Here is a 115,343-nt window from a genome sequence, read left to right as displayed (position 1 = left end):
TGTTGTATCCGCTCATTTACTGGAAGGTCATGTCTGTGTTTTCGTGGACACGTCACCGAGCGTCATGATCCTGCCGACTACGTTTTTTCATCATGTACAGCATGCTGAGGAATATCGGCAAACGCCATTCATCGGTACTTATTTAAGGTGGGTGCGTTTTGCTGGCATTATGGCTTCGATTTTCTTGCTTCCACTTTGGTTTATGATGGTGATGGATCCCTCCTTAAAGCCGCCGGGACTTGAGTTTCTCGGTCCGCAGAAGGAAGGAACTCTACCGCTATTGATTCAGTTCTTGTTAGCGGATATAGGGATTGATCTCATGCGAATGGCAGCTGTTCATACACCCACACCGCTTGCTACCGCAATGGGCTTGGTGGCAGCCATATTGGTTGGAGATATCGCGGTAAAAACGGGTCTTTTTATCAATGAGGTTATCCTGTATTTGGCTCTCGCCTCCATTGGGATGTTCGCGACACCGAGTTATGAATTGGGTCTAGCTAATCGAATAATAAGGCTTGCGCTCTTAATCATCGTGGCGATCTTCCATGTCCCCGGATTTGTAGTAGGCTCAACACTATGGTTGATTCTTCTGGCCTCAAGGAAATCCTTTAATGCACCCTATATGTGGCCATTTCTTCCATTTAACGCCAAAAGCTTCTTTGCTATCCTGGTTCGTCGTCCGGTGCTTGCTGGCAAAACGCGGCTAAGTATTACAAAGCCAATCGATGGCACGCGTCAACCAAAATCCAAATAACAGAAATGGGCAGGGAATTCACCTGTCCTTTTTTGCTTTTATGTCGAAGCGTGTATTGTCAAAAGAGCATGCCATATGGTACTTTTAATAGTAATGCACGTTAACCTCTTTGGCGGCAAATAGCAAGAAGAAGGTTCAGGGAGAGAGGGAATTAAAGCTATGTATTTACATGGTACTAGTAAAATAAACGACCAAGGCCACCTCGAAATCGGCGGTGTCGATGCAACGAGATTGGTTGCTGAATACGGCACTCCTTTATATGTATTTGACGAAACGTTAGTGCGTGGGCGCTGCCGTGAGTTCGTTGAAGCTTTCAAAGCATCTGGGCTGAAATTCCAAGTGGCCTATGCAAGTAAAGCATTCTGCGTAATGGCTATGTGCCGAATTGTAGATGAAGAGGGAATGTCACTGGACGTTGTTTCTGATGGTGAGCTGTATACGGCGCTACAAGCAGGATTCCCAGCGGACCGAATTCATTTCCATGGCAATAACAAAACAATGGATGAATTGGAAATGGCGATCGATGCCAAAATTGGCTGTTTCGTCGTAGATAACTTTATTGAGCTTCAAATGTTGGATGCGATTGCCGGAGAGAAGCGCCAAAAGGTGAAGATCTTGCTGCGTATTACGCCGGGTGTTGAGGCGCATACACATGAATATATTTCCACAGGCCAGACGGATTCCAAGTTCGGTTTCGACATGGGTAATGGATCTGCATTCCGCGCTGTTCAGGAAGCTTCGCAATTAAGCAATGTAGAATTACTAGGCGTTCATTCCCATATTGGGTCCCAAATTTTTGAAGTAGAGGGCTTCCGCATGGCAGCTGAGAAAGTGGCCGGCTTTGCCGTTCAAGTCCGCAAAGAAATAGGCGTTACGTTCAAGGTCATTAACCTTGGCGGAGGTTTCGGAATTCGGTATGTGAACGAAGATAGCCCACTTCCCGTTGCCGTTTATGTGAAAGCTATTACAGACGCAATTAAAGACAACTTCGGCAGCAACGATTTTCCAATGCCTGAAATTTGGGTTGAACCAGGTCGCAGTATCGTAGGTGACGCCGGAACTACGTTGTACACCGTAGGTACAACAAAGGACATTCCAGGGGTGCGTAAATATGTAGCTGTAGATGGCGGCATGACTGACAACCCTCGTCCTGCTTTGTATGATGCTGTGTATGAGGCGATGCTGGCTAACCGTGCAACTGAGCAACCGACAGAGGTTGTATCGATTGCAGGGAAATGCTGTGAGAGCGGCGATATGCTGATCTGGGATCTGAACCTGCCAAAAGTAAATTCAGGCGACGTTCTTGCTGTATCTTGTACAGGTGCATACAATTATGCAATGGCAAGCAATTATAACCGTATTCGCCGACCTGGCGTTGTTTTTGTAAAAGATGGTCAAAGTGATCTCGTCGTGAAACGCGAAACATTCGAAAATATCGTAGGTAACGACATCATTCCTGCACGAATGAAACAATTGAGCGAGACTGTTTAATTAGTATTAAGAAAGAAGGAAACCTCATCTTACACGGGGTTCCTTTTTTGCGTTTTTATTTTATCGAAATCGAATGGAAATCACGCAGATTATGGCTGATGGCCATGTTATTAGCAGTCAAACAGGGCATAGTCGCGGTAGAATTGTGTTAGAAATATAGCGCAGTTTGTGAAATGGAAGTTTTCATAGTAGAATAAGATATTATTTCCTAAAGGAGTGGACCACAAATGGCCAAACAAGCAAAAATTAAACTAGCAGGTGGCGGCGAAGTCGTTATCGATCTTTTTGAAAAAGATGCACCGAATACCGTTGCTAACTTTGAAAAATTAGCAAACTCCGGTTTCTATAACGGACTTGTTTTTCATCGTGTTATTCCAGGATTCGTAGCACAAGGTGGCTGCCCTACTGGAACAGGAACTGGTGGCCCTGGTTACCAAATCGACTGTGAAATCAACCCGAACAAACATGAGCGCGGCTCCTTGGCTATGGCTCACGCAGGCAGAAATACAGGTGGTAGCCAGTTCTATATTGCTTACCAACCGCAACCGCATTTGGATGGCGGGCATACTGTATTCGGTAAAGTATCCAAAGGCATGGAATTAGTCGATGCTTTCAAAGGCAAAGATTTGATGGAGAAAGTTGAAGTTGTAGAAGTATAAATCGTCATCTTCGAAAAGAAGTCTGTTGATTGATTCAACAGGTTTCTTTTTTGTAATAATTCCGAGTGAATTTATAGAAAAAGTAAGGAATTAATATGAAAAGGAAAAAAGCACTTGCTTTTTGTAAGTGTGAGTGATAAATTTTTCATTACCAAAGTAATTTATAGCTAGTTCCTAGTTGTAAGTAACTTTCATATGTATGCAAAACCTTCGGGGCGTGGTGAAATTCCACACCGGCGGTGATTCGAAAGCATGTACCCGTTACCTGTTTTCGATAAGTCCGTGACCCGTTTTGAAGCTAGCGGTACCTGATACACAGCTTCGCTACGGCTGATCCGGTGCAATTCCGGAACCGACAGTATAGTCTGGATGGGAGAAGGAAAACGCGAACATTTGATTCGCTATGCATGCTTGTACATTTTTTCACGTAAACAAAAATTCGGCAGGTCTGTTTTTAAAGCAGATACGTCGTTGTTGTTTGATTTGAACAAAAATGCGGCAAGTATGGATGGATGAAGCTTATTCGTGTTATCTAGACAATCTCTGGCCCCTATCCGATACACGGAGGGGCCTTTTTGCATTCAAATTTGAGAATGAACTTGAAAGGCGGTGAACTTCGTGCATGTACTGAATGACGAAGCTTACATGAGACTTGCTCTGCAAATGGCTGAAAGTGCTCTTGGTCAGACGGGAATTAATCCCGTAGTAGGGTGTATCCTAGTTAAAAATGGACGCATTGTCGGCATGGGAGCGCACCTTAAGCGCGGGCATGGCCATGCCGAGGTTCTCGCCTTGCAAATGGCAGGCGAGGAAGCAAAGGGCAGTACGGCTTATGTGACATTAGAGCCGTGCAGTCACTTTGGCAAGACGCCACCTTGCAGCGACCGACTCATTGAGGCGGGAGTGACACGGGTTGTCGTCGCTGGAACGGATCCGAACCCACAGGTTGCGGGGACAGGCATCGCTAAACTGCGAGAGCATGGTCTCGACGTGACGGTTGGGCTGCTTGGAGAGGAGGCCGCGGCAATGAACGAGGCCTTCAACAAATACATCGTCACCCGCATGCCTTATGTGACGATGAAGACAGCGAGCACGCTTGACGGTCGCATCGCCTCGCAAACCGGCGACAGCAAGTGGATTACATCCCCAGCGTCGCGTGCCTTCGTTCATACCCTGCGCCACCGGCATCAGGGCATCATGGTCGGCGTAGACACCGTCATCGCCGACGACCCGCTGCTGAGCGCGCGCGGCGACGTACCGGCTGTGCAGCCGGTACGGATCGTCGCGGACTCGCGCTTGCGAGTCCCGTTGGGCGCCCGGGTGCTCACGGAGCAGGATCGTCAGCCGACGATCCTGCTCGCGAGCGCGCAGGCGCCCGTAGAGCGGCGTGCCGCGCTGGAAGCGCGCGGCATCACGGTCCTCACCTGCGGGGACGGCCCGCAGGTGGACCTGACGCTCGCCATGCGGCAGCTCGGCGAGCGCGAAATCGGCTCCATCCTCCTAGAGGGTGGAGGGAAGCTCAACGGCGCCATGCTGGAGCGGCGCCTGATTGATAAGCTGGTGCTGATGTTTGCGCCGAAAATTATCGGCGGAGGTTCCACAGCACCTGTAAACATCAACTTCGATGGCTTCGCGAAGATGGATGATGCGATTACGCTCGACCGACTCAAGGTCGAGCAGTTCGGACCGGATATCTGCATAACCGGCTATCCGATTTATAAGAGCTAACGAATGGAGGACTTGCATGTTTACCGGAATTATCGAAGAAATCGGCCACATGCGCCGCATTCATAGTCAAGGACAAGCGATGGTGTTGACCATCGCTGCCAAGAAGGTACTTGAAGATGTCCACCTGGGTGATAGTATTTCTGTTAATGGCGTCTGTTTGACGGTCATCGCCTTTGATAACGATACATTTTCCGTGGATGTGATGCCAGAAACTTATCGCAAGACGAATCTTCGCAAACTACAAACAGGCACTCGCGTGAATTTGGAACGAGCGATGGCAGCGAATGGCCGGTTCGGCGGCCACATCGTTCAAGGACATGTGGATGCAACTGCAACGATCCTTTCACGAATACCTGAAGAAAATGCCGTTGTTTATCGGTTCGAACCGGAGAACAAGCATATTTTCCGATATATCATATCCGGGGGTTCCATCACGATTGACGGGATTAGCCTTACTGTCGTTGATGTCAATGATCGTGAAGTCGCGGTCTCCATCATCCCGCATACCCTTGCTCAAACGGTTCTACTTGATAAAAAGGCCGGGGATACGGTCAACATAGAATGTGATGTGCTGGGCAAATATATGGAGCGTTTGCTAAAGTTCGGTCCGACAGAATCTTCGGATGGAAACGGGAAAAAGCAAAGTACGTTAACTGCGAGCTTTCTTGCTGATAACGGCTTTATGTAGGAGCTTGAAGCCAGTTTTGCAAAAGCAAAGCTCCAGTTTAAGCTTACGAAGTCAGTTTTGCTAAAGCAAAACCCAGTTTACGCTTACGAAGCCAGTTTTGCTAAAGCAAAACTCTAAGGAGAGGTGAATATGACACAAATAAACTTCAACACCATAGAAGAAGCGTTAGAGGATCTCAAACAAGGTAAAGTCATTATTGTTGTAGACGATGAGGATCGCGAGAACGAAGGCGATTTTATCGCACTTGCTGATAAAACTACACCAGAAGTCATTAACTTCATGATAAGAGAAGGACGCGGACTCGTTTGTGCACCTATAACAGAAGAACGTGCACAACAACTTGAGCTTCCTCCCATGGTTGCTCGGAATACGGATTATCATGGAACTGCGTTTACTGTTTCTGTTGACCATATGGATACCAGCACTGGGATATCTGCGCATGAACGTTCAAGAACAATTTTGGGGTTGATTGATCCCGAAACAAAACCGCAGGATTTCCGCAGACCTGGCCATATTTTCCCACTGATTGCCAAGAAGGGCGGTGTCCTCCGCAGGGCTGGACATACGGAAGCGACAATAGATTTAGCTATCTTATGTGGCTCTTATCCAGCAGGCGTCATATGTGAAGTCATCAAAGAAGACGGGACGATGGCGCGTGTACCTGACCTGATGGAGATTGCAGCGAAACACGACCTGCGTATCATTACAATTCAGGATTTAATCCATTACCGGAATCAGCAGGAGAAATTAATTGAGCGTGAAGTTGAAATTAAGCTTCCAACTGATTTTGGTACTTTCAAGGCTATTGCCTATACGAACCAACTGGATAACAAAGAACACGTGGCCCTTGTCAAAGGGACAATTGATCCTTCCAAACCAACGTTGGTACGCGTACATTCCGAGTGTTTGACTGGAGATGTCTTCCATTCTCATCGCTGCGACTGCGGTCCACAACTGGATGCCGCATTAAAACAGATTGATGAAGAGGGCAATGGTGTATTATTATATATGCGACAGGAAGGTCGCGGAATCGGTTTAATCAATAAATTGAAGGCTTATGCCTTGCAAGAGCAGGGATTAGACACTGTAGAAGCGAATATTAAGCTTGGCTTTGCTCCAGATCTTCGCGATTATGGGATTGGGGCGCAAATTTTGAAAGATCTTGGCATCACGCAACTTCGTTTATTAACGAATAATCCTCGCAAAATTAAGGGTCTTGAAGGCTACGGCCTTGAAGTGGTTGAGCGGGTTCCGATTCAAATGGATAGTAAGGCTGATAACCTCAATTATTTACAAACGAAGAAAAATAAGCTTGGCCATATGCTCAGTTTCCATGACTCGGGCAGCGGCATTTAATCTAATCTAATCCAAAAAAACTTGTTCAAATAAGAAAGGGAGTATTTCACCATGGCAAACATTTTTGAAGGACATTTAATTTCTCAAAACTTGAAATATGGTATCGTTGTAGGTCGTTTCAATGAATTTATTACATCCAAATTATTGGGCGGCGCGCAGGACGCTCTGAAACGTCATGGCGTAAATGAAGATGAAGTAGATATTGCTTGGGTACCAGGCGCATTCGAACTTCCGCTAATCGCTCAAAAAATGGCTGAAAGCGGAAAGTACGATGCCGTTATTACACTAGGCGCGGTAATTCGTGGATCAACTCCGCATTTTGATTATGTGTGCAGCGAAGTAGCAAAAGGTGTTTCTGCTATTAACCTGAAAACAGGCGTTCCTACGATTTTCGGTGTTTTGACAACAGATTCCATTGAGCAAGCGGTGGAACGTGCGGGTACTAAAGCTGGAAATAAAGGCTGGGAAGCTGCCGTTACAGCGATTGAAATGGCGAATTTGACGAAACAATTCACTTCGTAATGCTTTCTTATTATCATCTGGAAACACTGCTGCCCAGGTTGTTCGCTTTTCTGATCGCGATGACGCTGCACGATGCGGCTCACGCGGGTGCAGCTTGGCTGCTCGGAGATCGTACAGCTCGAGATAGCAAACGGTTATCGCTAAACCCCTTGGCACATTTAGATGCCTTGGGGCTAGCGATGATCATCTTCGGACCTTATGGCTGGTCGAAGAAATTGCCGGTAGATGAATCAAGATTTAAGAAAAGACCGAGGCTATCCCACACACTTGTTTATTTAGCGGGTCCTTTTACGAATTTACTGCTCGTTTTGTTCTTCTGGTGGCTCTATTTCTTTCTTCCGGATTTGGTAGGAGGAGGGACTGAATCCACTACGGTTGAACTATGGCGAGTCTATTTGCAGTACTGCGTCATCGTCAATTTAATGATTTGTCTTATACATATGATGCCCCTTTATCCGCTTGACGGATGGCATATTTTGAAAGGACTTGTTCCTACCCGCAAGCAGGGATGGTTTGCACGTAATCAACGCTATGCACTTATTCTGGTTATTGTTTTACTGATTACACCGGTTGGACAATGGGCGCTCGGACATATATATCCGTTTGCCGCGCAGTTTGTTATGAATCTATTTTCACTATGACAAGGGGGAGAACGCAATGAAAGTAACCTACAAGCTAGAAGCCTTTGAAGGCCCCCTTGATCTATTGCTTCATCTGATCGATAAAAATGAACTTGACATATATAATATTCCGATCAAAGAAATAACAGATCAGTACTTGGGTTATGTTCAAGCTATGCATGAGTTGGAGCTGGATATTACGAGTGAATTTCTTGTGATGGCTGCAACACTTCTTTCTATCAAGAGCAAAATGCTATTGCCTAAGCCGCCTGTTATTGAATTTGATGAATATTTTGATGATATGGACGACTCTTTAGATCCTCGCGCAGAACTTGTTGCGAAGTTGATTGAATATCGGAAGTACAAATCGATTGCCGACATGCTAAGGGATAAAGAAGTAGAACGCAGTCTAGTTTATACGCGAGAACCTGAGGATTTGACATCCTATTTGCCTGATATTCAGGAGAACCCGGTTGAGGGACTTGATGTCGCCGATCTTTTGTTTGCCTTTCAACGAACGTTAAGGAAACTGGCTAACCGCAATGTGGTGACGAGAATACGCAGAGATGAAATTTCCGTGAAAGACCGCATTCGTGAGGTATTTGATTTACTGAAATTCAAAGGCGGCAAGCTGCTTTTCTCGAAGCTATTCGATTACGAAATGACACGTGAAGAAATCGTTGTGACTTTCTTAGCTATACTTGAATTAATGAAAATGAAAAAAGTTATTTGTTATCAGTACAAGTTATTTGAAGACATCGTCATCCAAGCGAAAGAGGAGGTTTCTGACATTGACACTCAATTTCCAACAGATGAAATCAATTATTGAAGGACTGCTCTTTGCCTCTGGCGACGAAGGTTTGGATGCCAAGCAAATAGCTGAGGTCATGGAGCTTGATCTTTATTTGGTTCGAGATCTGCTCAAAGATATGAGAACGGAGTTCAAGCGAAAGGGTCGCGGCATTCAGATTGTGGAAGTAGCTGGAGCGTATCAGTTAACTACCTTAGCGGAGCATGCGCCTTATTTCGAACGTCTTGCTTATTCACCTTCCCGATCGTCCCTATCACAAGCGGCGTTAGAGACTTTATCCATCGTTGCCTATAAACAGCCAATTACTAGAGTTGAAATTGAGGAGATCCGCGGCGTGAAATGCGATCGAGCTTTGGCAACCTTAACCGGCAAAGACTTGATAACGGAAGTCGGACGCGCTGATGCGGTGGGTAGACCGATATTGTATGGGACCTCCAAACAATTTCTAGAATATTTCGGGCTTAGTTCGATTACAGAGTTGCCGGATTCGGGAACCTTCCAAGGGAATTTCGATTTGGAGGAAGAGACACGTCTATTATTTGACCGAATAGGCGGGGATCAGAAGCAGATTACACTTGAAGATGTAAGTGATGAAATTGAATAAGAACCCGCACACATGCATTTCATTTCCTTTTTAGGGTCATACTAACTTCACCTACAAGAAGATTTTTTCTTGCAGGCGGAGTTTTTTTGGTTATGCGGAGAGACTTTGAGCATAGCTCAAAGATCCCTATATTAGGAGGGATTCTAAGTTGTTGTGGCTGGGGATTATCATTCTTTTTATCATTTTTGTCATCATCGTCTTCTTATTTAGTTTTATTCGTGGAGAGTTCAACTTCTCAAGAGTAAAGGACAACGATACATTATCAGTGGAAATGCGGGCGTTATTCGGGCTTATTCGCTATCGTTACGTCATTCCAATCATACAATTCAAAGGTTTTACGAAGGGGATTTTGGTTAAATCGGAAATCGTGACCAAATCCAGTTCCAAACTTAAAGATGAAACCAAGGATCATATCACGAAAGATAAAATACTCAACGTTTACAAACAAGCAAAGGAAGCACTTGTACATACATTAAATCTTTATGATTGGATGAAGCAGACATTAGCAAAAGTAGAATGTACGGATTTGAAATGGATAACTCGTATAGGCCTTGGTGATGCTCCTGAAACAGCGATTACAACAGGGGCAATATGGGGAATCAAATCCTCGCTGCTTGGCTTTTCTATTCGCTATGTGAAGTTAACGGCTAAGCCGCAGATTGATGTTATTCCGCAATATAATGAGAAGCAATTTTCTACCGATTTTCGATTCGCAGGACGTATCCGCGTATGGTTTATCGTAGTTGCTGGAATACGGTTGATTAGCAGAGCGGCCAAAGTAAAAGGCGGTATTCGAACTTGGATTCAAATCGTGTTGAAGACAAGAGCGCGATTTAAAACGGCTTCTTGAAGTGTACATAAGGATATTCCACTAAGGGCATTCTACAAATGAACCATTATTGCTTTTTTGACGCATGTGCTTCCGATGCCAGTTTATCTGGCTAAAAACTTTAAGGAGGAATAAGATCATGTCCGAACACCCGATTCAAGGCCTCATGAAAGTCGCCATGGAAAATATTAAAGAAATGGTCGACGTTAACACGATTGTCGGTGATCCTGTTGAAACGCCGGACGGTAGTGTTATCATGCCGATATCCAAAGTTGGTTTCGGTTTTGCTGCAGGCGGCAGCGAATTCGTGACTGATTCCGAAATTGAAATCGAAGGCGGCGCTGTAGGTAGAAGCGATGCGCTGAATGCTAAGGTTGCTCTTCCTTTCGGCGGCGGTAGCGGCGGCGGGGTATCCATTACACCAATTGCTTTCCTCGTCGTAGGCAAGAATGGCGTAAAGGTTGTTCCACTGGACAACCAAACACATATTCTTGAACGCCTCATTGACTCCGCTCCGCAAGTGGTTGACAAAATCCAAAGCATGATCAAAGGCTTTAGTACCAAGACAACAGCCAGTACGGTTGGCGCAAACGGAACAAATGTAACCAATATCGAGAATCAAAACTTCATCGTGTAGCAGATTGGCCTTCGTTTTTGAGCTGTCCTTTAAGGACAGCTTTTTCATTTTTATTCCCTTACAGGAGATAACGGATATAAATATAAACATGGGCCATTGCCAAAGAGACAAGGGTTATAGGAGCCCCAACCTTCAGAAATTCCATAAAACTGAAGCCTTTGCCCTCTTTTGCGGCGAGTCCGGCAACGATAACATTGGCGGAAGCGCCAATAATTGTGCCATTTCCTCCTAAACAAGCCCCTAGAGCAAGCGACCACCAAAGGATATTGATAGGCTCTGAATCAACGGCAAGTCCAAGCCCTACGGCCATGTCTTTAATTAAGGGGATCATCGTAGCAACGAATGGAATGTTGTCAATGGTCGCTGATGCAAGACCAGAACCCCAGAGAATCAATAATGAAGCGGTGGTGATGTCTCCTTCCGTTACATCTAGAGCTTTCATGGCTAGAGATTTAATTAATCCAACCTCTTGTAAACCTCCGACTAAGCTAAAAAGACCAGCAAAGAAGAAAATCGTTACCCACTCAATAGAATCAAAGGCTTTTTCGACATCGTGTTCCTTGAGACCGAAAAGCATGAGTAAAATTGCGCCAGTTATCGCGATAACTGCGGCATCAACATGAATAATGGCATGAAGCATAAATCCGATTATAGTCAGTGATAAAATTAGTAAAGATTTTTTCATTAGCAGCTTATCCTTGATATAATCGCGTTCATTCAGCTCCAAGAGTTTAGTTTGCAGAGCAGGATTAGGTCGCAGCTGCTTTCTATACATCATATACAACATGAAAAGAGCTACACCGAATATAAGGATCGTAATAGGTGCTAAATTGAGCAGAAAGGCATTAAAGGTTAAATGCGGGTTGGCAGATCCAATCATGATGTTGGGAGGATCTCCAATGAGTGTAGCTGTACCTCCTATATTGGAAGCAATGATTTCAGACATCAAGAAAGGGACGGGATTAATTTCCAGGATCCGAGTAATCGCAATGGTCACAGGAACGACCAATAAAACCGTTGTCACGTTATCCAAGAGAGCTGAGCCAACTGCCGTTAAAACGGACAATACGAGTAAAATTCGCAAGGGATCTCCCTTCACAGCTTTCGCGGCGCGAATGGCAACGAACTGAAATACTCCTGTTTGATTGGTAATCCCTACGAGAATCATCATGCCAATAAGTAGAGTGATGGTCTCCCATTCGATATACTGTTGAAACACTTTGTGCACGTCTAGAATACCGGCAAATACCATGATCACAGCACCGAGTAAGGCGATGACCGCGCGATTGACTTTCTCAGAAATAATGAGCGCATACGTCACAATAAAAATAAGTAAGGCAATCCAAGTTAGCATGTTTTCCTCCTCGCAGTAAGCTTTAGCTTGACTGACTTTGTAAGTAAAAAATAAGTTTTTAATCCAGGAGAACCCCAAAAAACGCAAAAAGAAGCCTGCAGTGGCAGGCTCCTCCGGTGATCTCCATATTGAATTATTTTTCATTATACGGATTGACTTCCGTTTTGTAAATAAGAAGACTTGGACATATCCCCATTCTGTAAGCATATACTTGTACAAAGTTTTGTCTAGTTAAAAGGTACAAGTTCTTTTGCGTAGGGGGAAAACGATGAAGATAAAAGTCAGGTTTATCCTATTATGGAGCGCGATCATTAGTTTACTGTGGGCGCCATTTGGACAAGTGGAGGCAGCCCCGCCGAGCATCCGTACGAATGCTGTGGGTGCTTCCCTTATTGATGTGGAGTCAGGCCGTATCCTCTATAGTGAAAAAGGGGACACGCCTATGCGAATAGCCAGCTTAACCAAAATCATGACCGCTATCATTGCGATTGAGCAAGGGAAATTGACGGATAAGGTCAAGGTTAGTAAGAATGCGTTCGGCAAAGAAGGTTCCTCCATCTATTTAAAGCTTGGTGAAGAAATGCGTCTGCACGACATGCTGTACGGTCTCATGCTGCGCTCTGGAAATGATGCAGCTACCGCTATCGCCGAGCATATTGGAGGAAGTGTGGAAGGCTTCGTCTATTTGATGAATGAGAAAGCGAAGATGCTCGGTATGGATCATTCGCATTTCACCAATCCCTCGGGCCTCGATGAGGGAGAAGGTCATCGCGCCAGTCCGAACGATATGGCTAAGCTGACGGCTTATGCGCTAAAAAATACCGTATTTCAAGACATAGTTTCGACCAAAATCAAGAAAGTACCGAACCCGAATGAAGCTTGGGATTACTCATGGCTTAACAAAAATAAGATGCTGTCTCTCTTTGAAGGTGCTGACGGGGTGAAAACAGGTTATACGAAGCTTGCCAAGCGCTGCTTGGTCTCATCAGCCACCAGAAACGGTCAGCATCTAGCCGTTGTTACACTCAATGATCCGGATGATTGGGGGGATCATGCTCGGTTACTTCAATATGGCTTTAACAATTATCCGTTACAAACGATTGTCAAAAAGGGGGATGCTGTGGAGGGAACTCCTTGGGTTGCGGGGAGGACGTTCTCCTATCCATTAGCTGAAGGTGAAGCAGCGCAGCTGACTCGGAAAGTAGCTCTAGTGGATCCTACTTCTATGGAATACCGACTGGCAGAACGCGGGACGCTGCAATTTTCACTTAACCAGAAATTAATTCAAACCGTACCCATCTATGATTCAACAAGTCCGTTGCTGCAAACGACCAGTCAGTCTACTTTCTCCTTCAAAGAAGGTAAGGCGTATCAAGAAACATGGCTTTCACATTATGGATATATTTGCAGATTGCTAGTACAGAGCCTATTCACAGTCTCGGAATCACAATGGGCGGATTAAACAGAACTTAATCTTAAAATGCCTGTTTTGCTGAAACAAAACTCAAGATGATGCTTACGATGCCAGTTTTGACTGAAGCAAAACTCAAGATTATGCTTACGATGCTAGTTTTGCTAAAGCAAAACTCTTAGGAGGCTTTTTGATATGGTGAATTGGATTTGGTTGTTCTTTATTGTCGCTGGGTTCGGCGTGGCAGCATTGAATGGAAACGTTGCAACTGTTACACAAGCAGCTTTTGATGGTGCTAAGAGTGGTGTAACGGTCTGTTTTGGATTAATTAGTGTGCTTGTCTTTTGGATGGGGATGATGCGGATAGCCGAAGATGCTGGTCTTCTTAATAAACTTGCGAGATTATTGCAGCCTGCGGTTCGTTTCTTATTCCCAAGTGTTCCTAAGAATCATCCAGCCATCGGTTACATCATGTCCAACATGAGTGCCAATATCCTTGGTCTCGGGAACGCAGCTACTCCTATGGGAATTAAGGCGATGCAGGAGCTGCAAAAGCTGAATCCCGATAAAGACACGGCTAGCACCGCTATGTGCACACTTTTAGCGCTTAACACCTCAAGCATTACACTTATTCCTACGACATTAATCGCCATTCGGATGAATTACAATTCTGTAAATCCTGCGGAAATCGTCGGCACCACTCTAATTGCTACTATCATATCGACGGCCGCGGCTATTTTTGTGGATCGATGGTATCGAAGGTCACGCTCCCCCATCCCTCCTTTGAAAGGATGATTATGTATGTATGCCTTCGTTTCGCTCATCTCTGCATGGGCAATCCCTATCATGATCGTCTTCATTCCTTTATACGCAGCCTATCGCAAGGTGCCGGTTTACGAATCGTTTGTTGACGGAGCTAAAGAGGGCTTTGATACAGCTATCAAAATCATTCCCCATCTAGTCGGTATGATGGTAGCCATATCCGTTTTCCGTGCCTCCGGAGCGATGGATTTATTAATTGGCTGGATGCGTCCATTCTTTGAAAGCATCGGAGTTCCAACCGAAGTGCTGCCGTTGGCCATCCTGCGTCCGATAACTGGAGCGGGTTCGCTAGCTTTTACAACGGATCTTATCGAGCAGTTTGGCCCCGATTCCATGATTGGCCGCATCGCATCGACGGTTCAAGGGAGCACGGATACAACTTTATATGTGATAACGGTGTATTTCGGCGCTATCGGCATTCGGAAGGCTGGTTATGCGCTAAAAGTAGGACTTATTTCTGACCTTGTCGGCTTCGTTGCTTCCATCATTATTTGCTTTTTGGTATTCACTTAGAACGATTATTCCATGTGTCTTGCAATCGATTAACAGTCTCAATATGTCTTCGCTCTTGAGATTTACATAGAACTCCGTTATCATTAGCTTGAGGTGAAAGCGGATCATGGAAAGACTGCAAAAAGTATTAGCCGAAGCGGGTATCGCATCCCGCCGGAAATGTGAAGAAATCATCCTAGCTGGACGTGTGCAGGTGAACGGCGAAGTCATCACTACGCTAGGTGTGAAAGTGAATACAGACGAGGATGAAATTAAGGTCGATGGACGTACCATAGGTCAACAAAAGAAGATCTATGTCATTTTGAATAAGCCTAAGGGCGTTATTACAAGTGCTACGGACCCAGAGGGACGTAAAGTAGTTACGGACTTCTTGCCTGGGATTAGAGAACGCGTTTATCCAGTCGGAAGATTGGATTATGATACGGAAGGGTTACTCCTTCTGACGAATGACGGTGAATTTGCCCATTTACTCACGCATCCCAAACACCATGTGCCTAAAACTTATCAAGCCACTGTCAAAGGGGTACCGCACGGAACGTTATTAGACAAGCTAAAAACGGGCATACAGTTAGAGGACGGCATGACGGCTCCTGCTGAGGTTGAATATGCGGATGTGAATATGGAGAAGAATGAGTCTATCGTCCAAATTACGATCTACGAAGGCAGGAATCGACAAGTCAGACGTATGTTCGAGGCAATCAACTTTCCAGTGATCAAATTAAAACGAATTAAATTTGGTCCAATCTTTTTAACTGGCTTGCCAAGAGCCAAGTATCGTCACTTGACACCAAAAGAGGTTGAGGAGCTTAGGAACGAGGCTCTCAAGACACATAACGTTCAAAAAGGCCAATAAGAATTGGCCTTCTTTTCGTTATAATATAAGGTATAAACCTATGTGAAAAAACTAACATTGTTAAAAAGCGAAGGTGATTATACGTGGGTCCAAATAAGAAATGGGTACAGATTGGGATTTTTGCGATCGTGCTTATTATTGGCGTGTTTACCATTATTACGAATTTGTCGGCTTCTGACAGTAAGAAGTATCCCCAAACAGGTGATAAAGCGCCAAATTTCTCCTTAGTCGGATTAGATGGTAAAACGCATGAATTATCGGATTATAAAGGCAAACCGATTTTGATTAATTTCTGGGGAACCTTTTGTCCGCCGTGCAAAGAAGAAATGCCTGCTCTCCAAAAGCAATATGATAAATGGAGCAAAGAAGGCGTGGTATTCTTAGAGGTTAACGTTGATAAGAATAAAGTAACAGTTCAAAGCTTCATGGATCAGTATAAGCTGAATATGCCTGTGCTTCTGGATGCCAAAGAAGTGGTACGCAAACAGTATGGTGTCATGGACTATCCGACAACTTTCTTTATTGGAACAGACGGCAAAGTGAGCATCAAAAAAATCGGCCAGATGACTGAGTCTTTTATCGATGAATCGATCGCTAAATTAGTTAACAAATCTTAAAATGAACGAATGCTTAAAGTTTTCAGGAGGTCATCATGTTCTACAACACCAAATGCGATTGCGGGCATCAGAATCCCACAGGCACTACGCTTTGTGAATCGTGTGGTAACCCGCTGATTGACACGGAGGGCAGAGATATACTCGAAATGCGATACGACGGTATGGCCCGTCGCTCTCAGAAATCGAATCCTTCTTTGCTGGATAAAGTCTGGAATTTCTTTTCCTCGGTTAAAATAGCGGTATGGATCATTATTTGGACGGTCGTCGCATCTGCCGTAGGTACTATTTTTCCGCAAGAAAATACGTTCTTAGATATGGATCCTGCCCAGTATTATTCGCAAAACTATGGTACACTGGGGACCATTTATCACTTTCTAGGATTCTCCCACACGTTTAGTTCATGGTGGTTCATCACGCTGCTATTTATGATTGGAACATCGCTAGTTATTTGTAGTTTGGATCGGGTGCTGCCGTTATATCGGGCGCTATCTAAGCAGCAAATTCGCAAGCACTTGAATTTTCTCACGAGACAGAAAGTGACACTTGTCACCGAACTGCCGCCCGGTACGGATGAGGAAGCATGGACCAATAAGCTTGGTGCGCTTCTGCGTAAGAAAAATTACCGTGTACATACAGATGGCACAGCGCTTCTAGCTGAGAAATACCGTTTTAGCCGCTGGGGCCCCTACATCAATCATATCGGTCTTATTATTTTTCTGATCGGTGTGTTAATGAGAAGCATTCCAGGCTGGCATATGGATGAGTACATGGGTATTCTGGAAGGGGAAACCAAGGCAATCCCGCACACTTCCTATTTCATCAAAAATGAAAAGTTCACGCTGGAGCTGTATGACGAGAAAGATTTGCCTGAAAGTATTAAGTCTAAGGGACAAATTGTCCCGAAAACCTATGAAACTAAGGCAGTTTTGTACCATTGTTCAGCGAATTGTGAGGATTCCTCCAAAGAACCGGTACTTACCGAAGTGCATAAAGAAAACATCATCGTGAATCATCCACTAGATTACAAAGGACTTCAAGCTTATCAATTCGATTATAAATCTACACCAATGCTCATCTCCGTGAAGCCTACACTTAGCAATCCCGCAACAGGTGAGTCTTATGGAAGCTTTGAATTGCCGATGAATAATCCTAAGGATGAATATCAAGTAGGTCCTTACAAGCTGACGCTGAAAGGGTATTTCCCCGAGTTTGGTCTTGAAAAGGGACAGCCTATCAGCAAGTCGAATGAGCCCAAAGCACCTGCATTTATATTTAGCATCACAGGTCCCGATCTAGCAGCTAACGGTGTACCTTACTTGTACTTCCCAAGACAAATAGATAAAGAAACGTTCTCTCAGGATACAATTAACGGCCCAATCAGCCAAAAGCTGAAGCTCGCTGTCGGTTCCATGGAAGGTGTTCAATTTGCTAATTATACGACCTATCTGAACATTCGCGTAGACAAGGCAATGCCCTATATCTGGGTAGGATCTGCGATATTCATGATTGGTGTGATTATGGGCTTCTATTGGCAGCATCGCCGCATCTGGATTCGAATTGATAGCGGAAAGCTAACTTTAGGCGGTCATACGAATAAGAACTGGTTTGGCCTTCGAAATGAAGTAGCGGCAGCACTCAAGAAGAACGATATAGATGTTTCACCGAAATCATTAGATATTGGAGGGGACCAGGGGTGAATGTTAACTCACTGAGCAGCACCTTTTTACTTATAGCTTTTTTCGTTTACCTCGTGGCATTTTTATTGTTTGTCCTCTCGATAACCGGCAGGAAATGGAGTAACCGGGATCCAGAACAACATACGAAACGTTGGGGCTTTGCTGCTTTCATTGCTTCCGTAGTTGGATTTGCTTGCCATGTGACTTTCTTTTTTACCAGATGGGCGGAAGGTAATCATATCCCGACATCGAATATGTACGAATTCATGACCTTTCTAGGTATGATGATCATGTTTGCCTTCTTGATCGTGTATCTCATTTATCGCACGCCTGTCCTTGGTGTGTTCGCATTACCCATTGGCTTTATCATCATTGCATATGCATCTGTTTTCCCAAGTGAAGTACAACCCTTAATTCCGGCGTTGCAAAGTTACTGGCTTAAGATCCATGTAACAACAGCAGCTACAGGAGAAGCTTTCTTCGGAGTCGGCTTTGCCGGTGGACTGATGTATCTGCTCCGTGCTGTCGATTACAAAGGAACATCCAAAGTGGATAAGCGAGAACAAAAAGGCGTGGAGCTTACGATCTTTTTCATTCTGATGTTAATCGCCTTCATTGCTTCCATCTTTACGTTTAATGGTTCTGGCTATAAAGCCGTTTTCTCCAAAGAAGTCGTCACAATCGCACAAGGCCAACAAGAAACGAGCATTCAAAAGGAAACTTATGTATTGCCTCCAATCGTGAAGCCTTACGATACAAAGCTCGAAGAAATGAAGCCATTCTTGGGCATGTCGGAACCTTTATTCACAGCTCCATCTTGGATGGAAGGTGCAAGTGCAGGGCGTAAGTTGAATACGGTCATTTGGTCGATACTTGGTGGACTTCTGCTCTATGGACTCGCACGTGTTGTTGCACGTAAGCCAATTGGAGCAGCGATAGGACCCATCGTCAAAGGAATGGACCCGGAGGATCTGGATGAAATCAGCTATCGTGCCATTGCGATCGGCTATCCGATTTTCACATTAGGCGCATTGATTTTTGCAATGATTTGGGCTCAAGAAGCATGGGGCCGTTTCTGGGGTTGGGATCCCAAAGAAGTTTGGGCCTTAATTACTTGGTTGTTCTACGCGGTGTTCTTGCATCTACGTCTCTCCAAGGGCTGGCAAGGCAAGAAATCAGCTTGGTTGACTGTGATTGGATTTATTGTTGTTATGTTTACTTTAGTTGGTGTGAACCTTGTCATTGCAGGTCTTCACTCCTATGCAGGTGTATAAATCATTCGAACTTAATTAGATAAGGATGTGAAGCCGGGTGGAAATGAAAGCTAGCATACTCGTTGTTGATGATGAGGAACGCATTCGTCGACTACTCAGAATGTATTTGGAAAAAGAGGGCTATATCATTGAAGAAGCAGAAGACGGTGAGACAGCGCTTCGGATGGCCACTGAAATGGACTATGACTTAGTGCTGCTCGATGTAATGCTGCCAGGTATTGATGGAATTGAAGTTTGCGCACGGCTTCGACAAGTGAAGTCCACGCCTGTCATCATGTTGACCGCCAAAGGCGAAGAGACGAACCGAGTTAGCGGATTTGAAGTTGGTGCAGATGACTATGTCGTCAAACCGTTCTCACCACGCGAAGTCATCTACCGGGTTAAAGCGATTCTGCGACGTTCTTCGGCAACAGCGTACTTGTCCAAAGATGCGAGTTCGAGCAATAATATCGTATTTCCTAACCTAATTATCGAACACGATGCGCATCGTGTAACCGCAGGAGGACAGGAAGTAGCATTGACTCCGAAGGAATATGAGCTGCTGCACTATTTGGCCGTTTCTCCGGATAAGGTGTTCTCTCGTGAGGAACTGCTTAAGGATGTTTGGAATTATGAATTTTTTGGAGACCTACGTACCGTAGATACTCATGTAAAAAGACTCCGTGAAAAATTAAACAAAGTATCCCCGGATGCTGCGGCAATGATCACGACCGTATGGGGAGTAGGCTATAAGCTAGAGGTGCCCAAATAACGTGTTTATTTTCAGAAGTGTCGTAGGTAAGCTCTGGTTAACGATTATTGGCCTAGTTGGGGTTGTACTGCTCATACTAGGTCTTTTTCTTGTTAATTACATGGAAAATTATTTCGCTCAAGCGAATGACCAAACAAAAACCCTGAAAAATGTGGCTGTTAAATTCTCGGAAGAAGCTTCGCATCACATGTTTGATGAGCAGTTTTATCAATTGAGCAATGAACTGTTAAGCTTCCAAGATGCTAAAATGCTGGTGATCTCTACGGATATGAAGGAAATGGTTACTCCTTCAACACAGGGAAGTAATTTAGCCGCCTTCCATGTAACTGATTTTTTCACAGAAGCGGAGCTCCGACAAGTATTCGCAGGTCAGACGCAAGATAAACAAGTCAATACGTCCGGCACGGGGCGAATTAAAGCAGGGGCTGAGTACCTTGTTGTTGCCGTACCGTTAAGAAATCTTCAAGGCACCATCGTTGGTGCAACGCTGCTGTATCAATCTCTACAATCATTAGAAGCGACTCAATCCTATATGTTGAGATTGTTTATCTATGTATCCATAGTCGGCTTCCTTATGACAACTTTCTTCGCTTTCTTCTTATTCTCTCGAATTACTAGACCGCTTCAGCAGTTGAAAAAAGCAGCTGATTTCATCACGATGGGGGAGTATGGTACCCGTGTTCCCATTCAGTCCAAGGATGAAATTGGCGAGCTAGCCAAAACGTTCAACCACATGGGTGAGAAGATGCAGGAAAGCATTCGAGCCCTTAGTCAGGAAAAAGAGCATTTATCCAGTATATTACGAAGCATGACCGATGCGGTCATTACGCTCGATGCGAATGGATCTGTTATGCTGACCAATCCGCAAGGTGAGAAGATCGTACAAGAGTGGAGCAAGATTGAATGGTCAGAGGATGATGAGGAGACCAGGCGCTTCCGCAAACCGGATACAGCGCTCGGAGATTGGGGATTAATGAGCTACAGCAATCCTTACTCGATTCCAATTCCTGTGCCATTGATTCCGTTGTTTGAAGCAGTGGTGGACGAATCGTCAGAAGCAGCCACGAAGCTTCACGTGCAAAATGGCGTTTGGTCCGTCGCGATGACACCGTTGTACACGAGCGATCAGGTGCGCGGCGCCGTGGCTGTGCTCCGTAATGTCACGGAGGAGGAACGCCTCGATAAGCTGCGCAAGGATTTCGTGGCGAACGTGTCGCACGAGCTGCGTACGCCGATCTCGATGCTGCAGGGCTACAGCGAAGCCCTGCTGGATGACATCCCCTCCACGCCCGAAGAGCGTGTGGAGCTGGTGCAGGTCATTCACGACGAGTCGCTCCGCATGGGGCGTCTCGTCCGTGACCTGCTCGATCTGGCGCGGATGGAAGCCGGCCATCTCGAGCTGGTCTACAGGGAGGTCGAATTCGACTCCCTGGTGAGACGCATGCACCGCAAATTCGCGGTGCTGGCCAAAGAGCGCGGCATCACGCTAAGCGCTGCGCTGCCTGAAGAGCCCCTCATCCTCGCACGGGGGGATGAGGACCGGCTTGAGCAGGTGTTAACGAACCTGCTCGACAATGCTTTTCGGCATACGGCCTCCGGGGCACGTATTGCCATTAAGGCAGAGACCGCCGTCTACAAGGATCGGCCGGCGATCCGTATTGAGGTCTCCGACGAGGGGCAAGGGATTCCTGCCGACGACCTGCCGTTCATATTTGAACGCTTCTACAAGGCAGATAAAGCCCGAACGCGCGGTTCATCAGGTGGTACAGGGCTTGGACTCGCCATCGTAAAAAATATCATAGATGCACATAACGGGAGTGTAACCGTACAAAGTACTTTGGGACAGGGAACAACCTTTACTCTACTTTTACCTTGTTAGCGTAAATAAGCTTTAAATAACGAGATTCGACAAAAAAGAGGCGTTTGCTGAGTAAACTCACAGCAAACGCCTTTAATTTTGTAGAATATTCAGACAAAATCTTGTTGTTCGTGAAACACTTTGTTACCTAATCGCGTTTAGATTATACCGTAAGGGCACGAACATTCACGATTTCGGCTTGCGTTGCAAGGTCAGCCAGTACTTCAGCAGAAGCAGACTTATCAATGGTTAGAACCATGATTGCCGAGCCGCCAATGACTTTACGTCCAACTTGCATCGTTGCGATGTTCACATTATTGCTTCCAAGAAGCGTACCAACGCGGCCAATAATACCCGGTTTATCGTTGTGGGAAATCAATAACAGGTTACCTTCGGCAGCGAAATCAACCGGATATTGATCGATACGAACGATTCGTTCACCGTAACCAGCTAGTAAAGTACCAGCAAGTGTTTTCTCTTCTTGCTTCGTTTTTACCGTAACGGTAACAAGATTTGTAAAGCTGTTGGCTGTGTTTGATGTTTGAACAACGATATTCACATCACGTGATTTAGCCAAGTGCATGGCATTCACGATATTAATCGATTCTAGTTGGTTCTCGAACACACCTTTTACGATGTAACGTGTTAATTGACTAGTATCGACGTCAATTAAATCACCCGCATAGTTCACAACGATTTCATAAACAGCGCCTTGTGCAATTTGACCAAGAATGGAGCCGATTTTTTCGCCGAGTCCAAAGTATGGTTGAAGTTTATTTAATACATTAGCTGGAACAGGCGGTAAGTTAACTGCATTTTTGAATGGTTCATTATGCAAGATATGAAGGACTTCTTCCGATACGTCAATTGCTACGTTTTCTTGTGCTTCAATTGTTGAAGCACCAAGATGAGGGGTCACAATGACTTTCGGATTGTTCAAGAATGGGTGATCCTTTTGCGGCGGTTCTACTTCGAATACGTCGAAAGCAGCTCCGGCTACAATTCCTTGTTCAATCGCTTCAACCATCGCCATTTCATCAATAATACCGCCGCGTGCACAGTTGATAAGACGCATACCTTTTTTCATAATATCGAATTGCGGTTTGGAGATCAGGTGGCGCGTTTCTGGTGTGAGTGGCGTATGAACCGTGATGAAATCTGCTTTAGCAACAATTTCATTCACTGTACCAAGCTTAACGCCAATTTTCTCAGCGCGTTCTTCTGTCAGGAAAGGGTCATACCCGATAACTTCCATTCCAAATACTTTGGCACGTTTGGCAACTTCGCTTCCGATACGTCCCATACCGAGAATACCGAGCGTTTTGTTGCGAAGCTCAACACCGATGAATTTCCGATCCCATTCGCCGCCAACTGTTTTCTTGTAAGCTTGAGGAATCATACGTGCAGTTGACATCATCATGGCAAATGTAAGCTCACAAGTAGCAATCGTATTTCCGTCCGGTGCGTTAATAACGATAATACCGCGTTTTGTTGCTGCTTCCAAATCAATATTATCTACACCAACACCAGCGCGGCCAATAACCTTAAGCTTCGTTCCGGCATTCATGATTTTCTCTGTAACTTTCGTTTGGCTGCGAACTAGAAGCGCGTCATAGTCGCCAATGATGGAAATGAGCTCATCTTCGGATAAACCAGATTGCTTAACCACTTCAACATCAGCTGCATCGTAAAGCATTTGAATTCCCATGTCACTAATTGGATCGGATACTAGAACTTTGTACATAATTCGAACCCTCCTTAAAATATGAACATAAAAAAACTCCCAACCCTCAGGTACAGACACGTATGTCTGTAGCCAAAGGGACGAGAGATTGCTTTCGTGGTACCACCCTAGTTCGCTGCCCATTCGCACGGGAAGCCTCAATTGGTCTTGCGACCTGGAACGGTAACGTGTTCCTATCCCGATTGCATCTACTTCATTCAATGCAATAACTCTGGAGTGCTCCGCAAAATGTTCGCTACCGATTCGCACCTACCATCGGTTCTCTGAAAGCTACTTTACTTGCTTGGCTCCGTCAACGCTGTACTGTGATATAGAATTTTCATTAGATTAACATGCGTTTGAAATCGTGTCAATACATGTCGAATCAATTTCACATGAAAGTCATAATTGATAATTGAACGACTGATTTTCCAAAGCTTTTTGTTTATTTTAAAGCAAGGACGCTTAGAATGCAATGCTATTTGACTTGTCTTTTAGCCTGATTTTCGCTATTGTACTCGTTAAATAGATATTGCTCCTGCAGCAAGTAAGGAAGGAAGTGCCGTCATCGACATAACGAGTATTCATCCTAATAAATTCCTAGAAGCATTGGATCAACAGAAACTGAAAGACAGCATCATTATCGACGTAAGGGAACTTCATGAATGGGAGTTTTATCATCTGGAGGAAGCACAGCTTATCCCGATGCAGCAAATTCCACATCGGATGGGTGAACTGCCCGATGACCAGGATATTTATCTCGTATGCGCACATGGTGTGCGCAGCTATCGCGTTGCTGAATATTTGCTTGCGAACGGTTTTGACCGGATCATTAATGTAGATGGCGGGATGGCAGCGGTCGCTATGCTTCGCGGATTCCAATATGATTAAAAGAAAAAGCCGAGCGCATCCACGCCCGGCTTTTGATTCAATTTACATCTGAGAAAAATGGAAGCTGTGGAAGCAGCTGGTTGGCATACCACTTTGATTTCCCTTTGACAAAGTCTCCAGGCCGAACGGCATTTGTGCTTAGCAGCAGATCCATCGTTTGATTGACATCGGTTATGTTCATTTTCTTAGCTTGACCTGAGGCAATGAATTCATCAATTCGTATTGTCAAATCTTGTGGATAAAAAGGAGCGAATGCTTTATTTTTAAGTAATTTTGCTGTTATGTAATGGTTTTTGACGTTAATATTCATCGCACGCCATTGATCCAAATTGGCATTATTGTTTGGATCAAAATTCTCAATATCATGATCGATTGTGCCGTTCCAAGCAACGATGGAATCGAAATAATTTTTCTGAGCTGTCAATGCTTGTGTTTTGGCTTCTAAGAAATAGGCGTCCTTCTGGATAGCATCAAGCAGTTGCGGACTCGTAAGTCCATTGGCCTTGGTCTGATAACTTTTTAACGTATCTGCAAAAAGCTTCAGGCTTTTGAGATAGCCTTGGTGAGACTGCACCAGCAGCGGTGAAGAAGCAGGCATATTCTTTTTTTGCAACTCATTGTATTTCTCATCAGCGAGCTTGTACAACTCTCTAAGAACGGCAGAGGCATCGACTGTTGAGTTGCCTAATTCAATTTGACTCATCAACTCAAACCATTTATTCTGAAATTCCCTAAAGGGCAAAAAGATGGTATGGTAATAAGATACGAGTACTTGTTGGTCGTAGGCTCCGATTTCCTGAACGACAGCCTTGTCAGCGTGCAATATTTTATCGTATTTTTGATCTGATTTCTCCTGGCCGACTCTTAATCCATAGAAAAAAGCGCCAAGTATACAAACAAGCATAAAGATAAACATGAGGGCGAATAAATAATCAGTGCGGGTTAGACGTTTATCCATAATTAAAGCTCCTTATTCTCTCTTTTTCTTTTAACTTAGTATAGGGGAAATAGCTATAAAAGGGAATATGTGAGGAAATGAGGCTGCTTCCTTGAAAAAATTCGATTTTAAGAACATTCGCTTCGGAAAAGTTGATGTGAATGAATTGAATGACCGAACATTATTACTTAATCTTTACATCACCCAGCTGCTTACGCTTATTATCGGTATTATCATCTTATTATTTCAGAGCAATCATAAGATTCTTTCCATGTTTACCATTCAAGGGAGCTGGAAGATTCTCATCTGGGGAAGTTTGTTTGCTCTTCTTGTTCTGGGGATCGACGTTTTGATTTCTAGGTGGGTACCCAAGGAAGTGTCAGACGATGGTGGAATTAATCAAATGTTATTCGGGAATCGACCTATATGGCATATAGCTTTGATTTCTCTCATCGTTGCAATCTGTGAAGAAGTGTTGTTTCGAGGAGCGATTCAGTATGCATGGGGTCCTTATTGGACGAGTATTTTGTTTGCAGCGATCCATATTCGCTATTTGCAGCATTGGTTAATGACAGGAATGGTTTTCAGTATAAGTTATGGTCTTGGGTGGATTTATCTTCAAACAGGGAGTTTGTGGACTCCGATAATTGCTCATTTTATCATTGATTTAGTAATGGGCTGTATACTTCGGTTCAGCAAGGAGGAAGAGCAGGGCACATGAGTGTAGGGGAAAGATCGCCTTTACGGTCTGATCGGAGGCCAATAGAGGCAGAGGAAGACGATACATACTTACCGCCGCGTAATGCTGTGCATCCCTCTGAACAGGGGAAGTGGACGCGGATATTCTATCTTACTTTATTGTGGTTATTCATTATTCTTGTGGTTAGTTTAACGGTTTGGGGCATTAAATATTATTCGTAGGCGACTAAAATATAACAATCAACCTAAGTTGTGTAAAACAAGTGGAGAAGCTATGATAGATTCATAGTTTCTTTCGTTTTTTACCACAGTTACTTTTTAACAGGAGGATGCAGCGATATGAAGGCGAACCACACATCAAGTTGGATTTTTAATGTAAAGTTAATTGCTATTATATTTGTTTTATTTTCAAGTATCTTTTGGTCAGCGAAACCATCGTATGCACTGTCTTATGGAACATTGTCTTATCCGCAAGGCGATGTTGGACTCTTACGTCCAGACATTGGAGTAACGCTTGAGCTGAGTGAAGGAAAAACGCCGGAAAGCTACCATTTTTACCTAAACGATAAGGAAATAAATGTTAACTATGATCCCGTTTCGGTCAAATTTGTTTATCGCCCTACAGCTGATTTGCTGCCTGGGAACTATTCTGCACGTTTAGTTTTATCTTTCAGTGGCTATCAACCTATAACTATTAATTGGAAGTTTAATGTGATTAAAGGAGCGGTCTCCTTATCATCTGAAACGACCAAAGAGCAGGAGGATGGACTTCAAGCGATCAATGATTATCGGGCTAAATTAGGGCTGTCGAAGGTCAAATTCAGTAGTGCTTTGAATACAGCAGCCCAGAAGCATGCGCAGTATTTATCTCAAAATAAAATCGATCCTATTCGGACGTCGGTTTCTTTGCATGATGAGGACCCGGCGCTTCCTGGTTATATCGGGAAGTCATTAAGAGAGCGGGTACAATTCATCGGGTACTCGCGTTCAAGCAGTGAGGATGTAGCTTATAATCGGGTTTCCTTAGTTGAAGCTATAGATAGTTTATTTGATGCTCCTTATCATCGTTCGCCTTTCATGGTGCCAGGACTCGTTGAAATAGGTGTGTTTAAAGATGGTGATTATCATGTTATCGAATTTGGTTTCTCGGATGGGATTGCACCAGAACTAGTCGTTTCTCCAGGAAATAATGATGTGTATGTGCCAACCATTTTCGATGGTCATGAGACTCCGGATCCAATTCGCTTGCATACAGGAGCTGAATATCCAGTCGGCTATCCGATCATGGCTTCCTTAAACGGTCCAGGGGTGAAGAAAGTAAGTTTGGTTGAGGCGGAATTAAAAGATGAGAGCGGAAATGCCGTATCACTACTGAAAAATGAGCCGGAAAAGATGATCATCTGGATACCGAAGTGTTCGTTATGCCTTCGAAACCACTAGAATTGGATACAACCTATAAAGCCAAAATCAAATTGACAGCAATCATGGAAGATGGAAGCACAAGACCTTATTCGAAAGAATGGACATTCCGCACGGAACCTCGGGTTGGAGTTGGTGTTCTTAAACTTCATAAGGATGCTGTTGCTTACACATTGCAAATGGCTAATTTCGGGCTAAATCGCAATCACTTGGTTTCATTTGGATTAAATGAGGACAAGTATCTACTTGATTTAATCCCTTATCCAATGAAGCAAAAGCCATATATTCAAGATGGAACTTCTTATCTTTACATTAGAGACCTTGCCGCGGCACTAGGTGCAACAGTTGAGTGGGACGATAGCCAGAAAGCTGCTGTTTACAAAAAGAAAGACAAGACAATTATCTTTTATACGAACCGCAATGCGTATAGTTTGAATGGTGTAGAGTATAAGACAGAATCTGCTGCTAAGCTCATTCATGAAACAACGATGATTCCGGTGCGGCTGCTTTCTGAAACTCTTGGAGCGAAAGTAACCTATGAGGAAGGTACAAGAACAGTGAATATTAGTTATTAATTAAAATAGAGCCTTGCAGAGCCGACATCTGATGTGTAGGCACTGCAAGGCTCTTTTATCATTTCATTTCAAGCTCAATGGCATTCGGATCAACGAAGGAATATCCCTTTTCCTCGAGTTGGGTAAGAAGTGTGTCTAGAGCTTTCACTGTCCAAGGCAGCTCGTGCATCAAAATATTACTGCCGTCATGCAATTGTTTCATCACGTTTTCGATCACTTTACCGGAATCGTTATTTTTATTGGTCATATCCCAGTCTAATGAACCGTTGGACCATGTCATATAAAGCATCTTATTGTCTTTCACTTTGGTTTTCAAATAGTCATTGCCCGAACCATAAGGAGGTCTGAAAAAAACAGGCGATTGTCCAGTTAATTCTTTTACTATTTTTTGGACATCATCCACTTGCTGGTCAATCTTTTCATTGGTCATGCTTTTCAAGTTATCGTGGTCCCAGGCATGATTGCCAATGATATTCCCGCTGCTATAAAGGAGTTTGACAAGTTCGGGCTTTTGTTTGATACGGTATCCATTCAAGAAGAAGATTGCCTTGGCATTATGTTTTTTTAGGATGTCGATTAATGCCTGGTTCATGGCTTGTTCCTTCGGACCGTCATCAAAGGTTAAAAGTACGATCTTTTTGTTTCCAGTGGGATCGTTTGGCACAATATCATAGTTTTTATTCATATGATATGCTTTTTTTACAACTTCAGGAGCTGGTGTTGACGCTGTTGGAGTTGGAGTTGAAACGGGTGTCGCTGTAGGTGTTGGACTCGGTGAAATAGTCGCGACAGCTGCTGGTGTAGAGTTAGTTGTTGCGGCGGGACTTGTTTGGTTTGCACTGCAGGCAGCTAATAAGATCATGACACTCATCATTAGTACACTGGCTTTTTTGTTCATTATCCTTCGTTCTCCTCAGGTCATTATACTTGTAGGTCCATTCCTATAGTACCACATTTCGCAGCAAACTTATCTCCTTTGTTTTCCTCTCACTCCTAACGTATGCCCTCTTAGAAACTCGCACAACCTATGAAGGATTCATACTACTTGACATGGAGGGAGACCCAATGAAGATAGGTACATTTTTACTCGGCGGTATTGCTGGTGCGGCGGCGGTTATATATCTCAATCGTAAAAGTAAATCCATGTTGTTCTCAGCTTTCAGTTCGTCCAGTGAATCGATGGGTAAAGTTGTTGATAAAGCAAAGGACTCGTTGGTGAACAAATCATTTGGAAATTCGTCAGCCAAAAGTTTCTCGACTTCAAACTCGAATGGCCTGAATCAAGTGGAAAAAATAGTGAAAGAAGATCCTCAATTGAAAGCAACAGTAAATGAAATCATGCGTGAAAATAAAGAAAGTTCATCAACTATCCAATGAACATAAGTATGAAGCACAGTCCGGCATACCCAAGGTGCCGGCTGTGCTTTTCTTTTTATACATAACTTGCGCGTGCAATTGCACGCAATTAATGTTAACATGATAGGTGAAAACGAAAGAAGGATGCATGTCCATTTTCGTTCTCAAAGGTTCACCTTTTTCTTTTTTTATCATATTCTGTTTTAATAAGATGACCATGCTTTCGATGCAAGCTTTCCAGTCGGAAGGCTCAAAGGAGGATCCTATCATGAAAATAGAACGCTTAAGTCAGGATAAGATACGGATTTTCCTAACATTCGATGACTTAACTGAACGCGGAATTCAAAAGGACGACATGTGGAGAGAAATTCCCAAAGTACACGAATTATTTAGTGAAATGATGGATCAAGCCTATTCCGAGCTCGGATTTGACCCGTCCGGCCCGCTTGCTGTTGAGGTGTTTGCACTTCCAGCACAAGGAATGGTCGTTATTGTGACCAGAGGGAAGCTTGATTTGTATGCAAACTCAGATGCATATGACGATCACGAAGCTGAAGAAGTGTACGAAATGGAAGTAACGCTAGAACAAAGCGATTTAGTCTCCTATGCTTTCCGTGATTTTGAAGACCTGGTGCGTGTATCCAAAGTAATTAATCCCCTTCTCATGGAAGGCGGTACCCTTTATTCCTACAAAGGGAAATATATTTTACAGCTCGAGCCTGTTGACCTCGAAGAAACGAAATATCAAGCGTTAATTGCTGTCTTATCTGAATTCGGCGAAGCCGCTTCCGTTACGCAAGCAGTGCTTGAAGAGTATGGGAAGACAATCATTGCAGATGATGCCGTTAAGGTGCTCTGCCGTCATTTCAAATAAGGTCATCTTCCTTACTTTTTAATGAAGAATGAAACAAGCATTTCCAAAAACGATTGTTTTTGCAGATGCTTGTTTTGTTGGTTAATCGTGATTATTTATCAACGTGCGAGAAGATATCGGGGGAGTCCTAGATGACTAGCATAGATCGCAAACGGCTGGCGCCTACTCTGGCTGCTGTTGATTTGGACGGGTTATTGACCTATTACCAAAAACAGCTCCGTGAGGAGGCTTATTTCTATTTACAAAAAAGAGGAATAACAGAAGAAACGGTATTACAGTACCGTATCGGCTTTGAAATTGGCAAGATAGGATTCTATGTTGATCAGAATCAGCTAGGTGATTACTTCGAGCATAGGGTTATTGTTCCAATTCGGAACTATGACGGCGAAATTGTCGACTTAATCGGACGCTCGATTGACAATAGAGAACCGAAATATAAACCCTTGTATGGTTTAGATCAGTATCTCTTTAATTACACAGCACTTGAAGATACAGATGAAGTAGTTCTTTGTAACGGGATTTTCGATGTCCTGACATTATCTCAGGCCAAAATGCCAGCTGTTTGTGTCCCTGATAACGGTATGTTTAAAGAACAACATTTATCACTATTTGCTGGTAAACGGGTTTATATTTGCATGGGGAATGACGAGACCGGAAGAAGGGATTCTACACGAATAGAAGCCTTATTCAGGGAACAAGGCAATGAGACATTTATCATAAATTTGCCTGAAACCATTCGGGATATTAACGATTTGTTCATAAGAGCTCAGAATCCAGTTGAGACATTTCTCGCAATAGTTAATAAAACCGTTGAGGAAACAATGCTGGCCCCTGTAGCTCCAGATATCAAAAATAGCACCGTTTATTTAGAAGAATATATGAAACGCTTCCGCGGTCAAGTCGCTAGTATTCGTACTGGCTTTGCCAAGCTGGATCTATTACTTTTCGGCGGCTTTGGGAATGGCTTGTATTTACTGGCAGGTTCAGGCTCCATTGGCAAGAGCATGCTGCTTAAACAAATGGCTGATGAACTTGCTTTTCAGCAGAACCCAGTCATTTTTGTATCATGGGACATGACGAATTTCGAACTTTGGGCACGCAGCATTGCAAGGATTATTGGTATAGCTCCACAGAAAGTACTCGGGGGCAAAGTTGATCCCGAACAGGTAGCAGAAGCTAACAAGCAGTATGTGAAAATTAGTAAAATGCTTTGGATGCTTGAATGTTCGATAGATACAACGCTTGATCAAGTTGCCGCTTCTATTGAACGGATTGCTGCTGTTGTCGGCAAAGAACCTGTTATTTTCATTGATCACTTGCAGCGAATTCCTGCAGCTAAAGGGGCAACACCGCTAACTTGGGAGCAGCAGCAGGCTGCGATCGCCTATACGCTTAAACAATGGTCCAGAGAATGGAATTGCCCTATTATCGCAGCTACAGCTCTAGAGTTTGGCCAAGATAACGTGCCTGACAATGTGCAAGCTTCGGCCGATGTAGTCATGATTATGCAGCCTAATGAAACAGAAGAGGACCAACCGCAGTCGATATCGCTTGTATTGAAGAAGAACCGAAATGGCACAATAGGGAATATCCCACTCATTTTCCACAATGATCGTGCGTTGTTTACGGAGTAAGACATAGAAAAATCATCCGAAAATGACTATAATGGTCATATTACGTATGGAATCGGATATCGCTTTGTTATTCTACAAGGTAGTGAACAAAAAGGGGGAGCTGCATTTGCAAATTCTGCCGATCATTATGGCAGCCATAGCGCCAGGTCTCTCATTGCTAACGTACTTTTATTTGAAGGACCGATACGAAACGGAACCGATTCATCTAGTTATTCGAATGTTTTTGTTCGGTGTTCTGCTTGTTTACCCTACGATGGTACTGCAGAATTCGTTGATTGAAGAGTTTGGAAAGGGGACGTTTTTCTCGGCCTTTTTCCTATCTGGTGGCATTGAAGAGTTTATGAAATGGTTTATCCTCTATCATTTGATCTTTAGGCATGAAGCCTTTGATGAACCTTATGACGGAATTGTGTATGCAGTAGCCGTAAGCTTAGGTTATGCGACTTTGGAAAATATCATTTATGCTTTCCTTAATGCCTCATCTTTCTCTGCACTGATGATTCGCGCTCTATTGCCTGTTTCAGCGCATGCTTTGTTCGGTGTCATGATGGGTTACTATTTGGGTAAGGCTAAATTCATTCCGCACAAAGCGCGAAGGTATTTGTGGATTTCCTTGCTGCTGCCTATTTTGTGGCATGGATTGTTTGATTATATTTTGCTTTTATTCAAAATGAACTGGATTTGGATCATGATTCCAGTCATGTCTTTTCTATGGATTCGTACGATTTGGCGGGTTGATCGTGCTAATGCTCATTCCCCATTACGCATCGCGACAGCCGAGGAGAAGATTAAAGTGAGCTAAAATAGGTCATAATGGACTGTATAGATGGCGATTCCAAGCTGTAAGCTTCGGAACGACCGGGAGGGTGTACATGTCCACGACAAGAGTCAAAGTAAAGATCCGCTGCCGATTATGCGGTGAAAAGTTTGTGCTGAAAGGCAAGAAAGAAAAAGGGAAAATTGAAACGGGATTCCGTCAATGCATTTGCAGCAATGAGCAAGACTTTGAAGTAGAGACCGAAGATTAGCGGGGGCCATTCTTTTAAGAATTGGCCTCTTTTTGTTGTCAATCTTGTATAAACCTGTCTCCCCACGTAAAAACTAAGCGCAAGTTTGGGTACGAAAGGAGCAGTCGCGTGTATAAAAGATTAAGTGTTGTCATGTTTCCATTTCTCTTGCTTGCCTTGATTGGTGCTTCAGTGTGGGGATATTTGGAACACCAAGAGAAGAATACGATTTTGATCAAAGCAGAAAATCAGTATCAACGTGCGTTCCATGATCTTTCTTTCCATGTGGATAAGCTTCATACTGAGCTTGGCAATACGTTGGCTGTTAACGCAACTTCAGAGCCTTCCTACCGAAAGGGATTGGTGAATGTATGGCGGTTAACGAGCCAAGCGCAAAGCGATATTACGCAGCTGCCGCTAACCCTGCTGCCATTTAATAAAACGGAAGATTTCTTAGCAAATATGGCTAATTTCTCTTACCGAATGTCCGTACGCGACATGACGAAGCAGCCTCTAAATGAGCAAGAAATAAAAACGTTGAGCGCTCTTTACGATCATTCCTCGGAGATAACAAAGGAAATACGCGGTGTTCAGGATAAGGTATTGTCCAAAAACCTGCGATGGATGGACGTCGAGGTCGCCCTAGCTTCTAAAAATGAACCACATGATAATGCGATCATTGATGGCTTTTCAACCGTTGACAAAAAAGTTGGAGCCTACGAGGAGCTAAACTGGGGACCAGGAAATTTAAGCATATTTTCCAGAAATGATGTTAGTGCCTTGTCAGGAAATGACATGACGGCTGATCAAATTAAACAAAAAGCAGCTCAATTTCTGGGAGTCAATGATACAGCCAATATGAAAGTAATTGAGAATGGCGGCAGCTCGCCAGAATATCAAAGCTTTAGCGTTGTAGTTCCAGGCGGAGACGGCAGTGAAAATGATATTCAGATGGATTTCACAAAAAAAGGCGGTCACCTCATTTATTTTATGAAGCCACGAACCGTTAAAGAATCCAAGTTTGATCTTAGACAAGCGCGAGATATTGCTAATGAGTTCTTAGATCAACACGAATATAAAGATATGAGCGCAGTAAGCTATGATCAATATCAAAATATCGCTAACATTATTTTTGCTAAACGAGAAAAGGATGTTACGATTTATCCTCAGCAGGCTAGTGTTAAAGTAGCTTTGGACACCCTTGAAGTCATTGGTGTGCAGGCAACCGACTATATTTATGGTCAAAAACAGCGAACAGTTGGTCAGCCTAAGATGACTGCAGCCGAAGCGCGAAAGCAGCTTAACCCGAAAATGGAAGTAACTGGGGAGTCTTTGGCGATCATTAAAAATGAATTAGACGAAGAAGTGCTTTGTCATGAATTTATCGGGAAGATGAACAACAATATTTATCGTGTCTATATGAATAGTGAGAATGGCACGCAAGAGAAAATTGAGACCATTCGCCCTGAACAGGCAGAAGCAGCAGCTGCTGGGAAGAAATAATCATAGAGAAGAAGCGGGTTCAATCCTAGCTTCTTTTTTTTTGCTATCATAATTAATAGAGCATTGGTATAATTAGGACATATTACGTCTCGGAGGTGCAGAAATTGCTTCCTAAAGTCAACCAGATCTTACATATGCAAGTGAACAGCATCGACGATGAAGAGTCCAAAATTGAATACAAGTCAAGAATTGCTGACGTGACGGATCATGTGATCGCCATTGAGCTCCCGCTGAATGAGAAAACAGGCCGACTCAAGAAGCTTTATCAAGGTGATGAATTAAGCACATTCTTTTTAGGTCAAGGCGGAGTGAAGCACTACTTCACAACTTCCGTGACTGGTTTCAGAGAAGATGTGATTCGCTTAGTGGAACTGCGTAAACCAGAGCCTGAAGCCATTACGCAAGTTCAACGCAGAAGTTTTCTAAGGGTACTGGCGGAACTTGAAATTGCCGTTAAATTGTCAGATCAAATTCAATTCATTGGCGTGACGGAAGATGTCGGCGGCGGCGGGATTTCGTTTATTTGTGAAGGACATATCCCAATCGGAATGAATGCCATTATCTCATGTTGGGTTCTTGCTCCATTCAAGAATGGTAATATTGAGCATATTCCGTTTACTGGCGAGGTTGTCCGCGTTAAACAGCTCGAGTCTGGCAAGCAATTGGCTATGATCAGATTTACGGATATAGCCGATCGTGAACGTCAGAAACTAATTCGCTTTTGCTTTGAGAGACAAATGGATTTCCGTAAACGATAACGCATGAGATTTCACCTGCAAGGGCATACTACCAAGCAATATGTCAATGTGAGCAGGTGGGGCATCTCATGTCAAAGGATCGGGAAAATAAGTCATACGAGCAGCTGTTTATCCTCTTTTCTGCAAAGGTAGAGAAGGTGATCATTCGGACAACGCTCGTATTTTTCGTTTTACTTATATGTGTTCAGGCGATGCTTCAAATTCCCTACATACGTAAGCATTTTACACGTGTTGAACCCCTAGAGGGCAAGCCCTATATTTGGCCTCAAAATGGGAAGGGAGAGCGCACTTAAGCATATCTAAACGTAATCTAATATACGTCCAAGTTTTGCATATGCCTTTTTAATGTGCTATAATTTCAATTAATTAGCAGGCAGTGCCTGCTTTTTTGTTCGTAAGGTACTGTGAGGTATTGTTGGGAGGAACAGCAGCTTGGAAAAGTTCAATATTGCCATTGATGGTCCTGCTGGAGCCGGTAAAAGCACCATTGCGCGGCTAGTTGCTAGGGCACTTGGTTTCGTTTACGTGGATACAGGAGCCATGTATCGGGCAGTAACGTGGAAAGTACAACAAGAAGGGCTGCTACCTGATCAAGAACTAGAAGTGGCTGCCTTGGCGAATCGCATGCAGATTGAGCTCATTCCTCGCGAGGAAGGACAACAGGTTATCGTTGACGGCGTCGATGTGACCAAAGAAATCCGAACGACAGCCATAACGGATCATGTATCCCAAATCGCTAGCTACGGAGCTATACGCCAGCTCCTGGTTACACTTCAGAAGCAAATGGCCATAACCAAAGGCGTAGTCATGGATGGCCGCGATATTGGCACTCATGTTATGCCGGATGCTGAAATTAAAGTATTTCTGACAGCTAGCGTAAAGGAAAGAGCAGAGCGTCGATTCAAAGAGATGCAAATTAGCGGGACTTGCACCCTTACGCTCTCTGAACTTGAACAGGACATTGCCCGACGCGATCAACTGGACCAGGATAGAGAGATCTCACCGCTTAGACGAGCTCATGATGCTGTTCTAATGGACAGTACTTCAATGACCATTGAAGAAGTTGTGGACGAAATCCTTGGGCTTTGCAAAGACAAAGTCGGAGGTGGCAAATAAGATGCTTTATCGCATCGGCAGGGCTTTATTTCGTTTTGTTTTTACTTTGTTTTTCCGCATGCGGGCTTTAGGTATGGAGAATGTTCCTACACACGGAGCGGTTGTGCTTTGCGGAAATCATACCAGTTTGCTAGACCCGCCATTGTTAGGAACTCCGCTTAAGCGTATGGTTCATTTCATGGCAAAGGCAGAACTGTTTGATATCCCTGTTCTGGGTTCCATTATTTCTAAAGTAGGCGCTTTTCCTGTAAAACGCGGTGGCGTTAGCAGAGAATCGATCCGACTTGCGGTACAATTGCTTCGCGATGGTAACATGTTGGGTGTTTTCCCAGAAGGATCGCGAAACAATGCAGGTGGGATGGGCAAGAAGGGCGCAGCCAGTCTTGCACTTAAATCTGGAGCTTCCGTAGTTCCTGTGGCTATTATAGGCAATTATTCCTTATTCCGCCGCATGACAATTGTATATGGAAAACCGCTTGACCTAAGTGCTTATGCAGGAGCAAGCTCCGAAGATTTGGAGCAAGCAACAGAAGCCATTATGAAAGAAATTCGCCGATTACATACTGCTTATAGCAAAGGTTAACAAGGATGTATGGAATCGAAAGCTTGGAATTATACTATCTTTAATGCGAATGGTAGTTATTGTTTTGTTTGAAACAGAGTAGAAGCTTACAATACTGCTTTGTGACTTATAAATTATTTATTGTTGGTTGTAATAAGAGGAGGCTAATCTCATGTCAGATGAAGTAAAAGTTGAAGATCAAACGCAAGAAGTACAAGAAGCACAAGAAACAGCCGTATCGCAAGCAGAAGCTGAGCACGCTCTTAACAATGTTGCTGTGCTGAAGAAAGGCGCTACCGTTAAAGGCAAAATCGTTAAGGTAGACGCAGATCAAGCCTTCGTGGATATCGGTTACAAATACGATGGTGTTATCCCAGTTCGCGAACTTTCTTCCGATGCAGAAGCAACTTTGCTTGGACAAGAAGTTGAATTGAAAGTTGTGTCAATCAACGATGCGAAAGAAACATTGGTTCTTTCCAAACGTGTTGTTGACAACAGCAAAGTATGGGAGTCACTGCAAGGTCAGCTGGATAGCAAAGAAATCATTGAAGCTACTGTAGCTGAAGTTGTAAAAGGTGGCCTTGTTGTGGATATTGGCGTACGTGGATTCGTACCTGCTTCCATGGTTGAGCGTCAATTCGTTGAAGATTTCTCCGCTTACAAAGGCCGCACATTGCGTCTTCGTGTAAAAGAAATCGATCGCGAGAAAAACAAAGTCATTCTTTCCCAAAAAGATGTTCTGGATGAAGAGTTCGAAGCTAACAAAAAGAAAATCATCGTAGGACTTCAAGTGGGTCAAGTACTGGAAGGTACTGTTCAACGCTTGACACAATTTGGTGCGTTTATTGATATCGGTGGTATCGACGGACTTGTACACATTTCCGAGCTGGCTTGGCACCATGTAGAACAAGCTTCTGACGTAGTTAAAGAAGGCGATAAAGTAAAGGTGCAAATCCTTAAGCTTGATCCTTCCAATGATAAAATCAGCTTGAGCATCAAAGCTACACAAGCAGGCCCATGGGCGAGTGTGGAGAATGAATTCAAAGCAGGCGATATCGTAACAGGTACAGTGAAACGTCTTGCAGCTTTCGGCGCATTCGTTGAAGTAGCTCCTGGTGTTGAAGGTCTTGTGCATATTTCCCAAATTGCCCACCGTCACATCGGTACTCCGCACGAAGTATTGAAAGAAGGCCAAGAAGTTCAAGTGAAAATCTTGGAAATCAATACGGCTGAGAAACGTGTTAGCTTAAGCATTAAAGATACAGAGGAAACTCCTGAAGCTCCAGCCGGTGCAGCCGCTCCTTCTGCTTCTAAACCAGATAGAGAAAGACAACCAAGAGGCGATCGTGACCGCGGAAACAGCGCAAGTCACCAAAAAGAGATTGCTGGCAATGAGAACGTGTCCTTGAGCAATCAAGGTCTGTCCATGACTCTTGGCGAGCGTTTTGGCGATAAACTTGCCAAATTCAAAAAGTAAATGATACGACGCTTAGGGGGACCATAAGAATGCGCATCTCACGCAAAATGGAGCATGTCCATTACGCGCTGGAGCTTGGTCAATCACGGCAGCAAGGGCTGTCGGATATCAAGCTTGTGCATAACTGTCTGCCTGAGACTTCGACGGATCATATAGCATTAACTACAGAAATCGGCGATCTCATTATGAGTTCGCCGATTTTAATTAATGCAATGACGGGCGGCGCTCAGGAGACAGAAAGCATAAACCGCGATTTAGCCATCTTGGCAAGGGAAAAGGGCATGGCTATGGCCGTTGGCTCCCAGATGTCAGCAATTAAAAACAGCGAGGTTGCATCGAGCTATCAAGTTGTTCGCCGCGAAAATCCAAAAGGGATTGTGTTCGCGAATTTAGGCAGTGAGGCGACCATTGAGCAAGCGCTCCGTGCCGTTGATATGATTGAAGCGAATGCGCTTCAAATTCATTTGAATGTCATGCAGGAGTTAATTATGCCCGAAGGAGATCGCAGCTTTGTCGGTATGTTAAGCCGCATTGAAGCGATTGTTCGGCATGTACAGGTACCTGTCATCGTGAAGGAAGTTGGCTTTGGTATCCTGAAGGACAACGCCAAACAATTGCAGAACATTGGTGTCCGCTTTTTGGATGTCGGCGGTCTGGGCGGCACGAATTTCGCCGCCATTGAGAATGCCAGACGTCCAGCGGCTTTGGAATGGTTGAACGATTGGGGCACTCCAACCAGCATTGCCTTGCTAGAAGCACTCTCCGTTTATCCGCGAGGCGGAGTTATTGCTTCTGGCGGTATTACGAACGCTTTGGAAGCGGCCAAAGCATTAACACTCGGAGCATCAGCGGTTGGCATGGCAGGCGCATTCCTGAGGGTTTTGCGCAGCGAGGGTGTCGATGCGCTCCACCATTTTGCTGATGATCTTCATCAAGGACTTATTCTTATTATGACAGCGCTAGGCGCTAATACGATTCAGGCATTAGGGAATTGTCCTGTAGTCATCATGGGTGAAACGGCAGAATGGTGCCGTGCAAGAGGGATTAACTTAACTTCATATGCAGAAAGAGCCAATTGGAGTAAATAATCGAAATATTGCCATACTATAGATCAGGCGGTGCTTCCCTCGTTAAGTTGGAGTGGAAGCCTGAAGATCCGCAGGCAGATCGGTGGCATACGCCACCTGATCGCCTATGCATGGTAGGGTGGTCCGATTATGAATGCCGGTTATTTGTCTCTAATTCTCCTTTGTATCACGTTGATCTTGTTCGCCAGCGGATGGAAAGAACTGTACATCAGAAGTATATCGCACAAAGGCATGCTTCTTTTTTTTGTCTTATGGATTGTCTTTTCCAGGTTTACCGTAACGATCCAGCATGTTCAAGTGGGGCTCGTTTATGTCTGGGTACTGATCATCAGTCTGGGTATTCTCTATAAGACACAAGGATTCATACATAAGCTTCATTTACTTTCTATCGGCCTACTATTAGGTTCCCTTCATTTCTTGTTGCAGCAGCTGCTTGAGATGGATCCCATACTCATTGTCCGCAACTCGGAGTGGGATACGGCTTTATTGCTTGCCGTTGTAGTTCTCGTTTTACAGCGCAGTGCATGGGAGCAGATCGCGGCACTCTCAATTGGCTACTTACTAGGCGACATGTACCAGGCGGGAATTCATCCAGTTGATGGCTACCATCACGTCGGTAAGGCAACTTTTCAAGACCAATGGTGGCTATCTGTTTTTGCGGCAAGAACGATGACCATCATTCTTCAATCCGCTTATAACGGCTGCCGAAATATCATTCGCAGCTGGATGGACCGAAGAGGAGGCTGGAAGAAGTAATGGATTGGTTTTATTCGCATCGTTATACGATCGGAATCGTTGTAGGTGTTATTTTTGGCATTTTGGCACGTCTGAATATGCTGAGAACGGACTACAGGCAATATCCGACCTATCCGCATGGTAAGATTATACATATTTCCCTGGGTGTCATCGCAGCAGCACTAGGAGCAGTAGCTGTCCCTGCTTTGCTGGATAAAAATTATACGGCGGTCACTTTCTTATCGCTAGCCGCCCAACAGTTTCGTGATGTGCGTAATATGGAAAGACAAAGTCTATCCAAGATCGATGAATTAGAGTTAGTTCCAAGAGGAGCGGCATATATTGAAGGGATAGCGATGGTGTTTGAGGGAAGAAATTATCTGGTTATTTTCTCAGCATTTCTTGCTTCTTTATTCAGTATTTTGTTTGCTTGGTATTGGGGGATCGTTGCCGGGATTGTGTCCATTTGGATAGCTAACTACTTTAAATCAGGTAACAATCTAGCAAAAATTTCAGACATTGAACCTGCCGATATTCGGATGGATGGCCCGGATCTTTACGTCGGTTCGGTATATATAATGAATGTTGGTCTTGCAGACAATCGTGAACAAATACTTGAACACGGGCTTGGCTTCTTAATCAAACCCAAAAATCGCAATTCTCGCGTAACATTAGCTCATTTAGGCCAACGACAAGCTATTCTTCATGATATATCAACCTTGTTTGGTGCTTATCGTGATGAAGGAGAGCCTTCTTTGCGTCCGATGGCTAAGCTGGATTTGAATACTGGCACATTAGCCGTTCTGCTCCTCCTACAGGAGAAAGATGCTGAGAAAACGTTTATTGCTCTTCATCGGGTACCCGTGTTGGAAAGTGCTGTTCGTATGCCGTCCGAAGCGGGTGTAAACAAAAAGAAGGAGGCCTAAATCAGGATGTCGCAAATCCTAGCTATTGTAACCTTGACGAAGGAACGAATAGGTGGAGGTGCTCCAATCTTCGTTGTGGATAAGGAAGACGACCTCCAAAAAGTCTCTTTCTCTCTAGAAAAGATATTGGATGCTAATGCTCACGATTTGAAAAATGGCACGATGATTCTGGTCAAGCATACCTGAGATAGTTGGTATGCCCGCATGATTCGTGCGGAGTCTCAAATGAGATTAGCCAAGTCGTGTCTTTTTTGTTATGATGTAAGTTGCGTATTTTTCCATGGCTGATCATGGAATTCGAAGGAGTGAATGAGTAGTGGCTAGACCTGTACTTGCAATTGTAGGCCGACCCAATGTCGGCAAGTCCACCATTTTCAATCGGATCGTAGGCGATCGGCTTGCGATTGTGGAAGATAAACCGGGTGTTACACGTGATCGATTATACGGCGTAGGTGAATGGCTCAATACGTCATTCAGTGTCATTGATACAGGCGGTATTGAAATTGATGGGGAAGATGCGATTCTCAAATCTGTTCGTATTCAAGCGGAACTTGCTATTGAAGAGGCGGACGTCATTGTTTTTATGGTGGATGCCAAAGCGGGTGTAACACCTTCAGATGAAGAAGTTGCCCAATTGTTATTCCGTTCCAAAAAACCGATCGTACTTGCTGTTAACAAAGTAGATAACCTTGCGCGTCAAGATGATATTTATGAGTTTTATTCTTTAGGCTTCGGCGATCCAGTCGGGATTTCAGGTTCCCACGGTATCGGGATCGGTGATTTACTTGAAGTCGTTTGCAACTTGTTTCCTGATAAAAAAGACGATGAATACGGCGAAGAGGTCATTAAATTTGCCCTAATCGGACGACCAAATGTCGGGAAATCTTCGATGACGAATGCCATTCTTGGAGAAGAACGGGTCATCGTTAGTGATGTGGCGGGAACAACGCGCGATGCCATCGATACGCCATTTGAACGGGATGGACAAAAGTTTGTTATTATTGATACGGCGGGAATGCGTAAAAGAGGCAAAGTCTACGAGAACACGGAGAAATATAGCGTCATGCGTGCCATGAAAGCAATTGAGCGTGCTGATGTTGTGCTCGTCGTAATCGATGGTCAAGAAGGCATTATCGATCAGGACAAGCATATTGCCGGATATGCGCATGAAGCAGGAAAAGCGATTGTGATTGTCGTAAATAAATGGGACATCGTCGATAAAGACGATAAAACGATGCAGCATTTTACGCAAACCATTCGTGATCATTTCTTGTTCTTAAGCTACGCTCCAATTGTTTTTGTTTCAGCCAAAACGACGCAGCGCTTGCACAAACTGTTGCCTGTTATTGTTCAGGTTGCTGAGAATCATTCCCTGCGCGTACAAACACATCTGCTTAATGATGTTGTTTCGGATGCAGTAGCCTACAATCCGCCTCCTACGGATAAAGGCAAACGCCTGCGTATTAACTATGTGACACAAGTTGCTGTTAAGCCTCCTGTCTTTGTGCTCTTCGTGAATGAGCCTGAGCTCATGCACTTTTCATATGAACGGTACTTGGATAACAAGATTCGTGCTGCCTTCGGTTTTGATGGAACACCGATTCGTATCTTAAGCCGTAGGAAATCATCGGACAAAGAATAGGAGATGTTGTGCATTGCTTTCGATAATAACAATTGTAGCGGGTTATTTATTAGGCTCCATAAGCTTTAGTTATTTATTCGGAAAATGGTTCAAAGGCATTGATATCCGTAAGCACGGTAGTGGCAATGCGGGGGCGACAAATACGCTTCGTGTTCTGGGTAAGGGGCCTGCCATTTTAGTTCTCTTGCTGGATGCCTTAAAAGGAGTTGCTGCCGTGTGGATTGGAACATGGGCAGTTCCTGGACCCGATGACATCTGGATACGTGTATTATGTGGACTCGCTGCCATCGTCGGGCATAATTGGCCGGTTTACTTCGGCTTCCGAGGCGGTAAAGGTATCGCGACAACCATCGGCGTTATGGCAACACTCTGCTTCATACCAACGTTAATTGCTGGTTTAACAGCAATCGTCATCATTGCGGTCACCAGATTCGTATCGCTCGGTTCCCTTATTCTAACAGCACTTTTACCTTTCCTTATTTGGGGGATGGATCGACCTTTGCCTATCTTGTGGATTAGCATTTTGCTGTGTGCGTTTGCCTTTATGCGTCATCGTACGAATATTGTGAAGCTCATTCAAGGTAAAGAGAACAAGCTAGGTCAGAAGAGGGCATAGCTAATCTCGTGATGCCAGTTTCTATGAAATCTCAATAATGCTTACGGTGTCTTTTTTGTTAAAGCAAAACTCAGGAATGCTTACATAGCCAGTTTTGCTAAAGCAAAACTCAGTAACGCTTACGAAGTAAGTTTTCTCACGAAAACTCAGTTAATGCTTACGAAGCCAGTTTTGCTAAAGCAAAACTTTTAGGAGGAGTAACCTTGTCAAACAAAGTATCGGTCCTAGTAGCAGGAAGTTGGGGGACGGCACTTGCCTCGGTACTGGCGGATAATGGGAAGCAAGTGCTTTTATGGTCTCGTAATGAGGATCAGGTTATAGAAATAAATGAAAAGCATCGCAACAGCCGCTTTCTTCAAGATGCGGAGCTATCGCCGCTCATTGTAGCGACTAACTCGCTGCAGGAGGCGGTAGAAGATGCTGATGCGATCATCATGGTCGTGCCTTCAACCGGCATGCGCGAGGTAGCATCGCGTATGCGTCCTTTTTTGAAGAAGGATGCATTAATCATTCACGCGACGAAAGGCTTTGAAATAGGGACGTTAAAGAGAATGACCGAAGTTCTTGCCGATGAGCTTCCTGACGTGGATGCCAAGCGGCTTGTTGTCCTATCCGGTCCGAGTCATGCAGAGGAAGTTATTCGCAAATACCCGACGACTGTCGTTGTCGCGGCCCAAGACTTGGGAGCGGCTGAAGCTGCACAGGATTTACTGATTAACTCCTACTTCCGTGTGTATACAAATCCAGATGTTACGGGCGTAGAGGTTGGGGGAGCGCTGAAGAACATTATTGGTCTAGGCGCTGGTTTGACAGATGGTCTAGGCTTTGGTGATAATGCGAAGGCTGCTCTTGTAACGAGAGGCTTAGCCGAGATTGCACGTTTGGGTACCGCAATGGGAGCCAATCCACTTACATTTGCTGGCTTAGCGGGGATTGGCGATTTGATTGCGACTTGTACGAGTCAACATAGCAGGAATTGGCGTGCCGGCAATAAGTTAGCGAAGGGAATACCCTTGGACGACGTGCTCAGAGAAATGGGAATGGTCGTAGAAGGCGTGAAAACAACGAAAGCTGCTTATGAGTTGTGCCGCAGATTTGATGTAACCATGCCAATTACAGATGAGTTATACAACGTTCTCTTCGATGGGAAGTCCCCGCAGCTAGCTGCACAAGATCTGATGGGGCGCGTCAGAACCCATGAGATCGAAGAAGTTGCCAGCGATTCAGCAACAAATGTGTTGAAGTAGCCTACACCACTTCCTTTCCGCATTCATAATATACCTTGGAAGATCCAGTCATTCAAAGGTATAGGGAGGCGGCACATTTGTCGAATAAGGATATCTCGAAAGACGTATTAAATGTGGTGAAAAAGAAAACAGGTAAATCCGTTACATCCAAAGATATTGAAAAAATAGCCAGTGGTGTGACACCTTCTACCCTGCAAAGTGAAACTCAACTTCGCCAACTCATCAAACAAGTTTCTAGTTTGGTGAACGTGAAGGTATCTGAAGAGACCATCAATGATATCGTTCAGGCGGTCAAAAGCAGTAAACTGGATTCCAATAATATGCAGCAATTAATGAACATGATGATGGGCAAGAAATAAAAAGCATGAAGGGGAGATCATTCCCCTTTATGCTTTTTTTCTCATCCTATGCTATACTTACTGGTGATCAATTTGAATGTTTCATACATAAGGAGTTAAGATTATGTCAAGTTTAGACAAAATGTGGGCTTCATTCGTGGCGATCGGACTCATGGTAGTCGCGTCATTATTAATTTCTTACGCAAGAACTCGAACCTCAGGAGCTCTTCGTGTTGTGTTATCCGTAATTGCTTTTTTCCTATTTATTCCGATTTTACTTTACATGCTGCTATCTTTGTTTTAGCAACCTGGAGGCGAGATATCGATGTTAGAATTGAAAACACGCAAAACTCAGAAAACGATAGAGCCGGTTACCGGATTAACGATTCTAGACCACGCGCTCAAAGAAGATTTAGATTGGGGATTTTCCTGTACACGGGGTACTTGCGCCAGATGCCGTTGTTATGTTGCTACTGGCCGCGAACTGTTGTCATTGCCTTCGGATGAAGAAGAGAGCCGTTTGGAGCCAGATGAGATCGAGCAGGGCTACCGGCTAGCTTGCCAGTCAGTAGTGAAGCAATCCGGTCATCTTTCCGTTACGCATAAGCCTTATTTCTAAAATTTCTGCCTGAAAGGTGTGGGCATCTTGGTCCTGCTGGAGCCGTTACTCCCAACGATTACAACCATCCATACACACTTATTGAAAGTTCCAGACGTACGATGGCTCATCGGTGGAAGCTGCGGACTGCTTTTTCAAAACGTAGATATTGGAAGAAGTCCAAGAGATCTGGACATTTATGTTGATGACAGCGATGTAACTGCTGTACATACTTCATTATTGGATTATTCTGTGGATGCACCGATTTATAGTGAAACCCCCATTTATGCTTCAATCCTAAGTCATTATCAAATAGATGGAAATGCAGTGGAAGTCGTTGGTGATTTCAGGGTGAATGCCCTGCATTCATCTTACCAGGTGGAAGCCTCTTATCTTTGGGAGAATCATAGCCATTCGGTCATGATCTACGAACAGGAAGTTAAAATGATGCCGTTAGCCCATGAACTCCTCTTTAATTTACTTCGCAATCGTCCTGATCGCTATGAAGCTATAGCCAGAACGATGAAAGCTTTTCCAGAGATGCATATGCAGGCGCTAAGTGATTTAATGCAAAGAAATCGCTGGGGAAGCGAGTTGGAGCGGAAATTGGAACGGTTGATAGATTCAAGCAATTAGCAGAAAGATAGCCTATCAGAAGGTGGACGCGATGAATGGATCAGAAGTACATTTTTGGCCCGATAATAAAAAAATAAGTGTCCGAGCGGGAACGACCTTGCTGGATGCAGGGCGCAAAGCTAAGGTTCACATACGTACCCGTTGTGATGGCAAGGCAGCTTGTCTTATGTGTAAGGTCAAGGTTGATGATCCTAGTGGCCTGGCACCTATGAATGTAAATGAACGGTTAAAGCTAGGCACTCAGGCTGATGAGGGCTTTCGACTTGCATGTCAAGCACGTGTGATTGGCTCTGTGCAGGTTACGGTGCCTGAAGATCCTCTTAAGGCTGCCATACGTGCCCAACTTGCGAGGCAAGCAGAGGAAGACGATTTATTTTAGATAAAAGATAGGATGATTATGTCGTGAAAATAGCTCGAAGCCTTTTACCTGGCAGTTGGGCAGGTATCATACTTAGTATAGTCTTGCTGCTCAGTGGTTGTGCTTATCCTAAGGAAATGCGCAAAGAGAATCAAATTAACCCGGCTGAGTTCATTACCGTTGTTCAGCAGGCCATAGATCTCTACCACGAAAAGAACGGCGTTCTTCCGATCAAGAATAGTGAGATGACAACACCCCTCTATGAGAAATATGTGATTGATTTTGGCAAATTGAAAAAAACGAATCTGTTGAGCACCGTTCCGGCAAACGCGTTCGAAAGCGGCGGCATTTTTATCTACGTGCTGGTCGATGTGGAGACAAAGCCATTAGTGAAGTTGATGGATATATCCGCTTATCAAAGTGTGGAGGACGTCCAGAAGAAGATCAATGATTACAAGGTAAAGCATGAGGGTAACCTGCCTCCGGGGATTGCTATTAATGAAGCTTTTGATTATGTAGATTTTGATAAGCTAGGCATGAAATCTCCCGAGATCAAGTCCGTTTACAATCGCAAAAATTTCATATCCTATTTGGTAAACAAGCAAACGGGTGATGTATCGATTGACTATGCGATGGACATGATGCAGCTTATCCAAAGCAATTCGTTAGAAAGCTCTTTGAAGTCAGATCAGGATTTGCGAGAGATTCTCGTAAATAAAACTTATTTCGTGCCTATACGAAGCAATCCGTATTTATGGCAAAATAATCAGCCCATGCCACAGAATAAACAATAGACGCAACCTCTTACAGAAATCTGTAAGAGGTTTTTTTAGATTTTCAGAATAACCGATACAAGTCAATCATATATTTTCTCAATGTGGTGAGACTTTGATCTAGCGTCAAGGTCCCCTAAATATGGTTCTATAAGGAAAGCCGTATGTGCTTCATAAAATATGAGCGTCAAAAAAAAGATTATACGCATCTATCATATTTCTATCGAAAGTACATATATTTCTTACTAGTCCAAATGAATGTACGAGTAGTCAATTGTTACCGTCACAAAAGTCAGTTGACGACCAAACTGTAGGAGGGATTCTCTTGGAGAAAGTGGATATCTTTAAGGACATTGCAGAACGAACGGGAGGGGACATTTACCTGGGGGTTGTCGGAGCGGTCCTGGACAGGAAAATCAACCTTTATTAAGCGTTTTGTGGAATCTGTAGTGCTTCCTAACATTCAAAGTGAAGCGGATAGGATCCGGGCTACCGATGAACTCCCGCAGAGCGCTGCTGGCCGCACGATTATGACAACGGAGCCGAAATTCGTACCGAATACGGCGGTCCAAATTTCGGTGGCCGAAGGGCTGAATGTGAATGTTCGCCTTGTTGATTGTGTAGGTTACGCAGTCGATGGCGCCAAAGGCTATGAAGACGAGAACGGACCGCGGATGATTAATACACCTTGGTTCGATGAACCGATTCCATTCCAGGAAGCAGCTGAAATCGGAACACGCAAAGTCATTCAGGAGCACTCGACACTCGGTGTTGTTGTAACTACCGATGGTACGATTTCTGATATACCGAGGTCTTCGTACGTGTTGGCAGAAGAAAGAGTCATTAATGAGCTGAAAGAAGTAGGCAAACCTTTCATTGTTATCATTAATTCACAGAAACCGAATAGCGAGCCTGCGCTTGAGCTGCGCAGCGAGCTGCAAAGCCGCTACGACGTCCCTGTTGTAACAATGAGTGTAGCAAGTGCAGGCGAAGAGGAAATGGTCTCTGTGCTGCGTGAAGTGCTCTATGAGTTCCCTGTTCATGAAGTGAATGTGAACTTACCAAGCTGGGTAATGGTTCTGGACGAGAATCATTGGCTGCGGACTCAATTCGAAGCTTCCGTGCGTGATACGGTTCAAGATATCAGACGCTTGCGCGATGTTGATCGTGTCGTCAGTCAATTCGCTGAATACGAGTTCATTGATAAAGCCGCTTTGGCCGGACTTAATATGGGGCAGGGTGTAGCGGAAATTGACTTGTTTGCGCCTGATGAGTTATACGACCGCATTCTAGTCGAAGTTGTCGGGGTAGAAATTCGCGGCAAAGATCATCTTCTTCAGTTAATGCAGGATTTCACGCATGCGAAACGAGAATATGATCAATTCGCTGAGGCGCTTGAGATGGTGAAAACGACAGGCTACGGCATAGCGCCTCCGACGCTCGCTGAGATGGCTTTGGATGAGCCGGAGTTAATCCGTCAAGGATCTAGGTTCGGTGTCCGTTTACGGGCTACAGCGCCGTCTATTCATATGATTCGTGTGGATGTAGAGTCGGAGTTCTCACCGATTATAGGTACGGAGAAGCAAAGTGAAGAACTTGTCCGCTATCTCATGCAAGATTTCGAAGACAATCCGCTTAAAATATGGGAGTCCGATATATTCGGAAGATCGCTTCATTCGATTGTTCGCGAGGGGATTCAAGGGAAGCTTGCCCAGATGCCGAACAATGCGCGTTATAAACTGCAAGAGACGCTTGGCCGAATTATTAACGAAGGATCTGGCGGTTTAATTGCTATAATTTTGTAAATATGTAGACAAAAAACACTCAAAAGAGTGTTTTTTGTCGTTTAATAGCAAAAATACCCACATAATTTGGTAAGCGATACTTGAAATTGCTGTCGGAGTGTATTACTATAAATTTATTCGTCTGCTTTCGAAGTTCATTTTTACTAAGAAAATCAACGATTTTTCATTGGATAATGTATATTTTCTGAAGAAACGGTGAAAACAGGAAGTAACGGAAGTGAGAAATCTTGGGGGGAGGTGAATGGCATGAATAAATCTGAATTGATTAACAAGGTTGCTGAAACCTCTGAGCTTTCCAAGAAAGATGCAACTAAAGCAGTTGATGCTGTTTTTGATGCAATTTCCGAAGCGCTGCAAGGCGGGGATAAAGTACAACTAGTTGGATTCGGTAACTTTGAAGTTCGTGAACGTTCTGCTCGTAAAGGACGTAATCCACAGACTGGTGATGAGATCGAGATTCCAGCAAGCAAAATTCCAGCTTTCAAACCTGGTAAAGCACTTAAAGATGGCATTCAATAATCGCGTTTTACATACTATTGAACGTTATATAACAACAAAGCCGTGACCGCTAATAGCTGTCGCGGCTTTGTTTATTGCTAATAGAAAATGCCTTTACAATTCCAAAATCTCCTACTATAATTACAAAAGTGAATAAGTAAACCTAAGCTACAAACGGGGTATGGCGCAGCCTGGTAGCGCGCACCCTTGGGGTGGGTGAGGTCGCACGTTCGAATCGTGTTACTCCGATTATGAAAAAGACATCGAAAGTCCGATGTCTTTTTCTCATGAGAGGCTTGTTCCAAAACAGATAGAACTTCTTAGAAGATGTAGGGGGAACGGTCTTGAATAAGTTGAAACTGAACGCGCTCGTGAAATCGCAAGATTGGACGATGTTTGGCATTATCGCTTCTATTTACTTGGTTTGGCGCATCGGTACGGTTGGGAATTGGAGTAAGGAATGTTGGATCCTGCTATTAATTTGTTTGCTAGGTATCCGTAAAGACCAAGTTGACGTGGATTGGAAGCGTTTCTTCCTATTTGGTATTCCTTTATTAGGGGTATTTTATTACTTCTATGGGACGGGAAATGGTTTCTGGTGGAGAATCGCCAATTGGATGTTTGAAAATAACCGCCATCCTTGGCATTGGGATGCGTATATGAACGCAATTCCGTTGAATACGGGCGGATGGGCGAGGTGGATTGCATCCCCTTTTCTAGATAAAGCGATGGTTTGGATTTATAACTACGGCTTTGTCTTATCTTTGTGGATCTGCATTGTTCGGAGCTTCTGGACACGCAGCATTAAAAAAATGCTTTCTTATGCCTTATCCGGCCACATGCTGCAATTCCCGCTTATTTTGCCCTTCTACAATTTAATTTTGCTGCATGAAGTTTGGTATGTGAATAAGCAGCCTGACTTATTGCACCGTGTTTTTACGGATGAAAACTCTTTACTTGTGGCTACGATGAACTGTTTCCCAAGTATGCATACTTCCATCTCTTTTGCTATGCTTCTTCTCGCCCTGCGAGAAAAGGACCGTATATTCAAAACGATGATGGTCACCTACTGCGCGGCAATCATTTTCTCAACCTTGTACTTACAAATTCATTGGCTGATCGATGTATTCGCAGGTATGTTATTTGCATTTGGTACGGTCAAGCTATCTGATTTACTCATACGGATAGGATCCAAGAACATGCTGCCAACGACATTTAAGAAATTTTACCAAAAGGGAACGAAAGCAGCCTCCAATGAGATAACAATTTAAGGCCGGTTGACTTCCCGATACCTTTTTTGGCATCATGAAGATTAGGATTGTAGTTTAGGGCAAGAACGGAGGATGGAAATGGATCAATCGAATAAATCGAATAATCCGAATACGAACGGCAATGAATATTTCGTTATTAAAGCCAAGGATAATGGTGTACATGTTATCGGGCTGACCCGTGGTCAAGATACTCGCTTTCATCATACAGAAAAGCTGGACAAGGGCGAAGTTATGATTGCTCAGTTCACGGAGCATACATCCGCAGTAAAAGTTAGAGGCAAGGCAATTATAATGACCAAGTACGGTACAATTGACACAGAAGAATAATTTATAATTGTTAAAGCAGGCATAGCCTGCTTTTTTTCTTTGTAGAATGATGTATAGGGCTTGGAACTACAGAATGCTTAGTTAACTCGTTTGGTGCTTGCAAAGTGTAGGAGGTGCTTGTTCATGAAATGGTCGATGCGTATTGTGTTGACGTTAGGTCTATCTATTATTATAGTCGTCTGTCTATCTCTACTTCCTAAGATGGATCGTTCCACAGGGTTAGGTTCGCCTTATAATTGGTCAAGCAATCGTGCAGGGGAGCTAACAAATAATAATATGGTAGATTTACTGGTGCAAGTCCCACTTCACCTGCGGATTCGCAAAGTTGAGCTGAGCAACTCCCGCATGTCCCTTGATTTGAGCTTACCGAAAAACGCGGATTCTGCCGCCGTCTATCGAGATTTGTACACAATCGCACAAACCATGATCACGAAAACGAAAAATGTTAATCAAATATGGGTTCGTGTCATCGATTATTCGGGCGTTACAGATTCAACATCTACACAGCTTGTGCTGGCTATGGTTGCAGAGCGCGAATATGGGAAAGATATGGAGAAGAACGCGAATGAACTCAGCCTTATTCAACTTGAACAGCAATTACAAAACCGTTTTCGTATCACATACACCTCTAAATGGCAGCAAAGATATCCCTTATAATTAAATGTGCTTCTATTTACGTGTTATGATATAATGACTTGAATTGAGCATGTTTTGAACATAAATGATTTGGCACACGGTTACGGAGGCTTTTGCATGAATTCTTATCGGATCCCAGAGATCGCTAAGCAATACACAGAGTATGATATGATTCAAAATCACACAGACTTGCCCGATTTTCCGGAGCTTCGCACACGTCTGTTGTTTGCATTCTTGAACGGAAACAGTAAGTTCAGTTCTTCAAGCGAGTTGTATACGCTAGCTACGTCGCTTGTTCAACTAGCGCTTGATACCCATGATTTGGTTACAGCATCTAATGATGTCAAAGAGAAAAAGGCAGCAAGATCTAGGCAATTAAAAGTTCTTGCAGGGGATTATTTCAGTTCCCGCTTTTACAATCTCCTTGCACAGGCAGGCCAGATCGAGATGATTAAACAATTGTCGAATGCAATCTGTGAAGTCAACCGGCTCAAGATGAATATCTACATGAAAATGAAGCAATTGAAATTGACGGCAGAAGATTACATCCACCTAACCGTGGAAATTAAATCTCAGCTGTTTTTGTCTTTCTCTGACTTTATGACTGAGGTGTATGATCAAGCATGGCCGGATATTTTGAGAAGCTATGCCAAGTGTGAGGTTATTTTTGAAGAGATTTTCCGCTTAGAATCTGCGGCGAATTTCAGGGACAGCTGGGGATTCTGGCACATTCTTCAGCATGGTACGAAGGAAGAACGGAAGCAACTGCATGTGGATGAATCCGATCAAACCAGACTTCGTACACTCATTCATAAATATAATATTACTTCGCAGCTTTATCAGATGCTGGACTCCCACACCAAGCAGCTGCAGTCCAAAGTACAGCAACTTGAATCGGATAAACTAATAAGTGAACTGTTTCACATTGGAGAGCCGTTTCTTCGATTCTCAGCGAAGCAGCCCAAAGTGCTAGAAGAAATTTGAGGTGACATCCAGATGAATATGACAAAAACAAATAGCAAAACAAATACGACCAAAACCAAAGAAGAGTTCGTTCACTCTGTCTTTGAAAGTATTGCGCCCAAATATGATCTTATGAATAGTATCCTAAGCTTCCGTAGGCATAAAGCATGGCGTAAATTCACAATGAAGAAGATGAACGTTCAGCCGGGTGAAACAGCTATCGACCTGTGCTGCGGCACATGCGACTGGACGATCAGTCTCGCTCAGGCAAGTGGAAGCGGTAAAATGGTTGGGCTGGATTTTAGCCAAAACATGCTGGATTACGGTGCAGAGAAAATCAAGCAGCTTCACTTGGATCAGCAGATTGAGCTCATTCAAGGCAATGCGATGAGTCTTCCGTTTGACGACAACACGTTTGATTACGCAACGATCGGATTTGCTCTTCGTAATGTACCCGATTTGGAGCAGGTCATCCGTGAAATGCAACGTGTCGTTAAGCCCGGAGGGCTAGTTGTGTCTCTAGAGCTCTCCAAACCAACTTGGCAGCCGTTCAAGTCCATTTATTATTTTTATTTTCAACGTGTACTGCCTTTTTTGGGCAAGCTAATTGTAAAGAAGTACGAGCAGTACAAGTGGCTACCGGAATCATTAATCCATTTTCCAGACCATAAACAGTTAGCCGCTATTTTTACGAAACAAGGATTGGAGCATGTAGAGGCGTACCCATTAACAGGTGGGGTTGCTGCCTTGCATATAGGTACTAAGGGGAAAACGAAATCAGGAGTGTAGTCAGCTATGTTTACTAAATTGAAAATATTTTTGGAAATGATTAAATTTGAGCACAGTGTGTTTGCCTTGCCTTTTGCCTTCATGGGAGCCATTCTAGGCTCAGTCGTATTAAATGGACATCTGCCTAGCTGGGCCCAGATCGGTTGGATTACGCTTGCGATGGTTGGAGCGAGAACTTCAGCGATGGCCTTGAATCGTGTGATTGATAAAGCCATTGATAAAAGAAATCCAAGGACGGAGAATCGAGCCATACCCGCGGGTCTTATTTCTATTCAACAGGTTATTATTTATATCATTATCTCGTTTGCGATGCTTTTCTGGGCAACCTCTAATTTAAGCTCTTTATCCATGAAACTGCTGCCAATTGCAGTGTTTTTTCTTGTCTTTTACTCGTACACCAAAAGGTTTACATGGACTTGTCACTTTGTCTTAGGTTTGACCTTAGGATTAGCTCCACTTGGAGGCTGGGTTGCCGTAACCGGTCAATTTACATGGTCTTCGATTATTTTTTACTTGACAGTAGTATGTTGGAGCGCAGGTTTCGATTTGATTTATGCTTGTCAAGATGCCGAGTTTGATCGGAATGAAGGTCTTCATTCCTTACCAAGCCGATTCGGGATTAAGGCTGCCTTGAATACCGCTCGTGTCCTCCATGTTCTTACAGCAGTTGGTCTAGTCACATTGTTTTTCATTACACATTTGAGTTGGTTCTATTTAATTGGACTCGTTATCGCTTATTTTATTTTGTACAAAGAACATCGACTTGTCTCACCGCAAGACTTGTCCAAATTGAACACAGCGTTTTTCACGATGAACGGTGTACTGAGCTTAGTGATGTTTGCCTTCACCTTACTTGATGTGTTAGTGAGTCAACATTCATGAGCGGCAATTGGGTAGTAGGGATTACTGGAGCTAGTGGTGCTATCTATGGTGTGCGGCTCAGCCAAGTACTGCTGGATCAAGGCTTAAATGTTCATCTAATCGTTACGGATGCAGGCTGGAGAGTACTGCATGACGAATTGGATTGGAACGCAGGCAAACGTCAAGAGATGCTGCAGGAACATTTTGGCGGCCGCGCAGGCTCATTTGACTATCATCCAATTGCTGATATTGGGGCAACCGTCGCAAGTGGTTCTTTTCGGACCAAGGGCATGGTTGTGATTCCTTGCTCAATGGGAACTTTATCAGGGATCGCTCATGGTTCATCTGATAATTTATTGGAGCGAACAGCGGATGTCATGCTCAAAGAAGGAAGAAAATTAATCCTGGTTCCAAGGGAAACGCCATTGCACGCCATACATTTGGAGAACATGCTAACCTTGTCAAGAATGGGGGTACGCATGCTCCCGGCAATGCCGGCCTTTTATAATCGTCCGCGTTCTATCGATGAAATGGTCGATTTTTTGGTGGGTAAAGTGCTGGATAGCATGGACATTGAACATTCCTTGTACCGAAGATGGGGAGATAACAATGAGCAACCTAGACCCTAAACTACGAATTGGCCGGATTAATTATACGAACGTTTGGCCGATCTACTATTACTTTCCCGAACTTATGAACAGCTCTGAGGTCGACATTATTGAACAAGTCCCAACATCCCTTAATCAAGAAATGGCTGCTGGTAACATTGACATGGGGCCTATTTCTTCCTTTGCTTACGGAGAATCCTTTGAAAATTACGTGCTTTACCCGGATCTTTCCGTTAGCGCCTATGGAGAAGTGAATTCCATTTTATTGTTCCATGAAAAGCCGTTACGTGAAATTGCGAATGGGCATATTATGTTGCCTACAACCTCAGCTACATCAGTGAATTTACTCAAAATCATTCTCCAAAAATTCTATAATGGGAACCCGACATATGAATATGCGAAACCTAATTTAGAAAAGATGATGGAAAAAGCAGATGGGGCTTTATTGATCGGAGACGATGCGATTAAAGAGAGTTGGCGCAATAAAACGTATATGATTACAGATCTTGGGCAAGAATGGGCCAAATGGACGGGACAATGGATGTCATTTGCCGTATGGGCGATTCGAAGAGAGACAACCGAGAAGTATCCGTTATTAGTTGCAGCTGCTTTTGAGGCTTTCATGGCAAGTAAAGCCAAAGCACACAAAAATCCGGAAGAAATGATCCGCGAAGCACAAAGTACAGTTGGTGGGACATCGCAGTATTGGCATCATTATTTTCATACGCTATGTTATGATTTTGCATCGGAACAATGGGAAGGACTTGCTACGTATTACAAGTACTGTTATGAGCTTGGTTTCCTGCCGAAGCCGGTAAGTATTGGTTTATGGTCAGAGAAAATGAACGCACGGGTGACAGAATGAAAAATCTAATGGAAATCTATACAAGAAAGAAAAAGGATATAGCTGCAATTGAAAAAGAGCTCGAGGAAAGCGTGTATACAGATCATGCGATGCTGCGGGAAACCTCTATGCATTTACTGAAAGCGGGAGGAAAGCGGATTCGCCCCGTCTTTGTTCTCCTTTCAGGCGAGTTTGGCAGCTATCGGCTCCAAACGATGAAGCATGTCGCGGTACCGCTCGAGCTCATACATATGGCATCGCTTGTTCATGATGATGTGATTGACGATGCAAACACAAGACGCGGACAATTGACGGTCCGATCCAAGTGGGATAATCGGATTGCCATGTTCACAGGGGATTATATTTTTGCCAAAGCTTTAGGGGTCATTACTCAAATTCATAAGCCGGCAGTCCATCAAATTATGTCTAAGGCCATTGTGGAGATGTCAATTGGGGAAATGGAGCAAATTCGTTTCTTTTTCCACTCAGAGCAAACCATTCGAGATTACCTATTACGGATTAGACGTAAAACGGCATTACTTATTGCCATTTCATGCCAATTAGGGGCCATGGCAACTGATGCACCTGATTGGATAAGCAACAAGCTGTATGCTTTTGGATATAACGTAGGTATGGCGTTTCAAATACGGGATGATATTCTGGATTTAATTGGCACGGAAAAGCAAATAGGGAAACCGCCGGGCAGCGATGTCAAACAAGGAAACATAACGATTCCAGTTCTGCTTGCCATGCAGGACGCATCCTTGAAGCCGCTCTTTTTATCAGAACTAGACCGTATACATAAGCTGGATGGACAAACCGATGTCACTCAATTCTTGGATATGATCCGTGGTAGTGAAGGCATAGATAAAGCAGATTTACTGTCTCAGAAGTATATTGATAAGGCCATAGCTTCTCTGGATAAGCTGCCAAATGTTCAAGCCAAGAAAGATCTCATTGAAATTGCACATTTTATCGGAAATCGTTCTTATTAATGGATTGTTCTTCGATTTGAGAAAAGCTGACAAAAAGTGTAAACTAGTGAAGAATACATAGATTGAACCAAGAGTAAGTTTATGCAGATGTTTTCTTACGGAAACTATAAGGAGGAAGTCCTTACATGGAAAAAACATTCTTGATGGTTAAACCGGATGGCGTACAGCGCGGCCTTGTAGGCGAAATTGTAAAACGCTTTGAACAGAAGGGCTTTCAATTAATCGGCAGCAAGCTAACGGTTATTTCGAGAGAGCAAGCCGAACTTCACTATGCGGAGCATAAAGGTAAAGACTTTTTCGAAAGACTTGTGACATTTATTACGTCTGGACCTGTATTCGCGATGGTGTGGCAAGGGGAACAAGTCATTGCTTTATCCCGCACGATGATTGGGAAAACGAATTCTCTTGAAGCTGCTCCGGGAACTATACGTGGTGATTATGCTGTACATACGCATTTAAATCTCATTCATGGTTCGGATTCACCTGAGAGCGCTGAGCGCGAAATTAGCAATTTCTTTAAATCGGACGAGCTTTTTGAATACAGTAAAGTCATTCAACAATGGATTTAGTTCAACCAATGAAGGAACCTGACATCATAACGGATGCGGGTTCTTTTTTTTGTCGTATTATAAAGGATATTGGCATTTGCTTACAGAATGTATGTTAACAGAAATTGACCAAGGTGGGTGGACAGCATGGAAGATCAAGATTTTTTGTTATTTATTAAAAAAGTAAAAGAACACACGTCCATTGATCTTGCTCTTTATAAAGAAGCGCAAATGAAAAGACGTTTAACAACTCTACGAATGAAGCGTGGTTATAATACGTTTGTCGCTTTTTTTGATGCGATGATGAAGGATAAAGAACTATTCTATGAATTTTTGGATCGTATGACGATTAATGTTTCTGAGTTCTGGAGGAATCCGAATCGTTGGGAGCTCGTTGAGCAGAAATTTGTACCCGAGATGTTGAAGAAGAACAGACGCTTGAAGGTATGGAGTGCGGCTTGTTCAACAGGGGAAGAGCCTTATACGCTAGCGATGATACTGGCAGAACAGGGGGCGCTTAATGATGCCCATCTACATGCGACGGATATTGATGATGGCGCCTTGGAAAAAGCACGCAAAGCGATTTACCTCGATCGTTCATTGCGAGATGTGCCTGAGAAGTATGCAAAGAAATATTTCCGACAAGAACAAATGATGTATCATATTACGGACGATCTGAAAAAATCTATTAAATTTCAAAAGCAAAACCTGCTTGTCGATACATTTGATACAGGGTATGATCTCATCGTTTGCCGTAATGTGATCATTTACTTCACGGAAGATGCAAAGCATCTCCTGTACCAGAAATTTTCTAAAGCGCTGAAACCAGGCGGTTTATTGTTCGTTGGGTCTACAGAGCAAATATTCTCTCCAGGACAATATGATCTAGAACCTGCAGACACTTTCTTTTATCGCAAAAAGGGTGTATAAGATCTTCCATTAATTCCAATACTAAGATGTACGATGCAAGTTATTGCTAAGGCAATATCTCTTAGGAGGCAATTATGGACAAACGCAAAGTGATTACCGCTTATCGCAGGGGAATGATCTCCATTCAGGAATGTGCGCAGATTTTGGGTGTGGACTCGTCACAGATCGTGGGTCTCATGAATGATCCACAGCTCTCCGAACTCCCAAGGGTCGTCCAAAAGCAGCCTATGCACGGGTAATCTTTGCTCATGACTAGATGTAGACACGCTCTCGCTAAGGGGATTCTCCCTTACGTGCGAAGCGTGTTTTTGCGTTTGTGCTGTTGCCAAACCCGAGTACCTATACTATAATGACAAAAGATAATCGCGCGTCAAAGCGCTAAAGTGTTTAATAAAAGCAACATCTTAAAAGCGGATGCTTATGAAGTTCGTATTGCTAAGCCAATCATTATAGTTAATACTTACGAGGTTAGTATTATTTCGTAATACTCAAAAGTGTATGCTTACGAAGCTTGTGATGCTTCGCAAAACTCATAGGGGGTAACAGATAGTGAGATATTTAACAGCAGGTGAAACGCACGGCCCGCAGCTGACTGCGATTATTGAAGGGTTTCCAAGCAATGTAACTCTAAACTTTGAGGATTTGAACTTCCAATTACATAGACGCCAAAAAGGCTATGGCCGCGGTCGTCGGATGCAGATTGAGAAAGATACAGCAACCATTGCAGGCGGAGTACGCCATGGCAAAACCACAGGAGCTCCAATCGCGCTTGTTGTAGTTAATAACGACTGGAAGCATTGGACAACGGTAATGGGAATTGAGCCGGTAGAAGAGGATAATGAAGGCAAGCGTCGTGTAAACCGTCCTCGTCCGGGACATGCGGATTTAAACGGCGGACTCAAATATAATCAAAAAGATTTGCGCAACATTCTTGAGCGTTCAAGTGCGCGTGAAACAACGATGCGTGTAGCAACAGGCGCTGTAGCACGCCAATTGTTGGCTGAGTTCGGCATTAAAGTAGCAGGACAAGTTATCCGTATCGGTGATGTAGAAGTAGAGCGTCAAGAGCTTCCAGTCGATGAACTTATTCGCATCACAGAAGAATCTCCGGTACGTGTAGTTGATAAAGAGGCAGAAGCCAAAATGATCGCCGCGATCGACGCAGCCAAGGAAGATGGAGATACACTTGGCGGGATCGTTGAAGTTATCATAGAAGGCGTTCCTGTAGGGCTTGGCAGCCATGTACAATGGGATCGTAAGCTGGATGGTAAAATCGCGCAAGCGGTTCTTTCCATTCAAGCCTTCAAAGGTGTTGAATTCGGAATCGGCTTCGAGGCTGCAGAGCGTAGAGGCTCCAATGTTCATGACGAAATTTTATACACAAAAGAAGATGGCTTTAGTCGCAGAACGAATCGCGCAGGCGGATTCGAGGGCGGAATGACAACGGGTGAGCAAATCATCGTTCGTGGTGTCATGAAACCCATCTCGACACTTTATAAACCGCTGCAAAGCGTAGATATTGATACGAAGGAAGTATTCACAGCTCAAGTGGAGCGTTCTGACACTTGTGCGGTCCCAGCTGCAGGAGTAATTATGGAGAATGTAATTGCTTGGGAAGTAGCAAATGCTTTCTTGGACAAATTTGGAGGAGACTCCATCGAGGAAATTCGTGCGAACTTAACCAATTTCTTAGCCCAAGTGGAGAGCTACTAATATGAGAGAGCTCACCGTAGATCTTGGAGAACGGTCTTATCCTATTTATATCGGCCAAGGCATTCTTAATGATATCACGGCTCTGTTTGACCGGGCGAAGCTTAGCCGCAAGTCGCCGCTACTCGTCGTCACCGATGAATCGGTGGCTGCGCTGCACCTGGAGCGCGTCATGACGCTGCTCCGTGAGGGCGGCTTCGCCGCCACGGCCTGCGTCGTGCCCGCAGGCGAAACCACCAAATCCCTCGCGCAGCTCGAGGGAATTGTCACCACCGCCCTCCAGGCGGGCCTCGATCGCAGTTCTGCGATCGTCGCCCTCGGAGGAGGCGTGGTCGGCGATCTCGCCGGCTTCGCTGCGGCGAGCTTCATGCGCGGGATCCGCTTCGCGCAGATCCCGACAACGATCCTTGCCCACGACAGTTCCGTCGGCGGCAAGGTCGCGGTCAACCATCCGATGGCGAAGAACATCATCGGGGCGTTCCACCAGCCCGAGCTCGTTCTCTTCGACATCGACTTGCTGCTAACATTGCCGCCTCGCGAGGTGAAAGCGGGCCTCTCGGAAGTAATCAAGCATGGCTTGATCTGGGATGCTGCATTCACGCAGTGGTGCGACGACAATGCGGAGAAGCTGCTTGCCTTAGATCCGGAAGCGCTCAGTTATGCGCTTTACATAGGTTGTAAAGTCAAGTCTATCGTTGTTTCTCAAGATGAGCGTGAGAATGATTTGCGTGCCATCTTGAATCTCGGTCATACGATTGGTCACGCCTTGGAAGCAGTCGCTGGTTATGGCGAGCTACTGCATGGTGAAGCGATAGCAATCGGTATGGTGGGGGCTGCAAAATTAGCTCAGCAGTTCGGTTATTCCGAGGACATCCACATGGTGACGAAGGCGCTTTTCGAGAAATATGGATTGCCCGTCAGCATTCCGTCTCATTTGGATACGGATAGCATCATGAGCGCGATGATGCATGATAAGAAATTCAAAGAAGGCACAATGGTCTACATCATCCCAACGGAAATCGGTAAAGTAGAAATCCGTAAGGATGTTACGGTAGAGCAAGTCAGACAAATTGTTGAGCTTTTAAAAGGGGAGAGTTAGCCGATGTTCTTAAGGGGAATTCGTGGAGCGACGACGGTTGAACACAATGAGTCTCAGGAGATTTTAACCGCTACCGGTGAACTGCTTGCAGCAATTGTAGATGCCAATGATTTTCGTCCAGAAGATATTTGTTCAGTTTTCATTACAGTAACAGAAGATATTACGGCAACATTCCCTGCCCGTGCGATCCGCACGATGGTAGGTTGGGAATTAGTCCCATTAATGTGTTCACTGGAAGTACCGGTTGAGAACGCATTGCCCAAATGTATCCGTTTAATGGTGCAGGTGAACACAACCAAAAGCCAAGCTGAGATCAACCATATTTACTTGAAAGAAGCTAAGGCGCTGCGACCTGATATTGTTAAATTGACAAATGAAGCAACACGGTAGTATAGTGTGAGTAGATGAGTTTAGGTAAGTAGAGAAGCATTTAGTCGAGTAGAGCTTAGCCCAGTTGAGATGAGAAAAGGTAACATAGGTTTGTATGAAGATAAGAGCGACTCTATTCGAGGGCGTCTGTTTGTTCATACATAGCCATGGCTTCTTTTTTCATATTCCATTGAACTTCTACTTTAACTAAAGCAACCTCTACTTCGGTAGAGGTTTTTTTGTCATTCGAATAGAGCTTTCTGCACCACTGAGATCGACGAGTCGCACAAGCTGAGAGGGGATGTTTCCATGTATACACCTGAAATTCAAGAAGTTATTCGTTTGGCCAAAAATTATAATCTCATTCCTGTCGTACGTCATTTGTTAGCAGATACTGAAACCCCGATACGTGTATTTCAACACCTTTACCAAGAACCGCGTGCATTCCTCTTAGAAAGTGTTGAGGGCGGCGTGAAATGGGCCCGATATTCTTTTATCGGCAGCGATCCCTTCTTGATGATTAAAGCGAAGCATGGGAAGACCATGGTTGAAACACAAACCGAGAATAAGGTTTTAGACGAGAAACCAATCGATGTGTTGAAAGCCTATCTAAGATCCTACTCCAGTCCTCAGCTTGCGGACTTGCCACGTTTTACAGGCGGTGCTGTCGGGTTCTTCGGATACGATTTGCTTCAGTACTACGAGAATCTCCCTGCTCATCAAATTGATGACTTACAAATGAATGACATTCAATTCATGTTCTGCGATCAAGTCATTGTGTTCGATCATTTCAAACAGCAGATCAAAGTGATTGCAAATGTGCATGTTCAACCTTTTGCTACGGATGCTGAGATTGTAAAAGTGTATCATGCGACTTGTGAGAAAATTGATGCCACCATCGAGAAGATTAAGCGTCCACTTGGGTCCGATACGATGACTCACAATCCGATTGTGTCTGAACCGGATCTCGGCGATATTCGATCCAACATAACGAAAGAAAAGTATATCGCCAATGTGAATAAAGCGAAGGAATACATTAGAGCCGGTGATATTTTCCAAGTCGTGTTGTCGCAGCGTTTTGAAATGGAAACGAATGTTTCACCTCTGCAAGTGTATCGAGTACTGCGTACGATGAATCCTTCTCCCTATATGTACGTGCTCAAAATGGATGATGAAGTCGTCGTTGGCACATCGCCGGAGCTGTTGGTTCGCGTTGAAGAAGAGAAAGTAGAGACGCGCCCAATTGCGGGTACAAGACCTAGAGGGAAGACACCAGAAGAAGATCTTGCCCTGGAAAAAGAATTGCTCGCAGATGAGAAAGAACGCGCTGAACACTTGATGCTGGTGGACTTAGGTCGCAATGACATCGGACGTGTATCCGAATTCGGAACTGTGAAGTGCGATACTTTCATGGACATTGAACGGTATTCACACGTCATGCATATCGTTTCAAACGTTTCTGGTAAAATTGCAAAAGACAAAGATTTCTTCGATGCTTTTCTTTCCTGTATGCCTGCAGGGACGGTGTCTGGAGCGCCGAAACTGAGAGCGATGGAGATTATTGCTGAGCTGGAGCCAGAATCTCGCGGTGCTTATGCCGGAGCGATTGGTTACTTAGGATTTTCGGGGAATTTGGACACTTGCATTACGATCCGTACGATTATTTTCAAAAAAGGCAAAGCCTACGTGCAAGCCGGAGCCGGTATTGTATGGGATTCAGTTCCTGAAAGTGAATACCAAGAGACGGTAAATAAAGCGACAGCTTTGCTCAAATCAATTCGGATGGCAGAGGCTATGTTCAGCCCAGAGCCTAGACCAGTTAGCGATATTAACAAAGATTACTTTGTAAACTCTTAAGGAAGAGAAGGAGAGGAGACTCTAGTCATGAGTGGACTTATTCATATACAGCAAGCGCTCGGGAAAGTCGTTAGCGGTAGTCATTTGTCGCGTGAGGAAGCGCGCGGCGTCATGTCAGAAATCATGGATGGTGCTGCGACTCAGGCTCAAATCGGCAGTCTGCTTACCGCACTTCGAATCAAGGGAGAGACGCTGGAGGAGATTACGGGCTTCGCTGAAGCGATGCGGAGCAAAGCGGTTCAGGTCAATGTACGCCAGAATGATCTGCTGGATACATGCGGAACTGGCGGAGATGGGGCAGAAACGTTCAATATCTCCACAACGGCAGCGATCGTCGCATCTGCTGGGGGGATTCGCGTAGCGAAACATGGCAATCGGGCGATGTCGAGCAAAAGCGGAAGCGCAGACGTCCTAGAAGCTCTAGGTGTGAAGATTACGTTAAGCGGAGAGCAAGCGGCTAAATGCTTAGACAGAACAGGCATCTGCTTCATGTTTGCCCAGGCGTACCATCAATCCATGAAGCATGTAGCGGCACCTCGGCGTGAGCTAGGCTTCAGAACCGTATTCAACTTGCTTGGGCCATTAACTAATCCAGCGGGCGCTGACCGTCAAGTGCTTGGTGTATTCGACAGCACGAAGACTGAGTTAATTGCGCAAGCGCTGCAAGCCCTTGGACTGAAACGAGCTTTGGTTGTAGCAAGCGAGGATGGCTTGGATGAGTTCAGCATATCAGCGCCTACGAAAGTAACGGAACTGAAAGCTGACACCATTCGTACTTATCTCATTACTCCGGATGAACTTGGCTTACGCTCACATAGTATCAAAGACGTAGCGGGTGGAGATGCGATATTAAACGCTGAAATCATTCGTCATATTTTTGCTGGCGAGAAGGGACCTTACCGCGATATCGTACTTGCAAATGCTGCAGCCTGCTTCTATGTGACTGGGCAAGTCGGAACCCTTCAACAGGGTGTGAAATTAGCGGTCTGACGTCATTGATTCCGGTCGTGCGGAACAAAAATTGAATGAATTAATCCAATATACAGGAGAACTTTGCCATGTTTCTTGATAAAATTGTTGCCACTAAGCGGGCAGAGGTTGAAGCGATGAGCAGCTTTTCAATCAAGGATGCTGAGAGGTTAATCTCGGACATGTCTCCTTGTTTAGGCTTTGAACAAGCGTTAACTACACGGAAAAACCGTGAAATGGGTTTAATTGCCGAGGTGAAGAAGGCCTCCCCGTCCAAAGGATTGATTCGCGATGATTTTGAACCGGTTCTTTTGGCGGAAGCCTATGAAAGGGCTGGCGCAGATTGTATCTCCGTTCTGACGGATGTGGACTACTTCCAAGGCAGTAATGAGTACTTGAAAGCCGTTCGTAAAGCAGTGAATGTGCCGTTACTTCGTAAAGATTTCACCATTGATCCGAAGCAAATTTATGAAGCGCGTTTGATTGGCGCCGATGCTATCTTGCTGATTGCAGCCATTTTAACGACAGATCAAATGAAGCAGTATCTGAAGCTAGCTAAAGATCTTGGTTTAGATGCACTTGTTGAGGTCCATGATCGTGAAGAGCTTGAACGTGCGCTGGAACTGGATACGCAATTGATAGGCATCAACAATCGGAATTTGAAAACATTTGTTACCGACTTAGGCACAACAGAGGAACTGATTCAATTCATTCCCGCAGGGAAAACTGTCGTCAGTGAAAGTGGCATTTCTACGGTCAAAGATATGACTTATTTACAGCAAGTTGGTGCTCAAGCCGTTTTAATCGGTGAGCACTTCATGCGACAACCTATTGTTGAGCAGGCCGTTCATGATCTGATGGGTACGAGGGTTCAAAGGGCGAAGTAGTTGAAGAAGAAAGAGGCGAATTTGATGGCTGTGGGGACGGTTCCAACGGTAAAAATTTGTGGACTTCAAAGCGTTGAAGTGTTAAAATCAATCGTGCATTTGCCGATAGATCATATCGGTTTTGTTTTCGCACCGAGCAAGCGGCAAGTCACGGCAGAGAAGGCGGCAGAACTGATTTCTTTTTTGAAATCAGAAGAGGCAAATGGTGCGTCTGTCCCACTAACTGTAGGGGTATTCGTTAATCCGAGCAAGGAGGAGTTAACGGACATTCTGGAGGTGGTTCCACTTGATGTCGTTCAGTTACATAGTCAGGAAACACCTGACTTTTGCCGATGGGTTCGAGAACATTTTCAGGTGCAAGTGTTCAAATCCGTTTCGATTTCCAAAACAGAAAACAGAATCCCCGATTTAGAGGATGTAGCCGCGCAGCTTGACCCTTATATTGGGACTGTCGATGCTGTTTTATTGGATACGTTCGACCCTGTATATGGGGGAGGATCAGGCAAAACCTTTGCTTGGGACTGCATTCCTGTTTATCAGGAGTGGGCGCGTTCAGCGGGAGTAGCGCTGCTTGTAGCAGGCGGACTACAACCTGATAATGTTGATCAACTAGTAACAGCCTATTACCCCGATGGCGTAGATGTTTCCAGCGGCGTTGAGACCGATGGCGTAAAAGATATAGCCAAAATTACAGCATTTGTGGAAAGGGTGACTCGAAAGTGACGCAAGTACCTGACCAGCACGGCAGATTCGGCAAGTTCGGCGGCCGTTATGTTCCCGAGACGTTGATGAATGCTCTGATTGAGCTTGAAGAAGCTTATGAACAATATAAAAATGATCCTGAATTTATTGCCGAGGTGCGCTACCTACAAAAACAATATTCAGGCAGGCCAACACCGCTTTATTATGCAGAGCGACTTTCTGAGCTCTTGGGCGGAGCCAAAATTTATTTGAAGCGTGAGGATTTGAATCATACAGGTGCTCACAAAATTAATAACACCATCGGGCAAGCGGTTCTCGCTAAACGGATGGGAAAGAAGAAGATTATTGCGGAAACTGGAGCTGGGCAGCACGGTGTTGCATCAGCAACGGTTGCTGCGTTAATGGGATTTGAGTGTAAAGTATTCATGGGCGAGGAAGACACGAAGCGTCAGCAGTTAAATGTTTTCCGGATGAAATTGCTTGGCTCTGATGTCATACCTGTTACGTCTGGTACACGTACACTGAAAGATGCTTGTAATGAAACGCTTCGTTACTGGGTTAGCAACGTTCAGGATACTTATTATATCCTAGGGTCCGTTACAGGACCGCATCCTTATCCCATGATGGTACGTGATTTCCAACGTGTCATTGGCGATGAGTCACGTGAGCAAATTCTTGAAACTGAAGGCCGATTGCCTGATGCTGTCATTGCTTGCGTAGGCGGGGGCAGTAACGCCATGGGTATTTTCTACCCGTTCGTCCAAGACGAATCAGTGAAACTGATTGGCGTGGAAGCGGCTGGCCGCGGTATTCATACCGAGGAACATGCTGCTACAATGACCAAGGGAACTCCAGGTGTTTTCCAAGGCTCACTTAGCTATTTGCTGCAGGATGAGTATGGTCAAGTTCTGCCGGCACATTCCATCTCAGCAGGCTTGGATTATCCTGGGATTGGACCGGAGCATTCCTACCTCAAAGACATCGAGCGAGCAACGTATTATCCGATAACGGATCAGGAAGCACTAGACGCGCTTCAGCTGCTTAGCCGCACGGAAGGAATCATTCCAGCCTTAGAGAGTGCACATGCCATTGCTCAAACGGTTAAAATAGCTCCTACCATGTCCAAGGATGAAATTATTATCGTAAATCTTTCCGGACGCGGCGATAAAGATGTTGAATCCATCATGAGCTATCTTGACATGGGGAGGGAATAAGCGATGAACCGTATTGATAGTCGATTTGCCGAGCTCAAAGAGCGCGGAGAAACAGCGATGATTCCTTTCTTGACCATCGGGGATCCTTCCCTAGAAGCATCCCTTGAGCTTATTCTTGAAATGGAACGTGCAGGCGCCGACTTGATCGAATTAGGTGTACCTTATTCCGATCCTTTAGCTGACGGTCCTGTGATTCAACGTTCCTCTGAACGTGCTTTACAGCGCAAAATTTCCATTTTTGATGTCATGGACGTCGCTCGTCAGGCAAGAAGCAGAGGTTCTAAGCTGCCTTTTATTCTTTTTACGTATTATAATCCAGTGTTACAAATTGGACTGGAACGTATTTTCAAAGCGATGCAGGAGAATGAAATCAGCGGCATCATTATTCCTGATCTTCCGTTGGAGGAAGACAGTGAGACAAGAGCGATTGCTGAAGCAAATGGGATTCATCTTATCCCGCTGGTTGCACCAACGTCCAATGAGCGCGTTAAGCGAATTGCAGCTGGAGCTCGCGGATTCGTTTACTGTGTGTCATCGTTAGGCGTAACCGGTGAGCGAGCCGAATTCTTCGGAGGCATTGAGGAATTCCTTGCAACCGTACGGGAAGCAGCCAGTGTTCCGATTGTCGTCGGCTTTGGTATTTCGAATCGTGAGCAAGTTAAGCGCTTTGAGAGTCTTTGTGACGGTGTCGTAGTAGGCAGTGCGATCGTACGAACGATTGAGAACGTACTGCCTCATCTTGAGGCTGATGCTGCACACCCGGAAGGACTCTTGCAAATTCGTAACTTTGTGGGACAATTAAAACGTTCGGATAACTAATTGACGAGGTGACTATCATGAAACCGAAACAAACGATTGTACATTTACCTGTCTATCAACCAGGTAAGCCTATTGAAGAAGTGAAACGTGAGCTAGGTTTGACAGAAGTGATTAAGCTGGCATCGAACGAAAACCCTTTCGGCTCTTCGCCCAAAGTAAAAGCTGCGATAGAAGCGGAATTATCCAACATCAGCTTGTATCCTGATGGGGGAGCTGTGCAATTGACAGAAGCGGTTGCTGAATCCCTTGGCGTGGCAACGAATCAGCTTATTTTTGGCGCAGGTTCTGATGAAGTTATTCTGATGCTGGCACGGGCTTTCCTTGTTCAAGGTGACGAATCCGTTATGGCTTCACACACGTTCCCTCAGTACAAGCATAACTGTGAAATCGAAGGGGCTCTGTCCATTGAGGTTCCTTTGAAAGAAGGAACACATGATTTGGATGGCATGCTTGCTGCCATTACGGAACGTACGAAAATCCTTTGGATTTGTAACCCGAACAATCCGACAGGGACGATGAATACCGATGCGGAGATTAAGGCGTTTTTGGCCAAAGTTCCAGATCATGTTATCGTCGTTCTTGACGAAGCTTACTGCGAGTACAACACGACAGGCGAATTCCCGGATAGCATAGAACTTATTGGTCAATACCGCAATGTCATAGCGCTGCGTACTTTCTCGAAAATTTATGGGTTGGCTTCTCTGCGAATTGGTTACGGGATCGGACATCCAGATGTTATTCGATCCATTAATCAAGTGCGGGAACCTTTTAACACGACCAGATTTGCTCAAGCCGCTGCGCTTGCCGCAATTAAAGATCAAGATTTTATCCAAAGCTGCCGAGAAGCAAACACGGCTGGCTTGCAATACTTAACAGAAGAGTTTAACAAGATGGGTTTGCAAGCATTTCCGGCACATGGTAACTTCATCATGGTGAATGTTGGCAAGCCAGCAGCGGATGTATTTAATGGTTTGCTGCGCAGAGGTATCATCATTCGTGGTGGTCATATGTTGGGCTTCCCAACGTCGCTGCGCGTTACAATTGGTTCGCGCGAGCAGAATGAGAAATTCATTGCGGCTTTAACGCAAGTGCTTGCTGAGGTTGCAGTTCAGGCCTAATTTAAATCATAAAGGTTGATTTCATTGACGAAAATTGCGATATTCGGTGTAGGGCTGATCGGTGGATCACTCGCCCTATGCTATAAAGGAAAACCAGGATTTACAGTCGTCGGTCACTCGCCGAATCCGAAATCAGTTGAAAAACTTCTAAAACGGAATGTTGTTGATACGGCTACAACGAGTATGGCTGAAGCTGTAGAAGGTGCAGACTACATTTTTCTTTGCGTGCCAGTTGGTATGTTAGAGGAATATGTCCAGCAGCTCGTGCAGCTTCCTTTGAAATATGGTTGTATCATCACAGATGTCGGTAGTACTAAAGCTTCAATCACGGAGAGTGCAGCATCCTTTGTCAAGGAAAACGTCTATTTTATCGGCGGTCACCCCATGGCAGGTTCCGAACGTCATGGGGTGGAGGCAGTTTCCTCGCACCTGTTCGAAAATGCGTTCTATGTCCTGACACCGGCAGAGGGTACACCGCAAGCTGAGGTTGATCGTCTGACGGAACTGCTGAGGAAGACCAAGGCGCAAATTGTTCAAGTAGGTGCCCGGGAACACGATGACATCGTAGGTGCAATCAGCCATTTACCGCATATTATCGCGGTTGCTTTGGTAAATCAAGTAAGAGGCTATAACGAAACGAATCCGTTGTATCAAAATTTGGCTGCAGGCGGCTTCAGGGATATCACGCGTATCGCTTCCAGTGAACCGATGATTTGGCGCGATATTCTTGTTAACAATAAAGACGTCTTGCTTAAACTGCTCAAGGATTGGAATCTAGAAATGTCTCGCTTTATTAAGCTGCTGGAACAAAGTGACGGCGAAGGGATCGCTGAACAATTCCGTGCTGCAGGTGAGTTCCGGAGTCAATTGCCTGAACGCAGAAAAGGGATGATCACGTCCTTATTCGATATTTATGTAGATATTCCAGATCATCCTGGCATCATTGGCCAAATTACCACCTTACTTGGTAACGCTAAAATAAATTTAAGCAACATTCAAATTATTGAGAGTCGTGAAGATGTTCCCGGTGTACTCAGACTTTCATTTCGAAATCAGGAAGACGCCGATCGGGCATCCGGGCTGCTCAGTGGACCTTACGCTGTGCATGTATAACGCTCATCGTTTTATTATAAATAAGCTGTTTTCTTTCCTTTTTTGCACAATTCGAAAAGAGGAAAGGAGCAGCTTATTTTATTTTTATTAACAGATTCTCAAAGAAATAGCTTCGTGATATAATGACAATCTATTCATATATATATTACTTGTGGGGCGAACGTGATGAAGATTCAATTGTTATGGAAAAGTATGCTTATTTTGTTAATCGCTTTCATGAATTTCTTACCATCTTTAGTTCGAGCCAACGATGTTGTTTATTCAAATGAAGTTGTTGTTCTGGTTTATCACCATATCGATGATCAAGTACAGGGCTCCGTGACGATTTCGACAACGCTGTTCGAAAAGCAGTTGGAAGCTATGCAGCGGAAAGGCTACCATTTCATTAGCATGGATGAGTTTAAAAGCTTTAAGTCAGAGGGGGCGGCCATTCCCGACAATGCGGTACTTGTAACGTTTGATGATGGCTACAAAAGCTTCTATACCAATGCTTTCCCGATACTCAAAAAGATGAGAATTCCTGCTGTGAATTTCGTGATTACCAAAGATATGGACAACCCGGGTGGAACACTGATACCTTCTTTGTCTAGAGAAGAGATTAAGAAGATGAGAAAAGAGTTTGCTGGTATTGATTTTCAATGTCATTCGGATGCTCTGCATGCGATGAACAATGGCAAGCCTCTGTTAACCAACAAAATATCACAAAACGGTATAACAGAAACAGACGATGAATTCAAACAAAGAATCCTGAACGATACCCGTATAGGCCTTGCTAAACTCAATGAAGTGAATGGCTCAAAGTCCGTCGATTCCTATGCGTACCCTTTCGGAAGCTATGATGATCATACGATTACATATCTTCAGGAAGCAGGAGTTAAGTTTGCCTTTACAACTAAATCAGGTATAACTATGAAGGATACGGATCCTATGCAAATCCCACGTATCAATGCAGGAAGTCCTTTCATTCGGCCACATTCCATAAATAATTTGATTAAACAAGCCAAGAGGCATCAAATACAACCCATTTAATCTTAAAAAAATGAGTTGGTAAACGTTTTCAAAATAAGTATTGACAGAATGAAACCGTATACATATAATAAAAGTACAGTATGGTTTCTCTCCACTCCTATCCGATAATCGCACCATAAGTGCAACCGCCGATTCGGCGGTTTTTTTTTGTGTTTATGTACCATATTTTTCTGATTTTATTATATAATGGGAAGGAAAGTTTGTTGTGTGCATCTGACACGCTGCAAATTGAACTTTATCGAACAATTTGTCGAAACTAGCAGGAATTTCGTGATGAATCAAGAAGGTTTTATAGGCTCATATTTTATTCGTACATAAATTCATAATACTTTTACAAATAACCGCAACTTTTCACTCCTGCCGCAGTACAACATGTATGAGCAGTTGGAGTGGTACCCGGGATCGATAGGAGGGCCGCCACGTAATGACCGATTCCCAATTGATCAGAGAAATCAAGGATGGAAATGTTCAGATTTACAATGAACTTATGCGTCGTTACGAGCGTAAAATCCTTGCATTTATTTTTCATATGTTAAAGAATACGCAGATGGAAGCCATCGCTGAAGATCTGTGTAACGAAACTTTTTATAAAGCGTATCGCAGTTTGCATTCATTCCGAGAAATCGAGGCATCCTTTTCAACCTGGTTGTACACCATTGCCCGAAATACGGTTCTGAGTGAGCTGCGCAAAAATAAAAGCGTACAAGTGTCGCTGGAACAAAGTGGACTGACGCCACATGCATCCTTTGATGCCATGCCAGAGCAAGCTATGCTACGTAATGAGAAAGTGACTATGGTTCGCGAAGCTATTAATAGTTTACCAGAGAAACAACGATCGGCCTTGATCCTTAGAGAATACGATCAGATGGATTATCAGGAAATCGCGAACATTTTAGGTCAAACAGTGAGCTCGGTGAAGTCACTCTTGTTTAGGGCAAGGGCATCCGTTAAATTACAACTGGATCCTTATTTCAGTGAGCCGATATTCGAAGAATCGAAGGGATGAAAGAGCATGAAATGTAGTGAGATCCAGGAATTATTTGGAGTATATTGGGATTTGCCGAATGATGACCTGCGTCGTGCCGCGGTAGATGAGCATATTTTAACTTGTGCCGAATGTGCAGAAGAATTTCAAATATGGGAAGAAAGTACGATACTCATTCGTACTGCAGCGATCGAGAGTGAGCTGCCTGATTATGAGCCAATGGTTTCGGGTAAGGTTATGAATCGAATATACGAAAATGAGTCATGGCGAATTCCGGTTTCTGAACGTATGTATGCCATCTCTTACACGCTTAGACGGAATCTTACCGCAGTTATTGCTTTTTGTTTAGCCTTATTCGTGTTCAGCTTCTTATTTGCAATTGTGTATGATGGAACGCCACAATCTTCAATAGCAACGGCGGATAATTCTTTGTTTGATCTCCAAGCGCCGCAAGCCTTGAAGAGCAGCGGTACTGAATCGATGAATGGCCATAAGATGGGAGACGCGGTAGCGAGTCTGAATCCTAGTTTCATGGAACCTTTACGCTTCCACGTTGGACCTATTCACTCTTATCCACATTATTTACTGGTCGTTTCGATACTAGGTCTAATTGCAACAATTATTATTATGAATTGGTTGTCACGAACAAAAGCATAATGCTCCTGTAGGAGCATTTTTTATTTTATGGATATGTGGAGGGTAAGCAAATGACAACAATTGGATTCATACGTCATGGGAGTACAGAATGGAATCGTCTTGGTAAGCTTCAAGGGCAGCTAGATACGGATTTGACGGAAGAAGGCAGAGAACAGGCTCGGTTACTTGGACTAAGATTAGCAAAAGAAACTTGGGATGGCATTATTAGCAGTGATTTGACGAGAGCAAGAGAAACTGCGCAAATTGTTTCGGATCTATCGGGAATACCTTTTATACGCACGGACAAGAGGCTAAGGGAGCGTAAATATGGACAGGTAGAAGGAACTACTGTTGCGGAAAGAGAAGAGCGTTGGGGGCCTAATTGGAAGCTTCAGGAACTAGGTCAAGAGTCGGATGATGAACTATGGAAACGATGGACAGAGCTTGAAGCAGAATTGATTCAGGCCAATCCGAAGGGGAAAATATTATTAATATCGCATGGTGGTTTCATCGTGCAGATTCTTAGAGTGCTTCGCATGGATAGTGAAGACTTTCTACAGAATACATCACTGACCATTCTACTGCGTCAAGATGAAGGCTGGGAGCTTCAATTATATAACTGTTTAAATCACTTACAATCTATAACTGAATAGTGACTATAAAATAAACATGACTTTTTTGAAAGAGTCATGTTTTTTTATTTCGATTGGAATATTTTCGGTGAAAAATCCCATAATGGTTACTAGAAACCTCGGAGCTGAAAGCTTCGCTAAATGGGGGATGTAGGATGGAAATGAACCTAGCGGATATGCTCAGTTATGCCGATATCCATGAATTAGGCCGAATTGCTCATACCTACGAGTGTGAGTGTAATGGTCATTCGAAGAATGAATTGATTCAATCGATTTTGAGCACGGCGCTGCGCAGAGAGATTTTCGAGAAGCATATTCAAGGTCTAGCTTTAGAAGATATTCGTTTTTTGAATTCGCTGCTTTTCGATCCTCGCAATGCTTTCAGTATTGAAGAACTTATCGCTAGAGTTCAACAATCACGATTTCAGAAGGAGGACTCAGAGGATTGGAATCCTCGGGATATGATCATTAAATTCAAGAAACTTGGATGGTTGTTTAACGGCTATTCCCAGCAAACGAAGTTTTTATTTCATGTCCCGCAAGATCTGAAGCGTAGATTCAGTGATGTTCTAACAGGTCAGTTCAAACAAAGCTTGAAAACAACTAGCGAACCCAATGTATATCGTGATGAGCAACACCTTATCGTCGATGACATCTATCATTTCTTGACGTTCATCTCTCAAGAACAGGAACTACCGCTCACTGCGGAAGGTTCGATGTACAAAAGACAGCTTCAACAAATTCTCAATCGTTTATCGGTTCAAGAAGAGATGGTAACCAAAGGGACATGGAGATTCGGCTATGGCCGCATGTTTAAAGAGTATCCGAACCGTTTTTCTTTCATCTATGATTATTGCTTTTACAGGCAACTGATTAGTGAGCACTCACAAACACTTCGATTAACAGAAGATGGAAAAGAACGGCTGATAGAAGGCAGGAAAGAAAACCTCTCAGATGTGTATAAGTTCTGGCTGCGGCTTTATAAAAATCCGATTCCGAATGTTCAGACCATTGCAGCCTGGATTGATCGTCTAGGCGGGCAATGGGTGACCATGGCATCTCTAGAAGAGGTGCTTTGCAAGCTTGTTAAACCCTTCTATTATGATACTTCTGAATCGATTGTGGAACAGCGTATTCTACAAATGATGATGCATTTGGGCTTGATTCGGATCGGGGAAGATCAGGAGTATGGAGCTGTGATTCAAGTCACCAAGCTTGGTACGAAAGTCATTCAAGGTACCTTTGTTGCTGAAGAAGATAAAGTCGTCCTCTTTCTGGATAAAGAAAGCAGGCTGTTCAAAGAAGATGTCAAATAGATAGGTAAAGACACATTCCTAGTGAATCGGGCGATTGAATGAAGCGGTAATGTACCGAGTGAATATGATGGAGTAGGGGCATACACAAGGGATTGGCATACACCAAGAAACAGACTTACATGTTTTTGCGAAAAAGAAGCTCCTGACAAACCGCGGACAACATTTGGAGGTAGGTCTCATGGGAAAAATGAATGTATCTAACGATGCGCTGCTGGCACTTTTCGCGGAAATGGTTTGGGATAATGCCATACGCAAATATAAAGAAGAAAATCTCTATATAGAGATTGACCGCGCTTTAGCCAAGGGAGACCAAACTACGTTCCTAGCTCTTACATCTGAGCTTAAAACGTTACAATCATTGGGTTAATTATTTATGTGGTGGCAGCGATAAACACGTAAAAGAAAGGCATGTGAATCTATTTCACGTGTCTTTTTTGCTGCTTATCGGGTGAAAAAAGAACTAATTCGACGACTCGCGCGTCCATATAAAGAGCATTATAGAGTCAATTTCATAATTCCAAACCCTTATTTAATTATAAAATTTACTCTTACATCCAAACATAAGGAGACTACGAATGAAAAAAATGATAAAAAATTACCGAATTCGAAAGATCATGTTACCCGTTCTTATGATCACAGGGCTAATTCTAGGAGCTGCGTCTGTGTATGCAGCTATTTTATATAACAAGTTGAATCAGACGTTGGATCACATTGCTGCGCCTGAAGCCGCTGCAACATCAAACTTAAATGGCGAAAGCAGGGTGCCTGTAACACAAGCGACCAATCCCATAGAGAAGCCGTTAACGTTCCTCCTAACGGCAATAGATGAACGAGAAGGTAATGAAGGCTCGTTGAATACAGATGTCATGATGCTCTTCCGCATTGATCCGAAAACGCATCAAGGAACTGTGGTATCCATACCTAGGGATCTGGAGATTGAAGCTGATAAGTCGGGATTAGACGGATCTCACAAAGCTAATTATTTCTATGCGTATTATTACAATAAAAATAGAGACACAGCCCTATATGAAACGAAAAGATTATTTAGTGATGTTTATCAAGTTCCAATTGATTATATGGCCGTTATTAATTTTGATGGCTTTCGGAAGATGATCGATCAATTAGGTGGAATGACCGTTGACGTGGATATGGATATGCGCTATCAGGACGAAAGTGACGGAACGGATATTCATTTGAATAAAGGAACACAGCAGTTGAATGGCAAGCAAGTATTAGATTTTATTCGTTACCGGAAATCCAATTTGGGCACGGCAGAATCATCTGATATGGAGCGTAATCAAAGAGAACAGCTAGTACTTAATCAGTTACTAGATAAGTTAACCACATTGAACGGTTTGACAGCTTGGGGAGGAGTGTTTGATATCATTGGAAGCACCATTAAAACGGATATTCCAGCCGATGAGATTCGTACATTGACAAAATCCTACCGTGATTTGAAGCCATCAACCGTTCGCTATATCCAATTAAAAGGTGAATGGGAGAGCCCCTATCTGGTTGTGAAGCAGCAAGATCTAGAGGAAGCATTCGACGCTTTGCGCGGTGAACAATCTGGCGAGCAGATTGACAGGCAGAAAAGGACGGATTAAAGTACAAGATGTGCATCATGACATTACATAGCAAACGTACATTTGGCAAACAATAGGGGAGGACAACTCGTTGAAGTTTAATGATATTTCCGCACAAGATTGGCCAGAATTGAAACCGTATTTGGACACTTGTTTACTTCCATTGACGGGGTTGACCGGGTTTGAAGATCCAGCACAAGTGACAATCGCCTTAGAACAGCTTCGAGATGCGCTGGAAACGATTGAAATTCCGTTCAAGGGCAGAGTAGTAACTTATCCAGCGCTTCACTACATAACGGGTACGGATATGCGAGAACAATTGAATGCCGTCTCCCTTCATTTAAAAAGAATGGGGTTCCGTTATGTCATCGGTCTTACCATACATACAGAAGCAGCTTCTTTGGAAAGATGAGCAGACGGATTTGCTGATTGTTGTCGATATGGAGCAGTGGACGAGCCAATCGGAACTAATCAAATCAAGCATTTCCAAACAAGTACAAGATCTATGGCAGCAGAACGATTAACTTTAAACAGATAAGCGTATTAATGGAAAAAAAGTTGTGCAGGATAAGGGGAGAAATTAATTTCTTTAGCTTCCAAAAAGTTGTGACAATTTCGTTAAAATTTGTCCGATGGCCGAGATTTCAACCGTTGAAAAGGAGTTATGGATTCTTGACGACCTAGTAGTCGTAGGCTATTATTAGTAATGTCCTAGTTATGTAGTGTAATGTCGAACGACACGTGATAGAGGTAACTGATGTCCGAGAGGGTTCGGACTTCGGCCAATGTAGGAGGGTAGACCTGAGAATGAGTGATCATAACAATCACAAAGAAGAACAGCATGGGAAGAAGCCCGGGACCAAACGCGAAATGTCTCGTCGACAATTTCTTTCTTACACCCTTGGTGGCGCTGGTGGATTCATGGGAGCCGGTATTATTATACCGATGATACGGTTTGCTATTGATCCTGTCCTTCAAAAGAAAAGTGCTTCGGATTGGGTTAAAGTTGTCGAAGAAAGTAAAATTACAAATGTTCCACAAGCGTTTACGTTCCAAATTCATCAGGTTGACGGCTGGTACGAAAGCGATGCTGAACTAGTTGCATGGATTTCCAAAGACAAAAGCGGCAAGCTCTTTGCGTTGAATCCAACTTGTAAGCATCTTGGATGTACAGTTAACTGGAACGATAATCCTGCTTACAAAGATCAGTATTTCTGTCCTTGTCACGGTGCTCACTATACGCAAGATGGTAAGAACCTTGCTGTAGCGCCAAAGCCTTTGGATGAGTACACGACCAAAGTAGAGAATGGCTTCGTTTATGTGGGACAACTACATGCTAACACAAGAGTATAAGGAGGCGTCAGCATCAGATGTTTAAAAACGTATACAACTGGATTGACGAACGTCTTGATATTACGCCAATGTGGAGGGATGTAGCAGACCACGAGGTTCCAGAGCACGTAAACCCTGCTCATCATTTTTCCGCTTTCGTATATTGCTTCGGCGGATTGACGTTTTTCATTACAGTCATTCAAATTTTGTCAGGTATGTTCTTAACTATGTATTACACACCTGATATTATCAACGCGTATGCCAGCGTTGACTATTTACAACATAAAGTGGCTTTCGGTGTTATTGTCAGAGGTATGCACCACTGGGGAGCCAGCTTAGTAATCGTCATGATGTTCTTACATACCCTGCGCGTGTTCTTCACAGGCTCTTATAAAGCACCCCGTGAAATGAACTGGGTTGTAGGCATGTTGATTTTCTTCGTTATGTTAGGTCTTGGTTTTACCGGATACCTGCTACCTTGGGATAACAAAGCTTATTTCGCTACACAAGTAGGTATGAAGATCGCAGCTTCGGTACCGTTCGCGGGACCATATATTGAAACATTGCTGCAAGGTGGAAGCATTGTTGGCGCTCAAACATTGACTCGTTTCTTTGCCATCCACGTATTCTTCCTGCCAGGCGTTCTGCTAGCTTTGCTTGCTGGACATTTCTTCATGATTCGCAAACAAGGTATTTTCCGGACCGCTATAATTGAAAGGAGGGTCAATGCGTGGCGCATGGTCATAAGTCAGACGAAAAAATCGTTTATGTGGGAGATTCCCGCGTAATAAAGAAATCACAAGAGCAACGACTGATTCCTAAAGATTATTCTGCATATCCGGGGAAATCAGAAGCGTTCATACCAAACTTCTTGTTGAAAGAATGGATGGTTGGTGTCGTCGTATTGGTCGGTATGCTAGTACTGGTCATGTCGGATCCAGCTCCGCTAGGATACCCTGCGGATCCTAAGAACACAGCGTTCATTCCGATGCCGGATTGGTATTTCTTATTCATGTATCAATTGTTGAAATATCCATATACATCTGGTAATTATGTTGTTCTGGGAGCGGTTGTTGTACCTGGTTTACTGTTCGGGGGCTTGCTTCTTGCTCCATTCTTGGACACAGGTAAAGAACGTCGTTTCTACAGAAGGCCAATCGCTTCAAGCTTGATGATTTTATCTCTAGTTGCTTGTACATATTTGACATATACATCTTGGTCACATTACCAAGTAGAATTGAAAGATAAAAACATCGTTCCAGAGCACATTAAGCGTGAGGAAGACTGCACGCGAAAAAAGGTGCAGCTGGTGCAACTGGTGGCGGCGGTGCTACGAAGAAATCTGCGGCAATCGTTGCAGCGGATGATCCTGGTGCAGAGATTTACAAGAAAGCAACTTGCTTATCTTGTCACGGTGCTGGACTTAAAGGGATGCCGGCTTCTGGTGTACCTCCTTTACTTGGTGTTGGTGATAAACATCCCCAAGATGAGATTCTTGGCATTATCAAAAACGGTAAGGGTAACATGGGTAAACAATACCAAGCTAACATTGATAAAGGCTTATCTGATGCCGATATCACAAAGCTTGCGGAGTGGCTATCCAAACAAAAGGCCCAATAAAATAGGAAAACCTGATCGCGAGAGCGGTCAGGTTTTTTTAGATAAGTTCGCACAAGAGGAGGAGCTTACTTGCAGCAAGGGTTGTCCGTTTCCTATTTTTGGAGTAAGGATTTTCTGCTTAGCAAAAAGATGTTGTGGGCGTTTTTTATTTCAAACCTTCTAGGAACTATTTATGGTTATGAGTGGTACTGGGCACAGATGGTCGATACGATTGCTAATTACCCTGCTTGGTACGTATATTTTGTTCCAGACAGTCCAACAGCTAGCTTGTTTTTCACTCTTTCAATCGGCTTTCTGCTGATGGACCGTTCTTTGGAGCAGCAGCCTAGTAAGCTTTATCGTGCTATTCGCGGGTTTGTTGAGGCATTCGCATTGATTACTTCCTTTAAATATGGAATCTGGGCAGTTACTATGATTTGGACTGGTGCTTGGCAAGGAGTTCCCGTTGGTTGGGATGGTTGGATGTTGACAGCTTCCCATTTGGCCATGGCTGTGGAAGCGCTGCTATTTGTTCGATGGTACCGGTACAGGCTAACGGCTATTATCTTTGTTGCCATTTGGACATTTTGGAACGATTTCATGGATTATGAAAGAGGTGTTTTTCCAAGATTACCTGATGTACTTGTGGACAATTATTTAAATAACATTGAGTGGTTCACCGTAGGGTTAAGTATCACTGGCATTTTGATAGCTATTGTATGCCTGCTTACCCGCAAGAAAAGAAGTACATAACCGCATAGCAGCTGGTCTAAATTGGGACAAACCTCCATATGATGATGGTGAAGGAGGGGATGTCCCATGTTTAATTATTCCGGTATGAAATGGTTAACGACCACACTTCTGCTGGCAGCCGTTATTAGTATAAGCTCAGCTTGTGGAGTTAGCACGAGTACAAGCGGACAAGCCGCTAAGCCAATAGATACTGAACAAGTAGAGCGGATAGCGTTTTTGAACCAAATTGCCGATGATATGTACAAACAAACCATGGATGGTCAAGTCATAGAAGCGAGAAATAAGCTGATGCAAATGTCTGATCAGATACCTAAGATTCATTTCGAAGGGATTACATCTGTTGAGGGGTTAAATGCTTTAACAGAGACGATTACACAAGCGAAAAGGGTTTACAATGCGGCAGCCTATTCGCCAGAAGAAGGGCAGATCGCTGTTGCCAAAATACGGCTTGCCACAGATGCCTTAACGCATAAGAACCAGCCCATGTGGCTGCAATATTATAAAGTGCTGCAAAATGATACAAATATCCTGAATGAGGCCGTTAAAGCGAATAAACAGAAGGAGGCAGTGGCGAATTTCGGTAAACTCTCGCAGCATATTGCCATAATCCATCCTTCCTTGCTGATTAGCCGAGATGCTTCTTCCGTCGAAAAGCTTGATTCGCTGCTTGCTTTTATCCGTACGAATTTGAATAGTCAGCCTATGTCGGTTCGACAATTGGAATCAGGGCTTGACCATTTAAATCACGTTTTGGATGATTTGTTCATGAAGAACAAGGATGCCATCGCTTTCGTGCCAATAACGGACCCTCGGCAGCCAATCATTTGGTCTTTAGGAATAGGTCTCATTATTGTCAGTGTGCTATCCTTTGTTGGATGGAGAATGTACCAATCAGGACGACACATTGTACACGTTAAGCAAACAAAAGAAGGCGAAAATAGATAGAACATAAAAGTGGGTTGAGCAAGCTATCATAGCTGCTCAACCCACTTTTATGTTAGTGTTTTTTGAATCCTTCACCAATAACATCATGTACTTCACCAATAATGATGAATGCACTAGGATCCATTGCATGAATGAGCTCTCGAAGCCTTCTCGTTTCGTGGCGGTAGACGACACAATAAACAACTTCCTTATTATTGCCGGAGTAGGCTCCCCTAGCTGGGAATAAAGTCACTCCTCTGTCAAGTTCCGTCGTAATGGCTTGTGCTAACTGATTGGCTTGATCGCTAATAATGGTAAATACTTTGGCGGCGTAAGCGCCTTCGGAAATATAATCAATGAGCCGAGAGCTTACGAAGACGGCAACAAGTGAATATAAGACCTTCTCTTTTGGTAAATAGATTAACGAAGAGCCAATGACGATGACGTCAATAATAAGGATAACTTGGCCAACACTCCAGCCTCTCTTCTTATTGCCGATATGAGCCAAGATGTCAGAGCCGCCCGTAGTACCTCCGAAACGGAAGACAAGTCCAAGTCCTGCCCCGAGTGTAATACCCGCATATAGAGTCGCTAGAAAGTAATCCTGAGTGGTGTGAAAAGGGATTAGCCATTCTTTTTTAATGAGCAGCTCCATGATCCATAGAAAGAAAGACAACGAAACGACGCCGAAGATGGTGTAAAGCATCCGTCCTTTACCAAAATTCTTCCATCCGATATAAAACAAAGGAATATTAATCAACAGGGTAGATAGGGAAGGTGGGACATTTAGTACATATTTGAGCAGCAAGGAAACACCTGTAACCCCGCCCTCCATTAACTCATTAGAAATAACAAAATAGTGCAAACCAAACGCATAAATAGCTGTGCCGATCATGATTGCAACTACATTCGTAAATCGATCAGCAAATCGTTCCTTGAATCTCATTCCTGTTCCTCCAAATACTTGATGGTTGTAGCCAAAAAAATTTGTCAACTTTTCTTCTATAGTTTAACATAGTAATGATAGCTCGGTGAAGATGATGGAAAGAAGGGTGAATATGTCCGAACGTACTCTTAAAGATATACAAAAAGAGGTTGACACTTATATTTCCCAGTTCAAGGAAGGATATTTCAGTCCTTTAGCTATGCTGGCCAGAATGTCAGAGGAAGTTGGTGAATTAGCCCGAGAAGTGAACCATACATACGGTGAAAAGCCAAAAAAAAGCACGGAAGAAGACAATTCTATAGAGCTCGAACTCGGTGATATTCTATTCATTACCATCTGTTTCGCGAACTCTTTGGGTATTGATTTGACGGAAGCGCATGATAAAATCATGCATAAATTCAACACGCGGGACGCGGGTCGATGGACTAAAATTAACACCGAAACTACATAAGCTTCATAAACTATACCATCCCCAATAACAGGAGACTCGATTTCGGGTAGAGGAGGATGGGCAGATGAATGGAGAAACTCAAATACAGAAAGCGTACGAATCCATACTTGGTCATGATTTTGAAAAAGCCATTGAATGGTTTGAAAAAGCGATAGCTGAAGAACCAAACAATGCTGCCTATCACTACAAGCTATCGATTACCTTCGCAAGAAGCAACAAATTGTTAAAAGCCATAGAGCATGCTTCAAAGGCACTAGAATTGGTTAAAGATAATGAAGCATATCGTTATCATTTGCAAGTGCTGCATGCAAGAAAATTAGTTGAGAAAGCACAAAAACAGCTGAGTACCCAATCTGAGCATTCGGAAAGCGCGATTTTCTTACTAAAAGAAGCGATTGCTCTTGATCCTCTGGCTATTGAAGCGTATCTTATTCTAGGAGAAGCATTTGCTTTTCGAAAGGATTATGGAAGAGCGTATCAAACCGTTATGGAAGCGGTGCGGTTGGAGCCTCACCATGAAATTGCCAAACAGCATGCGGCTCTCTATCAACAAAAGATGAAATTATAGGCTTGAAACATACAAAAAGGAGATATTCTCAACATGGATCGTAAAATTCGAGTTGCCGTTATTGGTGCAAGTGGAAGAATGGGGCGAGAGGTCGTGAAGACCGTACTCACAGAGTCCGATATGGAATTGGTGGCGGGGGTTAACCGCTCCTCTGGCCCAATTGATTTAGGAAGGATGGTAGGATTTGAAGAATGTGGGGTTCAAATGAGCAATGATTTGGAGCAGGCACTCACAGAATCCAGACCTGACGTTTTAGTAGATTTTACAGGACCGCAAACAGCGGTTTCACATACAAACTTGGCTATTCGCCTTGGAATTCGCCCAGTAATGGGCACAACAGGATTTACACCGGAAGCTATTGCTGAATTGGACAAGCAGTGCCAGGAAAGTGGAATTGGCGGAATCATAGCACCGAATTTCTCAATTGGAGCTATACTTATGATGAGATTTGCGGCTCAAGCGGCAAAATACTTTCCAAATCTTGAAATCATTGAGTATCACGGGGATCAAAAGCTGGACGCGCCTTCAGGAACGGCTGTGAAAACCGCGGAACTTATCTCCGAAGTTAGAGGAGAGCTGCGTCAAGGCAATCCGAAAGAAGAAGAAACAATTGAAGGTTCGCGCGGCGGGTATTACAATGGATTTAGAATACATAGCGTTCGACTGCCTGGCGTCTTTGCTCAGCAAGAAGTAATTATGGCGGAGCAGGGCCAAGCGCTCAAGATTAGACATGACTCCTATGATCGTGCAGCTTATATGCCTGGCGTTGCGATTGCTGTACGTAAAGTGATGACATATAGCGGAATGATTTATGGATTCGAGCATTTTATAGATTAAAGAGCCCTAGGGGAGTGGAAGTTAAGATGTTAAAGATTGCGTTAATTGCCCATGATCGCAAGAAAGATGAAATGGTGAACTTCGTTACCGCGTATGAACATGTATTCGAAGGTCATAAGTTATATGGAACAGGTACGACAGCACAGCGCATTATGGATGGCACGAAATTAGACGTACATCGATTTATGTCAGGTCCACTTGGGGGCGACCAGCAAATTGGCGCAATGGTAGCGCAAAATGAGATGGATTTTATTATTTTCCTGCGAGATCCATTAATGGCTCAACCACATGAACCGGACATTATTGCTCTTCTGCGTTTATGTGATGTTCAAGGAATTCCTTGCGCTACAAATGTAGCAACAGCAGAACTCCTCGTCAGAGCGCTGGACCGCGGTGATTTCGCTTGGAGAGAGTTAGTACATAAATATAAGCCAGGTATTGAATAAGATGAGCGAAACTCTCGATATTCTTATATTTGGCGCACATGCAGATGATGCTGAGATTGGAATGGGGGCCACCATTGCCAAACATACCAAGTCTGGGCTTAAGGTTGGACTTTGTGATTTAACCTATGCCGAAATGTCCTCCAATGGCACAGTGGAAACAAGGCTCGAGGAAGCTGAACTAGCTGCGAGTATTCTCGGGGTGAAGGTACGTACGAATCTGGGACTGCCGGATCGAGGATTAGTTGCCACGCAGGCAAATATTGAGCGGATTACGCAAGAAATCCGTAAATTTAAGCCGAGAATCGTGTTTGCGCCCTACTGGCAGGACCGGCATCCAGACCATGTGGCCTGTTCGGGCCTGGTTCAGGAAGCTGTTTTTAACGCTAAACTTCGCAAGTATTTGCCTGATTCAGAGCCTGTGAATGTGGAGCAGCTGATCTTTTATTTTATTAATGATGTTTACGAAGCTGATCTTATGGTAGATGTAACCGATTATTACGATGAAAAAATTGCTTCACTGAGCGCTTACCGCTCACAATTTATAACAGGTCAAGGTACGATTGCCACGCCTTTAAATCAGGGCTATATCGAAAGAGTTGAAGCTCGAGATCGCGTATTAGGTCAAAAGCGTTTGTTAAAATATGCAGAAGGTTTCGTTTCTAAGCTGCCGTTCGTGGTAGATCGATTCGTTTGATCGGAAAAGAGGTGCATGATGAAAGATAAACTCAAGATTGGAATTACCTGTTATCCGACTTTAGGTGGTTCAGGGGTTGTTGCTACGGAACTTGGCAAGCTGCTTGCCGAAAAAGGACATGAGGTTCATTTTATTACTCACAGTATGCCTTTTCGTTTGGGTAAATTTCATAAAAATATATTTTATCATGAAGTGGAAGTCAGTCAATATTATGTCTTTCGGTATCCGCCTTATGACCTTTCTCTCGCCAGTAAACTAGCGCAGGTCGCCAAGATGGAGGAACTGGATTTACTGCATGTTCATTATGCCATTCCTCATGCTGTATGTGCACTTCTGGCGAAACAGATGGTTGGAACTAAGCTTAAGGTTGTCACGACACTCCATGGAACCGACATAACCGTTCTAGGACAGGATCAATCCATTTCCGACTTGATTCGTTATGCGATTAATGAAAGCGATGCGGTTACAGCGGTTTCGAAGGATTTAATCAAAGAAACAAGAGAATTATTAGATATTGATCGTGACATCGATCTAACTTATAATTTCGTCGATAAACGGGTGTATTACCCGCGTGATATAACGAAGCTTAGAGGCGAGTTTGCCCGGCCTGATGAGAAGATTCTGATTCATATTTCTAATTTTAGACCAGTCAAGCGGGTGCAGGATGTCATTGATATTTTTGCAAAAGTCAGCAAGGAGATTCCGTCGCGTCTCTTGTTCGTAGGAGAAGGTCCTGATCTGTCCAAAATGATTGCTAAAGTTAAGGAACTAGGACTCACTGATAAGGTCACGTTCTGCGGTAAACAGGATGATGTAGCGCAGGTGATTTCCCTTGCCGACGTGATGCTGCTTCCATCAGAAAAAGAGAGCTTCGGTTTAGTGGCTCTAGAAGCAATGGCATGCGGAGTGCCAACAATCGGCTCCAATGCCGGCGGGATTCCCGAGCTCATCACGCACGGTGAAACCGGCTATTTAGCAGATGTTGGAGATACTGATAAAATGGCTGAACATGTCGTAAACTTGCTTAGCAATCAAGCATTGTATGAGAGAGTATCGCAGAATTGCCTAACTCGTGCTCGACATACCTTCTGTAATGACATAACTACGGTTCAATATGAGGAAATTTATTATCGCGTGCTGGGCAGAGAACTGCCAGAATCTCATCGTATTACAGCTTCGTCCTGTCAATAAAAGGACGTTAGCAGGTTAGGAGAAACATGTCGGATGTTGTTAAAGCAAAAGTAATAGATCCTGGAGCTTCTATCGTTCTCACTAAGCTTACGGAAGCTGGTTATGAGGCGTATCTTGTAGGTGGTTGCGTTCGTGATGCTGTTCTTGGCAGACCGATCAAGGACATCGACATTGCGACATCTGCATTGCCTGATCAGGTGATGTCGTGTTTCCCGCGGACGGCGCCAACGGGTCTGCAACACGGTACCGTAACGGTTATCCTGTCACAAGGGACCTACGAGGTGACGACGTTTCGCAAGGAAACCGAGTATGAGGGCTTCCGCCGCCCGACTTCCGTCGAATACATTTCGGATTTGACGGAGGATTTGAAGCGGCGCGATTTTACGATGAACGCAATGGCGATGGACGCAGCGGGTGTTGTATTGGATCCTTTCGCAGGGCAACAGGATCTGGGCTTAGGTGTGCTCCGCTGCGTGGGGGCTGCAGAGGAACGATTCGGCGAAGATGCGCTGCGCATGCTTCGCTGTGTTCGTTTTTCCTCGACCTATGGCCTGGAAGTCGAGTCGAGTACGTGGCAGGCGCTGCTTGCGCAAGCTCCGCTGCTGCGCCACATCGCCATGGAGCGCGTGCGCAGCGAGCTGCAGCGCATGATCGAAGGCCCAGCCCCCGCGCGGGCTGTGCGGTTACTGCTGGCGAGCCGCCTCACGGCGCACCTCAAAAAGCAGCTGCCGCTGCCTTTTGAGCAATGGCTCGCCTGGGATGACGCGCTGGACGCTGTCAGCGCGCTAGAAGGGCAGCATGACCGCTGGGCCATGCTGCTCATGCTTCTGGAGATGCCGGCGGACACGGTCCGCACGGCGCTCCAGGAGCTGACCTTCTCCCGCGCCGATTGCGAAGCGGTCGTGGCGGTGCTGGCCCTGCGCGAGGCTGTGGCCGCGCAGCTTATGAGCGGCGGCGCTTCGCAGGACGCCGCATTCGTGCAGGACTCGGCTCCGCTGGAGCGGGTCTGGAAGCTTGGCGCGGTGCGCAGCGGCGAAGCCGCTGCCCGCGCGCTTCTGCGGTTGCTGCGCGTGCTGCCGCAATGCACGGAGAAGCGCGGCGAGCTCGCGCGCTTCCTGCAGAACGCCGCGCCGGAGCTGCTGCGACGCGGGGAGGCTTGGCTGAAGGAGGTCCCCTGCTTCAGCCTGAAGGAACTCGACATATCCGGCACGGATTTGGCGGTGAACTTGGCCGGCAGCCGGGCCCATGGATGGGCATGCTGCTGCAGCAGCTCCTTGAACGAACCGCGCTCGGTGAAATTGCGAATGAGCGAGAATCACTTTTACTAGCCGCGCGTGCTGCGAAGTAGCAGCGCAGCGCGGTTTTTTTATTATTTGAATGATGATATTATGGGTGTAATCCGTCCACTCGAGCGATGTTATAGTGGATACCAATGTTGCATTTTCTACAACAATTCACTCGCCAAAAGGCTATTTCGCAACTTGAATTTGTAGTTTGTACAACATTTCGAGCCCGTTTGTTGCGAAATGGCCTAAAAAGGAACCAAATTGTTGTACATTCTACAACAGATTATAGAATAACTCTGATTTACATCCACAATGTTGCACGAACTACAACAACTGCAGCATTACCAGATGAATCAATTTCCAAATAAATTACCGATAGATCGTGAGTGATCGTATGAATAAACGTATATTAGAGCTGTTCCAAGAGTCTCCGGAAGCTTACGTTTCCGGCGAGGAAATCAGCCGACGACTTAACGTTAGCCGCACTGCGATCTGGAAGCATATCGAAGAGCTTCGATCGGCAGGCTATGAATTTGAAGCAGCGCCGCGCAAAGGGTATCGATTGCTGAGCAAGCCTAATACATGGCAAGTGAACGAACTGTTGAGCGGGTTGAGAACCAAGGTGCTTGGCCAGAAAATCCATGTTTACGGGGAAGTCGAATCTACGCAGACCATTGCACACGCTCTCGTTGCATCAGGAGCTCCTGAGGGAACGCTTGTGCTGGCTGAGGCACAGACAGCGGGAAGAGGCCGAATGGGGCGTGCGTGGCATTCTCAGGCCGGTAAAGGGATCTGGATGAGTCTCGTGTTAACGCCGCGTATTCCTGTTTTTTTCATGCCTCAATTAACGCTGCTTAGCGCGGTAGCTCTGTGTCGCTCCATCCAGAAGGTTTGCCAGGTAGACATTGGTATTAAATGGCCCAATGATCTTCTGATTAAAGGGAAAAAGGTAAGCGGTATTTTGCTAGAAAGCAGCGGGGAAGATGAAAGGCTCAAGTATGTGATTGCAGGGATTGGCATCAGTGTGAATTTGAAGAGGGAAGATTATCCCGAGGAACTGCGGAGTATTGCAACTTCACTAGCGATTGAATCGGGATCAGACATCCCAAGAGAAAGTTTGGTACAAGCTTTTCTATTAGAATTTGAAGAACTTTATGCGCTTTATATGGAGAAAGGCTTCGCCCCAATCCGTTTGCTTTGGGAGGCTCTCAGTGTAACTTTGAAACGTCCAATTCGCACGCATTCACCTTCAGGTGTTGTTGAAGGCATCGCTGACTCGCTGGATGACTCAGGGGCATTAACGGTAATCACGCAAGATGGAAAGAAAATAAAGATCTATTCCGGAGATATTGAACTGAAGTAAAGGTATCAATTGGAAGCAACATTTGGTATAATAGCATGACAAGGCGGTATCCTTATAGGAACTGCACTTGAAGTTTGACGGTTGTATTTTTTTTACAAAGGAATAGGACTTGAAACAAGATGTTGGATTCTGCTCTGAGCCTTATGGGACCGAGACAGAGGGATCATTGGATTCTTTCTGCATGCGATCCTTTTAGCTCTTAGCTAAAAGGTTTTTTATTTTATATAGGGAAGCTGGGATATCAATGGAACAACGTAAGCCGCTTACGACAGTTAAGATGAGAAAAATGAAGCAAGATGGCATTCCCATTACCATGGTAACTGCTTATGACTATCCCTCAGCCCGATTGGCTGAAGAGGCTGGAATTGATGTAATCCTTGTGGGAGATTCGCTGGGGAATGTCGTACTAGGCTACGATTCAACCCTGCCGGTCACACTGGATGATATGGTTTACCAGACACGTGCCGCGGTGCGAGGAGCTTCAAATACGTTCATTGTAGTAGATATGCCTTTCTTAACTTATCATGGAAGCTTGGACACGACATTTCGAGGTGTTGCCCGTTTAATGCAAGAAGGCGGAGCTAAGGCGGTTAAGCTGGAGGGCGGAGCTGAAATTGCGGCAACCGTTAAAGCGATCACGGACGCTGGTGTGCCGGTCGTCGGACATTTGGGTTTAACTCCGCAGTCCGTACATCAACTTGGTGGATTCCGCGTACAAGGACGCAGCTCTGAGCAAGCCGAGAAACTGCTCAGTGATGCCAAAGCTCTGGAGGAAGCGGGAGCTTTCGCGGTGGTCTTAGAGCTGGTGACTGACGAGTTGGCTGAGTGGATAACGAAGCAGTTGTCGATCCCGACGATTGGCATTGGTTCAGGCATTCACTGTGATGGGCAAGTACTTGTTTATCATGATCTGCTTCAGTATGGTTCTGACAGTGCTGCCAGAAAGTTCGTAAAAGCATACGCGAATATAGGGGAAACTATTCGTGCTGGTATAGGCGAATATGTGAAAGAAGTGAAAGCGCGGGCATTCCCTGCGCAAGAGCATACGTTTCATATGGACAACGATGTTGTTGAATATTTATATGGCGATAAGGAGAAGTGAGAGCCGTGGAAGCGATCCAGACCATGGAAGTGATTCATTCAATTGCTGATTTGCGTTCTCGCATTAAGGACTTCCGACGCAAGAACGACCAATCGGTTGGATTTGTGCCCACAATGGGCTATTTACACGAAGGCCATGCTAGTCTGCTCCGCAAAGCACGGGCTCAAAGTGGACTTGTCGTGCTAAGTATATTTGTTAATCCGCTCCAGTTCGGTCCAGGTGAGGATTTCGAGCGGTACCCGCGCAATACGGAGCGGGACTTGCAATTAGCCGAAGCGGCGGGTGTTGATTTGGTGTTTATGCCATCTGTGAGCGAAATGTATCCTGCACCAACGCGTACTACCGTCAGTGTAACTGGTCTTACCTCCAGACTTTGCGGAGCATCGCGGCCTGGACACTTTGATGGGGTCGCAACTGTCGTGAGCAAGCTGTTTCATATTGTCCAGCCGGATCAAGCCTTTTTTGGCCTTAAGGATGCCCAGCAGGTTGCTGTTATCGAACAAATGGTGCAAGATCTCAATCTCGACATTGAGATTGTTCCTTGTCCTATATTGCGTGAAGCAGACGGGCTGGCAATGAGTTCGCGTAACGTGTATCTGTCTGAGGAAGAACGTAAGCAAGCTATCGTTTTGTCTCAATCCTTACAGAAAGCAAAGGCATATGTGGAATCACATGCAACTTTTACACCGCAGGAGCTTGAAAGCTTGGTCAGCCAACATCTTGCAACTGCGTCTTTAGCCATCATTGACTATGTAGAGGTACTTGCTTATCCTACTTTAGAACCTTTTGAAAATAGCCATCATACCGATTCTATTATTATTGCTTTGGCCGTGAAATTCGGCAAGACGCGTTTGATCGATAATTTAATTTTACAAGTCAGGAAGTGACCTCCATGTTTCGAACCATGATGAAAGCTAAAATCCACCGTGCAACCGTTACGGAAGCGAATTTGAACTATATCGGAAGCATTACGATTGATGAAGATTTGATCGATCTGGTTGGTATGCTGCCGAATGAGAAAGTGCAAATTGTGAACAACAACAATGGCGCTCGTCTCGAAACTTATATTATTCCGGGGCCGCGCGGCACAGGTGTGATTTGTTTGAATGGGGCGGCTGCCCGATTAGTTCAGACCGGTGATACGGTAATTATTATTTCCTATGCGATGATGACGGAGGAAGAGGCCAAGAAGCATCAACCAACGGTTGCCATTATGGGTGAAAATAATAAAGTTGCGCAGCTTTTGAAGGAAGAAGAGCATTCCACGATCCTTTAAGAGGATGAATTCCATGCATGAAATCGGCTCTGTTTACAAAGAATGAGGATAAGCTTTCGAAGCAAAGGTGGGATGCAAAATGTTTAAGCATTTATTTTCCACAATGAACGAGGTTTTGGAAGAAATCCAAAAAGAATATCCGAATAGTGATGTGGAAAAAAAGGCGGAGCTCGACGAACAATTACAGGTGTTGAAGACGATGAGCGATGAGTTCATCGAGGCGTGGCTGCTTTTTGAGGAGAAGTTGGGAAAGTTTTATGGGGCCGTACCGATGAGTACCCAAACCCTTCATGATGAGCTAATGGATTTAGATGTGTCTGGGAAACAGACGGATGAATTCATGCGGGGCCAGGGATTTTACAAACTTTATATGTACGATCAAGCGATCAAAGAATTCGAAGTGCTGATTCAAAGGCAGCCGGATTTCTTGCTGGCTCGGGTGTATTTAGCGATGGGGCATTTGCGCAAAGGGGAGTTTGGAGAAGCTTATCAACACTTCAAGTTCCTTCTGCCCTTGACCGACAATACCAAGATGAAGGCTATTTCCTACAACGCAATGGGCTGCATACAAGTGCAAAATCAGAATATGGAAAAAGCTTTTGAATATTTTCAAAAAGCGTATCACACCGATCCTTCTTGCATGGAGCCGCTGATCAATTTGGACGAATCCTAATACGGAAGCGGCTAACTGGGTATTCCCTTTTCCTAATAAGATTTGGTATGCTAGGAGAAGTGCAGGACGAAAGGATTGAAGGTACACGTCATGAAATTTGCGGTTTTGGATTTTGAAACGACAGGAAGTCAGCCTGCGGACGAAATTATTCAGGTTGGACTCGTCATTATAGATCAATTTCAAATTACTCACAGGTATACTTCTCTGGTAAAACCAGGGATAAGTATACCTTCTTCGATTACAACACTTACAGGGATTACGGAAGAAATGGTTGCGGATGCACCCTCACTAGACCAAGTCATGGCAGATATGTTTCCGCTGTTGTTCGATAGTGTACTTGTGGCGCACCATGCGGCTTTTGATCTTTCTTTTTTGCAAAAAGGATTAACGAAAACAGGATACCCGCCCTTCACAGGACGTGTGTTGGATACGATGGATTTACTTCGCATCTTATTTCCCTCTATTTCGAGTCTTCAGCTCAGCATGGTGGCCGGTTTGTTTGGTATTGATCATGAAAGGCCGCACCAAGCGGATAGTGATGCGGAAGTAACGGCGGCTATATGGATTATATGTTTGGAACGCTTGCTTGGGTTGCCACTTCTAACTATTCAGCGCCTGCAGCACATTTTCGAAAACGGGAACAGCGATTTAGGCTGGTTCCTCGATGAAATATGCATCTACAAAGAGTCTATCACTAGTGTGGATATGGATACGAATCGATATTTCCGGCAATTTACGCTGAATGTCACGGATTGGGGCGAAGAGGAAGATACGCGCAAAGACTCCGATGCGGATGATTTAGGTTCTTCTTTTACAGAGTTCCATCAAGGTTTGAAAACGGCCTTACGGGAAAAATTCGAAATCTTTGAAGACCGTGAATCCCAAGAGCAAATGATCCGGGAAGTCGAGAAGTCACTCGAGCAAGATCAGCATTTGATGATCGAAGCGGGAACGGGAACCGGGAAGTCGCTTGGGTATTTGATTCCATCCATTTATTATGGCATCAAGTATGAGAAGAAAGTGATTGTCTCTACACACACGATTAACTTACAAGAACAGCTTCGTGAGCGGGATATTCCACTCTTGAAGGAAATTTTCCCTATTCCTTTCAAAGCTGCTGTGCTCAAGGGCAGAAGTCATTACTTATGCTTGCGTAAATTCGAGACAAAGTTAACGACACGTGATTACGAGAATGGGAAGGAAGATCCGATCACGGCCGCACAGATGGTTGTATGGCTAAGTGAGACGGAACATGGAGATGAAGAGGAGCTTCATTTTGGAAATAAGGGTGCGCAGTTCTGGTATTCGGTTGCAAGTGACACCGATTCTTGTTTGAATCGCATGTGTCCCTGGTATAAGAAATGCTTCTATCACCGCGCTCGGAATGATGCAAATACGGCCGATGTGATCATCACGAACCATTCCCTCCTTTTCACGGATATGAAGGCTGAGAACCGCCTTCTACCGTCTTACAAGCACCTTGTCATCGATGAGGCACATCACTTCGAAGAAGTGGCTAGTAAGCATCTTGGCATTGAGCTGCATTCTTCTGCATTTTATCATTCGTTGTTATGGTTATATAAAGATAATCGCAGCGGCCAACTGCCGATGCTGCGGTTTCGGTTGCAGAAATCGGATGAGCAGCCGGAACGCGCGGCCGCTTGGAGTCAGACCATTGACGGGCTCTTTCCCAAAATTGTGAAAATCAAAGAGGATTGGGATCGGCTCAGCGAAGCGCTCTATGAGTTGTTATCTTCAAGAAGCGATCCTTCGCAATCGGAAAACTCACAGTATGTACTGCGGATGAAGTCCGAAACGCTTCCACCCGAGTGGCGAGAGCTTTTGATTATGGAAGACAATATTTATTTGAATGCCAATGATTTACTCCGCACGCTGGATAAATTGTTAAATGAAGTGAAGGACATGCAGGAAGTCTTCGGGGTCCAAGGTTTAGTCACCGATTTGAATGGCACGGTAAAGGAACTGTATAATCACCGAGATGCTCTGCACTTTTTTATGAAAATGGCCGATGAGGGTTATGTGTATTGGATGGAAGCGGGTACCTACGCCAAATCGAAGTCTCTGCAGCTTGTATCCGTGCCTACCGATGTAAGCGGTCTGCTGCAGCAGCATTTCTTTGAGACCAAAGACAGTATTATCCTGACCTCCGCGACATTGTCTGTTAATAAATCTTTTCAATATTCAGCAGATCAATTAGGGTTAGCCATTCCTGAGGATGAAGAATCGGGCAAATTGAAAACCGTTCAATTGCCATCTCCATTCAATTACAGAGAGCAAGCACTCGTCGTAATTCCTCGCGACTTCCCAATGATCAAAGGTGCAGGTGATCCTGTTTTTATCAACGCGCTAATTGATTCGCTTAGTGATGTGGCCCGTATTACAAAAGGACGAATGTTGATTTTGTGCACGTCGAATCGCATGCTTAAGCAAATTTATGCGGGGATGAAGGACCATTTGAAGCCTCATGGGATTACCGTGCTCGGGCAGGGGGTAGACAGCGGCAATCGGAGTAAACTGACCCGGATGTTCCAAGATAATAAAATGTGCGTCCTGTTGGGCACCAGCTCGTTCTGGGAGGGTGTCGACATTCCTGGAGATGCACTCAGCTGTCTTGCTATTATCCGTTTGCCGTTTCAACCTCCGAATCACCCTCTAGTTGAAGCTAAGTGTGAAAATATAAAGAAACGCAACGAAAATCCATTTATGAAATTTTCAGTTCCGCAGGCTGTCATTCGATTTAAGCAGGGCTTTGGCCGGCTTGTCAGACGTGCATCCGATAAAGGCATCGTTATCATCTATGATACTCGAGTGATTGATACGTATTATGGCAAGCACTTCCTTTATTCATTGCCTGGTCCGAAGATTGAGCATATGACGACTGAGCAAATGTTACCTAGGATTGAAGAGTGGATGGGGGAGGCGTAAAGTTGAAAACACAAAAAATATCGGAAGCAGTCGTCAGGAGGCTGCCCATTTATTTACGCTTTCTGAATGAACTTGCAATGAAAAATGTATCGACGGTATCCTCGCAGGATTTGGGTCAAAAGCTCGATCTGAATCCGGCTCAGATTCGTAAGGATTTGGCTTATTTTGGAGAATTCGGGAAAAAGGGAATCGGCTATGACATTGCTTACTTGATTGAAAAAATTAGACAGATCCTGAAGTTGGATCGCCATATTCAAGTAGCTCTTGTTGGAGCGGGTAATCTAGGCCGCGCTTTGTGCAATTATAATACTTATTTACGCAATGATATGAAGATTGTCGCTGTATTCGATGCAATGCCAAGCAAGGCCGGGGAATCGATCAACAACCTAATCGTTCAACCGATGCATGAGATGAAGAAGGTTTTATCTGAATTAGGCGTCCGCATAGGCATCATAACGGTCCCAGCGAACGAAGCTCAAAATGTAGCCAATCAATTCGTAGATTGCGGGATTGAAGCGATACTGAATTTTGCTCCCGTCATTATTAAGGTTCCTCCCGAAGTGCGAGTGCACCATGCGGATTTTACAACCGAATTGCAAAGCTTAGCTTATTATTTGGATTAGAAAAAGGCACGACCCGATTAGCTTGGGTCGTGCCTTTATTTTTAGAAAATGAGTCTGAACAAAACGAAGTAGATCGAGAATGCGAGAGCGATGCTGATCGGAATCGTAATAACCCAAGTGATCAACATGCGTCCAACCGTGCCCCATTGAACTTCATGGAAGCGCATGACACTGCCTGTCCCGATAATCGCGGAGGAAATAACATGCGTCGTTGACAATGGTTTACCCAAAAAGGTAGAGAATTGAATAACGAGTGATGACGTTAAGTCCGAAGCAAAGCCATTGATGGGCTCGATTTTAACTATTTTACCGGAAACGGTTTTAATAATTCGCCATCCACCGATGGATGTTCCAAGCCCCATGGCTAAAGCGGCAGCAATTTTCACCCAGATCGGTACTTCCAAGTCTGTTTGAACACCAGCTGCTACTAAACCAAATACGATAATACCCATTGCTTTTTGTGCATCGTTACCGCCATGGGAGTAGGAAAGCAATCCCGCGGATAAAATTTGCAAGGTACGGAATAAGCGATTTAGCTTCGATCTTGATGTGTTACCAGACCATAAAATGATGTACTTGATCAAGATCATAATTAAGTAACCCAGGGCGAAAGCAATAATCGGCGATAGAATCAAAATGATAATAATCTGCGTAAAACCACTCCAATTCACTGCATGAACTCCGGCGCCAGCGATAACTGCTCCGGCTAGAGAACCAAGAAGTGTATGCGAAGAAGATGAAGGAATGGCCAGATACCATGTCAATAAGTTCCAAATGATGGCGGCAAGTAAGGCAGCGATGACGATTTCAACGCCGTGTTCAATTTTGGCTGGGTTGGCAATGCTTCCACCAACGGTTTTGGCAACCTTAGAGGAAACCATGGCTCCGACAAAGTTGAGTGTGGCAGCCATGGCGATGGCTACACGCGGACTTAAGGCTCGTGTGGAAATGGATGTTGCAATCGCATTTGCCGTATCGTGAAATCCATTAATGAAGTCAAAAAGTAAGGCGAGCACAACGATGACGATTAAATAAGTTAACATGATTTCCTCCTAAGAGTTTTCCATATGGAAAACTATCTTCGTACCACATAGGACACGAATGTGTCTTATGAATAACGAAGTACAACGCTATCAAGGATATTGGCTACATCTTCACAAGCATCTGTTGTTTCTTCCAAACGCTCATAGATTTCTTTTAGTTTAAAATCTTCATACGGGTCTTTGCGTGTGATGAAAATTTGACGAATCCCTTCGCGCATCAAACGGTCTCCGTCATTCTCGAGGGAATTAATAGCAACCGTATGCTCAGGAATTTGCATGTATTTTTTCTTCGCCAGAAGCTTGAACGCATCCAGCATATGCTGGCAAGAGTCTACAATGACAGCCGAAAACTCTTTCATATAAGAATCTGTATGTGATACAGCAAGATAGTCGAAACGAGCGATTGTAGCTTCTATACCGTCTGTTACATCATCCACTTTGGAGGCTAGAACCATAATATCTTCACGATCAATTGGTGTAATAAATACTTTGTTTAAACCTTTAAAAATTTCGTGAGTAATCGTATCGCCTGCGTGCTCTAAATCGTTAATCGCTTTAACATACTCAATAGGCGGTTTATCCCCCATCATGGCTGTGCGAAATAGTTGAGCAGTTTGCAAGGCGTTTTCTGCAGCACGGATGAGAAGTTGCAAGAAATCGACTTCGTTCTTTTTTGTGAATAACGTTGTCATATAATCCTCCTATATTTTGCTATATGCACTAGATTTTGATCGAATATATAAGATAAACAGACCAAATGGTAGAAAAAACTCACGAAGTTAAAAATATCATAATAATTGTGTTTAAAGCAACGAAAATTCCGTGAAATTTTACAATTTCTTAACATAGTGAAGCTTCCTTGATTTTACAAGCTCGAAGAGGTAAAGTTTATAAGGCAGTGTTTGTTAATAGAATGAGCATAGAGAGGGATTTTTAGTATGAAAAAAACATTAATTATGAACGGTATTTTTATCTCAAATCATGCAGAAAAATCGTCTATCAAGGGCTGTATGGTAATAGAAGGCAGCCAGATTACATACATCGGTGAGGAAATACCTGAACCTCGAGAAAATTATGACGAAGTTATTGACGGCAAGAACAAGCTTTATATGCCTGGTCTGGTGAATACGCATGGACATGCAGCGATGTCGCTTTTACGCGGATATGGTGACGATCTAGCACTTCAAATTTGGTTAGAAGAGAAAATGTGGCCGATGGAAGCCAAATTCAGCTCCCAAGATGTGAAATGGGGGACGCTGTTATCCATTCTAGAAATGATTAAAGGCGGTACGACAACTTTTGTAGATATGTATGACCATATGAACGAAGTGGCTAAGGCCGTTGAAGAGTCAGGTATGCGCGGTGTTCTGACCCGAGGTATTATTGGTCTTTGTCCACCGGAAGTACAAGATGCTAAATTGAAAGAAGCTACGGAGTTTGCAAGAAATTGGCATGGCGGTGCAAATGGAAGAATCACGACAATGATGTCTCCACATGCACCCTATACATGTCCTCCGGACTTTATTGAGCGAATTGTTCAAGTGGCCCATGATTTAAATCTGCCAATCCATACTCACATGTCGGAGACCCTTCGTGAAGTTCAGGGAAATGTGGATCAATACGGTTTGAGACCAGTCGCACATTTAGAAAAGCATGGAGTGTTCAGCAGACCAACGCTCATCGCGCATGGTGTTCATCTCACAGATGAAGAAATCAGTGTCCTTAAGCAATATGATGTTCGTATTTCCCACAACCCAGGAAGCAATCTGAAGCTTGCTAGCGGTGTTGCCCGAGTTCCTGAACTTCTTCGTGCAGGCGTGAAGGTTTCACTTGGCACAGATGGAGCGGCTTCCAATAACAACTTGGATATGTTCGAAGAAATGAGACTCGCCGCGCTGATTCACAAAGGTGTTTCTGGCGATCCTTTAGCTGTGCCTGCTGCAGAAGCGCTTCTTATGGGAACAAAAATGGGTGCAGAATCCATATGGTTAGATAATGTAGGCTTACTGCAGGCTGGCATGAAGGCTGATTTCATCGCACTGGATATCGATCAACCTCATTTCCTTCCGAAGACGGATTTTGTGTCCCATATTGTTTACTCTGCCTGTGCAAAAGATGTTGTTGATGTGTGTGTAGACGGTAATTGGATTGTCCGCAAGGGAGAATGTTTAACACTTGATGAAGAAAAAATTAAACGTGAGTTTGAACTATGCTTTGATAAGCTCATTGGCTAAGTGATTTCCTTGTAAGTTCGTCTGGGGGAGGTGAGCGGCGTTCATGAATGCGAAGCGAACAAGGATCCTAACATTCGGTGTATTTATTATTTTGACACTTGGTGTCGTGCTTAGCCGCTTTTATTTAAATGTTCAGAATGAGCACTGGGACGATAAGCGCAAAGCGGTAGAAATAGCCTACGAGAAAAGCATTATGACGAAAGCAACCAAAGTGGATTTCTTTTATGGTGATGAACCTGTCCAAATCGTTTATGGCGAAGACAAGCTGGGTCAAGGCGTCATCGTTTGGGTTTCAGACAAAGGGATTCATACGGAGATGACAGCTGAAGCGTTCACCGAAACGCAGGTACGGGAAACCGTTCTAAAAAAAGCGCCAGAGATAGAAATAGAACGCGTGCTGCCAGGTAAGCTTGGTAACGATTATGTCTGGGAAGTTTTCTATAAAAAGAAAGAAAACAGCGGTACACGTTATTTCTATGATTATTACAAATTCAAAGATGGACTCTATATGGATACATACAGACTCAGCCTGCATTAGGCTGAGTTTTGTTGTTTCCACTCATTTCATAGAGCTAATGCATTCATCGCGTGATATACTCATCGTATAGCAATTGAGGCAACAAAATACGTATAGAAAGGGGGACGTTGACTGATGAAGCTGCGTCTCTTACCTGTCGTCATGAGTGTTATTATCTCTGCTGGAGTTTTATTCGGTGGTTGGTTCGCTTATACAAGCTTAGCTATGGAAAATCCATTATCTGATATCATTAGCAAGGTTCCCGGTGTAACGAGCTCAACGATGAAACTTGACAATAACCAAGTTGACATACAAGTTAGTCTAAACCCAGACGCCAATTTACGAAATGTGGTGGATCGTATTCATAAAGATGGTGCATCCATTATCGGAAAGCGTACTGTGAATATTGATGTGAAAAGCAACCCGTCCGAAAAACTAGACCAGTGGTGGTCTAAAGCATTATTTGAGGTAGCACAAGCAATGGAAACGAAGCATTATGCAGATATTCCAACAACCTTGCAGAAATATGCTGAGGGTGTTCCAACCATGAAAGTTGATAGTGAAATGGACCAAACTTATGTATATATTCGCCTGACAGATGGTGATGCCACTAAATTCATCATGCTACCTAGAACTTCCCAGATAGGAGTGTGGCCGAATGAGTAAAATTTATAAAGAAATTGGGATTGGATTTATACCGGTTCTCCTAATCTTTTTGGCCTTTCTAGGTGTAAATGTGATACCTATCTTATTTGTTGGCGTATTGGGTGTATCCTTGTTTTATATGATAAAAGGCCGCAGCGGTGCTGGTATATCTGCAGGTGGCGGTGATCGTAAAAGCAAGAATCGCACGCCTTCGTACTTGACGTTTGATGAGATTGGCGGACAAGATCGCGCTAAGAAAGAATTGATGGAAGCTCTTGATTTTCTAATCAAGCATGAAGAAATTAAGAAATTAGGTATTCGTCCGCTCAAAGGGATTCTGCTTACTGGACCTCCTGGAACAGGGAAAACGTTAATGGCCAAAGCAGCCGCTCATTATACGAATTCCGTTTATATGGCCGCTTCAGGCAGTGAATTTGTGGAAATGTATGTGGGTGTCGGTGCAAGTCGTGTGCGTGACCTATTCAAGGAAGCAAGAACCCGTGCTGTTAAAGAAGGCAAAGACAATGCGATTATTTTCATTGATGAGATTGATGTTATCGGCGGTAAACGGGATGGCGGTCAACATCGGGAGTATGATCAGACGTTGAACCAGCTATTGACTGAAATGGATGGTATTCATACGAATGATGCTCCACGTATTTTGATTATTGCAGCAACGAACCGCAAGGAGATTCTCGACAGTGCTTTATTGCGTCCTGGCCGTTTCGACCGTCATATTGAAGTGGACTTACCAGATAAGAAAGGACGTCTGTCCATTCTCGATATTCATGTCAAAAATAAACCGCTGGCTCAAGGCGTTTCTCTGGATACGATCGCTGATCAAACCTTTGGTTTCTCTGGCGCACAGCTAGAAGGCGTTCTGAATGAAGCAGCAATCTATGCCATGAGAGAAGATAAACTGGCTATTGAACAGCACCATCTGGCTTCCGCGATTGATAAAGTGATGATGGGGGAAAGAACGGATAAAGAAACGGCGCAAGAGGAAAAAGAGCGCGTTGCTTATCACGAATTGGGGCATGCTATTATCGCTGAAATTGTGCGCCCTGGCTCTGTTTCACAGGTAACCGTTAGTCCGCGGGGGAAAGCGCTCGGATATGTGCGTCATAATCCTCCGAAAGATCATTATTTGTACACCAAAGATTATATTGAGCAGCAAATCATGATTGCTCTCGGTGGTGCCGCGGCTGAAGAAATCTTCTATGGCGGGCGCAGTACTGGCTCGCGTAACGATTTCGAGCAGTCCCTTTCCATGGTGCGTAATATGATGGATTCAGGACTTACTTCCCTCGGTATCATTGATCGTGAGATGGTGACGAAGGATCAGCTTATGAAAGAGAATACGATTATCCTTGATGCGCTCATGATTCGCACGAAGGAGCTTTTAGAGCAGCAGCGCAGTGTTTTTGAACATTCCTTTGCGATTTTGATGAAAGAAGAAGTTCTTTCTGGTGACACGTTCCGTAATTTATTCGATGCTTCTGTGACGAAGAGTGCATAAGATGACCGTTGGCCTTGTGGCCAGCGGTTTTTTGTGTAGCTTTTTCCTCCACAGTTCCGGTCCATCAATCAGCTTCATTGTTGTAAAGTTGTAGAAACTGCAACAATGAAGTTGATTTCTTCACACTTAGAGGTAGATGTTGTATTTAGTGCAACAATTTATGCCTAAATCTCGCCTATCTCCCTTCATTGTTGCATAATGTACAACAATTTAGCCCAATATAGACCATTTCGCATCAAATGAGCTCAAAATGTTGTACGAAATGCAACTTCAAGTTGCAAAATAGCCTTTTGGTGTGTTAATTGTTGTAAAAAATACAACAGTGGTAACCACGATTGCCTTTCAGCCCTCAGAGCTTTTCGGAAAAGAAGGAGAGGATATGTCAATTATATTATTCCCAGTAACTATCTGTGGATAAGTTGGGTTGCTTTGATAGATGATGCATTACACCTAAGTTACAAGTGTTTAAGATGATAAGTGTTTTATTATTTATTTAATCTTCTCCTCTCCAAACCAGCAGGAATTGTGTCAAAGCTGAGATAATCCAGCGAATGTTTTGTGTATACTAATGAAATTGGGGAACAAAAATTGTATGATAGGATTGGGTTTCCGAGATGAGGTTGGATTGAGAATTTGAACGATAAAGAAGTGAATAATTTAGAAGTTGGTAAGACGCAGCGTGGGAGAAGGAGAAACTTGCCATGGTATTCAAAACAATTGGTGTAATCGGCGGAGGAACGATGGGACAGGGGATTGCAGAAATGCTCGCTGCCCGAAGTTTGGACGTAGTACTCGTTGAGAAAACATCAGATAAGCTCGATCGAGCCATAGAACAGATTATGGTTAGCTTAGACAAGCAAATAGAACGGTGGTCATTGACTGAAGCGGAGAAAAAGCTGATTTTAGCCAAAATCAGAAAAGCCGATTCCCTGCAAGATATGGCCGCTTGCGATATGGTTATAGAAACGATTTCAGAGGATTTGAATGCGAAAAAGCATGTATTTTTCCAACTGAATCAAATATGTTCGCCAGCCATTATTCTAGCAACGAATACATCCACGCTTAGCGTGACGGAGATTGCGGCGGTCACAACGAATCCCGAACGCGTGATTGGACTTCACTTTTTGCACCCTGTGGCGAAAATTAACCTCGTCGAAATTATTCGAGCGATGAAAACGTCAGACGAGACCTTCAATCAAACACGTCGTTTCGTGGACGAGCTCATTTTAAAGAAAAGTATTAAGGTCACCGAGTCTCCAGGCTTCATTACTACGAGGCTTATTTGTACATTGATTAATGAGGCGCTGCACACGCTGTCCGAAGGAGTGGCATCCGCTGAGGATATCGATACCGCGATGCGGATCGGTTATGATTTCAAATATGGTCCACTGGAAATGTGTGACCGATTCGGATTAGATTCGGTGCATGCAGCCCTTGAGGGCATGTTCCGTGATTATGGAGACATGAAGTACCGTCCGTCCTTCCTACTAAAACAAATGGTCCGAGCGGGACATCTGGGAGTTAAGACGGGAGAAGGCTTTTTCCGGTATGACAAGGATGGTGATCGTTTGTGAATATTCTCGTTATCAATGCAGGGAGCTCTTCGCTTAAATACCAGCTCTTCCAAATGGAAGAGGGAAATGTTCTCGCCAAAGGTAAGGTGGAGCGAATCGGGATGGAAACGGCGATATTGACGCATGAACCGACGGGGAAAGCCGAAGTTCATGAGGTAAGAGAGATTCTCGAGCATACAACAGCCATTCGCAAAGTGCTCGAGCTGCTGGCGCACCCCGAACACGGCGTGCTGGCGTCTACGTCGGAAATCGACGCAGTCGGCCACCGAGTCGTTCACGGCGGCGAATCCTTCAAGAGCTCCGTCCTCGTGAATGACGACGTGAAGAAGGAGATCAAGCGGCTCTTCGATTTGGCGCCGCTCCACAACCCGGCGCATATGCTCGGCATCTCAGCGGTGGAGGCGAACATGCCCGGCGTACCGCAGGCCGTCGTCTTCGACACTGCCTTCCATCAGTCGATGCTGGCGCACGCCTACCTCTATCCGGTACCGATGGCTCTGTACCGGAAGCACAAGGTGCGCCGTTATGGGTTCCACGGCACCTCGCACAATTACGTGAGCGAGCGTGCCGCAGCCTTCCTAGGCCGCCCGCTGGAGCAGCTGAAGCTCGTTACCTGTCACATCGGTAACGGAGCTTCTTGCGCCGCCGTTATGGGCGGCAAGTCTGTGGATACGAGCATGGGGATGACCCCGCTCGAAGGACTGATGATGGGCACGCGCAGCGGCGATCTCGATCCGGCCATCGTGCCTTATGCGATGGGCAAGGAGGATTTGACGCTGGGCGAGATCAGCTCCATGCTGAACAAGCACAGCGGGCTGCAGGCGATCTCGGGGATCTCGAGCGATATGCGCGAGATCGTGGAAGCATTGGAGGCGGGCGATAAGAACGCCGCGCTTGCTTTTGAAATGTATGAGTATCGGCTCCGCAAATACATTGGTGCTTACGCCGCGGCGATGAATGGCGTCGATGCGATTGTTTTTACAGCTGGTGTTGGAGAAAATTCCGAGCTGCTTCGTCAAACCGTCTGCGAACGCCTGACATTCCTCGGTGTAGAATTCGATGAAGAAGCGAACCGCAAGGGGAGAGGTCTGGAGCGACGGATTTCAAAGCAAGGCTCCAAAGTGGAAGTGCTTGTGATCCCAACGAATGAGGAGTGGGTGATCGCTCGAGATACATTTGGGCTCATTCAGTCACAAAACATCTGATTGGAATTGTCCAAGATAGATTTTTCTCATGGAAATAGAAATAGTGTACAATAAAGAAGTGTTCAGTTAGATTTTTCACGAAAACTTTAAGGAGGTTCAAAAGCAGAATGAAAAGTACGATAAGTGAAGTTAAACATCATGTCGGCGAGTCGGTTACCATTGGCTGTTGGCTAAACAAGAAACGTTCAAGTGGTAAAATTCAGTTTTTACAACTAAGAGACGGTTCCGGATATATACAAGGTGTCGTGGTCAAAAGTGATGTAGGAGAAGACGTCTGGGAAGCCGCTTCTAAGCTAACGCAGGAAAGCTCACTTTACATAACAGGAAAAGTGAAAGAGGATACGAGGAGTAAAGGCGGCTATGAGCTTGATGTCCTAGGCATTGAAATCATCCAAGTGACAGAAGAATATCCGATAACTCCGAAGGAGCATGGCGTTGATTTCTTGATGGATAACCGACACTTGTGGATTCGGAGTCCACGTCAGCGTGCCGTGCTCGTGATTCGCGCTCAAATCATTCAAGCCGTACAGCAATTTTTCAATGAGCGTGGTTTCCATTTGGTGGATCCACCGATTCTAACCCCTTCCTCATGTGAAGGAACAACGAATTTATTTCACACCAAATACTTTGATGAGGATGCCTTCCTTACTCAAAGCGGACAGCTCTACATGGAAGCAGCCGCGATGGCACTTGGCCGTGTATACTCTTTCGGTCCAACATTCCGAGCAGAGAAGTCCAAAACACGCAGACATCTTATCGAGTTTTGGATGATTGAACCTGAAATGGCATTTGTTGATCATGTCGAGAACCTGGAAGTACAGGAGCAATTCGTTTCTTATATTGTTCAAAACGTGCTCAAAAATTGTGGACCAGAGCTGGAAACCTTAGAAAGAGACACAACGAAGCTGGAGAAAATTCAAGGCAGTTTCCCGCGGATTACGTATGATGAGGCTGTAGATTATCTACAAAAGAACGGTCATGAATTCCAATGGGGCGAGGACTTCGGAGCTCCGCATGAAACAGCGATTGCTGCTCAATATGAAACACCGGTATTCATTACACATTGGCCGACAGAAATTAAAGCGTTCTATATGAAACCTGATCCTAGCCGTCCTGAGGTCGTACTTTGTGCCGATATGATTGCGCCTGAGGGGTACGGAGAAATCATTGGGGGAAGCCAGAGGATTGATGATCCCGAGCTAATGGAGCAGCGCTTCCAGGAGCATGAGCTGTCGAAAGAAGCTTATCAATGGTACCTTGATCTTCGGAAATATGGCACCGTGCCGCATTCCGGCTTCGGGCTTGGACTTGAACGTACGGTTGCTTGGATTTGTGGTCTGGATCACGTGCGCGAAACGATTCCATTTCCTCGTCTCTTATACCGTTTGTACCCGTAACTGGGTTTATCGACCATGGGTAGAAAGGGGATCGGATGAATATACAATCTAGTACACAGCAGCAGATAGAAGCTGTTCTGGTGACCGGCTTTCTGGAAGGGAATGTTGGAGTCCCAAGCCTTCTTCTTAAGAATTACCGCGCCCTTCAGTTGAGCGAAATTGAAGTCATGACACTGATTCATTTGATCTCATTTCTGGAAAAGGAAAAGAACGACTTTCCAACCACGGATGAGATTCAATTACGGATGTCAGCTTCGCCAGATCTGGTCATTGCCAGCCTGCAGAAATTGATTCATGAGCAGTTCATCGCGATCGATGAGGATACAGCAGAAATAACGGGGATACGCAGTGAGCGATACAATCTTACGCCGTTATACCAAAAGTTAGCCAAACGAGTGGCCGAGCAGCAGATGGCAGAGTTAAGTGCGATCCGCGCATCTACTCCGTCTGACGAGAATGCCAAGAATATTTATACAACATTCGAAAAAGAATTTGCACGTCCGTTAACGCCTATGGAGCTGGAAACAATCAGCGGTTGGCTGGATAAGGATATGTACAAAGAAGAGCTCATTATGACCGCTCTCAAAGAAGCCGTATTTGCAGGTAAAGTACACTTCCGTTACATTGACCGGATATTACTGGAATGGAGCCGCAATCGAGTAGCGACTGTGGACCAAGCAAAGGAATATTCGCAACGATTTCGACAATCTAGATAAGTAAAAAAACGTCCTCATCTTCTCACAGTTCTCAACTGGAGAAAATGGGACGTTTTTTATTGGGGCTGCCAGTTTTTGTAATGCTTTTTAGCCAGACTATATAAGATTGTGTTCAGCCCAAAGGTTAAGAGATAGACAGGAAACGAGTAGCTAATCTCCCAACGATAATAATGAAACACTGAAAAAGTGACAGCAAGAGCTTCAAAACCAACAGAGGCAATCGACCAAATCAGAATATGTATAAACTGAAATGGAGCACGAATTGGATACTTGTCATAAAAATATACATAGAAATAGCCAACGAGAGGAAAAGGAATCGTGTAAAGCAGAAAATCAAACAAATCATAGTTTGGGGTGTCCATAGAATCATACACATTAAAAGGGTACGAGGACGACAGGATATTATCAACGGCTCGTCCCAAATAGGAGTTGAAAATCATAATAAGCAGTGCAATGGGAAGTGGAATTCGCTTAGGAAGCATGCAATAAAGCAGGATCAAAGCGATCATAATGATTGTAACAAAGCCTTCGTTTGCGTCAAAAGTAATCGGTGGAATTAAGATCATACAGGCTGTTTGTCCCTACCTTTCAACCATCGAAGTACGTACATGAGTCCCACAGTAGAAACGATAAAAGTTAGCCACACTACAAAAGACCACCAAAATTTCCAGTGGACGATATATACATAACCGGCAAGCTTCATAATAATATGCATGCTAGCTAATATAAGGGTATAAACAATCGTGAGTATCAAGCGCTGCCACTTACGGCTCATTTTTAAATAAAAATGCAGAAACCAAATCATGGACATAGGAAATAATAGTAAATAATAAAACATGGTATCCCAAAATATTTGGTAAGTGCGATATGGTACAATCAGCTGTAAATTCGTTACGACAATTTCAGAAAAATCTTCCCCGAACAGTGAGACCCAGAACCAATAGTTTAAAACTTCGAAAAGACTCATGTTTTTTTTAACATATACATATGCGATGAATAAAAGTAGAAATAAACTGGTATTAATGATTGAGAACATAGGCGTAGTTATATTCCTTTGTAAACGGATTTGACAAGTAAAAGTAGTTTGACCCAACACGACTTATTCTATGAGACAAAAAAAGTCAGAACTTCGCCAATTGGGCAAGGATCTGACTTCTGATTTTTTATTCAACTAAAGCGATTAGTTTCCTTTATGCAGCAAGTGCGAACGGTAAACATATTCGAAAAGAAACTCGAATGCTTCGAGATGACGCTTAGCTTCAAAAGCATTCGCTCCCCAGGCATAAATACCATGCTTGCGCAGCACGATCCCAGGAATTCGCGGGACAATCGCACCTTCCACCAGCTCGGCGATGCGAGGGATTTCTGCATAATTGGGTAAAATGGGAATTTCGATTTGAGCTTCTTCATCCCAGATATTGAAAGCCTTAATAAGTTCAACACCGTCTACGGGTATGCTTTTACGTTCCCAATACAGTTCAGAGATCAAATTATTGAATATCGTATGTACATGAAAAATGGCGCCTGCACCTGTTAAACGGTAGATTTCACTATGAATCAAGGTTTCTGCCGATGGCTTCAAGCTTGTAGCTTCCGTCGGTTGTCCTTTCTCATTTACAAGTAGAAAATCCTCAGGTGTTTGCACAGATTTATCTCTGCCGCTTGATGTAATAGCGAAAGTGAATGCGTCAGGCTCGAAGCCTCCTACACGAACAGACAGATTGCCGCTCGTCGCAGGAAACCATCCTCTGGCCGCTAAATTAGCTTTAATTTCACGCAAATCAGCGAAAGCACGCTGTTTTTCTTCTAGTAAAATACTCATGTTACAGGTTCAGCCTCCAATTGCTTCATAATATCGAAGAATGTCTCAAATGGGTGATACGGATAATTAAGCTGTTTGCACATATCAATGAGATGAGAGCGAGCGAAAATCGTATCGACAAGCTTAGCGCCCTCGAAATCCGTAATACTATCACCGATGATAATTCGCTCATATCGATTAGCGTCATAAGAGCGAATAATGCTTGTTTTGCACATCCCGCAGTCTGTTGCACAATGCTCGTCACATCGGTTTGGCCACAAAATCTCAATGGTGCTTCCTTCGAATGTGCTGGCATTGCAGTAGATATGCTCACTTGGGATTGCAAAGGGCTTTAGCAGTGGATAGATAAAAAAATCGATACCGCCGCTCGTAATCAAAAGCTTGATATTCTGTTCTTTGCAATAATCTACGAATTCTTTGAATCCATCACGAATCACGGCGTTATTGATCGCATATTCGACAATCTCATCCTTACGGGAAGTAGGGAGGAGGGCGAACATGTCACCAACACCTTGACGTATGGATATACTTTTGTCCAAAATTCGTTCCACGATGGCTTCCCAACCAGCTGGGTTGAAATGCTTCATGATGGCAACGATGTTATCGTTTACGGTAATGGTGCCGTCAAAGTCGCAAAAAATAATGCGTTCCTTACTCATTCTCGAATCCCCCAAGTGTCAATAGCAGATTGTAACTCTGGATGTGTTCGGGCATAGTCTTGAAGGGTCTTTCCTTGGATGGTAGCGTCAATCGCTTGACGGAAGGCTTGCCCGCCCGCGATCGTACCCAGTGGATGTCCATGGATGCCTCCACCCGCATTGACGATGACATCCTTGCCAAAATCACGCAGAATAAGCGGGACAAGACCAGGGTGAATGCCTGCGGAAGGGACAGGAAAGCTTGAAGCTAGTTTCAATTGTACATCGACTGGAGCGTTATTGGTGTAATCTTTTCGTAAATCATCTGTTAGAAGCGCATGCTTAATCGCCATGTTCTCTTCCCTAGGCATAACGACAGAGCCATAAGGAGAAGGGAACAGCACCAGATCTGCTCCAGCCAAACGCATAAGCTTGCCAAGCAGCACCGAAGCGGATATACCATAGTGGGGTGACGGATAAGTAGCACCTGCCATGGCTGGATGAGCCATGATCGGAATCGTTATCTCCGGGTCGGAGCTTAACTCATGCAGCGTATCGAAACCATAAGCTAATACATTAAATAGTAAAGCGTTAGCTCCAGCACTGATAGCTTTCTTGGCTTGGGCTGCAAGCTTGGATGTAGGTCCAGTTAAATTGACAGCATAGAGCAGCTTTTGACCGGTTTCTTTGGTGGCTTGTACGGCTGCTTCCAGGCAAATTTCTATCCGTTTCTCCAATGGCGTTAATGGATTTTCAAATAGAATTTCATCGTCTTTAATGAGATCCACACCGCCGGCTGCTTGCAAATAAAATTGTTCGCGCAAAGCTGGAAGCTCATACCCGACAACCGATTTAAAGATACTCATTAATAAAGGGCGATCATGCACACCAAGAAGTTCTCGCACACCTTGCATCCCGAATTTGGGACCGGCGAAGGCAGATAAGAAGTCAGATGAGAAGGATAAGTCAATAAGCTTTATTTTACCGTCCATCGATAGCTTTCCGAATACAGTGACCAACAAGGCAGGGATGTCCCGACTGAAGTTCACATCAGGATAGGCGATTGTGATATCAGCATAGCGGTTTGAAATAGCTTCTCCCTGAGCGGGCTCATGGACTTCAACCGAAATGACTTTGCCTAAATGCTTCTCCATTTGCGCTTTTTGAGCTTCGGGCAGTTCGGTCCAGCTGCCAACCGTAAGGCCGACAGCGATGCTTGTTGCTTTTTTATGAAAATCGGCTTTCTCATCGAAACTCCGATAGGTGGCTAGACAATATGCGTTCATTGTAAACTTTCACCTGCTTTAGATAGAATTAGATCTCAAAAAAACTTAGGAGGATTTCGCTACAGGGCTTGGCGCAGCAATTTGTTCGCCCATTTCTTTGGCTCGCTCTGCAGAACGAAACACCGCTTGTGAGATGGCTTCGCTAAACTGAAAACGATCCAAAGCTTCTATGGAAGCTTGCGTTGCTCCATTAGGCGATGTGACCTTGCGACGCAGTTCAGCAGGATTTTCTTGCGTTAACTGAACCATATGCGCAGCTCCGAGCACCGTTTGCAGTGTTAATTGATGTGCATCTTCTGCAGTAAGACCGCCTTCAATGCCAGCTTTGATCATAGCTTCCATGAAATAGTAGACATAGGCAGGACCGCTGCCGGATACGCCTGTCAGAATTTCTAATTTCTCTTCTTCCACGATCGTTACAATGCCAACAGCCTCAAACATTTGGGTTGCCACTTGTCTGAATGTAGCATTAACCTTCGAGGAGAAGCTCATCCCTGTAGCGCCTAGACCAATTGTGCTGGACGTATTGGGCATCGTGCGAACAATCGGCATATTGGTTTGCAGCAGAGCTTCTGTTTTCGCGATAGAGAGCCCGGCAATGACCGAAACGAGAAGCTGCTGCTCGTTCAGAAGCGGCTGCAGCTCGGCGAAGGCATTCTCCACATCCTTGGGCTTCATGCAAAGAACGACAACATCGGCTTCACGTAGAAAGGTTTCCTTCGTTAACGGGTCTGACGTTGCCTGAAGACCGTATTCTGATCGTAGAAAAGCTAACCGGTCTTGATCCGAGCGATTCATTACATATAGATTTTGGGGATCAGCGACTTTGGTTTCAATGAGTCCGCGGATGATCGCTTCCGCCATCGAACCGGCGCCGACAAAGGCTATTTTGGTTTGGGATAAAGTAGTGGACATCGTTCATTCCTCCTTGATTTTGAATCGTTATTCGCGTATTTGTCCGCTTCCATAAACGCGGTATTTGGTTGAAGTTAATGACGGTAGACCCATGGGTCCGCGAGCGTGAAGCTTTTGGGTGGAGATGCCGATTTCCGCTCCGAAGCCGAATTCAAAACCATCGGTGAAACGAGTCGAAGCATTGTGATAAACCGCCGCTGCATCCACTTCCTGTAAAAATCTTTCGGCATTAGCCGCATCTTCCGTCACGATACATTCGGAGTGCATCGTGCCGTATTCACGAATATGATCAAGGGCTTCATCTAGATCCTTCACAACTTTAATGTTAAGAATGTAGTCCCCATATTCGGTTTTCCAGTCTTCGATTTCGGCAACCTGCATGCTAGGCACTAACTCACGAGCACGTTCATTACCTTTTAGTGCTACATGAGCACCTTTGAAAGCCTCTGCTATGGCACCTAGATGCTTTTCTGCAATAGACTCATGTACAAGTAATGTTTCCATGCTATTGCAAACAGATGGACGCTGAGCTTTGGCGTTGATACCGATGCGAACCGCCATATCGAGCTGTGCACTTTCATCTATAAAAGTATGACATACACCCGCACCTGTTTCAATGACAGGAACAGAGGCGTTATTGACAACATTTTGAATTAGTGAATGCCCGCCTCTTGGAATGAGCACATCGATGAGACCATTCAATTTCAGCATTTCATCTACAGAACTGCGGTCTGCGCTTAGAATCAATTGAAGGGCATCAGCAGGAATGGCTGAACGGCTTAATGCACCGTGCAGAACCTCAACAATTTTCTCATTGGAAAATAAAGCGGAAGAACCGCCACGCAGAACAACTGCGTTGCCTGTCTTAAGACACAAACCAGCTGCATCAACGGTCACGTTTGGTCTTGCTTCATAGATAATGCCGACCACGCCAAGGGGCACACGGATTTTGCGAATACGCAGCCCGTTTGGACGTTCAAATGCTTCCAACGTATCCCCAACCGGATCGGGGAGCTCAGCAATTTGGCGCAGCCCTTCAGCGATCGCTGTGATACGGGATTCATTCAGGGCTAGACGATCGAGCAGGGAAGCGCTTGTGCCTAAATCTTTGCCTCGCTGCAAATCTTTGGCGTTCACTTCAATAATCGCCTGCTGCTCCGTTACGAGGCTATCTGCCATAAGGAGTAATGCGGCATTCTTTTGTTCAGTTGTGAGATTACCCATTGTCTGAGCAGCTTGTTTGGCTAATTTAGATTTTTGAACGACTTCACTCATGGGAAGATCGACCTCCTGTTAGGAATAAAGAATGGCAATGCGTAAGTATATGCTCTACAGATCGTTCATATTGACTGCCGTCTCGGCGTTCTTTACATTCTACTATTCGCTCACTTGCTTTCTTGCCGACTGTGATTCGAAGTGGGAAGCCTAGTAGATCCGAATCATTGAATTTAACGCCAGGACGTTCATCCCGATCATCCCAAAGGACAGAGTAGCCGGCCCTAATTAAGGTTGAATAAATCTCTTCGGATAATTTCATTTGAACTTCATCCTGAACATGAACGGTCAGTAGATGAATGGTAAAAGGTGTAATGGACTCAGGCCATACAATGCCTCGTTCGTCATAATTTTGCTCGATAATGGCAGCAAGCAAACGTGAAACGCCAATACCATAGCAGCCCATAATAATGGGCTCCGAAACCCCGTTTTCGTCGCTGAACGTTGCGCCAAGGGAACGGCTGTACTTGGTGCCGAGCTTAAATACGTGCCCAACCTCAATCCCTTTCGCAAAAGAGAGCTCGTGACCACAATGGGTACATAACTCGCCTTGGGCGACATTTCGAACGTCATGATAAGAAATCGCTCCGAGATCCCGGTCGACCTCCACATGAACCAGATGGTAATCACGCTCGTTGGCTCCAACGACAACATCCTTCAAGCCCTTGATAGAAAAATCAGCGATAATTCTCACATCCTGGAGTCCAATTGGACCGATAAATCCGGCAATGGATCCTAACTTCTCTATATCAACTTCAGAAAGCATGGAGACCTCATCAGCCCCAATGGCTTGCTTCAGCTTGATCTCATTTAATTCATAATCGCCTCGCAGGAGGGCAATAACTGGTGCTCCATCAGCTTGTAAGGCAACAGATTTAATGATCTGATTGGCATCTATTTGTAAAAATTGACTTAGCTGCTTGATGCTTGTCACTTGTGGCGTGTGAACTTTCACTGGTTGCGAAGCTTGTAAAATGGAATCTGCTCGCTCGGATTTCCGTTGTTCCGGCACTGTTCCAATTGCTTTTTCAATATTCGCTGCATATTGGCAGGAGGTGCAGTGGACGATTGTATCCTCTCCAACATCAGCTAAGGCCATGAACTCATGGGTATCCGTACCGCCGATAGCGCCGGAATCGGCTTCAACCGCTCGGAACTGCAATCCGCATCGTGTGAAAATGTTAACATAAGCGTTATACATGCTTTGATAGCTAGCATCTAGACCGCTTTCTGAACGGTCGAAGGAATAGGCATCCTTCATGAGGAACTCTCGTCCACGGAGCAGACCGAATCGGGGTCTGCGTTCATCGCGATATTTCGTTTGAATCTGATATAGCGTGACAGGCAGCTTCTTGTAGGAATGAATCTCGTCCTTCACGATCGTCGTGATGACTTCTTCATGCGTAGCTCCTAATGCAAATTCCCGGCCATTCCGATCTTCCAGACGCATCAACTCGGGACCATAGACATCCCATCTGCCAGATGCTTTCCATAATTCGGAAGGGTGAAGAGCGGGCATAAGCATTTCCTGAGCACCGGCTGCATCCATTTCCTCGCGGACAATTTGTTGTATGTTGTGTAGGGCTTTAAGACCCAAAGGTAAATAAGAGTAGATACCACTGGAGAGCTGCCGTATTAATCCCGCACGCAGCATCAGACGGTGGCTTGCTGCTTCCGCATCTCCCGGAACGTCACGTAAGGTTGGGTTAAGCAATCGTTGTTGTCTCATGGTTGGGAGAGCCTCACTTTCTTCATTAGGTTAAAGGAACCCATTCATCACGGTGAATGACTTCGATCCGGGCAACTTCTACACGTTTCTGGACCTCATCGGTCGATAACCCTGCGGCGGCTTGCACTTGCCAAGCCGCGTAATTGACGACGCCACGTCCTAGCAGCGCGCCTTCGATGCTGATTACCTCGACGACGTCGCCGGGGTGGAAGTCTCCTGCAGCACCGGTGATGCCGGCAGGAAGCAAGCTCTTGCCACCGCTGAGCAAGGCCGCCTTCGCGCCTTGGTCAACGATGATTTGCCCTTGGGGCAGCGAGTGGAAGCCGACCCATTGTTTCTTCACCGGTAGGTTGTTCAGCGCCGTGTCGAAATACGTGCCCTTGCCGCTGCCGTCGACAGCGTGCGGCAAATCACCGGGCTCGAGTACGCGCCCGATGAACACCGGCACGCCTCCGCGCATTGCGATGCGGGCGGCCTCGACCTTGGAGCGCATGCCGCCGGTGCCGACCGCGCTCCCAGAGCCTCCAGCGAAGCTGAACAGCTCATCGCTGATGGCGTCCACGCGATCGATACGCTGCGCGTTCGCGTTTTTGCGGGGGTCGTCCGTGTACAGGCCGTCCATATCCGTAATGATGATCAATTTGTTCGCTTTGACCAAATTGCCCACCAAGGCTGACAACGTATCATTGTCGCCGAACTTCAGTTCATCTACCGCGACGGTGTCATTCTCGTTAATGATCGGCACGACGCCGCGCTGCAGCAACTCGTCGATCGTCATGAGCGCGTTCTGCACGCGCTTCCGGTTAGAGAAGTCGTACCTTGTGAGCAAAATTTGCGCCACGCTGATGCCGTGGGACGCAAAGGCTTCATGGTACGCCTGCATGAGAAGCGCTTGGCCGACCGCTGCTGCGGCCTGCTTCTCGTGCAGTACCTTGGGCCGCGTGCGGTAGCCAAGGGAGGTGAAGCCTGCGGCAACTGCGCCGGAGGTTACCAGCAGGACTTGATGACCGTCCTGCTTCAATTGCGCCAGCTCCGACGCGAAAAAACGTATCTTATCCGGATTGAGGCCCCCGGTATCTGAAGTTAACGAGCTGCTGCCGATTTTAACGACGATTCGCTGAGTCATATCGATCCCATCCTTTGATTGACATGTATGTAGATAACAAAAAAGACTCCCGTCCTCATAACATAAGGACGAAAGTCTGTAGCTTCCGCGGTACCACCTTAGATTGGCGCACACCGATAGCGGCTGCACCCAACTCTAGATTCCCTAAATAACAGCAGGGCACTGTTCAACTCATCGTTGACTGTTCAGGGGCGGGTTCGGAGTCGGTTCACGGCAAGCTCTCTCAGTCTATGGAGCTTACTCCCTGTTTACGTGCTTAA

General features: G+C 44.6%; 123 protein-coding genes, 1 tRNA gene, 2 pseudogenes, 1 riboswitch and 1 other annotated feature (1 of these 128 only partly in view). Of the genes and pseudogenes, 110 read left to right on the top strand and 16 right to left on the bottom strand.

What is annotated here, in order from left to right:
• From ACBP55_RS23855 to ytfJ, 12 genes are all read left to right on the top strand, one after another.
• Window positions 1-754, top strand: partial view of a spore germination protein gene (locus tag ACBP55_RS23855; protein ID WP_464645432.1) — the 3' end only. The gene continues 881 nt to the left of window position 1, outside the view; the window shows 754 of its 1,635 coding nt (coding positions 882-1,635); the start codon falls outside the window, past its left edge; its stop codon occupies window positions 752-754.
• Between the two features lie 159 nt (window positions 755-913).
• Complete coding sequence (gene lysA, locus ACBP55_RS23850; protein ID WP_464645430.1) at window positions 914-2,245, top strand: diaminopimelate decarboxylase; 1,332 nt, start codon at window positions 914-916, stop codon at window positions 2,243-2,245.
• Window positions 2,246-2,472: 227 nt separating this feature from the next.
• Window positions 2,473-2,904, top strand: coding sequence for a peptidylprolyl isomerase (locus ACBP55_RS23845; RefSeq protein ID WP_029192958.1), 432 nt, complete (start codon window positions 2,473-2,475; stop codon window positions 2,902-2,904).
• Window positions 2,905-3,106: 202 nt separating this feature from the next.
• A riboswitch (FMN riboswitch) is annotated at window positions 3,107-3,289 on the top strand.
• Window positions 3,290-3,522: 233 nt separating this feature from the next.
• A complete protein-coding gene (gene ribD / locus ACBP55_RS23840; RefSeq protein ID WP_464645429.1) occupies window positions 3,523-4,632 on the top strand; it encodes a bifunctional diaminohydroxyphosphoribosylaminopyrimidine deaminase/5-amino-6-(5-phosphoribosylamino)uracil reductase RibD in 1,110 nt (369 codons plus the stop codon).
• A 16-nt stretch (window positions 4,633-4,648) separates the two neighbouring features.
• Window positions 4,649-5,320: a riboflavin synthase gene (ribE, locus tag ACBP55_RS23835; RefSeq protein ID WP_464645427.1), complete on the top strand. Its 672-nt coding sequence runs from the start codon at window positions 4,649-4,651 to the stop codon at window positions 5,318-5,320.
• Between the two features lie 129 nt (window positions 5,321-5,449).
• Window positions 5,450-6,676 carry a bifunctional 3,4-dihydroxy-2-butanone-4-phosphate synthase/GTP cyclohydrolase II gene (locus tag ACBP55_RS23830; protein ID WP_464645425.1) on the top strand — a complete coding sequence of 409 codons (1,227 nt, stop codon included), beginning with the start codon at window positions 5,450-5,452 and terminating at the stop codon, window positions 6,674-6,676.
• Window positions 6,677-6,727: 51 nt separating this feature from the next.
• Window positions 6,728-7,198 carry a 6,7-dimethyl-8-ribityllumazine synthase gene (ribH, locus tag ACBP55_RS23825; protein ID WP_029192962.1) on the top strand — a complete coding sequence of 157 codons (471 nt, stop codon included), beginning with the start codon at window positions 6,728-6,730 and terminating at the stop codon, window positions 7,196-7,198.
• Window positions 7,198-7,839: a site-2 protease family protein gene (locus tag ACBP55_RS23820; RefSeq protein ID WP_464645423.1), complete on the top strand. Its 642-nt coding sequence runs from the start codon at window positions 7,198-7,200 to the stop codon at window positions 7,837-7,839. Before ribH ends, ACBP55_RS23820 begins: the two co-directional genes overlap by 1 nt.
• 16 nt (window positions 7,840-7,855) lie before the next feature.
• On the top strand, window positions 7,856-8,647 hold the full coding sequence (locus tag ACBP55_RS23815; RefSeq protein WP_464645421.1) for a segregation and condensation protein A: 792 nt from the start codon (window positions 7,856-7,858) through the stop codon (window positions 8,645-8,647).
• Entirely contained in the window at window positions 8,631-9,233 is a 603-nt protein-coding gene (scpB, locus tag ACBP55_RS23810) for an SMC-Scp complex subunit ScpB (protein WP_464653395.1), read from the top strand. Before ACBP55_RS23815 ends, scpB begins: the two co-directional genes overlap by 17 nt.
• A 148-nt stretch (window positions 9,234-9,381) precedes the next feature.
• On the top strand, window positions 9,382-10,083 hold the full coding sequence (locus ACBP55_RS23805; protein WP_464645419.1) for a DUF2953 domain-containing protein: 702 nt from the start codon (window positions 9,382-9,384) through the stop codon (window positions 10,081-10,083).
• Between the two features lie 118 nt (window positions 10,084-10,201).
• Entirely contained in the window at window positions 10,202-10,699 is a 498-nt protein-coding gene (gene ytfJ / locus ACBP55_RS23800) for a GerW family sporulation protein (protein WP_464645417.1), read from the top strand.
• 58 nt (window positions 10,700-10,757) lie between these two features.
• Here the strand turns inward: ytfJ and ACBP55_RS23795 are convergent, their stop codons facing one another.
• A complete protein-coding gene (locus ACBP55_RS23795) occupies window positions 10,758-12,053 on the bottom strand; it encodes an ArsB/NhaD family transporter (protein WP_464645415.1) in 1,296 nt (431 codons plus the stop codon).
• Between the two features lie 268 nt (window positions 12,054-12,321).
• On the opposite strand from ACBP55_RS23795, the gene ACBP55_RS23790 reads away from it, so the two are divergent.
• The 9 genes from ACBP55_RS23790 (at window position 12,322) to ACBP55_RS23750 (ending at window position 21,849) form a co-directional block, all read left to right on the top strand.
• The gene (locus ACBP55_RS23790; RefSeq protein ID WP_464645413.1) at window positions 12,322-13,515 is read left to right on the top strand and encodes a D-alanyl-D-alanine carboxypeptidase family protein; all 1,194 of its coding nucleotides are present in this window, start codon (window positions 12,322-12,324) and stop codon (window positions 13,513-13,515) included.
• Window positions 13,516-13,659: 144 nt separating this feature from the next.
• Window positions 13,660-14,259, top strand: a complete 600-nt coding sequence (locus ACBP55_RS23785; protein ID WP_029192969.1) for a nucleoside recognition domain-containing protein — start codon at window positions 13,660-13,662, stop codon at window positions 14,257-14,259.
• Window positions 14,260-14,265: 6 nt separating this feature from the next.
• Entirely contained in the window at window positions 14,266-14,799 is a 534-nt protein-coding gene (locus tag ACBP55_RS23780; protein ID WP_029192970.1) for a spore maturation protein, read from the top strand.
• Window positions 14,800-14,905: 106 nt separating this feature from the next.
• The gene (locus ACBP55_RS23775; RefSeq protein ID WP_029192971.1) at window positions 14,906-15,652 is read left to right on the top strand and encodes a pseudouridine synthase; all 747 of its coding nucleotides are present in this window, start codon (window positions 14,906-14,908) and stop codon (window positions 15,650-15,652) included.
• 83 nt (window positions 15,653-15,735) lie between these two features.
• Window positions 15,736-16,269, top strand: a complete 534-nt coding sequence (locus tag ACBP55_RS23770) for a redoxin domain-containing protein (protein WP_464645410.1) — start codon at window positions 15,736-15,738, stop codon at window positions 16,267-16,269.
• A gap of 35 nt (window positions 16,270-16,304) precedes the next feature.
• The gene (gene resB, locus ACBP55_RS23765) at window positions 16,305-17,966 is read left to right on the top strand and encodes a cytochrome c biogenesis protein ResB (protein WP_464645408.1); all 1,662 of its coding nucleotides are present in this window, start codon (window positions 16,305-16,307) and stop codon (window positions 17,964-17,966) included.
• On the top strand, window positions 17,963-19,219 hold the full coding sequence (ccsA, locus tag ACBP55_RS23760; RefSeq protein WP_464645406.1) for a cytochrome c biogenesis protein CcsA: 1,257 nt from the start codon (window positions 17,963-17,965) through the stop codon (window positions 19,217-19,219). Before resB ends, ccsA begins: the two co-directional genes overlap by 4 nt.
• A gap of 43 nt (window positions 19,220-19,262) precedes the next feature.
• Window positions 19,263-19,970, top strand: coding sequence for a response regulator transcription factor (locus ACBP55_RS23755; RefSeq protein ID WP_464653394.1), 708 nt, complete (start codon window positions 19,263-19,265; stop codon window positions 19,968-19,970).
• Window position 19,971: 1 nt separating this feature from the next.
• A complete protein-coding gene (locus tag ACBP55_RS23750) occupies window positions 19,972-21,849 on the top strand; it encodes a sensor histidine kinase (RefSeq protein WP_464645404.1) in 1,878 nt (625 codons plus the stop codon).
• A gap of 142 nt (window positions 21,850-21,991) precedes the next feature.
• Here the strand turns inward: ACBP55_RS23750 and serA are convergent, their stop codons facing one another.
• On the bottom strand, window positions 21,992-23,572 hold the full coding sequence (gene serA, locus ACBP55_RS23745; protein WP_464645402.1) for a phosphoglycerate dehydrogenase: 1,581 nt from the start codon (window positions 23,570-23,572) through the stop codon (window positions 21,992-21,994).
• 73 nt (window positions 23,573-23,645) lie between these two features.
• Window positions 23,646-23,877 (bottom strand) — a binding site (T-box leader).
• A 199-nt stretch (window positions 23,878-24,076) separates the two neighbouring features.
• Between serA and ACBP55_RS23740 the strand changes: the two genes are divergently transcribed.
• Window positions 24,077-24,442 carry a rhodanese-like domain-containing protein gene (locus ACBP55_RS23740; protein ID WP_464653393.1) on the top strand — a complete coding sequence of 122 codons (366 nt, stop codon included), beginning with the start codon at window positions 24,077-24,079 and terminating at the stop codon, window positions 24,440-24,442.
• A gap of 37 nt (window positions 24,443-24,479) precedes the next feature.
• On the opposite strand, the gene ACBP55_RS23735 is transcribed toward ACBP55_RS23740, so the two are convergent.
• Complete coding sequence (locus ACBP55_RS23735) at window positions 24,480-25,400, bottom strand: hypothetical protein (protein WP_464645400.1); 921 nt, start codon at window positions 25,398-25,400, stop codon at window positions 24,480-24,482.
• Between the two features lie 91 nt (window positions 25,401-25,491).
• Here ACBP55_RS23735 and ACBP55_RS23730 point away from each other — a divergent pair, with 91 nt between their 5' ends.
• The 3 genes from ACBP55_RS23730 (at window position 25,492) to ACBP55_RS23720 (ending at window position 28,072) form a co-directional block, all read left to right on the top strand.
• The gene (locus ACBP55_RS23730) at window positions 25,492-26,100 is read left to right on the top strand and encodes a CPBP family intramembrane glutamic endopeptidase (protein ID WP_029192980.1); all 609 of its coding nucleotides are present in this window, start codon (window positions 25,492-25,494) and stop codon (window positions 26,098-26,100) included.
• A gap of 317 nt (window positions 26,101-26,417) precedes the next feature.
• Window positions 26,418-27,518, top strand: coding sequence for a CAP domain-containing protein (locus tag ACBP55_RS23725; protein ID WP_464645397.1), 1,101 nt, complete (start codon window positions 26,418-26,420; stop codon window positions 27,516-27,518).
• Complete coding sequence (locus ACBP55_RS23720; protein WP_464645395.1) at window positions 27,500-28,072, top strand: copper amine oxidase N-terminal domain-containing protein; 573 nt, start codon at window positions 27,500-27,502, stop codon at window positions 28,070-28,072. Before ACBP55_RS23725 ends, ACBP55_RS23720 begins: the two co-directional genes overlap by 19 nt.
• A 58-nt stretch (window positions 28,073-28,130) precedes the next feature.
• Here the strand turns inward: ACBP55_RS23720 and ACBP55_RS23715 are convergent, their stop codons facing one another.
• A complete protein-coding gene (locus ACBP55_RS23715; RefSeq protein WP_464645393.1) occupies window positions 28,131-28,970 on the bottom strand; it encodes a polysaccharide deacetylase family protein in 840 nt (279 codons plus the stop codon).
• Window positions 28,971-29,137: 167 nt separating this feature from the next.
• Between ACBP55_RS23715 and ACBP55_RS23710 the strand changes: the two genes are divergently transcribed.
• From ACBP55_RS23710 to ACBP55_RS23400, 63 genes and pseudogenes are all read left to right on the top strand, one after another.
• A complete protein-coding gene (locus ACBP55_RS23710) occupies window positions 29,138-29,449 on the top strand; it encodes a hypothetical protein (protein WP_173184508.1) in 312 nt (103 codons plus the stop codon).
• A 247-nt stretch (window positions 29,450-29,696) separates the two neighbouring features.
• Complete coding sequence (locus tag ACBP55_RS23705) at window positions 29,697-30,302, top strand: genetic competence negative regulator (RefSeq protein WP_029192986.1); 606 nt, start codon at window positions 29,697-29,699, stop codon at window positions 30,300-30,302.
• Between the two features lie 131 nt (window positions 30,303-30,433).
• The gene (locus tag ACBP55_RS23700) at window positions 30,434-31,936 is read left to right on the top strand and encodes a DnaB-like helicase C-terminal domain-containing protein (RefSeq protein WP_464645390.1); all 1,503 of its coding nucleotides are present in this window, start codon (window positions 30,434-30,436) and stop codon (window positions 31,934-31,936) included.
• 106 nt (window positions 31,937-32,042) lie between these two features.
• Window positions 32,043-32,738 carry a glutamic-type intramembrane protease PrsW gene (prsW, locus tag ACBP55_RS23695; protein ID WP_464645388.1) on the top strand — a complete coding sequence of 232 codons (696 nt, stop codon included), beginning with the start codon at window positions 32,043-32,045 and terminating at the stop codon, window positions 32,736-32,738.
• 70 nt (window positions 32,739-32,808) lie between these two features.
• Window positions 32,809-32,964 carry a hypothetical protein gene (locus tag ACBP55_RS23690; protein WP_162257309.1) on the top strand — a complete coding sequence of 52 codons (156 nt, stop codon included), beginning with the start codon at window positions 32,809-32,811 and terminating at the stop codon, window positions 32,962-32,964.
• A 108-nt stretch (window positions 32,965-33,072) separates the two neighbouring features.
• Complete coding sequence (gene ypeB / locus ACBP55_RS23685; protein WP_464645386.1) at window positions 33,073-34,446, top strand: germination protein YpeB; 1,374 nt, start codon at window positions 33,073-33,075, stop codon at window positions 34,444-34,446.
• 104 nt (window positions 34,447-34,550) lie between these two features.
• A complete protein-coding gene (locus tag ACBP55_RS23680; protein ID WP_464645385.1) occupies window positions 34,551-35,204 on the top strand; it encodes a flagellar brake protein in 654 nt (217 codons plus the stop codon).
• A 68-nt stretch (window positions 35,205-35,272) separates the two neighbouring features.
• A complete protein-coding gene (locus ACBP55_RS23675) occupies window positions 35,273-35,497 on the top strand; it encodes a hypothetical protein (RefSeq protein ID WP_464645384.1) in 225 nt (74 codons plus the stop codon).
• Window positions 35,498-35,636: 139 nt separating this feature from the next.
• Entirely contained in the window at window positions 35,637-36,320 is a 684-nt protein-coding gene (gene cmk / locus ACBP55_RS23670; RefSeq protein ID WP_464645382.1) for a (d)CMP kinase, read from the top strand.
• 1 nt (window position 36,321) lies between these two features.
• On the top strand, window positions 36,322-36,903 hold the full coding sequence (locus ACBP55_RS23665; RefSeq protein WP_173184526.1) for a lysophospholipid acyltransferase family protein: 582 nt from the start codon (window positions 36,322-36,324) through the stop codon (window positions 36,901-36,903).
• A gap of 151 nt (window positions 36,904-37,054) precedes the next feature.
• Entirely contained in the window at window positions 37,055-38,359 is a 1,305-nt protein-coding gene (rpsA, locus tag ACBP55_RS23660) for a 30S ribosomal protein S1 (RefSeq protein WP_464645379.1), read from the top strand.
• Window positions 38,360-38,388: 29 nt separating this feature from the next.
• A complete protein-coding gene (gene fni / locus ACBP55_RS23655) occupies window positions 38,389-39,447 on the top strand; it encodes a type 2 isopentenyl-diphosphate Delta-isomerase (protein WP_464645377.1) in 1,059 nt (352 codons plus the stop codon).
• Window positions 39,448-39,576: 129 nt separating this feature from the next.
• Window positions 39,577-40,203 (top strand): YphA family membrane protein, encoded by a 627-nt coding sequence (locus ACBP55_RS23650; RefSeq protein WP_464645375.1) that lies wholly within the window; start codon window positions 39,577-39,579, stop codon window positions 40,201-40,203.
• Window positions 40,203-41,108 (top strand): YIEGIA family protein, encoded by a 906-nt coding sequence (locus tag ACBP55_RS23645; RefSeq protein WP_464645373.1) that lies wholly within the window; start codon window positions 40,203-40,205, stop codon window positions 41,106-41,108. Before ACBP55_RS23650 ends, ACBP55_RS23645 begins: the two co-directional genes overlap by 1 nt.
• A gap of 6 nt (window positions 41,109-41,114) precedes the next feature.
• The gene (locus tag ACBP55_RS23640) at window positions 41,115-41,294 is read left to right on the top strand and encodes a capping complex subunit for YIEGIA (protein ID WP_029192998.1); all 180 of its coding nucleotides are present in this window, start codon (window positions 41,115-41,117) and stop codon (window positions 41,292-41,294) included.
• A 130-nt stretch (window positions 41,295-41,424) separates the two neighbouring features.
• Window positions 41,425-42,750, top strand: coding sequence for a ribosome biogenesis GTPase Der (der, locus tag ACBP55_RS23635; protein WP_464645371.1), 1,326 nt, complete (start codon window positions 41,425-41,427; stop codon window positions 42,748-42,750).
• A gap of 13 nt (window positions 42,751-42,763) precedes the next feature.
• Window positions 42,764-43,366 (top strand): glycerol-3-phosphate 1-O-acyltransferase PlsY, encoded by a 603-nt coding sequence (plsY, locus tag ACBP55_RS23630; RefSeq protein WP_464645370.1) that lies wholly within the window; start codon window positions 42,764-42,766, stop codon window positions 43,364-43,366.
• 203 nt (window positions 43,367-43,569) lie between these two features.
• Window positions 43,570-44,613 (top strand): NAD(P)H-dependent glycerol-3-phosphate dehydrogenase, encoded by a 1,044-nt coding sequence (locus ACBP55_RS23625; RefSeq protein WP_464645368.1) that lies wholly within the window; start codon window positions 43,570-43,572, stop codon window positions 44,611-44,613.
• A 77-nt stretch (window positions 44,614-44,690) separates the two neighbouring features.
• Window positions 44,691-44,972, top strand: coding sequence for a stage VI sporulation protein F (locus ACBP55_RS23620; protein WP_029193002.1), 282 nt, complete (start codon window positions 44,691-44,693; stop codon window positions 44,970-44,972).
• A 103-nt stretch (window positions 44,973-45,075) separates the two neighbouring features.
• On the top strand, window positions 45,076-45,255 hold the full coding sequence (locus ACBP55_RS23615) for a DUF2768 family protein (protein ID WP_029193003.1): 180 nt from the start codon (window positions 45,076-45,078) through the stop codon (window positions 45,253-45,255).
• Between the two features lie 21 nt (window positions 45,256-45,276).
• The gene (locus ACBP55_RS23610) at window positions 45,277-45,570 is read left to right on the top strand and encodes a 2Fe-2S iron-sulfur cluster-binding protein (protein ID WP_464645365.1); all 294 of its coding nucleotides are present in this window, start codon (window positions 45,277-45,279) and stop codon (window positions 45,568-45,570) included.
• 27 nt (window positions 45,571-45,597) lie between these two features.
• Complete coding sequence (locus ACBP55_RS23605) at window positions 45,598-46,185, top strand: nucleotidyltransferase family protein (RefSeq protein WP_464645363.1); 588 nt, start codon at window positions 45,598-45,600, stop codon at window positions 46,183-46,185.
• Between the two features lie 31 nt (window positions 46,186-46,216).
• On the top strand, window positions 46,217-46,564 hold the full coding sequence (locus tag ACBP55_RS23600; protein ID WP_029193005.1) for a 2Fe-2S iron-sulfur cluster-binding protein: 348 nt from the start codon (window positions 46,217-46,219) through the stop codon (window positions 46,562-46,564).
• A 23-nt stretch (window positions 46,565-46,587) separates the two neighbouring features.
• The gene (locus tag ACBP55_RS23595) at window positions 46,588-47,337 is read left to right on the top strand and encodes a hypothetical protein (RefSeq protein ID WP_268615745.1); all 750 of its coding nucleotides are present in this window, start codon (window positions 46,588-46,590) and stop codon (window positions 47,335-47,337) included.
• A gap of 304 nt (window positions 47,338-47,641) precedes the next feature.
• Window positions 47,642-49,121, top strand: a pseudogene (gene spoIVA, locus ACBP55_RS23590) (stage IV sporulation protein A).
• A gap of 246 nt (window positions 49,122-49,367) precedes the next feature.
• Complete coding sequence (locus ACBP55_RS23585; RefSeq protein ID WP_029193008.1) at window positions 49,368-49,640, top strand: HU family DNA-binding protein; 273 nt, start codon at window positions 49,368-49,370, stop codon at window positions 49,638-49,640.
• 154 nt (window positions 49,641-49,794) lie between these two features.
• Window positions 49,795-49,868: transfer RNA gene (locus tag ACBP55_RS23580), tRNA-Pro, on the top strand.
• 95 nt (window positions 49,869-49,963) lie between these two features.
• Complete coding sequence (locus ACBP55_RS23575) at window positions 49,964-50,890, top strand: phosphatase PAP2 family protein (protein WP_268615740.1); 927 nt, start codon at window positions 49,964-49,966, stop codon at window positions 50,888-50,890.
• Window positions 50,891-50,968: 78 nt separating this feature from the next.
• On the top strand, window positions 50,969-51,217 hold the full coding sequence (gene mtrB / locus ACBP55_RS23570; RefSeq protein WP_173184547.1) for a trp RNA-binding attenuation protein MtrB: 249 nt from the start codon (window positions 50,969-50,971) through the stop codon (window positions 51,215-51,217).
• 123 nt (window positions 51,218-51,340) lie between these two features.
• The gene (locus tag ACBP55_RS23565; protein ID WP_173184549.1) at window positions 51,341-51,874 is read left to right on the top strand and encodes a hypothetical protein; all 534 of its coding nucleotides are present in this window, start codon (window positions 51,341-51,343) and stop codon (window positions 51,872-51,874) included.
• 96 nt (window positions 51,875-51,970) lie between these two features.
• Complete coding sequence (locus ACBP55_RS23560; protein WP_464645361.1) at window positions 51,971-52,837, top strand: heptaprenyl diphosphate synthase component 1; 867 nt, start codon at window positions 51,971-51,973, stop codon at window positions 52,835-52,837.
• 18 nt (window positions 52,838-52,855) lie between these two features.
• Entirely contained in the window at window positions 52,856-53,605 is a 750-nt protein-coding gene (locus ACBP55_RS23555; protein WP_029193012.1) for a demethylmenaquinone methyltransferase, read from the top strand.
• A 6-nt stretch (window positions 53,606-53,611) separates the two neighbouring features.
• Window positions 53,612-54,487, top strand: a complete 876-nt coding sequence (locus ACBP55_RS23550) for a UbiA-like polyprenyltransferase (RefSeq protein ID WP_464645360.1) — start codon at window positions 53,612-53,614, stop codon at window positions 54,485-54,487.
• Window positions 54,484-55,095 (top strand): UbiX family flavin prenyltransferase, encoded by a 612-nt coding sequence (locus ACBP55_RS23545; RefSeq protein WP_173184553.1) that lies wholly within the window; start codon window positions 54,484-54,486, stop codon window positions 55,093-55,095. Before ACBP55_RS23550 ends, ACBP55_RS23545 begins: the two co-directional genes overlap by 4 nt.
• Entirely contained in the window at window positions 55,076-55,939 is an 864-nt protein-coding gene (locus tag ACBP55_RS23540) for a menaquinone biosynthetic enzyme MqnA/MqnD family protein (protein WP_464645358.1), read from the top strand. The genes ACBP55_RS23545 and ACBP55_RS23540 overlap by 20 nt, the downstream gene beginning before the upstream one ends.
• Window positions 55,936-56,913, top strand: coding sequence for a polyprenyl synthetase family protein (locus tag ACBP55_RS23535; protein WP_464645356.1), 978 nt, complete (start codon window positions 55,936-55,938; stop codon window positions 56,911-56,913). Before ACBP55_RS23540 ends, ACBP55_RS23535 begins: the two co-directional genes overlap by 4 nt.
• 125 nt (window positions 56,914-57,038) lie before the next feature.
• Complete coding sequence (gene ndk, locus ACBP55_RS23530; RefSeq protein ID WP_029193017.1) at window positions 57,039-57,482, top strand: nucleoside-diphosphate kinase; 444 nt, start codon at window positions 57,039-57,041, stop codon at window positions 57,480-57,482.
• A gap of 126 nt (window positions 57,483-57,608) precedes the next feature.
• On the top strand, window positions 57,609-58,391 hold the full coding sequence (locus ACBP55_RS23525) for a CheR family methyltransferase (RefSeq protein ID WP_464645353.1): 783 nt from the start codon (window positions 57,609-57,611) through the stop codon (window positions 58,389-58,391).
• 74 nt (window positions 58,392-58,465) lie between these two features.
• Window positions 58,466-58,630, top strand: a complete 165-nt coding sequence (locus ACBP55_RS23520) for a hypothetical protein (RefSeq protein ID WP_164826741.1) — start codon at window positions 58,466-58,468, stop codon at window positions 58,628-58,630.
• 310 nt (window positions 58,631-58,940) lie between these two features.
• Window positions 58,941-60,104 carry a chorismate synthase gene (gene aroC / locus ACBP55_RS23515; RefSeq protein ID WP_464645351.1) on the top strand — a complete coding sequence of 388 codons (1,164 nt, stop codon included), beginning with the start codon at window positions 58,941-58,943 and terminating at the stop codon, window positions 60,102-60,104.
• Window position 60,105: 1 nt separating this feature from the next.
• Window positions 60,106-61,200, top strand: a complete 1,095-nt coding sequence (gene aroB, locus ACBP55_RS23510) for a 3-dehydroquinate synthase (RefSeq protein ID WP_464645349.1) — start codon at window positions 60,106-60,108, stop codon at window positions 61,198-61,200.
• 3 nt (window positions 61,201-61,203) lie between these two features.
• Window positions 61,204-61,590, top strand: a complete 387-nt coding sequence (gene aroH / locus ACBP55_RS23505) for a chorismate mutase (RefSeq protein ID WP_464645347.1) — start codon at window positions 61,204-61,206, stop codon at window positions 61,588-61,590.
• A 288-nt stretch (window positions 61,591-61,878) separates the two neighbouring features.
• The gene (trpE, locus tag ACBP55_RS23500; protein WP_464645345.1) at window positions 61,879-63,426 is read left to right on the top strand and encodes an anthranilate synthase component I; all 1,548 of its coding nucleotides are present in this window, start codon (window positions 61,879-61,881) and stop codon (window positions 63,424-63,426) included.
• A gap of 27 nt (window positions 63,427-63,453) precedes the next feature.
• Window positions 63,454-64,495, top strand: a pseudogene (gene trpD / locus ACBP55_RS23495) (anthranilate phosphoribosyltransferase).
• A complete protein-coding gene (trpC, locus tag ACBP55_RS23490; RefSeq protein WP_464645344.1) occupies window positions 64,485-65,282 on the top strand; it encodes an indole-3-glycerol phosphate synthase TrpC in 798 nt (265 codons plus the stop codon). Before trpD ends, trpC begins: the two are co-directional and overlap by 11 nt.
• A 24-nt stretch (window positions 65,283-65,306) precedes the next feature.
• On the top strand, window positions 65,307-66,005 hold the full coding sequence (locus ACBP55_RS23485) for a phosphoribosylanthranilate isomerase (RefSeq protein ID WP_464653392.1): 699 nt from the start codon (window positions 65,307-65,309) through the stop codon (window positions 66,003-66,005).
• Entirely contained in the window at window positions 66,002-67,198 is a 1,197-nt protein-coding gene (trpB, locus tag ACBP55_RS23480; protein ID WP_464645342.1) for a tryptophan synthase subunit beta, read from the top strand. Before ACBP55_RS23485 ends, trpB begins: the two co-directional genes overlap by 4 nt.
• A 3-nt stretch (window positions 67,199-67,201) precedes the next feature.
• Window positions 67,202-68,017, top strand: a complete 816-nt coding sequence (gene trpA, locus ACBP55_RS23475; protein ID WP_464645340.1) for a tryptophan synthase subunit alpha — start codon at window positions 67,202-67,204, stop codon at window positions 68,015-68,017.
• 17 nt (window positions 68,018-68,034) lie between these two features.
• Entirely contained in the window at window positions 68,035-69,135 is a 1,101-nt protein-coding gene (gene hisC, locus ACBP55_RS23470; RefSeq protein WP_464645338.1) for a histidinol-phosphate transaminase, read from the top strand.
• Between the two features lie 24 nt (window positions 69,136-69,159).
• A complete protein-coding gene (locus tag ACBP55_RS23465; RefSeq protein ID WP_464645336.1) occupies window positions 69,160-70,248 on the top strand; it encodes a prephenate dehydrogenase in 1,089 nt (362 codons plus the stop codon).
• A 165-nt stretch (window positions 70,249-70,413) separates the two neighbouring features.
• Window positions 70,414-71,277, top strand: coding sequence for a polysaccharide deacetylase family protein (locus tag ACBP55_RS23460; protein WP_464645334.1), 864 nt, complete (start codon window positions 70,414-70,416; stop codon window positions 71,275-71,277).
• A gap of 424 nt (window positions 71,278-71,701) precedes the next feature.
• Window positions 71,702-72,283: an RNA polymerase sigma factor gene (locus tag ACBP55_RS23455; protein ID WP_029193030.1), complete on the top strand. Its 582-nt coding sequence runs from the start codon at window positions 71,702-71,704 to the stop codon at window positions 72,281-72,283.
• A gap of 6 nt (window positions 72,284-72,289) precedes the next feature.
• Entirely contained in the window at window positions 72,290-72,919 is a 630-nt protein-coding gene (locus ACBP55_RS23450) for an anti-sigma factor family protein (RefSeq protein ID WP_464645332.1), read from the top strand.
• A 50-nt stretch (window positions 72,920-72,969) separates the two neighbouring features.
• Window positions 72,970-73,551, top strand: a complete 582-nt coding sequence (locus ACBP55_RS23445; RefSeq protein WP_464645330.1) for a histidine phosphatase family protein — start codon at window positions 72,970-72,972, stop codon at window positions 73,549-73,551.
• Between the two features lie 140 nt (window positions 73,552-73,691).
• Window positions 73,692-74,846, top strand: a complete 1,155-nt coding sequence (locus tag ACBP55_RS23440) for a hypothetical protein (protein WP_464653391.1) — start codon at window positions 73,692-73,694, stop codon at window positions 74,844-74,846.
• Window positions 74,847-75,024: 178 nt separating this feature from the next.
• Window positions 75,025-75,213, top strand: coding sequence for an IDEAL domain-containing protein (locus ACBP55_RS23435; RefSeq protein WP_029193034.1), 189 nt, complete (start codon window positions 75,025-75,027; stop codon window positions 75,211-75,213).
• Window positions 75,214-75,421: 208 nt separating this feature from the next.
• On the top strand, window positions 75,422-76,453 hold the full coding sequence (locus tag ACBP55_RS23430) for an LCP family protein (protein ID WP_464645328.1): 1,032 nt from the start codon (window positions 75,422-75,424) through the stop codon (window positions 76,451-76,453).
• Between the two features lie 70 nt (window positions 76,454-76,523).
• The gene (locus ACBP55_RS23425) at window positions 76,524-76,844 is read left to right on the top strand and encodes a DUF2487 family protein (protein ID WP_464645326.1); all 321 of its coding nucleotides are present in this window, start codon (window positions 76,524-76,526) and stop codon (window positions 76,842-76,844) included.
• A 395-nt stretch (window positions 76,845-77,239) separates the two neighbouring features.
• Window positions 77,240-77,785, top strand: a complete 546-nt coding sequence (locus tag ACBP55_RS23420) for a QcrA and Rieske domain-containing protein (RefSeq protein WP_029193036.1) — start codon at window positions 77,240-77,242, stop codon at window positions 77,783-77,785.
• A gap of 17 nt (window positions 77,786-77,802) precedes the next feature.
• Window positions 77,803-78,552, top strand: coding sequence for a selenite/tellurite reduction operon b-type cytochrome ExtP (gene extP / locus ACBP55_RS23415; RefSeq protein ID WP_464645323.1), 750 nt, complete (start codon window positions 77,803-77,805; stop codon window positions 78,550-78,552).
• A complete protein-coding gene (locus tag ACBP55_RS23410; protein ID WP_464645321.1) occupies window positions 78,495-79,547 on the top strand; it encodes a hypothetical protein in 1,053 nt (350 codons plus the stop codon). Before extP ends, ACBP55_RS23410 begins: the two co-directional genes overlap by 58 nt.
• A complete protein-coding gene (locus tag ACBP55_RS23405) occupies window positions 79,454-80,116 on the top strand; it encodes a DUF1405 domain-containing protein (RefSeq protein WP_464645319.1) in 663 nt (220 codons plus the stop codon). The genes ACBP55_RS23410 and ACBP55_RS23405 overlap by 94 nt, the downstream gene beginning before the upstream one ends.
• A 66-nt stretch (window positions 80,117-80,182) precedes the next feature.
• Window positions 80,183-81,061 carry a sporulation protein YpjB gene (locus ACBP55_RS23400; RefSeq protein ID WP_464645317.1) on the top strand — a complete coding sequence of 293 codons (879 nt, stop codon included), beginning with the start codon at window positions 80,183-80,185 and terminating at the stop codon, window positions 81,059-81,061.
• Between the two features lie 52 nt (window positions 81,062-81,113).
• On the opposite strand, the gene ACBP55_RS23395 is transcribed toward ACBP55_RS23400, so the two are convergent.
• Window positions 81,114-81,986 (bottom strand): YitT family protein, encoded by an 873-nt coding sequence (locus ACBP55_RS23395; RefSeq protein WP_029193040.1) that lies wholly within the window; start codon window positions 81,984-81,986, stop codon window positions 81,114-81,116.
• Window positions 81,987-82,098: 112 nt separating this feature from the next.
• Here ACBP55_RS23395 and ACBP55_RS23390 point away from each other — a divergent pair, with 112 nt between their 5' ends.
• From ACBP55_RS23390 to ACBP55_RS23325, 14 genes are all read left to right on the top strand, one after another.
• Window positions 82,099-82,437, top strand: coding sequence for a nucleotide pyrophosphohydrolase (locus ACBP55_RS23390; protein ID WP_464645316.1), 339 nt, complete (start codon window positions 82,099-82,101; stop codon window positions 82,435-82,437).
• A gap of 64 nt (window positions 82,438-82,501) precedes the next feature.
• Window positions 82,502-83,005: a tetratricopeptide repeat protein gene (locus tag ACBP55_RS23385; RefSeq protein WP_268615705.1), complete on the top strand. Its 504-nt coding sequence runs from the start codon at window positions 82,502-82,504 to the stop codon at window positions 83,003-83,005.
• A gap of 33 nt (window positions 83,006-83,038) precedes the next feature.
• On the top strand, window positions 83,039-83,842 hold the full coding sequence (dapB, locus tag ACBP55_RS23380) for a 4-hydroxy-tetrahydrodipicolinate reductase (protein ID WP_029193043.1): 804 nt from the start codon (window positions 83,039-83,041) through the stop codon (window positions 83,840-83,842).
• Window positions 83,843-83,868: 26 nt separating this feature from the next.
• On the top strand, window positions 83,869-84,288 hold the full coding sequence (locus tag ACBP55_RS23375) for a methylglyoxal synthase (protein WP_464645314.1): 420 nt from the start codon (window positions 83,869-83,871) through the stop codon (window positions 84,286-84,288).
• Window position 84,289: 1 nt separating this feature from the next.
• Window positions 84,290-84,982, top strand: a complete 693-nt coding sequence (gene bshB1, locus ACBP55_RS23370; protein WP_464645312.1) for a bacillithiol biosynthesis deacetylase BshB1 — start codon at window positions 84,290-84,292, stop codon at window positions 84,980-84,982.
• A gap of 18 nt (window positions 84,983-85,000) precedes the next feature.
• Window positions 85,001-86,173 carry an N-acetyl-alpha-D-glucosaminyl L-malate synthase BshA gene (gene bshA, locus ACBP55_RS23365; RefSeq protein WP_464653390.1) on the top strand — a complete coding sequence of 391 codons (1,173 nt, stop codon included), beginning with the start codon at window positions 85,001-85,003 and terminating at the stop codon, window positions 86,171-86,173.
• Window positions 86,174-86,199: 26 nt separating this feature from the next.
• On the top strand, window positions 86,200-87,501 hold the full coding sequence (locus tag ACBP55_RS23360; protein ID WP_464645311.1) for a CCA tRNA nucleotidyltransferase: 1,302 nt from the start codon (window positions 86,200-86,202) through the stop codon (window positions 87,499-87,501).
• 352 nt (window positions 87,502-87,853) lie between these two features.
• Window positions 87,854-88,822, top strand: coding sequence for a biotin--[acetyl-CoA-carboxylase] ligase (locus tag ACBP55_RS23355; RefSeq protein WP_464645310.1), 969 nt, complete (start codon window positions 87,854-87,856; stop codon window positions 88,820-88,822).
• A 244-nt stretch (window positions 88,823-89,066) separates the two neighbouring features.
• Window positions 89,067-89,924, top strand: coding sequence for a 3-methyl-2-oxobutanoate hydroxymethyltransferase (gene panB / locus ACBP55_RS23350; RefSeq protein WP_464645308.1), 858 nt, complete (start codon window positions 89,067-89,069; stop codon window positions 89,922-89,924).
• Between the two features lie 23 nt (window positions 89,925-89,947).
• Window positions 89,948-90,811 (top strand): pantoate--beta-alanine ligase, encoded by an 864-nt coding sequence (gene panC / locus ACBP55_RS23345; protein WP_464653389.1) that lies wholly within the window; start codon window positions 89,948-89,950, stop codon window positions 90,809-90,811.
• Window positions 90,812-90,816: 5 nt separating this feature from the next.
• On the top strand, window positions 90,817-91,200 hold the full coding sequence (gene panD, locus ACBP55_RS23340) for an aspartate 1-decarboxylase (protein ID WP_464645306.1): 384 nt from the start codon (window positions 90,817-90,819) through the stop codon (window positions 91,198-91,200).
• A gap of 79 nt (window positions 91,201-91,279) precedes the next feature.
• Window positions 91,280-91,873: a tetratricopeptide repeat protein gene (locus ACBP55_RS23335; protein ID WP_029193052.1), complete on the top strand. Its 594-nt coding sequence runs from the start codon at window positions 91,280-91,282 to the stop codon at window positions 91,871-91,873.
• Window positions 91,874-91,963: 90 nt separating this feature from the next.
• Window positions 91,964-94,819: an ATP-dependent DNA helicase DinG gene (gene dinG / locus ACBP55_RS23330; protein WP_464645304.1), complete on the top strand. Its 2,856-nt coding sequence runs from the start codon at window positions 91,964-91,966 to the stop codon at window positions 94,817-94,819.
• Window positions 94,820-94,821: 2 nt separating this feature from the next.
• The gene (locus ACBP55_RS23325) at window positions 94,822-95,442 is read left to right on the top strand and encodes a redox-sensing transcriptional repressor Rex (protein WP_029193054.1); all 621 of its coding nucleotides are present in this window, start codon (window positions 94,822-94,824) and stop codon (window positions 95,440-95,442) included.
• A gap of 41 nt (window positions 95,443-95,483) precedes the next feature.
• On the opposite strand, the gene ACBP55_RS23320 is transcribed toward ACBP55_RS23325, so the two are convergent.
• The gene (locus ACBP55_RS23320) at window positions 95,484-96,485 is read right to left on the bottom strand and encodes an anion permease (protein WP_464645302.1); all 1,002 of its coding nucleotides are present in this window, start codon (window positions 96,483-96,485) and stop codon (window positions 95,484-95,486) included.
• Between the two features lie 65 nt (window positions 96,486-96,550).
• The gene (locus ACBP55_RS23315; RefSeq protein WP_029193056.1) at window positions 96,551-97,177 is read right to left on the bottom strand and encodes a DUF47 domain-containing protein; all 627 of its coding nucleotides are present in this window, start codon (window positions 97,175-97,177) and stop codon (window positions 96,551-96,553) included.
• Window positions 97,178-97,423: 246 nt separating this feature from the next.
• On the opposite strand from ACBP55_RS23315, the gene ACBP55_RS23310 reads away from it, so the two are divergent.
• The 8 genes from ACBP55_RS23310 to ACBP55_RS23275 all read left to right on the top strand — a co-directional run bounded on the left by ACBP55_RS23310 (window position 97,424) and on the right by ACBP55_RS23275 (window position 106,292).
• Entirely contained in the window at window positions 97,424-98,719 is a 1,296-nt protein-coding gene (locus tag ACBP55_RS23310) for an amidohydrolase (protein ID WP_464645300.1), read from the top strand.
• A gap of 43 nt (window positions 98,720-98,762) precedes the next feature.
• Complete coding sequence (locus ACBP55_RS23305; RefSeq protein ID WP_464645298.1) at window positions 98,763-99,257, top strand: cell wall elongation regulator TseB-like domain-containing protein; 495 nt, start codon at window positions 98,763-98,765, stop codon at window positions 99,255-99,257.
• 114 nt (window positions 99,258-99,371) lie between these two features.
• Entirely contained in the window at window positions 99,372-99,902 is a 531-nt protein-coding gene (locus ACBP55_RS23300) for a hypothetical protein (protein WP_029193059.1), read from the top strand.
• Window positions 99,895-101,400, top strand: a complete 1,506-nt coding sequence (locus tag ACBP55_RS23295) for an AAA family ATPase (protein WP_464645296.1) — start codon at window positions 99,895-99,897, stop codon at window positions 101,398-101,400. Before ACBP55_RS23300 ends, ACBP55_RS23295 begins: the two co-directional genes overlap by 8 nt.
• Before the next feature lie 701 nt (window positions 101,401-102,101).
• Window positions 102,102-102,974: a 3-hydroxyacyl-CoA dehydrogenase family protein gene (locus ACBP55_RS23290; RefSeq protein WP_464645294.1), complete on the top strand. Its 873-nt coding sequence runs from the start codon at window positions 102,102-102,104 to the stop codon at window positions 102,972-102,974.
• Window positions 102,971-104,179 carry an acetate/propionate family kinase gene (locus ACBP55_RS23285; RefSeq protein ID WP_464645292.1) on the top strand — a complete coding sequence of 403 codons (1,209 nt, stop codon included), beginning with the start codon at window positions 102,971-102,973 and terminating at the stop codon, window positions 104,177-104,179. Before ACBP55_RS23290 ends, ACBP55_RS23285 begins: the two co-directional genes overlap by 4 nt.
• A gap of 107 nt (window positions 104,180-104,286) precedes the next feature.
• The gene (asnS, locus tag ACBP55_RS23280; protein WP_029193063.1) at window positions 104,287-105,576 is read left to right on the top strand and encodes an asparagine--tRNA ligase; all 1,290 of its coding nucleotides are present in this window, start codon (window positions 104,287-104,289) and stop codon (window positions 105,574-105,576) included.
• 35 nt (window positions 105,577-105,611) lie between these two features.
• The gene (locus ACBP55_RS23275) at window positions 105,612-106,292 is read left to right on the top strand and encodes a DnaD domain-containing protein (RefSeq protein ID WP_464645290.1); all 681 of its coding nucleotides are present in this window, start codon (window positions 105,612-105,614) and stop codon (window positions 106,290-106,292) included.
• Window positions 106,293-106,348: 56 nt separating this feature from the next.
• Here the strand turns inward: ACBP55_RS23275 and ACBP55_RS23270 are convergent, their stop codons facing one another.
• From ACBP55_RS23270 to proB, 9 genes are all read right to left on the bottom strand, one after another.
• The gene (locus tag ACBP55_RS23270) at window positions 106,349-106,858 is read right to left on the bottom strand and encodes a hypothetical protein (protein ID WP_464645288.1); all 510 of its coding nucleotides are present in this window, start codon (window positions 106,856-106,858) and stop codon (window positions 106,349-106,351) included.
• Window positions 106,855-107,259: a hypothetical protein gene (locus ACBP55_RS23265; protein ID WP_464645286.1), complete on the bottom strand. Its 405-nt coding sequence runs from the start codon at window positions 107,257-107,259 to the stop codon at window positions 106,855-106,857. Before ACBP55_RS23265 ends, ACBP55_RS23270 begins: the two co-directional genes overlap by 4 nt.
• 213 nt (window positions 107,260-107,472) lie before the next feature.
• Complete coding sequence (gene mtnB, locus ACBP55_RS23260; protein ID WP_464645284.1) at window positions 107,473-108,114, bottom strand: methylthioribulose 1-phosphate dehydratase; 642 nt, start codon at window positions 108,112-108,114, stop codon at window positions 107,473-107,475.
• On the bottom strand, window positions 108,111-108,773 hold the full coding sequence (locus ACBP55_RS23255; protein ID WP_173184640.1) for a 2-hydroxy-3-keto-5-methylthiopentenyl-1-phosphate phosphatase: 663 nt from the start codon (window positions 108,771-108,773) through the stop codon (window positions 108,111-108,113). Before ACBP55_RS23255 ends, mtnB begins: the two co-directional genes overlap by 4 nt.
• Window positions 108,770-110,038: a 2,3-diketo-5-methylthiopentyl-1-phosphate enolase gene (locus ACBP55_RS23250; protein WP_464645282.1), complete on the bottom strand. Its 1,269-nt coding sequence runs from the start codon at window positions 110,036-110,038 to the stop codon at window positions 108,770-108,772. Before ACBP55_RS23250 ends, ACBP55_RS23255 begins: the two co-directional genes overlap by 4 nt.
• Window positions 110,039-110,083: 45 nt before the next feature.
• Window positions 110,084-110,953, bottom strand: coding sequence for a pyrroline-5-carboxylate reductase (gene proC / locus ACBP55_RS23245; RefSeq protein ID WP_464645281.1), 870 nt, complete (start codon window positions 110,951-110,953; stop codon window positions 110,084-110,086).
• A 27-nt stretch (window positions 110,954-110,980) separates the two neighbouring features.
• A complete protein-coding gene (locus ACBP55_RS23240; RefSeq protein ID WP_464645279.1) occupies window positions 110,981-112,228 on the bottom strand; it encodes a glutamate-5-semialdehyde dehydrogenase in 1,248 nt (415 codons plus the stop codon).
• Window positions 112,221-113,957 carry a proline--tRNA ligase gene (locus ACBP55_RS23235; RefSeq protein ID WP_464645277.1) on the bottom strand — a complete coding sequence of 579 codons (1,737 nt, stop codon included), beginning with the start codon at window positions 113,955-113,957 and terminating at the stop codon, window positions 112,221-112,223. Before ACBP55_RS23235 ends, ACBP55_RS23240 begins: the two co-directional genes overlap by 8 nt.
• Before the next feature lie 25 nt (window positions 113,958-113,982).
• Window positions 113,983-115,083 (bottom strand): glutamate 5-kinase, encoded by a 1,101-nt coding sequence (gene proB / locus ACBP55_RS23230; RefSeq protein WP_464645275.1) that lies wholly within the window; start codon window positions 115,081-115,083, stop codon window positions 113,983-113,985.
• Between the last annotated feature and the right edge of the window lie 260 nt (window positions 115,084-115,343).

Source organism: Paenibacillus sp. WG02 (assembly GCF_055396115.1).
Note: the sequence above shows the minus strand (reverse complement) of the source record. Positions and strands in the feature narration are given on the sequence as shown.

What these genes read in the sequence shown, in the direction of transcription:
- ACBP55_RS23395 (WP_029193040.1), bottom strand. Translation starts at nt 81,986, where the DNA reads ATGAGATTCAAGGAACGATTTGCTGATCGATTTACGAATGTAGTTGCA.
- ACBP55_RS23645 (WP_464645373.1), top strand. Translation starts at nt 40,203, where the DNA reads ATGGATTGGTTTTATTCGCATCGTTATACGATCGGAATCGTTGTAGGT.
- ACBP55_RS23255 (WP_173184640.1), bottom strand. Translation starts at nt 108,773, where the DNA reads ATGAGTAAGGAACGCATTATTTTTTGCGACTTTGACGGCACCATTACC.
- ACBP55_RS23355 (WP_464645310.1), top strand. Translation starts at nt 87,854, where the DNA reads ATGAATAAACGTATATTAGAGCTGTTCCAAGAGTCTCCGGAAGCTTAC.
- trpE (WP_464645345.1), top strand. Translation starts at nt 61,879, where the DNA reads ATGTATACACCTGAAATTCAAGAAGTTATTCGTTTGGCCAAAAATTAT.
- ACBP55_RS23290 (WP_464645294.1), top strand. Translation starts at nt 102,102, where the DNA reads ATGGTATTCAAAACAATTGGTGTAATCGGCGGAGGAACGATGGGACAG.
- ACBP55_RS23385 (WP_268615705.1), top strand. Translation starts at nt 82,502, where the DNA reads ATGAATGGAGAAACTCAAATACAGAAAGCGTACGAATCCATACTTGGT.
- ACBP55_RS23520 (WP_164826741.1), top strand. Translation starts at nt 58,466, where the DNA reads ATGGACAAACGCAAAGTGATTACCGCTTATCGCAGGGGAATGATCTCC.
- ACBP55_RS23560 (WP_464645361.1), top strand. Translation starts at nt 51,971, where the DNA reads ATGAATTCTTATCGGATCCCAGAGATCGCTAAGCAATACACAGAGTAT.
- resB (WP_464645408.1), top strand. Translation starts at nt 16,305, where the DNA reads ATGTTCTACAACACCAAATGCGATTGCGGGCATCAGAATCCCACAGGC.
- ACBP55_RS23780 (WP_029192970.1), top strand. Translation starts at nt 14,266, where the DNA reads ATGTATGCCTTCGTTTCGCTCATCTCTGCATGGGCAATCCCTATCATG.
- ACBP55_RS23700 (WP_464645390.1), top strand. Translation starts at nt 30,434, where the DNA reads ATGACTAGCATAGATCGCAAACGGCTGGCGCCTACTCTGGCTGCTGTT.
- ACBP55_RS23725 (WP_464645397.1), top strand. Translation starts at nt 26,418, where the DNA reads ATGAAGGCGAACCACACATCAAGTTGGATTTTTAATGTAAAGTTAATT.
- bshA (WP_464653390.1), top strand. Translation starts at nt 85,001, where the DNA reads ATGAAAGATAAACTCAAGATTGGAATTACCTGTTATCCGACTTTAGGT.
- trpC (WP_464645344.1), top strand. Translation starts at nt 64,485, where the DNA reads ATGTTTCTTGATAAAATTGTTGCCACTAAGCGGGCAGAGGTTGAAGCG.
- ACBP55_RS23665 (WP_173184526.1), top strand. Translation starts at nt 36,322, where the DNA reads ATGCTTTATCGCATCGGCAGGGCTTTATTTCGTTTTGTTTTTACTTTG.
- mtnB (WP_464645284.1), bottom strand. Translation starts at nt 108,114, where the DNA reads ATGAGTATTTTACTAGAAGAAAAACAGCGTGCTTTCGCTGATTTGCGT.
- ACBP55_RS23485 (WP_464653392.1), top strand. Translation starts at nt 65,307, where the DNA reads ATGGCTGTGGGGACGGTTCCAACGGTAAAAATTTGTGGACTTCAAAGC.
- hisC (WP_464645338.1), top strand. Translation starts at nt 68,035, where the DNA reads ATGAAACCGAAACAAACGATTGTACATTTACCTGTCTATCAACCAGGT.
- ACBP55_RS23785 (WP_029192969.1), top strand. Translation starts at nt 13,660, where the DNA reads ATGGTGAATTGGATTTGGTTGTTCTTTATTGTCGCTGGGTTCGGCGTG.
- ACBP55_RS23430 (WP_464645328.1), top strand. Translation starts at nt 75,422, where the DNA reads ATGAAAAAAATGATAAAAAATTACCGAATTCGAAAGATCATGTTACCC.
- trpA (WP_464645340.1), top strand. Translation starts at nt 67,202, where the DNA reads ATGAACCGTATTGATAGTCGATTTGCCGAGCTCAAAGAGCGCGGAGAA.
- ACBP55_RS23460 (WP_464645334.1), top strand. Translation starts at nt 70,414, where the DNA reads ATGAAGATTCAATTGTTATGGAAAAGTATGCTTATTTTGTTAATCGCT.
- ytfJ (WP_464645417.1), top strand. Translation starts at nt 10,202, where the DNA reads ATGTCCGAACACCCGATTCAAGGCCTCATGAAAGTCGCCATGGAAAAT.
- ACBP55_RS23690 (WP_162257309.1), top strand. Translation starts at nt 32,809, where the DNA reads ATGTCCACGACAAGAGTCAAAGTAAAGATCCGCTGCCGATTATGCGGT.
- ACBP55_RS23795 (WP_464645415.1), bottom strand. Translation starts at nt 12,053, where the DNA reads ATGCTAACTTGGATTGCCTTACTTATTTTTATTGTGACGTATGCGCTC.
- proB (WP_464645275.1), bottom strand. Translation starts at nt 115,083, where the DNA reads ATGACTCAGCGAATCGTCGTTAAAATCGGCAGCAGCTCGTTAACTTCA.
- ACBP55_RS23830 (WP_464645425.1), top strand. Translation starts at nt 5,450, where the DNA reads ATGACACAAATAAACTTCAACACCATAGAAGAAGCGTTAGAGGATCTC.
- ACBP55_RS23300 (WP_029193059.1), top strand. Translation starts at nt 99,372, where the DNA reads ATGAAGCTGCGTCTCTTACCTGTCGTCATGAGTGTTATTATCTCTGCT.
- ACBP55_RS23320 (WP_464645302.1), bottom strand. Translation starts at nt 96,485, where the DNA reads ATGTTAACTTATTTAATCGTCATCGTTGTGCTCGCCTTACTTTTTGAC.
- ACBP55_RS23270 (WP_464645288.1), bottom strand. Translation starts at nt 106,858, where the DNA reads ATGATCTTAATTCCACCGATTACTTTTGACGCAAACGAAGGCTTTGTT.
- ACBP55_RS23735 (WP_464645400.1), bottom strand. Translation starts at nt 25,400, where the DNA reads ATGGATAAACGTCTAACCCGCACTGATTATTTATTCGCCCTCATGTTT.
- scpB (WP_464653395.1), top strand. Translation starts at nt 8,631, where the DNA reads ATGAAATCAATTATTGAAGGACTGCTCTTTGCCTCTGGCGACGAAGGT.
- panC (WP_464653389.1), top strand. Translation starts at nt 89,948, where the DNA reads ATGGAAGTGATTCATTCAATTGCTGATTTGCGTTCTCGCATTAAGGAC.
- bshB1 (WP_464645312.1), top strand. Translation starts at nt 84,290, where the DNA reads ATGAGCGAAACTCTCGATATTCTTATATTTGGCGCACATGCAGATGAT.
- ACBP55_RS23390 (WP_464645316.1), top strand. Translation starts at nt 82,099, where the DNA reads ATGTCCGAACGTACTCTTAAAGATATACAAAAAGAGGTTGACACTTAT.
- ACBP55_RS23440 (WP_464653391.1), top strand. Translation starts at nt 73,692, where the DNA reads ATGAACCTAGCGGATATGCTCAGTTATGCCGATATCCATGAATTAGGC.
- ACBP55_RS23610 (WP_464645365.1), top strand. Translation starts at nt 45,277, where the DNA reads ATGTTAGAATTGAAAACACGCAAAACTCAGAAAACGATAGAGCCGGTT.
- panB (WP_464645308.1), top strand. Translation starts at nt 89,067, where the DNA reads ATGGAACAACGTAAGCCGCTTACGACAGTTAAGATGAGAAAAATGAAG.
- ACBP55_RS23455 (WP_029193030.1), top strand. Translation starts at nt 71,702, where the DNA reads ATGACCGATTCCCAATTGATCAGAGAAATCAAGGATGGAAATGTTCAG.
- ACBP55_RS23315 (WP_029193056.1), bottom strand. Translation starts at nt 97,177, where the DNA reads ATGACAACGTTATTCACAAAAAAGAACGAAGTCGATTTCTTGCAACTT.
- ACBP55_RS23535 (WP_464645356.1), top strand. Translation starts at nt 55,936, where the DNA reads ATGAAAAATCTAATGGAAATCTATACAAGAAAGAAAAAGGATATAGCT.
- ACBP55_RS23420 (WP_029193036.1), top strand. Translation starts at nt 77,240, where the DNA reads ATGAGTGATCATAACAATCACAAAGAAGAACAGCATGGGAAGAAGCCC.
- serA (WP_464645402.1), bottom strand. Translation starts at nt 23,572, where the DNA reads ATGTACAAAGTTCTAGTATCCGATCCAATTAGTGACATGGGAATTCAA.
- ACBP55_RS23310 (WP_464645300.1), top strand. Translation starts at nt 97,424, where the DNA reads ATGAAAAAAACATTAATTATGAACGGTATTTTTATCTCAAATCATGCA.
- ACBP55_RS23235 (WP_464645277.1), bottom strand. Translation starts at nt 113,957, where the DNA reads ATGAGACAACAACGATTGCTTAACCCAACCTTACGTGACGTTCCGGGA.
- ACBP55_RS23240 (WP_464645279.1), bottom strand. Translation starts at nt 112,228, where the DNA reads ATGAGTGAAGTCGTTCAAAAATCTAAATTAGCCAAACAAGCTGCTCAG.
- ACBP55_RS23790 (WP_464645413.1), top strand. Translation starts at nt 12,322, where the DNA reads ATGAAGATAAAAGTCAGGTTTATCCTATTATGGAGCGCGATCATTAGT.
- ACBP55_RS23305 (WP_464645298.1), top strand. Translation starts at nt 98,763, where the DNA reads ATGAATGCGAAGCGAACAAGGATCCTAACATTCGGTGTATTTATTATT.
- ACBP55_RS23845 (WP_029192958.1), top strand. Translation starts at nt 2,473, where the DNA reads ATGGCCAAACAAGCAAAAATTAAACTAGCAGGTGGCGGCGAAGTCGTT.
- ACBP55_RS23435 (WP_029193034.1), top strand. Translation starts at nt 75,025, where the DNA reads ATGGGAAAAATGAATGTATCTAACGATGCGCTGCTGGCACTTTTCGCG.
- ACBP55_RS23615 (WP_029193003.1), top strand. Translation starts at nt 45,076, where the DNA reads ATGTCAAGTTTAGACAAAATGTGGGCTTCATTCGTGGCGATCGGACTC.
- ACBP55_RS23275 (WP_464645290.1), top strand. Translation starts at nt 105,612, where the DNA reads ATGAATATACAATCTAGTACACAGCAGCAGATAGAAGCTGTTCTGGTG.
- lysA (WP_464645430.1), top strand. Translation starts at nt 914, where the DNA reads ATGTATTTACATGGTACTAGTAAAATAAACGACCAAGGCCACCTCGAA.
- ACBP55_RS23525 (WP_464645353.1), top strand. Translation starts at nt 57,609, where the DNA reads ATGGAAGATCAAGATTTTTTGTTATTTATTAAAAAAGTAAAAGAACAC.
- ACBP55_RS23600 (WP_029193005.1), top strand. Translation starts at nt 46,217, where the DNA reads ATGAATGGATCAGAAGTACATTTTTGGCCCGATAATAAAAAAATAAGT.
- ACBP55_RS23375 (WP_464645314.1), top strand. Translation starts at nt 83,869, where the DNA reads ATGTTAAAGATTGCGTTAATTGCCCATGATCGCAAGAAAGATGAAATG.
- mtrB (WP_173184547.1), top strand. Translation starts at nt 50,969, where the DNA reads ATGGATCAATCGAATAAATCGAATAATCCGAATACGAACGGCAATGAA.
- ACBP55_RS23675 (WP_464645384.1), top strand. Translation starts at nt 35,273, where the DNA reads ATGTCAAAGGATCGGGAAAATAAGTCATACGAGCAGCTGTTTATCCTC.
- ACBP55_RS23360 (WP_464645311.1), top strand. Translation starts at nt 86,200, where the DNA reads ATGTCGGATGTTGTTAAAGCAAAAGTAATAGATCCTGGAGCTTCTATC.
- ACBP55_RS23820 (WP_464645423.1), top strand. Translation starts at nt 7,198, where the DNA reads ATGCTTTCTTATTATCATCTGGAAACACTGCTGCCCAGGTTGTTCGCT.
- panD (WP_464645306.1), top strand. Translation starts at nt 90,817, where the DNA reads ATGTTTCGAACCATGATGAAAGCTAAAATCCACCGTGCAACCGTTACG.
- ACBP55_RS23445 (WP_464645330.1), top strand. Translation starts at nt 72,970, where the DNA reads ATGACAACAATTGGATTCATACGTCATGGGAGTACAGAATGGAATCGT.
- ACBP55_RS23705 (WP_029192986.1), top strand. Translation starts at nt 29,697, where the DNA reads ATGAAAATAGAACGCTTAAGTCAGGATAAGATACGGATTTTCCTAACA.
- asnS (WP_029193063.1), top strand. Translation starts at nt 104,287, where the DNA reads ATGAAAAGTACGATAAGTGAAGTTAAACATCATGTCGGCGAGTCGGTT.
- ACBP55_RS23640 (WP_029192998.1), top strand. Translation starts at nt 41,115, where the DNA reads ATGTCGCAAATCCTAGCTATTGTAACCTTGACGAAGGAACGAATAGGT.
- ribH (WP_029192962.1), top strand. Translation starts at nt 6,728, where the DNA reads ATGGCAAACATTTTTGAAGGACATTTAATTTCTCAAAACTTGAAATAT.
- dinG (WP_464645304.1), top strand. Translation starts at nt 91,964, where the DNA reads ATGAAATTTGCGGTTTTGGATTTTGAAACGACAGGAAGTCAGCCTGCG.
- ACBP55_RS23650 (WP_464645375.1), top strand. Translation starts at nt 39,577, where the DNA reads ATGAATGCCGGTTATTTGTCTCTAATTCTCCTTTGTATCACGTTGATC.
- ACBP55_RS23720 (WP_464645395.1), top strand. Translation starts at nt 27,500, where the DNA reads ATGCCTTCGAAACCACTAGAATTGGATACAACCTATAAAGCCAAAATC.
- ACBP55_RS23815 (WP_464645421.1), top strand. Translation starts at nt 7,856, where the DNA reads ATGAAAGTAACCTACAAGCTAGAAGCCTTTGAAGGCCCCCTTGATCTA.
- ACBP55_RS23295 (WP_464645296.1), top strand. Translation starts at nt 99,895, where the DNA reads ATGAGTAAAATTTATAAAGAAATTGGGATTGGATTTATACCGGTTCTC.
- ACBP55_RS23585 (WP_029193008.1), top strand. Translation starts at nt 49,368, where the DNA reads ATGAATAAATCTGAATTGATTAACAAGGTTGCTGAAACCTCTGAGCTT.
- ACBP55_RS23540 (WP_464645358.1), top strand. Translation starts at nt 55,076, where the DNA reads ATGAGCAACCTAGACCCTAAACTACGAATTGGCCGGATTAATTATACG.
- ACBP55_RS23450 (WP_464645332.1), top strand. Translation starts at nt 72,290, where the DNA reads ATGAAATGTAGTGAGATCCAGGAATTATTTGGAGTATATTGGGATTTG.
- rpsA (WP_464645379.1), top strand. Translation starts at nt 37,055, where the DNA reads ATGTCAGATGAAGTAAAAGTTGAAGATCAAACGCAAGAAGTACAAGAA.
- ACBP55_RS23565 (WP_173184549.1), top strand. Translation starts at nt 51,341, where the DNA reads ATGAAATGGTCGATGCGTATTGTGTTGACGTTAGGTCTATCTATTATT.
- ACBP55_RS23775 (WP_029192971.1), top strand. Translation starts at nt 14,906, where the DNA reads ATGGAAAGACTGCAAAAAGTATTAGCCGAAGCGGGTATCGCATCCCGC.
- ACBP55_RS23335 (WP_029193052.1), top strand. Translation starts at nt 91,280, where the DNA reads ATGTTTAAGCATTTATTTTCCACAATGAACGAGGTTTTGGAAGAAATC.
- fni (WP_464645377.1), top strand. Translation starts at nt 38,389, where the DNA reads ATGCGCATCTCACGCAAAATGGAGCATGTCCATTACGCGCTGGAGCTT.
- proC (WP_464645281.1), bottom strand. Translation starts at nt 110,953, where the DNA reads ATGTCCACTACTTTATCCCAAACCAAAATAGCCTTTGTCGGCGCCGGT.
- ACBP55_RS23715 (WP_464645393.1), bottom strand. Translation starts at nt 28,970, where the DNA reads ATGAACAAAAAAGCCAGTGTACTAATGATGAGTGTCATGATCTTATTA.
- extP (WP_464645323.1), top strand. Translation starts at nt 77,803, where the DNA reads ATGTTTAAAAACGTATACAACTGGATTGACGAACGTCTTGATATTACG.
- ndk (WP_029193017.1), top strand. Translation starts at nt 57,039, where the DNA reads ATGGAAAAAACATTCTTGATGGTTAAACCGGATGGCGTACAGCGCGGC.
- aroH (WP_464645347.1), top strand. Translation starts at nt 61,204, where the DNA reads ATGTTCTTAAGGGGAATTCGTGGAGCGACGACGGTTGAACACAATGAG.
- ACBP55_RS23710 (WP_173184508.1), top strand. Translation starts at nt 29,138, where the DNA reads ATGAAGATAGGTACATTTTTACTCGGCGGTATTGCTGGTGCGGCGGCG.
- dapB (WP_029193043.1), top strand. Translation starts at nt 83,039, where the DNA reads ATGGATCGTAAAATTCGAGTTGCCGTTATTGGTGCAAGTGGAAGAATG.
- ACBP55_RS23550 (WP_464645360.1), top strand. Translation starts at nt 53,612, where the DNA reads ATGTTTACTAAATTGAAAATATTTTTGGAAATGATTAAATTTGAGCAC.
- ACBP55_RS23545 (WP_173184553.1), top strand. Translation starts at nt 54,484, where the DNA reads ATGAGCGGCAATTGGGTAGTAGGGATTACTGGAGCTAGTGGTGCTATC.
- ribE (WP_464645427.1), top strand. Translation starts at nt 4,649, where the DNA reads ATGTTTACCGGAATTATCGAAGAAATCGGCCACATGCGCCGCATTCAT.
- ACBP55_RS23265 (WP_464645286.1), bottom strand. Translation starts at nt 107,259, where the DNA reads ATGAGTCTTTTCGAAGTTTTAAACTATTGGTTCTGGGTCTCACTGTTC.
- ACBP55_RS23400 (WP_464645317.1), top strand. Translation starts at nt 80,183, where the DNA reads ATGTTTAATTATTCCGGTATGAAATGGTTAACGACCACACTTCTGCTG.
- aroB (WP_464645349.1), top strand. Translation starts at nt 60,106, where the DNA reads ATGAGAGAGCTCACCGTAGATCTTGGAGAACGGTCTTATCCTATTTAT.
- ACBP55_RS23755 (WP_464653394.1), top strand. Translation starts at nt 19,263, where the DNA reads ATGAAAGCTAGCATACTCGTTGTTGATGATGAGGAACGCATTCGTCGA.
- ACBP55_RS23250 (WP_464645282.1), bottom strand. Translation starts at nt 110,038, where the DNA reads ATGAACGCATATTGTCTAGCCACCTATCGGAGTTTCGATGAGAAAGCC.
- ACBP55_RS23555 (WP_029193012.1), top strand. Translation starts at nt 52,856, where the DNA reads ATGACAAAAACAAATAGCAAAACAAATACGACCAAAACCAAAGAAGAG.